The 110192-nt window shown below is 64.8% G+C and carries 120 protein-coding genes and 1 tRNA gene (2 of these 121 running past the window's edge); 79 read left to right on the top strand and 42 right to left on the bottom strand.

Annotation, left to right across the window (positions count from 1 at the left end; all coding sequences use genetic code 11):
* The 4 genes from EV667_RS10245 to EV667_RS10230 form a co-directional block, all read left to right on the top strand.
* Positions 1–545, top strand: the 3' portion of a protein-coding gene (locus EV667_RS10245) for a phage tail protein (protein WP_131835261.1). Its footprint begins 7 nt before the window's first position; only the last 545 of its 552 coding nucleotides appear in the window; its start codon lies off the left edge, out of view; the stop codon is at positions 543–545.
* A gap of 12 nt (positions 546–557) precedes the next feature.
* Complete coding sequence (locus EV667_RS10240) at positions 558–1106, top strand: phage tail protein (RefSeq protein ID WP_131835260.1); 549 nt, start codon at positions 558–560, stop codon at positions 1104–1106.
* A gap of 7 nt (positions 1107–1113) precedes the next feature.
* Positions 1114–1668, top strand: coding sequence for a GNAT family N-acetyltransferase (locus EV667_RS10235; RefSeq protein ID WP_245516095.1), 555 nt, complete (start codon positions 1114–1116; stop codon positions 1666–1668).
* A gap of 108 nt (positions 1669–1776) precedes the next feature.
* Positions 1777–2034, top strand: a complete 258-nt coding sequence (locus tag EV667_RS10230) for a hypothetical protein (protein WP_131836302.1) — start codon at positions 1777–1779, stop codon at positions 2032–2034.
* A gap of 63 nt (positions 2035–2097) precedes the next feature.
* On the opposite strand, the gene EV667_RS10225 is transcribed toward EV667_RS10230, so the two are convergent.
* From EV667_RS10225 to EV667_RS10205, 5 genes are all read right to left on the bottom strand, one after another.
* Entirely contained in the window at positions 2098–4716 is a 2619-nt protein-coding gene (locus EV667_RS10225) for a sugar porter family MFS transporter (RefSeq protein WP_131835258.1), read from the bottom strand.
* An 81-nt stretch (positions 4717–4797) separates the two neighbouring features.
* Positions 4798–6888 (bottom strand): HAD-IIB family hydrolase, encoded by a 2091-nt coding sequence (locus EV667_RS10220; RefSeq protein ID WP_131835257.1) that lies wholly within the window; start codon positions 6886–6888, stop codon positions 4798–4800.
* An 88-nt stretch (positions 6889–6976) separates the two neighbouring features.
* Positions 6977–8608 carry a GMC oxidoreductase gene (locus tag EV667_RS10215; RefSeq protein WP_131835256.1) on the bottom strand — a complete coding sequence of 544 codons (1632 nt, stop codon included), beginning with the start codon at positions 8606–8608 and terminating at the stop codon, positions 6977–6979.
* A complete protein-coding gene (locus EV667_RS10210; RefSeq protein WP_131835255.1) occupies positions 8601–8900 on the bottom strand; it encodes a hypothetical protein in 300 nt (99 codons plus the stop codon). The genes EV667_RS10215 and EV667_RS10210 overlap by 8 nt, the downstream gene beginning before the upstream one ends.
* Complete coding sequence (locus EV667_RS10205; RefSeq protein ID WP_131835254.1) at positions 8897–10204, bottom strand: DegT/DnrJ/EryC1/StrS family aminotransferase; 1308 nt, start codon at positions 10202–10204, stop codon at positions 8897–8899. Before EV667_RS10205 ends, EV667_RS10210 begins: the two co-directional genes overlap by 4 nt.
* Positions 10205–10517: 313 nt before the next feature.
* Between EV667_RS10205 and EV667_RS10200 the strand changes: the two genes are divergently transcribed.
* The gene (locus tag EV667_RS10200) at positions 10518–11522 is read left to right on the top strand and encodes an AraC family transcriptional regulator (protein WP_131835253.1); all 1005 of its coding nucleotides are present in this window, start codon (positions 10518–10520) and stop codon (positions 11520–11522) included.
* Positions 11523–11594: 72 nt separating this feature from the next.
* Here the strand turns inward: EV667_RS10200 and EV667_RS23165 are convergent, their stop codons facing one another.
* Entirely contained in the window at positions 11595–12896 is a 1302-nt protein-coding gene (locus EV667_RS23165) for a PAS domain S-box protein (protein WP_131835252.1), read from the bottom strand.
* A gap of 73 nt (positions 12897–12969) precedes the next feature.
* Between EV667_RS23165 and EV667_RS10190 the strand changes: the two genes are divergently transcribed.
* Complete coding sequence (locus EV667_RS10190; RefSeq protein WP_131835251.1) at positions 12970–13419, top strand: RrF2 family transcriptional regulator; 450 nt, start codon at positions 12970–12972, stop codon at positions 13417–13419.
* Between the two features lie 100 nt (positions 13420–13519).
* A complete protein-coding gene (locus EV667_RS10185; protein WP_131835250.1) occupies positions 13520–14566 on the top strand; it encodes an HPP family protein in 1047 nt (348 codons plus the stop codon).
* 31 nt (positions 14567–14597) lie between these two features.
* Here EV667_RS10185 and EV667_RS10180 read toward each other — a convergent pair whose 3' ends face one another.
* Genes EV667_RS10180 through EV667_RS10160 form a run of 5 tightly spaced genes read right to left on the bottom strand, consistent with a single transcriptional unit; the run spans position 14598 to position 19260 of the window.
* Positions 14598–15656, bottom strand: coding sequence for an Ldh family oxidoreductase (locus tag EV667_RS10180; RefSeq protein WP_131835249.1), 1059 nt, complete (start codon positions 15654–15656; stop codon positions 14598–14600).
* Between the two features lie 9 nt (positions 15657–15665).
* Entirely contained in the window at positions 15666–16529 is an 864-nt protein-coding gene (locus EV667_RS10175) for a fumarylacetoacetate hydrolase family protein (protein ID WP_131835248.1), read from the bottom strand.
* A 39-nt stretch (positions 16530–16568) separates the two neighbouring features.
* The gene (locus tag EV667_RS10170) at positions 16569–17441 is read right to left on the bottom strand and encodes an ABC transporter permease (protein ID WP_131835247.1); all 873 of its coding nucleotides are present in this window, start codon (positions 17439–17441) and stop codon (positions 16569–16571) included.
* Positions 17438–18244 carry an ABC transporter ATP-binding protein gene (locus EV667_RS10165; protein ID WP_131835246.1) on the bottom strand — a complete coding sequence of 269 codons (807 nt, stop codon included), beginning with the start codon at positions 18242–18244 and terminating at the stop codon, positions 17438–17440. Before EV667_RS10165 ends, EV667_RS10170 begins: the two co-directional genes overlap by 4 nt.
* Positions 18241–19260 (bottom strand): ABC transporter substrate-binding protein, encoded by a 1020-nt coding sequence (locus tag EV667_RS10160; protein ID WP_131835245.1) that lies wholly within the window; start codon positions 19258–19260, stop codon positions 18241–18243. The genes EV667_RS10165 and EV667_RS10160 overlap by 4 nt, the downstream gene beginning before the upstream one ends.
* A gap of 314 nt (positions 19261–19574) precedes the next feature.
* On the opposite strand from EV667_RS10160, the gene EV667_RS10155 reads away from it, so the two are divergent.
* Positions 19575–20204, top strand: a complete 630-nt coding sequence (locus EV667_RS10155; RefSeq protein ID WP_131835244.1) for a FadR/GntR family transcriptional regulator — start codon at positions 19575–19577, stop codon at positions 20202–20204.
* Positions 20205–20254: 50 nt separating this feature from the next.
* Here the strand turns inward: EV667_RS10155 and EV667_RS10150 are convergent, their stop codons facing one another.
* A complete protein-coding gene (locus tag EV667_RS10150; protein ID WP_131835243.1) occupies positions 20255–20710 on the bottom strand; it encodes an Lrp/AsnC family transcriptional regulator in 456 nt (151 codons plus the stop codon).
* 60 nt (positions 20711–20770) lie between these two features.
* On the opposite strand from EV667_RS10150, the gene ehuR reads away from it, so the two are divergent.
* The 11 genes from ehuR (at position 20771) to EV667_RS10095 (ending at position 32789) form a co-directional block, all read left to right on the top strand.
* Entirely contained in the window at positions 20771–22225 is a 1455-nt protein-coding gene (ehuR, locus tag EV667_RS10145) for a MocR-like ectoine utilization transcription factor EhuR (protein WP_245516094.1), read from the top strand.
* A 105-nt stretch (positions 22226–22330) separates the two neighbouring features.
* On the top strand, positions 22331–23347 hold the full coding sequence (gene eutB, locus EV667_RS10140; RefSeq protein WP_131835242.1) for a hydroxyectoine utilization dehydratase EutB: 1017 nt from the start codon (positions 22331–22333) through the stop codon (positions 23345–23347).
* On the top strand, positions 23344–24357 hold the full coding sequence (gene eutC / locus EV667_RS10135; protein WP_131835241.1) for an ectoine utilization protein EutC: 1014 nt from the start codon (positions 23344–23346) through the stop codon (positions 24355–24357). Before eutB ends, eutC begins: the two co-directional genes overlap by 4 nt.
* On the top strand, positions 24354–25532 hold the full coding sequence (gene doeA, locus EV667_RS10130) for an ectoine hydrolase DoeA (RefSeq protein WP_131835240.1): 1179 nt from the start codon (positions 24354–24356) through the stop codon (positions 25530–25532). The genes eutC and doeA overlap by 4 nt, the downstream gene beginning before the upstream one ends.
* Positions 25533–25537: 5 nt before the next feature.
* Positions 25538–26548: a N(2)-acetyl-L-2,4-diaminobutanoate deacetylase DoeB gene (doeB, locus tag EV667_RS10125; protein ID WP_131835239.1), complete on the top strand. Its 1011-nt coding sequence runs from the start codon at positions 25538–25540 to the stop codon at positions 26546–26548.
* Between the two features lie 98 nt (positions 26549–26646).
* Positions 26647–27498: an ectoine/hydroxyectoine ABC transporter substrate-binding protein EhuB gene (gene ehuB, locus EV667_RS10120; RefSeq protein ID WP_131835238.1), complete on the top strand. Its 852-nt coding sequence runs from the start codon at positions 26647–26649 to the stop codon at positions 27496–27498.
* Positions 27499–27588: 90 nt separating this feature from the next.
* On the top strand, positions 27589–28254 hold the full coding sequence (gene ehuC / locus EV667_RS10115; protein WP_131835237.1) for an ectoine/hydroxyectoine ABC transporter permease subunit EhuC: 666 nt from the start codon (positions 27589–27591) through the stop codon (positions 28252–28254).
* A 10-nt stretch (positions 28255–28264) separates the two neighbouring features.
* Positions 28265–28957 carry an ectoine/hydroxyectoine ABC transporter permease subunit EhuD gene (gene ehuD / locus EV667_RS10110; protein WP_131835236.1) on the top strand — a complete coding sequence of 231 codons (693 nt, stop codon included), beginning with the start codon at positions 28265–28267 and terminating at the stop codon, positions 28955–28957.
* Positions 28954–29733 (top strand): ectoine/hydroxyectoine ABC transporter ATP-binding protein EhuA, encoded by a 780-nt coding sequence (ehuA, locus tag EV667_RS10105; protein WP_131835235.1) that lies wholly within the window; start codon positions 28954–28956, stop codon positions 29731–29733. The genes ehuD and ehuA overlap by 4 nt, the downstream gene beginning before the upstream one ends.
* A 130-nt stretch (positions 29734–29863) precedes the next feature.
* Positions 29864–31372, top strand: coding sequence for an NAD-dependent succinate-semialdehyde dehydrogenase (locus tag EV667_RS10100; protein ID WP_131835234.1), 1509 nt, complete (start codon positions 29864–29866; stop codon positions 31370–31372).
* Between the two features lie 25 nt (positions 31373–31397).
* Positions 31398–32789: an aspartate aminotransferase family protein gene (locus tag EV667_RS10095; protein ID WP_131835233.1), complete on the top strand. Its 1392-nt coding sequence runs from the start codon at positions 31398–31400 to the stop codon at positions 32787–32789.
* Positions 32790–32840: 51 nt separating this feature from the next.
* On the opposite strand, the gene EV667_RS10090 is transcribed toward EV667_RS10095, so the two are convergent.
* Genes EV667_RS10090 through EV667_RS10075 form a run of 4 tightly spaced genes read right to left on the bottom strand, consistent with a single transcriptional unit; the run spans position 32841 to position 35941 of the window.
* A complete protein-coding gene (locus EV667_RS10090) occupies positions 32841–33590 on the bottom strand; it encodes an amino acid ABC transporter ATP-binding protein (RefSeq protein WP_131835232.1) in 750 nt (249 codons plus the stop codon).
* A 9-nt stretch (positions 33591–33599) separates the two neighbouring features.
* A complete protein-coding gene (locus EV667_RS10085; protein WP_131836300.1) occupies positions 33600–34247 on the bottom strand; it encodes an amino acid ABC transporter permease in 648 nt (215 codons plus the stop codon).
* Between the two features lie 35 nt (positions 34248–34282).
* Positions 34283–35041 (bottom strand): amino acid ABC transporter permease, encoded by a 759-nt coding sequence (locus EV667_RS10080; RefSeq protein ID WP_131835231.1) that lies wholly within the window; start codon positions 35039–35041, stop codon positions 34283–34285.
* A 60-nt stretch (positions 35042–35101) separates the two neighbouring features.
* Entirely contained in the window at positions 35102–35941 is an 840-nt protein-coding gene (locus EV667_RS10075) for a transporter substrate-binding domain-containing protein (protein WP_131835230.1), read from the bottom strand.
* A 191-nt stretch (positions 35942–36132) separates the two neighbouring features.
* On the opposite strand from EV667_RS10075, the gene EV667_RS10070 reads away from it, so the two are divergent.
* Together EV667_RS10070 and EV667_RS10065 are read left to right on the top strand one after the other, a co-directional pair.
* Positions 36133–37134 (top strand): LysR family transcriptional regulator, encoded by a 1002-nt coding sequence (locus EV667_RS10070; RefSeq protein WP_131835229.1) that lies wholly within the window; start codon positions 36133–36135, stop codon positions 37132–37134.
* Positions 37135–37295: 161 nt separating this feature from the next.
* On the top strand, positions 37296–38696 hold the full coding sequence (locus EV667_RS10065; protein WP_131835228.1) for an aspartate ammonia-lyase: 1401 nt from the start codon (positions 37296–37298) through the stop codon (positions 38694–38696).
* A 31-nt stretch (positions 38697–38727) separates the two neighbouring features.
* On the opposite strand, the gene EV667_RS10060 is transcribed toward EV667_RS10065, so the two are convergent.
* On the bottom strand, positions 38728–39396 hold the full coding sequence (locus EV667_RS10060) for a GntR family transcriptional regulator (protein WP_131835227.1): 669 nt from the start codon (positions 39394–39396) through the stop codon (positions 38728–38730).
* Between the two features lie 173 nt (positions 39397–39569).
* On the opposite strand from EV667_RS10060, the gene EV667_RS10055 reads away from it, so the two are divergent.
* The 8 genes from EV667_RS10055 (at position 39570) to EV667_RS10020 (ending at position 48941) form a co-directional block, all read left to right on the top strand.
* A complete protein-coding gene (locus tag EV667_RS10055; protein WP_131835226.1) occupies positions 39570–41159 on the top strand; it encodes an ABC transporter substrate-binding protein in 1590 nt (529 codons plus the stop codon).
* Between the two features lie 64 nt (positions 41160–41223).
* On the top strand, positions 41224–42774 hold the full coding sequence (locus tag EV667_RS10050) for an ABC transporter substrate-binding protein (RefSeq protein ID WP_165901590.1): 1551 nt from the start codon (positions 41224–41226) through the stop codon (positions 42772–42774).
* A 74-nt stretch (positions 42775–42848) separates the two neighbouring features.
* Complete coding sequence (locus tag EV667_RS10045; protein ID WP_131835224.1) at positions 42849–44021, top strand: mandelate racemase/muconate lactonizing enzyme family protein; 1173 nt, start codon at positions 42849–42851, stop codon at positions 44019–44021.
* Positions 44022–44029: 8 nt separating this feature from the next.
* On the top strand, positions 44030–45043 hold the full coding sequence (locus tag EV667_RS10040) for an ABC transporter ATP-binding protein (RefSeq protein WP_207907732.1): 1014 nt from the start codon (positions 44030–44032) through the stop codon (positions 45041–45043).
* The gene (locus tag EV667_RS10035) at positions 45040–46086 is read left to right on the top strand and encodes an ABC transporter ATP-binding protein (protein ID WP_131835223.1); all 1047 of its coding nucleotides are present in this window, start codon (positions 45040–45042) and stop codon (positions 46084–46086) included. Before EV667_RS10040 ends, EV667_RS10035 begins: the two co-directional genes overlap by 4 nt.
* Complete coding sequence (locus EV667_RS10030; RefSeq protein WP_131835222.1) at positions 46083–47039, top strand: ABC transporter permease; 957 nt, start codon at positions 46083–46085, stop codon at positions 47037–47039. The genes EV667_RS10035 and EV667_RS10030 overlap by 4 nt, the downstream gene beginning before the upstream one ends.
* On the top strand, positions 47036–47920 hold the full coding sequence (locus tag EV667_RS10025; RefSeq protein ID WP_131835221.1) for an ABC transporter permease: 885 nt from the start codon (positions 47036–47038) through the stop codon (positions 47918–47920). The genes EV667_RS10030 and EV667_RS10025 overlap by 4 nt, the downstream gene beginning before the upstream one ends.
* A 22-nt stretch (positions 47921–47942) precedes the next feature.
* On the top strand, positions 47943–48941 hold the full coding sequence (locus tag EV667_RS10020; RefSeq protein WP_131835220.1) for a hydroxyacid dehydrogenase: 999 nt from the start codon (positions 47943–47945) through the stop codon (positions 48939–48941).
* 15 nt (positions 48942–48956) lie between these two features.
* Here the strand turns inward: EV667_RS10020 and EV667_RS10015 are convergent, their stop codons facing one another.
* Positions 48957–49850 carry a LysR family transcriptional regulator gene (locus EV667_RS10015; RefSeq protein WP_131835219.1) on the bottom strand — a complete coding sequence of 298 codons (894 nt, stop codon included), beginning with the start codon at positions 49848–49850 and terminating at the stop codon, positions 48957–48959.
* 173 nt (positions 49851–50023) lie between these two features.
* Between EV667_RS10015 and EV667_RS10010 the strand changes: the two genes are divergently transcribed.
* The 8 genes from EV667_RS10010 (at position 50024) to argE (ending at position 57291) form a co-directional block, all read left to right on the top strand.
* On the top strand, positions 50024–50437 hold the full coding sequence (locus EV667_RS10010; protein WP_131835218.1) for a RidA family protein: 414 nt from the start codon (positions 50024–50026) through the stop codon (positions 50435–50437).
* A gap of 100 nt (positions 50438–50537) precedes the next feature.
* The gene (locus tag EV667_RS10005; protein ID WP_131835217.1) at positions 50538–51320 is read left to right on the top strand and encodes a transporter substrate-binding domain-containing protein; all 783 of its coding nucleotides are present in this window, start codon (positions 50538–50540) and stop codon (positions 51318–51320) included.
* Between the two features lie 39 nt (positions 51321–51359).
* Positions 51360–52763: an MmgE/PrpD family protein gene (locus tag EV667_RS10000; RefSeq protein ID WP_207907731.1), complete on the top strand. Its 1404-nt coding sequence runs from the start codon at positions 51360–51362 to the stop codon at positions 52761–52763.
* Positions 52760–53440, top strand: a complete 681-nt coding sequence (locus EV667_RS09995; protein ID WP_131835216.1) for an amino acid ABC transporter permease — start codon at positions 52760–52762, stop codon at positions 53438–53440. Before EV667_RS10000 ends, EV667_RS09995 begins: the two co-directional genes overlap by 4 nt.
* Positions 53437–54081 (top strand): amino acid ABC transporter permease, encoded by a 645-nt coding sequence (locus EV667_RS09990; protein ID WP_131835215.1) that lies wholly within the window; start codon positions 53437–53439, stop codon positions 54079–54081. The genes EV667_RS09995 and EV667_RS09990 overlap by 4 nt, the downstream gene beginning before the upstream one ends.
* A 68-nt stretch (positions 54082–54149) precedes the next feature.
* Entirely contained in the window at positions 54150–54944 is a 795-nt protein-coding gene (locus EV667_RS09985) for an amino acid ABC transporter ATP-binding protein (RefSeq protein WP_131835214.1), read from the top strand.
* Positions 54945–55023: 79 nt separating this feature from the next.
* The gene (locus tag EV667_RS09980; RefSeq protein ID WP_131835213.1) at positions 55024–55977 is read left to right on the top strand and encodes an agmatinase; all 954 of its coding nucleotides are present in this window, start codon (positions 55024–55026) and stop codon (positions 55975–55977) included.
* Between the two features lie 96 nt (positions 55978–56073).
* Positions 56074–57291, top strand: a complete 1218-nt coding sequence (gene argE / locus EV667_RS09975; protein WP_131835212.1) for an acetylornithine deacetylase — start codon at positions 56074–56076, stop codon at positions 57289–57291.
* On the opposite strand, the gene EV667_RS09970 is transcribed toward argE, so the two are convergent.
* The 3 genes from EV667_RS09970 to EV667_RS09960 form a co-directional block, all read right to left on the bottom strand.
* Positions 57288–57656, bottom strand: coding sequence for a response regulator transcription factor (locus EV667_RS09970; protein WP_131835211.1), 369 nt, complete (start codon positions 57654–57656; stop codon positions 57288–57290). The genes argE and EV667_RS09970 overlap by 4 nt on opposite strands.
* Positions 57657–57768: 112 nt before the next feature.
* Positions 57769–58428, bottom strand: a complete 660-nt coding sequence (locus tag EV667_RS09965; protein WP_131835210.1) for a response regulator transcription factor — start codon at positions 58426–58428, stop codon at positions 57769–57771.
* Positions 58425–59879 carry a two-component system sensor histidine kinase NtrB gene (locus tag EV667_RS09960; protein ID WP_131835209.1) on the bottom strand — a complete coding sequence of 485 codons (1455 nt, stop codon included), beginning with the start codon at positions 59877–59879 and terminating at the stop codon, positions 58425–58427. Before EV667_RS09960 ends, EV667_RS09965 begins: the two co-directional genes overlap by 4 nt.
* A 365-nt stretch (positions 59880–60244) precedes the next feature.
* On the opposite strand from EV667_RS09960, the gene EV667_RS09955 reads away from it, so the two are divergent.
* The 6 genes from EV667_RS09955 to EV667_RS09930 all read left to right on the top strand — a co-directional run bounded on the left by EV667_RS09955 (position 60245) and on the right by EV667_RS09930 (position 66611).
* The gene (locus EV667_RS09955; protein ID WP_342636721.1) at positions 60245–60817 is read left to right on the top strand and encodes a helix-turn-helix domain-containing protein; all 573 of its coding nucleotides are present in this window, start codon (positions 60245–60247) and stop codon (positions 60815–60817) included.
* 15 nt (positions 60818–60832) lie between these two features.
* Positions 60833–62893: an FUSC family protein gene (locus EV667_RS09950; RefSeq protein WP_131835208.1), complete on the top strand. Its 2061-nt coding sequence runs from the start codon at positions 60833–60835 to the stop codon at positions 62891–62893.
* Positions 62894–62907: 14 nt separating this feature from the next.
* Complete coding sequence (locus EV667_RS09945) at positions 62908–63114, top strand: DUF1656 domain-containing protein (RefSeq protein ID WP_131835207.1); 207 nt, start codon at positions 62908–62910, stop codon at positions 63112–63114.
* A complete protein-coding gene (locus EV667_RS09940; protein WP_131835206.1) occupies positions 63111–64052 on the top strand; it encodes an efflux RND transporter periplasmic adaptor subunit in 942 nt (313 codons plus the stop codon). The genes EV667_RS09945 and EV667_RS09940 overlap by 4 nt, the downstream gene beginning before the upstream one ends.
* Before the next feature lie 472 nt (positions 64053–64524).
* A complete protein-coding gene (locus EV667_RS09935) occupies positions 64525–65790 on the top strand; it encodes an AAA family ATPase (RefSeq protein ID WP_165901589.1) in 1266 nt (421 codons plus the stop codon).
* Positions 65787–66611, top strand: coding sequence for a DUF4435 domain-containing protein (locus EV667_RS09930; protein WP_165901588.1), 825 nt, complete (start codon positions 65787–65789; stop codon positions 66609–66611). Before EV667_RS09935 ends, EV667_RS09930 begins: the two co-directional genes overlap by 4 nt.
* 77 nt (positions 66612–66688) lie before the next feature.
* Here the strand turns inward: EV667_RS09930 and EV667_RS23225 are convergent, their stop codons facing one another.
* The 7 genes from EV667_RS23225 to EV667_RS09900 form a co-directional block, all read right to left on the bottom strand.
* Positions 66689–66880, bottom strand: a complete 192-nt coding sequence (locus EV667_RS23225) for a helix-turn-helix transcriptional regulator (protein WP_165901587.1) — start codon at positions 66878–66880, stop codon at positions 66689–66691.
* A complete protein-coding gene (locus EV667_RS09920) occupies positions 66870–67343 on the bottom strand; it encodes a hypothetical protein (protein ID WP_131835203.1) in 474 nt (157 codons plus the stop codon). Before EV667_RS09920 ends, EV667_RS23225 begins: the two co-directional genes overlap by 11 nt.
* Before the next feature lie 163 nt (positions 67344–67506).
* The gene (locus tag EV667_RS09915) at positions 67507–67719 is read right to left on the bottom strand and encodes a hypothetical protein (RefSeq protein ID WP_131835202.1); all 213 of its coding nucleotides are present in this window, start codon (positions 67717–67719) and stop codon (positions 67507–67509) included.
* The gene (locus tag EV667_RS09910) at positions 67712–68347 is read right to left on the bottom strand and encodes a J domain-containing protein (protein ID WP_165901586.1); all 636 of its coding nucleotides are present in this window, start codon (positions 68345–68347) and stop codon (positions 67712–67714) included. Before EV667_RS09910 ends, EV667_RS09915 begins: the two co-directional genes overlap by 8 nt.
* Positions 68347–68538 carry a hypothetical protein gene (locus EV667_RS22560; RefSeq protein WP_165901585.1) on the bottom strand — a complete coding sequence of 64 codons (192 nt, stop codon included), beginning with the start codon at positions 68536–68538 and terminating at the stop codon, positions 68347–68349. Before EV667_RS22560 ends, EV667_RS09910 begins: the two co-directional genes overlap by 1 nt.
* A complete protein-coding gene (locus EV667_RS09905; protein WP_131835201.1) occupies positions 68535–69107 on the bottom strand; it encodes a hypothetical protein in 573 nt (190 codons plus the stop codon). Before EV667_RS09905 ends, EV667_RS22560 begins: the two co-directional genes overlap by 4 nt.
* Complete coding sequence (locus EV667_RS09900; protein ID WP_131835200.1) at positions 69100–69297, bottom strand: hypothetical protein; 198 nt, start codon at positions 69295–69297, stop codon at positions 69100–69102. Before EV667_RS09900 ends, EV667_RS09905 begins: the two co-directional genes overlap by 8 nt.
* A gap of 442 nt (positions 69298–69739) precedes the next feature.
* Here EV667_RS09900 and EV667_RS09895 point away from each other — a divergent pair, with 442 nt between their 5' ends.
* The 3 genes from EV667_RS09895 to EV667_RS09885 all read left to right on the top strand — a co-directional run bounded on the left by EV667_RS09895 (position 69740) and on the right by EV667_RS09885 (position 71937).
* Complete coding sequence (locus EV667_RS09895; RefSeq protein ID WP_131835199.1) at positions 69740–70354, top strand: helix-turn-helix domain-containing protein; 615 nt, start codon at positions 69740–69742, stop codon at positions 70352–70354.
* Between the two features lie 378 nt (positions 70355–70732).
* Complete coding sequence (locus EV667_RS09890; protein WP_131835198.1) at positions 70733–71539, top strand: YqaJ viral recombinase family protein; 807 nt, start codon at positions 70733–70735, stop codon at positions 71537–71539.
* Entirely contained in the window at positions 71539–71937 is a 399-nt protein-coding gene (locus tag EV667_RS09885; protein WP_165901584.1) for a hypothetical protein, read from the top strand. The genes EV667_RS09890 and EV667_RS09885 overlap by 1 nt, the downstream gene beginning before the upstream one ends.
* 147 nt (positions 71938–72084) lie before the next feature.
* On the opposite strand, the gene EV667_RS09880 is transcribed toward EV667_RS09885, so the two are convergent.
* Both EV667_RS09880 and EV667_RS09875 read right to left on the bottom strand, forming a co-directional pair.
* Positions 72085–73452, bottom strand: coding sequence for a KAP family P-loop NTPase fold protein (locus EV667_RS09880; protein ID WP_131835196.1), 1368 nt, complete (start codon positions 73450–73452; stop codon positions 72085–72087).
* A gap of 573 nt (positions 73453–74025) precedes the next feature.
* Positions 74026–75264, bottom strand: coding sequence for a tyrosine-type recombinase/integrase (locus tag EV667_RS09875; RefSeq protein WP_245516093.1), 1239 nt, complete (start codon positions 75262–75264; stop codon positions 74026–74028).
* 315 nt (positions 75265–75579) lie between these two features.
* Here EV667_RS09875 and EV667_RS09870 point away from each other — a divergent pair, with 315 nt between their 5' ends.
* From EV667_RS09870 to EV667_RS09775, 20 genes are all read left to right on the top strand, one after another.
* A complete protein-coding gene (locus EV667_RS09870; RefSeq protein ID WP_131835195.1) occupies positions 75580–76749 on the top strand; it encodes a tyrosine-type recombinase/integrase in 1170 nt (389 codons plus the stop codon).
* Between the two features lie 125 nt (positions 76750–76874).
* Positions 76875–77111, top strand: coding sequence for a helix-turn-helix transcriptional regulator (locus EV667_RS09865; protein ID WP_131835194.1), 237 nt, complete (start codon positions 76875–76877; stop codon positions 77109–77111).
* Positions 77111–77347: a hypothetical protein gene (locus EV667_RS09860; RefSeq protein WP_131835193.1), complete on the top strand. Its 237-nt coding sequence runs from the start codon at positions 77111–77113 to the stop codon at positions 77345–77347. The genes EV667_RS09865 and EV667_RS09860 overlap by 1 nt, the downstream gene beginning before the upstream one ends.
* Positions 77348–77441: 94 nt before the next feature.
* Positions 77442–77711: a hypothetical protein gene (locus tag EV667_RS09855; protein ID WP_131835192.1), complete on the top strand. Its 270-nt coding sequence runs from the start codon at positions 77442–77444 to the stop codon at positions 77709–77711.
* Positions 77692–79308 (top strand): AAA family ATPase, encoded by a 1617-nt coding sequence (locus EV667_RS09850; RefSeq protein ID WP_165901583.1) that lies wholly within the window; start codon positions 77692–77694, stop codon positions 79306–79308. The genes EV667_RS09855 and EV667_RS09850 overlap by 20 nt, the downstream gene beginning before the upstream one ends.
* A 142-nt stretch (positions 79309–79450) precedes the next feature.
* On the top strand, positions 79451–79864 hold the full coding sequence (locus EV667_RS09845) for a hypothetical protein (RefSeq protein WP_131835190.1): 414 nt from the start codon (positions 79451–79453) through the stop codon (positions 79862–79864).
* Between the two features lie 335 nt (positions 79865–80199).
* Positions 80200–80643: a MerR family transcriptional regulator gene (locus EV667_RS09840; protein WP_131835189.1), complete on the top strand. Its 444-nt coding sequence runs from the start codon at positions 80200–80202 to the stop codon at positions 80641–80643.
* Positions 80630–81850: a phage portal protein gene (locus EV667_RS09835; protein ID WP_131835188.1), complete on the top strand. Its 1221-nt coding sequence runs from the start codon at positions 80630–80632 to the stop codon at positions 81848–81850. Before EV667_RS09840 ends, EV667_RS09835 begins: the two co-directional genes overlap by 14 nt.
* On the top strand, positions 81847–82371 hold the full coding sequence (locus tag EV667_RS09830; RefSeq protein WP_131835187.1) for an HK97 family phage prohead protease: 525 nt from the start codon (positions 81847–81849) through the stop codon (positions 82369–82371). Before EV667_RS09835 ends, EV667_RS09830 begins: the two co-directional genes overlap by 4 nt.
* 7 nt (positions 82372–82378) lie before the next feature.
* Positions 82379–83518, top strand: coding sequence for a phage major capsid protein (locus EV667_RS09825; RefSeq protein ID WP_131835186.1), 1140 nt, complete (start codon positions 82379–82381; stop codon positions 83516–83518).
* Between the two features lie 98 nt (positions 83519–83616).
* The gene (locus EV667_RS09820; RefSeq protein ID WP_131835185.1) at positions 83617–84048 is read left to right on the top strand and encodes a hypothetical protein; all 432 of its coding nucleotides are present in this window, start codon (positions 83617–83619) and stop codon (positions 84046–84048) included.
* A gap of 284 nt (positions 84049–84332) precedes the next feature.
* On the top strand, positions 84333–84659 hold the full coding sequence (locus EV667_RS09815; RefSeq protein ID WP_131835184.1) for an HNH endonuclease: 327 nt from the start codon (positions 84333–84335) through the stop codon (positions 84657–84659).
* A gap of 115 nt (positions 84660–84774) precedes the next feature.
* On the top strand, positions 84775–85065 hold the full coding sequence (locus EV667_RS09810) for a head-tail connector protein (RefSeq protein ID WP_131835183.1): 291 nt from the start codon (positions 84775–84777) through the stop codon (positions 85063–85065).
* Positions 85062–85487, top strand: a complete 426-nt coding sequence (locus EV667_RS09805) for a phage terminase small subunit P27 family (protein ID WP_131835182.1) — start codon at positions 85062–85064, stop codon at positions 85485–85487. Before EV667_RS09810 ends, EV667_RS09805 begins: the two co-directional genes overlap by 4 nt.
* The gene (locus tag EV667_RS09800; protein WP_131835181.1) at positions 85447–87099 is read left to right on the top strand and encodes a terminase large subunit; all 1653 of its coding nucleotides are present in this window, start codon (positions 85447–85449) and stop codon (positions 87097–87099) included. The genes EV667_RS09805 and EV667_RS09800 overlap by 41 nt, the downstream gene beginning before the upstream one ends.
* A complete protein-coding gene (locus EV667_RS09795) occupies positions 87096–87641 on the top strand; it encodes an HK97-gp10 family putative phage morphogenesis protein (protein ID WP_165901582.1) in 546 nt (181 codons plus the stop codon). The genes EV667_RS09800 and EV667_RS09795 overlap by 4 nt, the downstream gene beginning before the upstream one ends.
* Complete coding sequence (locus tag EV667_RS09790) at positions 87638–87988, top strand: hypothetical protein (protein ID WP_131835179.1); 351 nt, start codon at positions 87638–87640, stop codon at positions 87986–87988. Before EV667_RS09795 ends, EV667_RS09790 begins: the two co-directional genes overlap by 4 nt.
* Positions 87988–89574, top strand: coding sequence for a hypothetical protein (locus tag EV667_RS09785; protein WP_131835178.1), 1587 nt, complete (start codon positions 87988–87990; stop codon positions 89572–89574). The genes EV667_RS09790 and EV667_RS09785 overlap by 1 nt, the downstream gene beginning before the upstream one ends.
* Positions 89571–90254, top strand: coding sequence for a hypothetical protein (locus EV667_RS09780; protein ID WP_131835177.1), 684 nt, complete (start codon positions 89571–89573; stop codon positions 90252–90254). The genes EV667_RS09785 and EV667_RS09780 overlap by 4 nt, the downstream gene beginning before the upstream one ends.
* Positions 90251–90781: a hypothetical protein gene (locus EV667_RS09775; protein WP_131835176.1), complete on the top strand. Its 531-nt coding sequence runs from the start codon at positions 90251–90253 to the stop codon at positions 90779–90781. The genes EV667_RS09780 and EV667_RS09775 overlap by 4 nt, the downstream gene beginning before the upstream one ends.
* Before the next feature lie 184 nt (positions 90782–90965).
* Here the strand turns inward: EV667_RS09775 and EV667_RS09770 are convergent, their stop codons facing one another.
* A complete protein-coding gene (locus EV667_RS09770) occupies positions 90966–91292 on the bottom strand; it encodes a hypothetical protein (protein WP_131835175.1) in 327 nt (108 codons plus the stop codon).
* A gap of 445 nt (positions 91293–91737) precedes the next feature.
* Between EV667_RS09770 and EV667_RS22875 the strand changes: the two genes are divergently transcribed.
* Both EV667_RS22875 and EV667_RS09760 read left to right on the top strand, forming a co-directional pair.
* Positions 91738–92244, top strand: a complete 507-nt coding sequence (locus tag EV667_RS22875) for a hypothetical protein (protein WP_245516092.1) — start codon at positions 91738–91740, stop codon at positions 92242–92244.
* Positions 92241–92450 carry a hypothetical protein gene (locus EV667_RS09760; RefSeq protein ID WP_131835174.1) on the top strand — a complete coding sequence of 70 codons (210 nt, stop codon included), beginning with the start codon at positions 92241–92243 and terminating at the stop codon, positions 92448–92450. The genes EV667_RS22875 and EV667_RS09760 overlap by 4 nt, the downstream gene beginning before the upstream one ends.
* 147 nt (positions 92451–92597) lie before the next feature.
* Here the strand turns inward: EV667_RS09760 and EV667_RS09755 are convergent.
* A tRNA-Ser gene (locus EV667_RS09755) sits at positions 92598–92689 on the bottom strand.
* A gap of 111 nt (positions 92690–92800) precedes the next feature.
* Complete coding sequence (locus EV667_RS09750) at positions 92801–93514, bottom strand: glutathione S-transferase N-terminal domain-containing protein (protein ID WP_131835173.1); 714 nt, start codon at positions 93512–93514, stop codon at positions 92801–92803.
* Between the two features lie 181 nt (positions 93515–93695).
* Here EV667_RS09750 and EV667_RS09745 point away from each other — a divergent pair, with 181 nt between their 5' ends.
* Positions 93696–94355: a hypothetical protein gene (locus EV667_RS09745; RefSeq protein ID WP_131835172.1), complete on the top strand. Its 660-nt coding sequence runs from the start codon at positions 93696–93698 to the stop codon at positions 94353–94355.
* A 12-nt stretch (positions 94356–94367) separates the two neighbouring features.
* Here EV667_RS09745 and EV667_RS09740 read toward each other — a convergent pair whose 3' ends face one another.
* A complete protein-coding gene (locus EV667_RS09740; RefSeq protein ID WP_131835171.1) occupies positions 94368–94874 on the bottom strand; it encodes a GNAT family N-acetyltransferase in 507 nt (168 codons plus the stop codon).
* A 160-nt stretch (positions 94875–95034) separates the two neighbouring features.
* Positions 95035–96528: an Asp-tRNA(Asn)/Glu-tRNA(Gln) amidotransferase subunit GatB gene (gene gatB / locus EV667_RS09735; protein WP_131835170.1), complete on the bottom strand. Its 1494-nt coding sequence runs from the start codon at positions 96526–96528 to the stop codon at positions 95035–95037.
* 336 nt (positions 96529–96864) lie between these two features.
* Here gatB and EV667_RS09730 point away from each other — a divergent pair, with 336 nt between their 5' ends.
* Positions 96865–98559, top strand: coding sequence for an L-lactate permease (locus tag EV667_RS09730; RefSeq protein WP_131835169.1), 1695 nt, complete (start codon positions 96865–96867; stop codon positions 98557–98559).
* 117 nt (positions 98560–98676) lie between these two features.
* Positions 98677–98958, top strand: coding sequence for a DUF6455 family protein (locus EV667_RS09725; RefSeq protein ID WP_131835168.1), 282 nt, complete (start codon positions 98677–98679; stop codon positions 98956–98958).
* A 16-nt stretch (positions 98959–98974) separates the two neighbouring features.
* Here EV667_RS09725 and EV667_RS09720 read toward each other — a convergent pair whose 3' ends face one another.
* From EV667_RS09720 to EV667_RS09700, 5 genes are all read right to left on the bottom strand, one after another.
* Positions 98975–99268 (bottom strand): chorismate mutase, encoded by a 294-nt coding sequence (locus tag EV667_RS09720; protein WP_131835167.1) that lies wholly within the window; start codon positions 99266–99268, stop codon positions 98975–98977.
* A 3-nt stretch (positions 99269–99271) separates the two neighbouring features.
* Entirely contained in the window at positions 99272–100765 is a 1494-nt protein-coding gene (gene gatA / locus EV667_RS09715; RefSeq protein ID WP_131835166.1) for an Asp-tRNA(Asn)/Glu-tRNA(Gln) amidotransferase subunit GatA, read from the bottom strand.
* A gap of 5 nt (positions 100766–100770) precedes the next feature.
* Entirely contained in the window at positions 100771–101058 is a 288-nt protein-coding gene (gene gatC / locus EV667_RS09710; protein ID WP_131835165.1) for an Asp-tRNA(Asn)/Glu-tRNA(Gln) amidotransferase subunit GatC, read from the bottom strand.
* 231 nt (positions 101059–101289) lie between these two features.
* The gene (locus EV667_RS09705) at positions 101290–101592 is read right to left on the bottom strand and encodes a hypothetical protein (protein ID WP_131835164.1); all 303 of its coding nucleotides are present in this window, start codon (positions 101590–101592) and stop codon (positions 101290–101292) included.
* Between the two features lie 25 nt (positions 101593–101617).
* Positions 101618–101944: a hypothetical protein gene (locus tag EV667_RS09700; RefSeq protein ID WP_131835163.1), complete on the bottom strand. Its 327-nt coding sequence runs from the start codon at positions 101942–101944 to the stop codon at positions 101618–101620.
* A 113-nt stretch (positions 101945–102057) separates the two neighbouring features.
* Here EV667_RS09700 and EV667_RS09695 point away from each other — a divergent pair, with 113 nt between their 5' ends.
* Positions 102058–102972, top strand: a complete 915-nt coding sequence (locus EV667_RS09695) for a MarR family transcriptional regulator (RefSeq protein ID WP_131835162.1) — start codon at positions 102058–102060, stop codon at positions 102970–102972.
* Positions 102973–102979: 7 nt separating this feature from the next.
* On the opposite strand, the gene EV667_RS09690 is transcribed toward EV667_RS09695, so the two are convergent.
* Entirely contained in the window at positions 102980–103684 is a 705-nt protein-coding gene (locus EV667_RS09690; protein WP_131835161.1) for a metal-dependent hydrolase, read from the bottom strand.
* Between the two features lie 165 nt (positions 103685–103849).
* On the opposite strand from EV667_RS09690, the gene ruvX reads away from it, so the two are divergent.
* The 6 genes from ruvX to dprA all read left to right on the top strand — a co-directional run bounded on the left by ruvX (position 103850) and on the right by dprA (position 109400).
* Positions 103850–104332: a Holliday junction resolvase RuvX gene (gene ruvX, locus EV667_RS09685; protein WP_131835160.1), complete on the top strand. Its 483-nt coding sequence runs from the start codon at positions 103850–103852 to the stop codon at positions 104330–104332.
* 26 nt (positions 104333–104358) lie between these two features.
* Positions 104359–105291, top strand: a complete 933-nt coding sequence (locus tag EV667_RS09680; RefSeq protein WP_131835159.1) for an AEC family transporter — start codon at positions 104359–104361, stop codon at positions 105289–105291.
* Positions 105292–105361: 70 nt separating this feature from the next.
* Positions 105362–106327, top strand: a complete 966-nt coding sequence (locus tag EV667_RS09675; RefSeq protein ID WP_131835158.1) for an aspartate carbamoyltransferase catalytic subunit — start codon at positions 105362–105364, stop codon at positions 106325–106327.
* The gene (locus EV667_RS09670; RefSeq protein WP_131835157.1) at positions 106320–107615 is read left to right on the top strand and encodes a dihydroorotase; all 1296 of its coding nucleotides are present in this window, start codon (positions 106320–106322) and stop codon (positions 107613–107615) included. The genes EV667_RS09675 and EV667_RS09670 overlap by 8 nt, the downstream gene beginning before the upstream one ends.
* 63 nt (positions 107616–107678) lie before the next feature.
* Positions 107679–108284 (top strand): glycerol-3-phosphate 1-O-acyltransferase PlsY, encoded by a 606-nt coding sequence (plsY, locus tag EV667_RS09665; RefSeq protein WP_131835156.1) that lies wholly within the window; start codon positions 107679–107681, stop codon positions 108282–108284.
* Between the two features lie 3 nt (positions 108285–108287).
* A complete protein-coding gene (gene dprA / locus EV667_RS09660) occupies positions 108288–109400 on the top strand; it encodes a DNA-processing protein DprA (protein ID WP_131835155.1) in 1113 nt (370 codons plus the stop codon).
* Positions 109401–109467: 67 nt separating this feature from the next.
* Here dprA and EV667_RS09655 read toward each other — a convergent pair whose 3' ends face one another.
* Positions 109468–109656 carry a hypothetical protein gene (locus tag EV667_RS09655; RefSeq protein WP_131835154.1) on the bottom strand — a complete coding sequence of 63 codons (189 nt, stop codon included), beginning with the start codon at positions 109654–109656 and terminating at the stop codon, positions 109468–109470.
* 291 nt (positions 109657–109947) lie between these two features.
* On the opposite strand from EV667_RS09655, the gene topA reads away from it, so the two are divergent.
* Positions 109948–110192, top strand: the start of a protein-coding gene (topA, locus tag EV667_RS09650; RefSeq protein WP_131835153.1) for a type I DNA topoisomerase. Its footprint extends 2425 nt past the window's final position; only the first 245 of its 2670 coding nucleotides appear in the window; its start codon is at positions 109948–109950; the stop codon falls past the right edge of the window.

The raw sequence follows: 110192 nt of genomic DNA, 5'->3' as shown, positions 1-110192 counted from the left end.
ATTGTTATGTAGGCGAAATACGAAACTTCGCTGGACAGAGAATTCCCTCCGGCTGGGCGTTATGCGATGGGCGGCTGCTCAACATCAACGAATATCAAGCCCTGTATTCACTTCTGGAATTCACCTGGGGAGGAGATGGAAGGACGACATTTGGCATACCCGATCTTCGCGGCAAGCTCGCGGTGGGAAGCGGCCAGGGTCCCGGCCTCTCCCCACGCAGGACGGCTGACGCCAGCGGTTTCGACAAGGTCGAACTGACGAGCGAGCACCTACCGGCGCACAATCATCGGCTGATGGCCTCAAGCAGCGACGCCCAATCGAGTTCTCCCACCGACCGAATCTTATCTGCCGCGCATTCCGCTGCTTCCACAGACAAGCCCGCGCTATTTTATATCGTGAATACGGCCAACCTGAACAAACGCGATCTTCACCCCAAATCGATCGGTGAAAACAGTCTCGCACAAACGCCGCACTCCAACCTCATGCCGTCCCTCTCCATCAATTATATCATTGCTCTGACTGGCCTTTACCCTAGCGAAGCTTAAAGGAGAACGGCCATGGACGCCTTTATAGGTGAAATTCGAGCGTTTTGTTTCAATTACCCGCCAAACGGTTGGGCCTACTGCAATGGGGCGGAATTCCCTGTGCAGCAGCATCAGGTGCTCTGGGCGATCATCGGCTACAATTATGGTGGCCAGCATTTGGTGTTCAATCTGCCCAGACTTGCAGGTCGGGCAGTGATGGGCTGGAACGCATCAGGCGGGACACCATACGCGACTAGAATCGGCCAGGCCGACGGCGACGCTGCTACCCGCCTCTACGAGCAGCATGCGCCACCTCATACGCATGTACTTTCGACCTATGGCGGATCCATCCCCGACAGCCAGATGTCCCGTGGGCCTGTGGCAGACTCCTATATCGGCCGCTACGAGATTGAAAACAGCCCGGGATTCTCGGATTGCTACATCAAGGAAACGCCCGACACCGCGCTGTCACCGGCCAGCATCAGCGTCACCGGCAAAGGTACCCCGCACGAGAACATGCAGCCTTACCTCGCGCTCAATTACTGCATTTGCCTCGAAGGCGCGTATCCCAACTATGACTGACACGGGGATGGTTGCTGATTTCGTGAGCTCGCCGATAACCCTTCACGGCCTGTCGGTGAGCCTGCGCCCTGAAATCCGCGAGGACGCCCCGTTCCTCGCCGCGCTGTTTGCCAGCGTGCGCGGGCCCGAGTTCCAGGGCAATGGCTGGCCGGACGAGGTTCGGTCCGCATTTCTGGCCGACCAGTTCCGTTGTCAGGTTGCGCATTATGCCCGCTACTACGCGGATGCGCTGTTTCTCATCATCGAGCGCGACGGCGCCCCCATCGGCCGGTTCTATCTTCACCGAGGCCCGCGCGAGCATCGCATCGTCGATATCAGCCTGCTGCCGGAGGCCCGGAGCCGGGGCATTGGCGGCGCACTGCTCGATTTGGCCTGCGCCGGGGCCAGTCGCCACGGACGCATCGTTTCCATCCATGTCGAGAAGAACAATCCCGCCCAGCGACTCTATCAGCGCAAGGGGTTCACGCCGGCCGGAGAGAGCGACCCCTATTGGCTGATGATCCGCGCGCCGGAGACAGAAACCTCGACCGCGCCAGCGTCCCCCGTCGTCGCCGGCGGCTGACCCGCCGTTTCACGCCGGTTCTGGCCGGGTCCTAGAATGAATCCGCCGCCTCCTCTATAGGACGGGCATGTGCGCTTTCCCTACAGGCACCTCGCGCGGAACCTCTCGATGATCGACCTGTTCGCCCTGCTCTCCGGCTTCGCCATCCTGTGCGTGTCCGCCCTCATCGCCTTCACGGTGCGCCGGCTGGTACCGGCGGCGCTGGTGATCACCGCGCTCACCGTGCTGGCCGCCGTTGCGGCGGTCGATTTCGGCCTGTTCGCCTCGCTCACGCCGCTGCTCGTCATCTATGGCAATGGCGCGCTCATGGGCGGTGTCAGCGGGGCGCTTTACGCCCGAAAGCTCGCCGAGGAGCGGGAGGGTTAGAGCGGCGCGTTCGCCGGCCTGGCCTCAAACGCGGGCTGGTGGCCACGACGTCCGTTCGATCACTCACCGTTCGCGCCAGTAGCGGGCGATATCTTCCAGAGTCTTGTTCCGCGTTTCCGGCATGTAGCGGAACAGGTAGGCAGCCCCCAGAATGTTGATGATAGCATAGCTCAGGAACGTGAGGCCGAGGCCCGCCGTGTCGATCACGAAGGGAAAGGTCAGGGTGAATGCGAAGGCGAACAGGCTCCGCATGCCGTGAGACAGGCTGGTGCCGGGGCCCCGGATCGCTTGCGGAAAGATCTCCGCCACCACGATCTCGCCAACCTGTCCCAGTGTCAGGGCGAAGACGGCAACGAACACCGCGAGCACGGCGACCATGGCCCAGGCGGCAACCCCGCCCGGCTCGGCCGCGCTCCCGTGCAGAAGCGACAGCAGGGCGAGGCAGCCGGACATGAGGACAAGCCCGCTGACCACCAGTGGCTTGCGGCCCACCTGGTCGACAATGCCGAGCGATATGAGGGTGGCCACGAGAAACACCACGCTGAGGCCAAGAGTGGTGACGAAATTGACGGTGGTGTCCTCGAAGCCGATCTCGTCCAGCAGGGTTGGTGCGTAGAACAGCACCATGTCCCAGCCGCAGAACACGATAAGGAACATCAGCGTCACGCCCAGCACGACGATCGGCCGGTTGACGCGCGACGCCAGCTGCCGCCAGGAGCCCCCGCCCTCCTCCGGCTGCCCGGTTTCCATCTCGGCGAGGACGTGGTCGACGTCGCGTTCATCGAACTGGCGCAGCACGCGGCGCGCGGCGGCGTGGCGTCCCTGCATCGCCAGCCAGCGCGGCGATTCCGGTAGCGGCAGCAGGAGCAGGCCGTAGATCGTGCTCGGCACGGCGATGAAGGCGAACATGTAGCGCCAGCCCTCGGGTGTCGCCTCGAACCAGATGCCGACGCAATAGGCGAGGATCGCACCGGCTCCATAGGTGGCCGCCTCGAATGACAGCAGGCGTCCGCGAATGGCGCTGGGCGAGATTTCGGCGACATAGATGCCGGTCGTCGGCGACGCGATGCCGATCGCCAACCCCACCGCCGCCCGCGCCACCAGCAGCGCTATCAGCGAGGGTGCCAGTGCCGACAGGAACGCGCCGGCGACGAACAGCGCCGCCGTCGACATCAGGAGATAGCGCCGTCCGAACCTGTCGGCCAATCCGCCGGCGAGAAAGGAGCCCACCGCGAGGCCGAGGACCAGCGTGCTGACCACGGCGCCCTGCTCGAAAGAGCCCAGCCCCCAATCGCGCGCCAGCAGGACGATGGCCGCAGCGGTGATGGCGAAATTGAAGCCGTTGAGCAGACCTCCGGTGGTGACGAGCGCCGTGACCGCGTAGTGCACGAACAGGCTGCCCCTCGCGCGCATCGCGGCGGCCGCCGCCGCAGCCCGGGCGTCGATCGTGGCAAGAGCGAGCCCTTTGCATTCCGGAAAGGCGCGCCGGAACAGGAAGAAGCCTGTGACCGCGATGCCGGCATAGACGGCGAAGATGCCCGCCCGCGTGGGCTCGTCGGCGCCCACCAGGCTTATCGGCGACGCGATACCGTCGAACAGCCAATGGGAGGCAGCGACCAGGCCGATTGCCATGCCGCGTATCCGGATCGGGCATATCTCGACCGCCGTCACCCAAGGGATCGGCCCCAGGCCGATGGCGAAGGAGGCCACGAACAGAAACACGCCGGCGGCGGCCATGGCCTGGCCGGGACCCGGCTCCGAAACGCTGAAGGCCAGACCCGCGCCGGCAAGGGCAAGGCCCGCGGCCGATCCGATGAAACTGGCCAGCAGCAGCGGCCGGCGGCCGACCCGGTCGATCAGGCCTATGGCGCAGATCGTCGCCAGCACGTTGACGATTCCCAAGGGCAGCGCATCGCCCGCCAGCAACCCGCCACCCAGGCTGAAGTCGACGCCCTCCATGATCGAGGGGGCGAAATAGAGCAGGGTGTTGATGCCGACGAACTGCTGGAAGAAGAACAGGCCGACGCAGAGCAGCAGCGCCTGCCGGCCCTGAATCGAGAACGGGCTCGCCTCGCCCGTCCCCTCCCCGTGGGAGCCGGACCTCTCCTGCGCATCCTGAAGATCGAGCCACAGCGGCGATTCCCGCAGGAGCAGCGCCGCCCCGGCCAGCAGAAGCGCGGGAGCGGCGCCGAGACCCAGCATGGTGCGCCAGCCGCCCGGCACATCGTAGAAGAACTCGTCGGCGCCATAGGCCAGCAGCACGCCCAGCGTGATAGCCAGCTGGAAAGCCGTTACCAGCGCACCGCGCGACCGGGCCGGCGCGATTTCGGCAATGTAGGTCGGACCGACCGCCGACATGGCGCCCACGGCAACCCCGACGATGAGGCGGGCGACGAAGAGCACCTCGATCGACGGTGCCACCGCGCCCGAGAAGGCTCCGAGCGTGAAGAGCGCGGCCGTCGCCATGATGACGTCGCGCCGGCCGATGCGATCGGACAGCCAGCCGCTGACGAGCGCGCCGAAAAGGGCGCCGACCAGCGTGCCCGTGCTCACCAGCAGCAAGGCGAAGCGGTCGAGGCCCCATCCGCCGACGGCCTGCTGCAACGCCCCTGCGGCGACGCCCGTCTCGTAGCCGAACAACAGGCCGCCGAGCGAGGCGATGGCCACGGACAGATGCAGCATTGAGACCTCGTGCTGATGAAGCCTGCGCTTTGCGCCGATGGCGCGCGCGCTCGGCGGGCGTGATGACGGGGTGTGAGGCTGTCAGGCCACGGAGAGGGCTCGCTCGTTCTCCGTGCCCCGGAAATAGGCCACGCCATCGAGAATGCCGCGCGCATAGCGGCGCGGGGCGAAATGGCAATGATCGAGTTCCGGACGGCTTCGCAGATGGTCGCAGAAATTGCCGACCACGATGGCGTTCGGCAGCAGACGCAGCATCTCGACGTCGTTGCCGGAATCGCCCGCGACATAGACCTGCCGCGACGCTAGCCCGAGGCGCTTTCGGACAAACTCGACGGCCGTTCCCTTCGACGCACGGGGCGGAAGAATGTCGATGTACCGCGCATGGCTGCCCATGACCGTGCCCTCCAGTCCCGCCTTGAGCAGCCGCTCGGCAATCACGGCTGCCGCGTCCGGGTTTCCCGGGCTGAGATAGCTCAGCTTGAAGCGGCGCTGCTCGAGAGGGGATTGCGGGCGAATCCCCGGCAGGTCCTGCAAGGCGGCGAGAATGCCGGCGCGATCCCACCCCTGCGCGATCCACTCCGCCCATTCGGGGTCGGGGCGGTATTGCGGGCCGTTTTCCGCCCGATAATAGATCTCCGACCCGACGCTGGTGATCATGATGTCGGGCAGCGGCGCCTCTTCCTGCTCCAGCACCGACATGGCGCTGTGGAAGCTGCGGCCGCTGGCGATGGCGAACCCCATCTCGGGCTCCCCCGCCAGCCATTCGCTGAACTCGGACAGCGCGTCCCGCGATCCCAGCAGCGTGTTGTCGATGTCACTCACCAGCAGCTCGCGCGGCTGCGGGACCGCGATTCCCTCATTTCCGGTCACGGCCTCGGCAAGGCGCAAATAGCGCTTGGCGTGGGAGCGCCAGTCGAAACGCTTGACCGCGCGCGCACCGGCAGCAGCATAGGAATCCCACAAGGCGGGGTCGGCGAGAATGCGGATGGCGGCCTGCGCGATGTCGTCCGGGGAGCTCGGATCGACCAGCTCGCCGTTGCGGCAGATCTCGACGATATCGTTCGGCCCGCCGCTGTCCGTGGCGATGATGGGGATGCCGACGGCTGCCGCCTCCAGCAAGGTGAGCCCGAAAGGCTCGTTGAGCGCCGGATTGATGAAGATGCCCCGCCGGTACTGCGCATACGCATAGATCGCCGGCACGTCGGATGGCAGGTGCACCTTGGGATAGGCGATCTTGCCGTAGAGGTCGTAGAGGTCGATCAGCCGCAGGATCTCGTTCAGGCTGTTGGAAATCTCCGGTTCCAGATCGGAAATGTCGGACCTGTTTCCCGCTATCAGGATGAGGTTCGCCATCTCCTGCAACTGCGGGCTCTCGCCATAGGCCCTCACCAGCATGGCGAGGTTCTTCTTCGCCACGGGCCGCGCAATCGCGATCAGCGCCGGCTTCTCGGGATGGGTCAGGAAGCGGTTGATGAGCCGGTCCACGTTCAGGCGCGGCGGCGCGCCCCGGAAGGCGGCGAGTTCGGCGCCTGGGGGAACGATGCGTATGCGCCCGGGATCGTAGTTCTTATATTGGGAATATTGGAACTCGGCCTCGTCGCGTGAACTGGCGATGATGAGTGAGGCGTCGCGGATGGCCCGTTCCTCGATGTCGATACGGCGTTCCAGCGATTCAATGGAATCGGGGTTTTCCGACCCGGCATTGTCACGGAAGGCGTCCATTTTGACACGCCCGAGGGAGTGGCCGACGAAGGTATAGGGAATGCCGAGCCTCTCGCGAACGATGCCGGCCACCACACCCGCATCGGCGTAATGGGCGTGGATGATGTCAGGCGGGGCGGGCTGGGCGACAATCCAGTCGATGAGGGACTCGGCGTAAGCCGGCACTTCGCTCCAGAGCTCCTCCTTGGCCAGGTAGTCCGGATTCGGCGTCGCAAAGCGGACGATTTCCGTCTTGGACGACACACGCTCGCGCGGAGCGGCATATTCGGGGCCGTGCTTGCTGTCGAAGGCCCGGGTCGCGATGACGATGCGTTCGAGCTTCGCACTGCGCTCGGAGGCTTCCACCATGCCAAGCAGATAGCGGATGTGGCCGCCGGTGTCGGCGCTGATGCCGTACTGCACGTCGGAGCCGCGAAGGCATCCCTGCAAGGCGATATGCAAAGCGAACATGGAAATCTCCTCTCTCCGGCTCAGCCGGGCATCATTCGTTGCCGAACCAGCGTGACGGGACGCCCCGTTTCACGCTGCCTGTCGAGGTTCATGCGGCGGCGAGTTCCCCTGCTGCGGCGCGCGCAGCCAGGTGCCCGCCAAGACGGTGCGCGAGGGCCATGATCGTCAGAGTCAGGTGCTTCTCGGGCAGTTGGGGAATGACGCCGCCATCGCAGACGTACAGGTTGTCCATCCCGTGGCAGCGAAGGTCCACATCGACCACGCCGGCGCCCGGGTCCGCTGCCATGCCTGTCGTTCCGGCATAATGGATGCCCGTTCCGTTGTCGGAACTGCCGCCATGGATGATCGTGCCCGACGCTCGGCCAAGCACCCGCCGGCCCCACCGCTCCATGGCGTCCATTCTGGCCTGGGCGCGCGGCGAGGTGGTGTAGTCGACATCGACCTGCGGCACCCCGAAGGCGTCGGTCTCCCGGCTGGGCCGGAGGCGGTTGGCGGGATCGGGCTCGCCGCCGCAGAACATGCCGATCGTCAGGTAGCTGTGGAACATGAGCCGCGCCAGCCGCCGCTTGACGAACGGGGGAAACCGTTCGAGTCCGGCAAGATAGTGGGGAATATCCGGCACCGAGTGGCTGTTATGGCAAAGGAAGGGGAAGGTTTCGCCATCCGGCAAGCCGGCGCGCCCCACGATCAGGACCGGGTCTCCATAGCCGATGTCGTAGTCCCGCCGCCGGCCCCAGAGCTTCCATAGCGAAGTGGACAGAACGGTCTTGGGATTATCCTGCAACCGGCGTCCGACCTGTCCATGCCAGTTGGCCAGCCCCGCCGGCGCCGCCTCGGAGGCTGAATTAAACAGGATGCGCGGCGACTCCAGCGCTCCCGCCGCCAGCACCACGACGCCGGCCCGTAGCCGATGCCGCTCGCCGGTGGCCGTATCGAGAAACTCGACGCTCTCAACCCGCCCCCCGTCCGATGCGGCGATCAGGCGCGTCACCTTGGCATTGGGCCGCAGCGCATAATTGGTGCGGCCAGCGATGCGCGGCAGCAGCCGGGTGGAAAACTTGTAGACCGCATCCGTGGGGCAACCAAAGGCGCAGCCGCCCGTCGACTGGCACGAGGAGGGCGTGCCGGGCACTGTGTTGATCGCCTTGCGGTTGGCGGTGACGTGCGATGTCGGCTCGCCCAGGCTTGCCACCGCCTTCGCCAGCAGGTGGTCCACCGGCCGGAAGGGCTTGGGCGCGATGAACTCTCCGTCTGGCAGTTCGGGCAGGTTTGCCGCCGTGCCGCACACGGTCACCAGCCGCTCAACCGCCGCATAGTTCCGGGCGAGGTCGTCATAATGCAGCGGCCAGCCACGCACATCGTCAGCGGAAAAGCGAACGCTGACGCCATTCCAGAGATTCTGCAGGCCGCCGACGGCAAAGACCTGATAGGGCAGGAATCCGCCGGCGCGGCGTCGCGCCGATCCCTGTTCGGCCGAGGCGAACAGGGCGTTGCCGAAGAAGGCCTCGTGCGGATCCGCCGGCCAGCTCGTATGCGCGCGGATGCCGAAGTCCTTACGGCTGCCATAAGGGTCGGCGCTGCGGAAATAGTCGCCCGCCAGCCTCGGCCCCTGCTCAAGGGAGACGACCTTCAGGCCGACCATCGCTAGGCTGTGCGCCAGGATGCCGCCGGCGGCCCCTGTGCCCACTACGCACACATCGCAAGCGTCGATTTCAGCCATTGGCGCGCTCCAATGGCCATTCGCCAACGGAGGCGAGGAACCCCGGCGAGGCGAACGCGACATATTCGAGAAAGGAGAGCACCCGCTTTTCGTCCGGCCCGCGCCGGAAGGAGAAGCGCGACGCGCGCACGCCGGCAGCGCTGGCGGAAAGGAGGGCGGCACGGATCTGGTGGTTGAGAAAGGCGACCCGGACCACATCGTCCTCAATCGGGCGGAGATAATCGCGGTAGGGGCTCGACGCGATCATCGCCCGCAGGAGCGCGGCCGCCTCTTGCTCCGACGGGTCGCTCACGACAGCACCAGATGAGCAACCTTGCGCAAGGCGCGGATGATGTCGTCGACATCCTGCTCGGCGAGCGTTGATCCGATGGACAGGATGGCGCTGCGGGAATGCAGGTCGTCGCACGCGGGAAGCGCGCCGATGCGGTAGTCGTACCCGGCGGCGAAGGCGTTGGCGGGATGGCTCCAGGGGAAGCCGTCGCGGCTGTTCGAGGTGCGGCGAACGAGGCTTGGGATGTTGGAGTACCAGTGCAGCCCCCAGTCGCGCATCGACACGCAGAGCGACCGCCCCCCGGGGCCGGCAATGCCTTCGCAATGAACGGCGGCGGCGAAGCGGCGCGCCGTGTCCTCATCGGGCAGCACAGTGATCAGGAACGGCCCGGTGTCGCCGGCCGGGCAGGGAATGGTGCGCAGGCCAAGGCCCGGAATGTCGGACAGCGCCTCGCGGATGCGCCATTTGGCGGTACGCATCGCGGTGGTGATGCGGGGAAGCTTGCGCAACTGCGCCAGTGCGAGCGCCCCGGCCAGCTCGGACATGCGCACGCCGTAGCCCCAGAGCTGGCAGGTCTCGTCCGCCGTATCCAGCCTTCCGTTCGCGTCACGCGCGTAGCCCAGATCGTGAAGCGCGACGATCCGGCGGTAGAGAGCGGTGTCTTCGCAGACCACCATTCCCCCCTCCCCGGATGTCATGTTCTTGTTGAGCTGGAAGCTGAACACGCCAATGGCGCCGAACCGGCCGACGGCGCGTCCGCCCGAGGTGGCGCCCGCCGCCTGCGCGCAGTCCTCGATCAGCGCAAGGCCATGGCGCTCGCAGATGGCGGCAACCTCGGCGATGCGTCCCGGCGCCCCGTTCATGTGAACGGCCAGTACGGCGCGGCTGCGCGGCCCGATCTTTCGCTCGAGGTCGACGGGGTCGATGGTGAAGCTGTCGTCGATCTCGACAAGCCGGGGGATTGCGCCCGAGCGGACCACGGCGGCGACGCAGCTGACCCAGAGATAGCCGGGCAGCAGCACCTCGTCGCCGGGCCCTATCTCCAGTGCCGACATGGCGATGGACAGGCCGGACGTTGCCGACGCCACGGCAACCGCGTGCCCGTGACCGAACGCGGCGCACCATTCGCGCTCCAGCGTCTCGACCATGTGCTGGGAGTCTTCGCCGTAGAAGCGGAAAGGGCTGCGCGCGGTTACCACGCGCTCGACAAGCAGCCGCTCTTCTTCCCCGATCCAGTTCGCCCCGGGGAATTCGTACGGCAGCGGTAGCGTTCTGACGGGGAAACCTCCGTCGATGGCGAGCCCGTTTGAATGCTCTCGTTCCATGCCTGCGTCGTGACCTGCGAGAATCCCACGAGAGAGCAAACCCATGAGCGAGACGCCCGTGAGCCCGATGACGCCCGCCAGACTATCGACGCGGGTTGCACTGGCAATCGTTCGTGCGTTCCAAATCTCGGCGCAGCGTATCAGCCCCGCCCGGGGAATAAGCTTCATTCGCGCGCGGGGCGGCGACGCGAGGCCGACCCGGTACTTCGGTAGGGAGATCTCGCGCGGCCGCAGCGGTAGTGGACGCCGGCTGGGTTTGCAGCCATTCTGACGCCGTTGGCGAGGCTTTCGGCGTCGTTGGGAACCTTGTTTGATGAGCGACCGCAGGGGCAAGGCTTATCAGGTCGCAGGGCCGCATGCAGCCGATGCCGGCCTCTACCGCCTGAAGCGCCTGTCCACATCCGACTTCGATAGAAGCGAGCGTTTCGACGCCTGGCGCGAAGTGGCCTACAGCGTCGTCGAGCTCGAAGCGGATCAGGCAGGAGATACCGACCTGTTCGCCATCAAGCGCTCGGTGCGCGGCGAGATGGGGGTGTTTGCCAGCCAGGAAGGATCGGAGCACCGAACCGTGTTCTCGCGGGCGGCCAGCCTCAGCGGTGCCGGCGAGGCGGTGGTAATCTCGATGATGCCGGAGGGCGAACTCGGGCTGGAAAGCCCCGGCGGCACGCAGTGCATCACGCCGCATGGCCGGCTGGCCGCCTATGACGCGACCCGCCCCATGCGCTATCACCGGAGTCTCGGCAGGGAAATCTACCTTCTTCTGCCGCGCGCCAAGGCGCTGGAAGCGCTCGGTGGCGACATTCCCGGCCTTTTCCTGCTGCTGGACACCATCCCGCTCGGCGTCATGGTCCGCGAGCAAATGCTAGGGCTCGACCGTCACGCGGAACATCTTGAACCGAAGGAGATGGCAGCCGCGCTCGACGCCATCCACGCGCTGAGCCTCCTACTACTCCAGCACATCGGGCGCGAACTGAACGGCGGTGGCGAAGCCAACGCCAACGCGCTGTTCCTTGCCGCGAAGCGCTATATCCAGTCGAACTACACAATGATCGACCTGTCCCCGGACGCCGTCGCCCGGGCGCTCGGCTGCTCGCGCGCCGCCCTTTACCGTGCGTTCGTGCAGAACGACGCGACGATCATGGACACGGTCCGCGAGGTCAGGCTCGCAAAGTCGCGCAAGCTGATCGAGGCGGCTACCGGCCGGAGCATCTCGGTTATCGCCTATGATTGCGGTTTCAAGGACGCCTCCTCGTTCGGAAAGCTGTTCCGCAGCCGGTACGGCGTCTCGCCCAGCGAGTGGCGTGATCAGTTCCGGTGAGCGCGAATCAAGGCCCGCGCGTCGGCCCCCGCAAGACCGGCGGGACTTTGCCGGCAATTGCCATTCCTGCCATCAAGCGCCGGGCGAATTCTGGGTCGCGGCCATCTTCTTTTTCAGCGCCTTCATTTCCTCGAAACGGGGCGTGATGTCCCGCAGCACGGCGACCATGCCGCTCACCTTTCCGGCCTCGTCCCTGAGCAGCGCGATGGTGAACTCCAGCGAAATTCGCCGCCCGTCCTGGGTAAGGCCGGGGACGGAGAGCATGTCGCCGGCGCCGTAGCGGCTTTGGCCGGAGGCCACGGTCTCGCGGTATCCCTCCCAGTGGCGGGCGCGGAACGGTTCGGGGATGATGATGTCGAGTGAACTCCCGAGCGCCTCCTCCTCGGTGAAACCGAATATGCGCTCGGCGCCGGGGTTCCACAGCACGATGGCACCTTCGGCATCGCTGGCAACGACGGCATCGGCCGCGCTGTCGATCAGCGCGTCGCCGATCGCCTCGCGCGTGAAGCCCGCGCTGGCGCGCGAGCGGCGGTCCAATACTGTGGCCGACGGGGACGCCGCCGGGGGCGAGTCTGGGAGCGGATCGTCGAACAGGTCTTCCACAGCTCCGAAGAACTCGTAATGGAGCCGGTCGGCAGGAACGCCGGCCTTGGCGAGAGCGGGCACAAAGCTCCTGAGGAAGCCCGGCGGGCCACACAGAAAATACTCCGCCTCAGTAATCGGAGTATCGGCCGTGAGCCAGTCCGGCGTCAGGTGGCCGGCACTGTTGAAGTCGCGCCCGGCGACGTCATTGCCTCCCGCCCGCGAATAGAAAAAGGTCGTATCGGTACCGCTCGCGGCGGCGAGCGATCGCACATGCTCTCGAAAGGCATGGGTCGTGCTGTTCTGCGTGCAGTGAATGAACTGTATGGCGAGTTGGCGGTGCTCGGCGACAACCGCCTCAAGCATTGCCACCATCGGCGTCAGCCCGACCCCGGCGCTGAGCAGAACGAGCGGGCGATGGCCGCTCTCCGGCAGCACGAACGCGCCGGCCGGCGGAGCGATGTCCATGAGCGTGCCCTCGCGCGCGTCGTCATGCAGCCATTTCGACACCCTCCCCTCCGGCTCGCGCTTGACGGAGATGCGGTAGGTTTCGCCGTTCGGCGCGGCGGAGATGGTGTAGTTGCGCTTCTGCCGGCCTACGCCGTCGATATCGGCGAACAGCGTCAGATGCTGGCCTGCGACGTGCGGGGCGGGTGGCCGGCCGTCGCGCGGGCGCAGCACGAACGAGGTGATCACGTCGCTCTCGGCACGGCGGCTCTCGATCACAAAGGCTCGCACCGCCCCGCCTCGCTCTTGGTCCGTTCCGCCCGCCTGTGCGCCGCCTTCGGTCATGCCTTGCCTCCGCTAAAATCATGTATACGCTATACATGTATTAGCGGACTGGAAAGCCTCCAGACAGGTAGCCATGCAACTGACGCGCTATTCCGACTACGCCCTGCGCGTGGTGCTGTACCTCGCGGCGCGCGGCGATAGGCTCTGTGCGATTTCCGAGATTGCCGCCGCTTACTCCATTTCGCAGAACCATTTGATGAAGGTGCTGCACGACCTCGGAAAGGCTGGCTATGTCGCCAGCGTGCGCGGCCGCACCGGCGGCTACCGGCTGGCGCGGCCGGCCAGCGAGATCAGCGTCGGCGAGTTGCTACGCCACACGGAGGACGATTTCGATCTGGTCGACTGCGCCGGTTGTGCGCTGTCGAGCGGCTGCGGCGTCCCCCCCGTGCTCGACGAGGCAATGGCCGCGTTCTTCGCCGTGCTGGACAATTATACCATCGCCAGTCTGGTGGAGCGCAAGCAAGGTTTCCAGCACCTGATCTTCTCGCTCGGCGCCAGCGCTCCGAGGGGGAGAACGGTGTGATGGTGGAATTCAGCCCTCTGGGGTCCGGCCTGACGGCCGGTCTGCTTTAGACAGGTCCGGCCATGAACCCAGTCGTCTTACTCGCATTCTGGAGGTCATCATGTCTGCAAGCTCCCGCCTGAAGTTATTTCGACCCATACTGGCGGGGGCTAACTTGCGCGACCGAATGCTGGCCTGCACGGGGGCCTTGGTCGGCATCGGGCTGACCGGCCTCATCAGCGGGTTGGCCGCGACCGACGCGCAGCAGATGCTGTGGCTGGTACCTCCGATGGGGGCCTCGGCCGTGCTTCTGTTTGCCGTGCCGGCAAGTCCGATGGCGCAGCCGTGGCCGGCGATCGGTGGCAATGTCGTGTCGGCGCTCGTCGGCCTGTTGGTGGCTCACAATATGCCACTTTCGGCACTTTCCGCTGGGATCGCGGTGGGTGTTGCGATCGGTGTCATGTCGCTGCTGCGTTGCCTGCATCCGCCCGGAGGGGCGGCGGCACTCGTCGGCCTCTTCGCCGGGGCTTCCTCAAGCTACGCCTTCCCGCTTCTTCCGGTCGGCCTCAACGCCGTCGTCCTTGTCGCCACGGCCTGGGTCTATCATCGCTTTGCCGGGCACTCCTATCCCCATGTCGCGGCCCCGCCGCCTGCCAAGACGACGGAGAGCGAACTGCCGTGGACGTTCAGCAGGGCTGACCTGGACGCCGCCCTCGATCGGACGGGAGAGACCTTCGACATAGATGTGAACGACCTGGAGCGACTGCTGCGGGAGATCGAGCAGCGGGCGCTGGCGCGTTCCTATCGAGACCTCACCTGCGCGGACATCATGCATGGCGGCGTCGTCGCTGCCCGCCTCACAATGCCGGTGGATGAAGTGCGCGCGCTGCTCGTCCAGCACGATGTGCGCCGGCTGCCCATCCTCGACGACGAAGGCCGGATTGTCGGCGCGGTTGGGCTGCGGGAACTCTCGGCTTTCAGTGCCTCGCTGGGAGAGACGATGACAGCGGCCACGACCGCGGAGCCGGATATGCCCGCCATAGGTCTCCTTGACCGCTTCGCCGTCGACCGCGTCCACGCCGTCTTCATCGTGGATGCCGAACGTCGTCCCCTGGGGGTCGTGACCGAGGCGGATTGGCTCGCCGTACTGAGGCGCGGTCTGGCGTGAGGAATGCCGATCCGCGTGCTCTATCATAGAGTTAGAGTGGGCCAGGAATCGACAGCTCCCCGGCGATCGCCTGCAGTTCCTTGATCAGATTGGTGTGCAGCACCAGGCCCGACATGCGGCGCTGCTCGGCTGCGGCGTCGCGTCCTTCGCCCGGTATCCGTACGGGAGGATAACCCGGCAGCGGTTCGGAGCCGCGCATCTCGTCAAACACCGCGTCGACCGTCTCCGCGAACGTCTCGGGAGCCCCGAAAGCGGAGACAGATAGGGCGGCGACGAACTGGCCGGTGTTGGTGGTGGTGGTGGTGTCGGCGGTGAAGTCGACGACATTGCTACCGAAGGCAGCGCCGTTCAGCGCCCCGGCCAGCAGGCCGATCGCCATGGCGAGGCCATAGCCCTTCGGTCCGCCGATGGGCAGGAGGAAACCCTCGTCGCGCCTGTTGGGGTCGGTGAGCGGGCGCCCGTCGCGGCCGACCATCCAGCCCTCCGGCATCTGCTCGCCGCGCTGCGCCAGCGTCTTGATCTTGCCCATGGCGGCGGTGGTGGTCGCCATGTCGAGCAGGAAGGGCGGCTGGCGCCCCGCCGGCACCGCGATGGCCAGCGGATTGGTGCCCAGCAGCAGATCCGTTCCGCCGAAGGGCGCCACATGATTGGCGCTGCCGACCGCCGCGCACAGCCCGATCATGCCCTGGCGCGTCTGCGGGAGCACATAGAGCGCGGCAGGCCCGGCATGGTTGCTGTTGCGCACGCCGACCCAGCCGATGCCGGCCTGTGCGGCCTTCTCGATGGCGAGCTCGGTCGCCGCCTTCATGGCGAGATGGCCAAGCCCGTTGCCACCGTCGATGAGTGCGGTCGCGGCGGTTTCGCGGACCCGCTCGATGCGGGCGGCGGGATTGATGCCGCCCCCGCGCAGCCGGTTCACATATTGCCGGAGCCGGAACACGCCATGCGTGTCATAGCCGCGCAGATCCGCCTCGACCATGAGTGCGGCCGCCGCTTGCGCATCCTCACGCGGCATGTCGAAGGCAAGGAAGCTGCGGAACACAAAGTCCTGCAGGGCGGCGGCGGAGATGGTGGCGGGCGGTGCGCTCATCGGGCGGGCTTACGCGTCGACGACAGGATTGCGCAGGATGCCGATGCCGTCGATCTCGATCTCGACGACATCACCGTGCTTCATGAAGACCGGCGGCTTGCGGGCATAGCCGACGCCGGAGGGCGTGCCGGTGGCGATGACGTCGCCCGGGTTCAGGGTCATGATCTCCGACATGAGGGCGACGGTGCGCGCGGTCTTGAACACCATGTCGGAGGTGACGCTGTCCTGCATGACCTCGCCATTCAGGCGGGTGCGGATGCCGAGGCCATCGGCACCGGCCGGCAGCGAATCCGCCGTCGCGATGACCGGCCCGAGCGGGCCTGTGCCGTCGAAGTTCTTGCCCGCGGACCACTGGGTGGTCTTGCGTTGATAATCGCGCACCGAGACATCGTTCAGGATCGTGTAGCCATAGACATAGGACAGCGCCTCGGCTTCCGGAATGTCGTGGCCGCGCTTGCCGATGACGATCGTCAGCTCGCACTCATAATCCAGCTTGTCGGACACTTTCGGCCGCAGCACCGGGGCATTGGGGGCCACGAGCGAGGAGTTGGTCCGAATGAAGAAGGCGGGATAATCAGGTACCGCGTTGCCGCCCTCCTTGGCATGCAGCGCATAGTTGAGGCCGAGGCAGATGACCTTGCCGGGCTGCGGGATCGGGCACAGCAGCTCGGCCGTGGCCAACGGGGTGCGAGCGGAGGCGGAAGCGCCCTTGAGCGCGCCGGCAAGCTGTGCCAGCAGGGCGTCGCCCGCCTCGATCACGCTGATCATGTCGTCCGGCGCGCCGGGAACCAGATCGCGCACGGCAATCACGGAGTCCGCGTCGAGGACGCCCACCGATGAGCCGGCGGCCGTGCGATACGTCACGAGATGCATGTTTCTACCCTTTGAGAAGACGCAGAGGTTGGAGGGCCGCTAGTCCGACTGCGCGACCCTGGCCTTGTGCCAGAATACGAAATGGCGCTGCACCCAGTTGACGAAGGCAAACAGGGCAAGCCCGATGAGGCTGAGATAGAGGATCAGCGAGAACACGCGGGGCGTGTCGAGCATGCTGGCGGCGACCCGGATCAGTTCGCCGAAGCCTTTTCCGCCACCGAGGAACTCGCCGGTGATGGCGCCGGCCATGACGCCGACAGAGCCGATCTTCAGGCCGGTGAAGAAGTGCGGCAGGCCGGTGGGCAGCTTCAGTTTCACCAGCGTCTGCCAGCGCGAGGCCCCCATGGTCTTGAACAACATGCGGGCATTGGTGTCGGCGGCATGGAGGCCGGCGGCAGTGCCCACGATGATCGGGAAGGTCGCGATGAAGGCCGCCAGCGCCACCTTGGATGCGATGTCGAAGCCGAGCCAGGCGACGAAGAGAGGGGCGAACGCGATCTTCGGCATGGTGTCGATGGCGACGAGATAAGGCATCACCGCCCGCTCGCCGAAACTGGTTTCGCCGACCAGCACGCCCAGGCTGAATCCGACGGTGATGGCGATGGCGAAGCCGAAGAACACTTCCTTCGCGGTAATCCACATCGCGCCCAGCATGTAGTCGCCGGCGAGCAGGTTCAGGGCCACGGTGACGAGGTCGCGGCCGACCTCCGCCGGTGTCGGCATGATGATGGGGGAAATGATCCCCAGCATCGTCACGACCTGCCAGACCGCGAGGAAGGCGAGAAACAGCGCGAGCATCGACACGGCGCGCGGCACCCGGTCGAGCCAGGAGGTTTCCTCGGTCCAGACGGTGTCGACGATCGTCGACGCCGAGCCCTCGCCGAGGCCGTCGTTGAGATCGGTGGCGCTCATAGGGCCTCCTTGTCGAGACGGCTGCGGATGTGCTCGACCAGCGCGCCGAAGCGCGGCGTCGTGATCATGTCGAGGGTGCGCGGGCGCGGCAGGTCGATCGGGACTTCCTCGACCACGCGACCCGGCCGTGGCCGCATGACATAGACGGTGTCCGAGAGGATGACGGCTTCGGGAATGGAGTGGGTGACGAGGAAGGCGGTGGCCTCCCGCGCCATGCAGATGCGCTGCAGCTCCATGTTCATGAAGTCGCGCGACAGTTCGTCGAGCGCGCTGAACGGCTCGTCGAGCAGCAGCACCTCCGGCTCGGTGATCAGCATCCGGCAGATCGCGGCACGCTGCGCCATGCCGCCGGACAGCTCGTTCGGATAAACGTTCTCGAACCCCTTCAGGCCGACCAGTTCGAGAAGCCGGCGCGCGTCCTCATGCTTGGCGCGCGCCGCGTGCTTGCCGTCGCGAATCTCGATGGGCAGCACTATGTTTTCCAGCGTCGTGCGCCAGGGAAACAGCGTCGCGTGCTGGAACATCATGCCGATATCGCGGCGCGTGCCCATGACGGGAGTGCCGGCCAGGACAACGCTGCCGGACGAGGGCGACTGGAGCCCCGCCATGATCTTGAGCAGGGTGGACTTGCCGCAGCCGCTCGAACCGATGACCGAAGAAAAGCTTCCCCGTTCGAGCCTCAGATCCACCTTGTCGAGGGCCTGGATGCGGCGCAAGGCAAAGGTCTTGCTGACCGATCTCAGCTCATAGACGACATCCCGGTGGCTCGGCAGCTTAGTGAGAGCCGCTGCGGCGGTGTTCATTTGTTCCAGGTCTCCACGAAGGCGTTCGTGTAGGCCTTCGGCAGGTCCGGGATCGGCTGCTTCAGGCTGCCGGTCTCGACCAGGCTCTTGTGCCAGCGGTCCCAGTGCGCGGGGTCCTGATAGCCCCAGCCCTTGCTGGCATCGAGCGGAATGGTCTTGGCCAGCACCTGCTCGAACAGCGCGTTGGCGAAGTCGCGATCCTCGTTCTCCTGCGGCATGCCCGCCTTGAGGTCGGCCAGCACCCTGTCGCGGTTCTTCGGGTCGGCGGCGAATTCCTGCCCCCGCACCACCGCCCGGCCGAAGCTCTCCACCAGCTTGGGGTCCTTGTCGATGGTCGACTGCATGACCGCGAAGCCGTTGCCGAAATAGGTGAGGAACTCGACGGGCGTGATGTCGCGCAGCTTGAGCCCGCGATAGGTGAGGATCGCCGCATCCGCTGTTGAAGCGGCATAGGCGGAAATGTCGTCACGCGTGAAGGCGGCCGCCGCCATGCCGCCATCGCCAACCGTCAAAAAGGTGAAATCGCGGTTTTCCTGCATGCCGAGGCTGGAGAGGATGCCACGTGCGAAGGAGACCTCGGCGCCATCCGCCGTGCCGACCCCGATGACCTTCCCCTTCAGATCGGGCACCGATTTGAAGGAATCGCCGTCCTTCACCACGATGCCGAACGAGCTTTTGACCATCATGTTGTAGAGGAACACCACGTCCACGCCGCGCGCCCGGGCGTTGAGCACGGGGCCGGGACCGGGACGACCGAACTGGGCCTGACCGGAGGCCAGCGCCTGGATCACCGGGCCGGACCCGTTGACCGATTCCACCCGCACATTGAGGCCCTCTTCCTTGAAGAAGCCTTCGCTGATGGCGACGTAGATGGGGAAGGAATTGATCGAGGACGGGCTGGGCTGGACGAACGTGATGTCCTTCAGAGTCTGCGCCGACGAGGGGGACAGCGGTGCGGCAAGCAGCAGCGCGCCGGCTGCGGCAACAAGACAGAAGGATCTCTTGGAGATCGTCATTTGTTTCCTCCAGATATTTTTGTGTTTGATGCGAATGCGTGAAGGCGGTTGTTCTCTCTCCCTGAGCGGTTGATGCGGGGCGGGCGCGGGCGCTGTTGGCGCAGCAATCCGCGTCACCCCGCATAACCATTGCGGACTTTGGTCAGCGTACCCAAGCATCCGGTATCCCGGGGTTGGTGCCGGCAGCCTTCCCAAGCGGTGACTTTAACCGGGAGCTTGCGCGCTATTGGGGCGTCGTGGGAAGCTCCAATCTGAACCCAATTTGGTGATTGGTTAGAATGGCTGGGCGACGATCAAGTGCCGATGCTTTGCCGATGCTGCGGGATTTCGTCAGCGAGCAGACATTGCCACTGAACGGCCGGCTACCCTCCGAGCGCGCGCTGGCGGAACAGTTAAAGATCTCGCGCGGCGAGGTCCGCAAGGCGATGGCGGTGCTTGAAGCCGAGGGGCAGGTCTGGCGGCATATCGGGCGCGGGACCTTCATCGGCGCCCGGCCCGTCTTCAACCTGCACGACGTGGAGTATCTGGGAAGCATCACCAGCCCGGCGCAGATCATTGATGCGCGGCTGGCGATCGAGCCGCAGCTGGCGCGGCTGGCGGCACTGAACGGCGTGCAGGCGGATTTCGCCGAGATGACTGCGTGCAATCGGCGTGCGCGCGGCGCCAAGAGCTGGAGCGTCTACGAAGCGTGGGACAATCGCCTGCATCTCGCCATCGCACAGGCCAGCCGGAACAAGCTGCTCATCGTGCTGTTCGAGACGCTGAATGCCGTGCGCCGCTCGCCGGTGTGGGGCGATTTGCGGTTCAACCCGGTGCCGCCGGGCAATCATCTCAGCTTTTCCCAACACGAGACGGTGTGCGACGCCATCGCCCGGCGCGACCCGGACCAGGCCGAGATCGGCATGCGCGCGCATCTCCATTCGGTGCGCAACCGCATGCGGTGAGGCACGGTGGCTGCGTCCAGCGGGGCTGCTGGCGGCGCGTCAGCCCGGGGTCACTCGCCGCTTTTTCCCAGCGGCACGCTTTTCGTCACCACGTAGCTGAAATAGCGGCCGATCCCGAGCTGCTGTTCGAGCAATCGGTCGATGAGGCGCTGGTAGCTGTCGATATCCGGCACCGTCACCCGCAGGATATAGTCGATGCCGCCGCCGGTGGCGTCGCAGGCGACGATGGCGGGCTCGCGGGCCACGGCCTCCTCGAAGCGACGGAAATCCGCCTGCTGGTGGCTTTTGAGGCTAATCTCGACCATGACCGTCGTGCGCGGCTCGCCGGCCCCGAGGTCGATGATGGCCGTGTAGCCCTTGATGATGCCGGAGGTTTCCAGCCGACGCAGCCGCTCCCAGCAGGCCGCCGGGGAGAGATGCACCTTCTCCGCAAGCTTAAGCTTGGTAATGCGCCCCTCGCGGCGCAGCGCCGCGAGGATCCGGTGATCGGTGGCATCGAGCTTCATCTTTCGCGACCGGGCGTGCATAATGTCATGAATAGCTTCCCTTAAGAACGAGACAATTCGATGCTGCGTCAAGTCCACCCTCCGGTCGCCGCGCCTGCCAGCGCGGGATTGGGCAAGACCGTGGACTGGCAGCCCCGGCTCGCCAAGGCGAAAGGCCAGACCAAGCACGCGGCGCTGACGGAACGCATCATTGCCGACATCGATTCCGGCGTGCTCAAGCCAATGGACCGGATGCCGACGCATCGCGACCTCGCCCGCGACCTCGGTCTTTCCGTGCAGACGGTGAGCCTGAGCTACCGGGAGGCGGAGCGGCTGGGCTATCTCTCCGGCGAAATCGGTCGTGGCACCTTCGTCAAGACGCGTGTCACCGAGCGGGCGGGAAGGCTGATGCTGGACCGCACGCCCGACGAGGTGGTGGACCTTTCCATCGTCCGCGGTGTCTACACGCGGGCGCATGAGGAGGCGTCGCGGGCCGTTTTGGGCGCGTTGGCCAGTGCCGACAATGGCGCCTTCATGAGCGCCTGCCGACCGATCGCCGGCCTCGACCCGCACCGGGAGGCGGCGCGGGCCTGGCTGAAGCCATTGGGCGTGGATGCCGGCACCGAACGCATTTTGATCACCAATGGCGCCGCGCACGGCCTGTTCCTGGCGCTGAGCTGCATCGTGCGCGCCGGCGATGTGGTGCTGACCGAGAACCTGACCGACCATGGCGTGATCGGCCTCGCCAATGTGCTGGGTTTCAACCTCAGGGGGCTTCCCACCGACGAGGAAGGCGTGCTCCCCGAGGCGTTCGAGGCTGCGTGCCAGGCCGGCAGCCCCCGCGCGCTGGTTCTGATTCCCACGTTGAACAACCCGACCAGCCATGTCGCCGGGGCCGAGCGCCGGGAGGCCATCGCCGCCATCGCCCAGCGTCACGGCGTGTTCGTGATCGAGGACGAGGTCTACAAGCCGCTGATCGACACGCCCCTGCCCTCGATCAGTCAGATGGTGCCGGATCTCGGTTTCTTCGTCACCAGCTTCACCAAGACCGTGCTGACAGGCCTGCGGGTCGGTTATCTCGTGGTGCCGCCGCACTATTCGATCCGGGCCGCCTCGATCCTGCGCGTCACCAGCTGGAGCGGGGCCTATCTGCTGGCCGAAATCGCCTCCCGCTGGATCGAGGACGGCACCGCGCAGCGCCTGCTGACCGTGCAGCGGAACGAAGCGCGGGCGCGCCAGAGGGTCGTCGCGGCGACGCTCGGGCCCCACATCGCCTCAACCCATCCCCTGTCGCTCTGCGCCTGGCTCAAGGTACCGGCGCACTGGACGGAGGACGGGCTGGTGCGATCGCTCGCCGAGCGGCGCGTGGCGGTGACGCCGTCCGATCCGTTCATTGCCGGCAGCAATCACGGCGGGGGCATCCGCATCTGCCTCGGCGGGCACTTCTCACCCGCCGCGCTGACGCAGGCGCTGACCACGGTGCGGCAGACCTTCGAGCAGCTCCCGCCGGTTTTCGATATCGGTGCCATTGGCTGAACGCACCGCCGCGCGCAGATGCGCCGTCATTGGATCATTACAATATAATAATTGACATGATTTCTGATGCCTCACACCATCACAAGTCAGAGGGGACATCAGCTCATGCCGGATCTCGCCGACGCCGCTTCCATCCGTGCCGCCGTGGCTGATCTTCCGGTCGCGTTCGCAAGCGTCACGGCTGCGGCCGGTCGCATTGCCGGGCGGGTGGAGCGCGCGCCGCTGGTCGCCTCGCTTAACCTGACGGAACGCTGCGGCCACCCCGTGCATCTCAAGCTGGAAACCCGGCAGCCGGTCGGCGCCTTCAAGCTGCGTGGGGCGATGAACGCCGTGCTGGCGCTCGATGAGCCGGCGCGGCGGCGCGGCCTCGTCACCGCCTCCACCGGCAATCACGGCCGGGCGCTGGCCTATGCGGCCCGCGAGGCGGGCGTGCCGGCGGTCGTGTGCATGTCCGCCCTCGTGCCGCTCAACAAGGTCGAGGCGGTTCGCGCGCTCGGCGCCGAGGTGCGGATCGTCGGCCGCTCGCAGGACGACGCGCAGGCCGAGGTGGAGCGGCTCGTGGCCGGGCGCGGCCTCACCGCCATCCCGCCCTTCGACCATCCCGACGTGATCGCCGGCCAGGGCACGATCGGCCTTGAACTCATTGAGGACCTGCCCGCGCTCGCCCTCGTGCTGATCCCGCTGTCGGGCGGGGGGCTTGCCGGCGGCATTGCTCTCGCTGTGAAGACGTTGCGCCCCGATGTGCGCGTGATCGGCGTGTCGATGGAGCGCGGCGCCGCCATGGCGGCCTCGCTCAAAGCGGGCCGGCCCGTCGATGTGACGGAGGAGGAGACGCTGGCGGATTCGCTTGGCGGCGGCATCGGCCTGTCCAATCGCTACACCTTCCCGCTCTGCCGCGCGTTGCTCGATGAGGTCGTGCTGCTCACCGACGACGAAATCGCTGCCGGCATCCGCCACGCCGCGATGGAAGAGGGCGAGACGGTCGAGGGCGCCGGCGCGGTCGGCATCGCTGCGCTGCTCGCCGGCAAGGTACACGCCGACGGCCCGACCGCACTCATCGTCTCGGGCGGCAATATCGACCCGACCGTGCATCGGCGCATCGTCAAGGGAGACTTCGCATGAGCGAAATGCTTGTCCTCACCGAGGCCGATTTGCGCCCCGTCGTCCGGCTCGACGCCAGCGCTGTCGACTGCGTCGAGGCCGCCTTTGCCGCGCTCGCGACCAAGCCGGTCGCCATGCCGCCGATCCTGCGGCTCGACATCCCCGAGCATCGTGGCGAGGTCGATGTGAAGACCGCCTATGTCCCCGGGCTGGACGGCTTCGCGATCAAGGTTAGCCCCGGCTTCTTCGACAATCCGCTGCTCGGCCTGCCCAGCCTCAACGGGCTGATGATCCTGTTCAGCACGAAGACCGGCCTCGTCGAGGCGCTGCTCCTCGACAATGGCTACCTCACCGATGTGCGCACCGCCGCGGCCGGCGCCGTCGCCGCCCGGCACCTGTCCCGCCCCGACTCGGGTGTGGCGGCGATCCTCGGCGCCGGCATGCAGGCGCGGCTGCAGCTGGAAGCGCTCACCTTGGTGCGGCCGATCCGCGAGGCCCGGATCTGGGCCCGCGATGCCGCCAAGGCGGTTGCAACCGCCCGCGACCTCGCAACACGCCTCGGCCTTCCCGTCGTTGTCATCGCCGATCCCGAGCAGGCCGTGCGCGGTGCCGACATCGTTGTCACCACGACTCCCTCCGAGCGTCCCATCCTGAAGGCGGACTGGCTGGAGCCCGGCCAGCACGTCACCGCCATGGGCGCGGACAGCGAGCACAAGAACGAGATCGACCCGGAAGCGTTCGCCCGCGTCACCTACATCGCCGACCGGCTGAGCCAGACGCGCCGCCTCGGCGAACTGCACCACGCCATCCGCGCCGGCCTCGTCGCCGAAGACGCCACCTTCGCCGAGCTGGGCGAAGTCATCGCCGGCACCGCGCCGGGCCGGACCCGCGCCGACGCGATCACGCTGGCCGACCTCACCGGCACCGGCGTGCAGGACACCGCCATCGCCAATCTCGCTTTCGCCCGCGCCCGCAGCGCGAAGGCGGGGCGCCCCATCGACACCAAGGCCGCAGCCGGAGAAACCGCGTGACCGTTACCCTGAATTTCTCCCGCGAGGAATATGCCGAGCGCCTCGCCAAGACGCGGGCGGCGATGGAGACGGCCGGCATCGACCTGCTGGTCGTCACCGACCCCTCCAACATGCACTGGCTCACCGGCTATGATGGCTGGTCGTTCTATGTCCACCAGTGCGTGCTGGTGCCACCCACGGGCGAGCCAGTGTGGTACGGCCGCAAGCAGGACGCCAATGGCGCGCGGCGCACGGCCTATCTCGCCCACGACAACATCATCGGCTACCCCGACCACTATGTGCAGTCGGCGGAACGCCACCCGATGGACCTCCTGTCGCAGATCATCGCGGATCGGGGCTGGGACAAGGGCTCCATCGCGGTGGAGATGGACAATTACTACTTCACCGCCGCCGCCTTCGCCTCGCTGACGACCCACCTGCCGAACGCCCGCTTCAAGGATTCCGGCGGCTTGGTGAACTGGCAGCGCGCGGTCAAGAGCGCGACCGAGCTGGACTATATGCGCAAGGCCGGTCGCATCGTCGAATTGATGCACAAGCGCATCGTCGAAGTGATCGAGCCCGGCATGCGCAAATGCGACCTCGTGGCGGAGATCTACGATGCCGGCATTCGCGGCACCGCCGAATTCGGTGGCGACTATCCCGCCATCGTGCCGCTGCTGCCGTCGGGGGCCGACGCCTCCGCCCCGCATCTGACCTGGGACGACAAGCCCATGCGCGTCGGGGAAGGCACATTCTTCGAGATCGCCGGTGCCTACAGGCGCTATCACTGCCCGCTCTCGCGCACCGTCTTCCTCGGCACGCCGACACAGGCGTTCCTCGACGCCGAGAAGGCGACGCTTGAGGGCATGGAAGCCGGCCTTGCCGCCGCAAAGCCCGGCAACAGCTGCGAGGACATCGCCAACGCCTTCTTCGCGGTGCTGAAGAAGTACGGGATCATCAAGGACAACCGTACCGGCTATCCCATTGGGCTGAGCTATCCCCCGGACTGGGGCGAGCGCACCATGAGCCTGCGCCCCGGCGACCGCACCGAGCTGAAGCCCGGCATGACCTTCCACTTCATGACCGGCCTGTGGCTGGAAGACATGGGGCTGGAGATCACCGAGAGCATCGCGATCACCGGGACCGGCCATGAATGCCTGTCCAACGTGCCGCGCCAACTGTTCGTTAAGGGCTGACGGGAATGCTCACCGCCTCCCCCCGCCCCTCCCCGGTCACGCCCACGGTCGATTTCGCCGCAAAAGGGGCGCAGCACGGCCATTTGCGCCTGCCCTACAGCCGCGACGACAGCGCCTGGGGCTCGGTGATGATCCCGGTCTGCGTCATAGCCAATGGCGAAGGGCCGACCGCGCTGCTCACCGGCGCCAACCATGGCGACGAGTATGAGGGCCCGGCAGCGCTGTTCGAGCTGGCGCGCACGCTCAAGCCGGAGGATGTGAGCGGCCGCGTCATCATCGTGCCGGCACTGAACTATCCCGCCTTCCGGGCGGGCACCCGCACCTCGCCCATCGACCGGGGCAATCTCAACCGCAGCTTTCCCGGCCGTCCGGACGGCACGGTGACGGAGAAGATCGCCGATTTCGTCACCCGGCACCTCGTGCCACTGGCCGATATCGTGCTGGACTTCCATTCCGGCGGCAAGACGCTGGACTTCCTGCCCTACGCCGCTGCCCACGCCCTGCCGGACAAGGCGCAGGAAGAGGCCTGCTTCGCGGCGGTGGCCGCCTTCGCCGCCCCCTATTCCATGCGGATGCTTGAAATCGACGCCGTCGGCATGCTCGACACCACCGTCGAGGAGATGGGCAAAGTGTTCGTCACCACAGAACTCGGCGGCGGCGGCACGGCGAGCGCGACCAGCATCGGCATCGCCCGGCGCGGCACGACCAACCTGCTGCGGCATGCCGGCATCCTGAAGGGGGAACCAGAAGCCTCCCCCACACGCTGGCTCGACATGCCCTCCGCCGATTGCTTCGCCTTCGCCGGGGATGACGGGCTGATCGCCTTCGCGCTCGACCTCGGATCAACGGTGCGCGCCGGCGACATCATCGCCCGGGTCTACCCCATCGGGCGCACCGGTGAGGCACCGGCCGAATACCGCGCGGCGATGGACGGCGTTCTCGCCGCCCGCCATGTGCCCGGCCTGATCAAGGCCGGCGACTGCCTTTCCGTCCTCGCCGTGGTGACGGACGCCTAAACCATCCCGGCCGCATGCGCGGCCCAACACGGGCGCCGGAACACGGCGCCGACCTCCGAAACATCGGACCCCAGACAGATCGACCAGAGGAGATAGACATGTCGTTCATCAAGATTGCCGGGCTTTCAGCCCTCGCCCTCGCCGGTGCCGTTTCGGTCGCCGGCGCCACGACGCTTCAGGATGTGAAGGACCAGGGCTATATCCGCGCCGCCACCGCCAATGAGGTGCCCTATTCCTACATGAAGGACGACGGCACCTCGGCCGGCATCGGTCCGGACGTCGCCAATGCCGTGCTCAAGAAGATGGGCATCACCGACGTCACCTGGTCGGTGACGCCGTTCGGCACGCTCATCCCCGGCCTCAAGGCCAAGCGCTACGATTTCGTCGCCGCCGAGCAGAACATCTCGCCCGAGCGCTGCAAGCAGGTGGCCTTCACCGAGCCGAACTCCTCCTATGGCGAGGGTCTGCTGGTGAAGACGGGCAACCCCAAGAAGCTCACCACCTATGCCGACATCGCCAAGGATCCGTCACTGAAGGTGGCGGTGGTTTCCGGCGCCAATAATATCGACTTCCTGCGCGCGGTCGGCGTGAAGGACGACCAGGTGATCTTCATCACCGCCAATGCCGACGCGCTCGCCACCGTGCGGAACCGTGCCGACGCCTATGCCGCGACCGAGCTCACGGTGGCCTCGCTCGCCAAGGGGCAGGACGGCGTCGAGCAGGTTGCGCCCTTCACCGACCCGGTAGTGGACGGCAAGCCGGTGCGCAACTTTGGCGGCTTCGCCTTCCGCCCCGAAGACAAGGAACTCTATGGCGCGTTCAATGCCGCTCTGGTCGAGTTCCGCACCACCGACGAGTACAAGAAGATCCTCGCCACCTACGGCCTCTCCCCGGAGAGCATCAAGGCAGCGGCGGATCGTAAGGTAGCCGACCTCTGCGCCGGCAAGTAATGCCGCGTTGACCGGAACATATCCCTCCGTCGGCGGCAGCGCCCCGGCGGAGGGCTCGCCTTTTATCGGCGCTCACACCGGGAGCTGACGATGCAGTGGGTTTCCTATCTGCCCTCGCTGGCGCAGGGCGCGCTCGTCACCGCGTGGATCACGCTGGCGGCAATCGCGGTCGGGGCGGTTCTCGCCTTCGTGGCCGGCATCGCCCGGGTCGAGGGCGGGCGCGCCGTCTCCACGCTGGCGCTGTGCTACACGGAGCTGTTTCGAGGCACCTCGCTGCTGGTGCAGTTGTTCTGGTTCTATTACGCCCTGCCGCTCATCGGCATCAGCTTCGAGCCGGTGGCGACCGGCATTCTCGTGCTCGCCCTGCATGTGGGCGCCTATGGCTCGGAAATCGTGCGCGGCGCGCTCGCCTCGGTCTCGGTGCAGCAGTTTGAGGCGGCGCGGGCGCTGAATTTCGGGCGGATGCACACGCTCATCCACGTCACCCTGCCACAGGCGATCATCGAGATGCTGCCGGCCTTCGGCAATCTCGCCATTGAGACGCTGAAGCTGTCGTCGCTGGTCTCGCTGATCTCGATTGCCGACCTCACCTTCCGCGCCCAGTCGATCCGCAACCTCACCCTCGACAGCGCCGGTGTCTACAGCCTGACGCTGGTGGGCTATTTCGCCATGTCGCTGGTGCTGATGCTGGTGATGCGGCTGATCGAGCGCTGGGCGCGGCGCGGCGCGGCCTTCCCGCGCGCGGCGCATTCGTGAGGGCCCCGGCATGATGTACGGCTACACTTGGGACACCGCGACACCGCTCGCCTATGCGTGGTCGATCCTGCCCATCATCCTCATCGGCCTCACCGTGACGCTGAAGGCGGCAGCCGCCGGCTTTGCCATCGCGCTGGTGCTGGGCCTCGTCTTCGCCATGCTGCGCCGCAGCCGCTTCCGCAGCGTCTCCTGGACAACGGCATGCGTGGTCGAGTTCCTGCGCGACACGCCGTTGCTGGTGCAGCTGTTCTTTCTCTACTACGTGCTGCCCGAATACGGGCTCACCCTGCCCGCCTTCCTCACCGGGGCGCTGGCGCTGGGCCTGCAATATTCGGCCTACACCTCCGAAGTCTATCGCGGCGGCATCGAGGCGGTGCCGCGCGGCCAGTGGGAGGCGGCCACTGCGCTGAACCTCACGCGGATGCAGACCTATCGCGACATCGTGGTGCCGCAGATCGTGCCGCGCATCCTGCCGGCCATGGGCAATTACATGGTCGCCATGATCAAGGAGACGCCCGTGCTCTCCGTCATCACCGTGCTCGACATGATGGCGCTGGCCAACATGATCGGCGAGCGCACCTTCGAATATCTGGTTCCGCTGACCATGGTCGGCGTGATCTTCCTCATCCTGACGCTCGTCTGCTCCGCCGGCCTGCACCGGCTGCAGAAGGTGCTTCCCAAGGCAGGGATTCCGCTGCGATGACCGAGAACGCGACGCCGCCGCTGATCCAGTTCGCCGGCGTGACCAAGCGCTTCGGCGCGCTCACCGTGCTCGACGACTTCAATTTCGAGGTCGCGCCGGGCGAGAAGGTCACGCTCATCGGCCCGTCCGGCTCGGGAAAATCCACCGTGCTGCGCATCCTGATGACGCTGGAGCCCTTCCAGGAGGGAAGGCTGACCCTGGCCGGGATGGACTATCAGGAGCCGGCTGGCACCGGCCCGTTCAAGGCGTCGGAGCGGCATCTGCGCGACATTCGCAGCCATGTCGGCATGGTGTTTCAGAGCTTCAACCTGTTTCCGCATATGAGCGTGATGCGCAATGTGGCGGAGGCGCCGGTACGGGTGCTGGGCCTTTCGCGGGCTGAGGCCGAGGCGCGGGCGCTCGACCTGCTGGCGCTGGTGGGGCTGGTGGACAAGAAGGATCACTTCCCCTCCCAGCTCTCCGGCGGCCAGCAGCAGCGCGTTGCCATCGCCCGCGCGCTGGCCATGCGCCCGCGTGTGCTGCTGTTCGACGAGCCGACCTCGGCGCTCGACCCGCAACTGGTCGGCGAGGTGCTGGCGGTGATCCGCGATCTCGCCCATGAGCATGACCTGACCATGCTGCTGGTGACGCACGAGATGCGCTTTGCCCGCGAAGTCTCGGATCGCGTATGCTTCTTCGACAAGGGGCGCATCTGCGAGCAGGGCAGCCCGGAGGCGATCTTTACTGCCCCCAGCCATCCGCGCACCTGCGAGTTCCTCGCCTCCGTGCTGGGCTAGTGGATATGGCCGCCGAGATTTCTTCGGCGGAACGGCCAGGTTCCGGTGTCCTTTCGGTGAGCCTTCCTTTCTTCGGAAACCCTGTCGGCAGCCGCGCGCCTAGGCTTGTCGCGTTGACAGAGGAGCCGTCATGACCGCGCCTGCCCGCACCGAACGTCTGGCCGGCGATCCCGCCGGCCACCCCGGCTTGTCGCGCCTGTCCGATCCGCGGCTTCTGCGCACCCTGTCCTATGTCGACGGCAAATGGACGGGTGCCGCCGACGGGCGGACCTTCTCCGTCAATGACCCCGCAGACGGCACGCCGGTGGCGGAGGTTGCCGCCCTCGGCGCGGAAGCGGCGACGCGGGCGGTGGACGCCGCCCATCGCGCCTTTCCCTCGTGGAAATCGCGTCGTCCGCAGGAGCGCGCCGGCATCCTGCGCCGTTGGCACATGCTGATGCTGGAGGCCACTGAGGACCTCGCTTTGCTGATGACGATCGAGCAGGGCAAGCCGCTGGCAGAATCGCGCGGCGAGATCGCCTATGCCGCCTCCTTCATCGCCTATTACGCGGAGGAGGCGCTGCGGGTGAATGTGGAGGGCGTGACCAGCCACCTCCCCGGCGCGCAGATGTCGGTCAGCCGCGAGCCGGTTGGTGTCGCGGCCTTGCTGACGCCGTGGAACTTCCCTTCCGCCATGCTGACGCGCAAGGCGGCGGCGGCGCTGGCGGCCGGCTGCACCCTTGTCGCGCATCCCTCCTCCCACACGCCGCTCTCTGCGCTCGCGCTGGCGGAACTGGCGGAACGTGCCAGCTTTCCCGCCGGCGTGTTCAACGTCGTCACCGGCGAACCCGCGCCGATCGCCGAAACGTTCTGCGCCGATGTGCGGGTGCGCGCGGTGAGCTTCACCGGCTCCACCGAGGTCGGTCGCATGGTCGCCCGGAACGCGGCCACCAGCATGAAGCGCGTCGTCATGGAACTTGGCGGTCACGCGCCGCTGATCGTGTTCGACGATGCTGACCTCGACCGTGCGGTGGACATCGCCATCGACGCCAAGTTCGCCACGTCGGGACAAGACTGCCTCGCCGCTAACCGGATCTATGTCCAGCGCGCACTTTATCCCCGCTTCTGCGCCGCCTTCGCTGAGCGTGTCACGCGGCTGCGCGTCGGCCATGGGCTCGACGAGGGCACCGAGATCGGCCCGCTGATGCACGCGCAGGCCGTGGCCAAGGCGCAGGCGCAGATCGACGACGCGCTGGCGCACGGTGCCCGGCGCCTGACCCCGGAGCGCGCGATGCCCGGCCCGCTATTCCTTGCTCCCACCGTGCTCGCCGACGTGCCGGAAGAGGCGCTGATCATGCGCGAGGAGACCTTCGCCCCCGTCGCCGCCCTCGCCCCTTTCGACACGGAGCAGGAGGTGATCGCCCGCGCCAACGCCACCGAATATGGGCTCGTCGCCTATGTCGTCACCCGCGATGGCGCCCGCGCGGCGCGGATGGCGCAGGCGCTGGAGTACGGCATGGTGGCGATCAACCGCGTCAAGATCACCGGCGCGCCGATCCCCTTCGGCGGGATGAAGCAGTCCGGCCTCGGCCGCGAAGGCTCCCGCCACGGCCTCGAAGCCTTCACCGACCTGAAATATGTCTGCCTCGACCTCGGCTGAGGGCGGGAAAAACACGGAGATTCAGATGCTTGAAAACGGCACCCGCGGTAACGAGCTCGACAGCTGGGACCGCGACCATTTCTTCCACCCGTCCACCCACATGGCCCAGCATGCGCGGGGGGAGACGCCGAACCGCATCATCACCGGCGCGGAGGGCGTCTATATCGTCGACCGCGAGGGGCGCCGCAGCCTCGACGCCTTTGGCGGGCTGTACTGCGTGAATGTCGGCTATGGCCGAAAGAAGATCACCGACGCCATCGCCGAGCAGGCCTCGAAGCTCGCCTATTACCACGCCTATGCCAGCCACGGCTCGGAGCCCTCCATCCGCCTCGCCCGCATGGTGATCGAGCGCGCGCCGGCCGGCATGAGCCGGGTGTTCTTCGGCCTGTCGGGGTCGGATGCCAACGAGACCAACATCAAGCTGGTCTGGTACATTAACAACGTGCTCGGCCGACCGGAAAAGAAGAAGATCATCTCGCGCTGGCGCGGCTATCACGGCTCCGGCGTGATGACCGGAAGCCTCACCGGCCTCGCCGGCTTCCACAATATGTTCGACCTGCCGCGCGCGCCGATCCTGCACACCGAGGCGCCCTACTATTTCCGCCGCACGGATCGCTCGATGAGCGAGGAGGCGTTTTCCCAGCATTGCGCCGACAGGCTGGAAGAGATGATCCAGGCCGAGGGACCGGACACCATTGCTGCCTTCATCGGCGAGCCGGTGCTCGGCACCGGCGGCATCGTCCCTCCCCCCGCCGGCTACTGGCCGAAGATACAGGCGGTGCTGAAGAAGCACGACATATTGCTGATCGCCGACGAGGTGGTGACGGGGTTCGGGCGGCTGGGCAGCATGTTCGGCTCCGATCATTACGGCATCAAGCCGGACCTGATCACCATCGCCAAGGGCCTCACCTCCGCCTATGCGCCGCTGTCGGGCGTGATCGTTTCCGACAAGGTCTGGCGCATCCTGGAGCAGGGGTCGGACGAATACGGCCCGATCGGCCATGGCTGGACCTATTCCTCGCACCCGCTCTGCACGGCCGCCGGCGTCGCCAACCTCGAACTCGTGGACGAACTCGACCTCGTCACCAACGCCCGCGAGACCGGTGCCTATTTCAATGAGGCGCTGAAGGAGGCGCTGGGCGGCCATCGCTTCGTCGGCGAGGTGCGCGGCGAAGGCCTGCTGGCGGCGGTGGAACTGGTGCGCGACCGCGACGACCGCACCTTCTTCGAGACCACGGAGAAAGTCGGCCCGCGCGTCGCCGCCGCTTTGCTGGAGCGGGGCGTCATCGCCCGCGCCATGCCGCAGGGCGATATTCTGGGCTTCGCGCCGCCGCTATGCCTGACCCGGGAGGAAGCCGATATCGTGGTGGATGCCACGCGCGGCGCTGTCGAGGCGGTCTCGGCCGCCATCGGCTGAACGCTGGGGCGAGGCAGCCGCGCGACCTTCAGCGCGCGGCTGCCTTCGATTTCACAGAACTTTCGACAGAAACTCTTTGGTGCGCGGGTCGCTTGCCTCGGTGAAGAAGACCTGCGGCGCGGCGTGCTCGACGATGACGCCCCGATCAGTGAAGTAGATGTGGTCGGCGGCTTCGCGGGCGAAGCCCATCTCATGCGTGACGAGGATGCAGGTCACGCCGCCTTCGGCAACCTTGCGGACGGCCGCCAGCACCTCCTTGACCATTTCGGGATCGAGCGCCGCCGTCACTTCGTCGAACAGAATGACCTCCGGCTCCATGCAGAGCGCACGGGCGATAGCTACCCGTTGCTGTTGGCCGCCGGACAACTCGCCGGGATAGGCGTCGGCCTTGTCGGGAAGGCGCATTTCGGCCAGCAGGCGACGCGCGCGTTCCTCGACCTGCTCGCGGCGTTCCTTGAGCACCTGGATCGGCGCCATCGCGACATTCTGGAGCACGGTGCGATGCGGAAACAGATTATACTGCTGGAACACCATGCCGACGCGGTGGCGCAGCTTGACCTTGTCGAGCTTGGGGTCGCTGACCTCGATATCGCCGACCCGGATGCTGCCTTCGTTGATCGGCGTCAGCCCGTTAATGGTCCGGAGGATCGTCGACTTGCCCGATCCGGACGGACCGATGATTGCAACCACTTCGCCCTTGCGGATATCCATGTCGATACCGCGCAGGACTTCGAGGTGGCCAAACGACTTTCGCACGCCCCGCAGGGAGATGAGCGGCGCTGAGGTGGGGGAAAAAGACATGGCAGCACCTCATTTCGTGCCAAAGCGGCCTTCAAGCGTCCGCGAAAGGCGATTGATCGGCCATGTGTAGAAGAAGAACATGGCCAGCAGCGCGAGATACATCGGGATGAGCATCGCGGAATTCGCCTGAGCCTGCACGGCGGCTTGCGTGCGGCCCAGCGCCTCCTCGACCCCCACGATCATGGACAGCGGGGTCGCGGTGAGCAGCAGGGCGTACAGGTTCATCCAAGGCGGAATCATGCGGCTGATGCACTGCGGCAGCACGATGCGGAACAGCGTCGCCCGCCTGCTGTAGCCCAAAGCCTCGGCGGCTTCCCACTGGCCATGCGGCACAGAGTTGACGGCGCCGCGGACAATTTCCGAGAAATTGGCCGCCACGGGAAACGAAAAGCCGATGGTTGCGCGCAGCCAGCTCGGCAGAACGATGGACATGCCGCCGATGTTCACCTGATAGGGCATCAGGAAGATGCAGTAGAACAGAAGCACGAGCCATGGCGCATTGCGAAAGAGCTGCGTGGCCAGCCGGGACGGGGCGCCCACGAGCCGCAACCGAGAGAGCTGGCCAAGCCCGAGGAAGGTGCCCAGTGCGGTCCCGATGAGGATGGCGAGCACGCTCATGAGAATGTTGAGGCCGAAGCCCCGAAGAATGAAGGGCATCCATTCCACGACGTTCGCCAGTGCCTGCGATGCCGTCACGACGCGCCCCCCGCGCCGAACCCAGGTAGGCGCATGGCCGCCTCGACCCTGTTGATCAGAAACACGACCAGGCCGGTCAGCACGAGGTAGATCACCAAAATGACGTTCATCATCTCGATCGTGTTGAGCGAGTCCGACCAGATCTGGTTCGAGACGTAGAGAAGTTCGGTCACGCCAACCGCATAGGCCACCGTCGTCGCCTTGGTCAGGTCGACAAGGTTGTTGGCGAGCGAGGCGAACGAGAAGCGCAGAGCGAGCGGCGCCGTTACCGAGAAGAACGCCTGCCTCGGCGTGTAGCCGAGCGCGAGCGCGGCTTCCTCATAGGAGCGGTGCACCGCGCCGACGCCGGCCCGGAACGTCTCCACGTTGAACGCGCCGGAATACAGCGACAGCGAGATAACCGCCCAGGCGAGGCCGCCAATCAGCGGCTGGGCCAGCCCGATCTCATTGCGCATGACCGGCATGATGCTGCCGATAGCAAAGTAGAAAAAGTACATCTGCACGATGAGCGGCGTGTTGCGGAACAGCGCGACATAACCGCCAATGATCGCGGCGGCTGGCCCGCGCCCCAGCGACAGCACCGCCGCGCCGAAAGCGCCGATGAGGATGGAAAAGAAACCGCTCAGCGCGATGAGCAGAAGTGTATAGCCAAGGCCGGTGACGAAGCGCCCAAAGTCGAAAGCATCGTAGAAAATCGTCAGATTTATCCCCGACGTGGATAGATCCCGAAAAAACGCCTGTATATCCCCGATCATCCCCGGCCCTCTGCTTCATCCGGAGCGCCGAGGCGCTCCGGACATGCTGTTGGATATGGGTCAGTCAATGTGGTCCTTCAGGCTCTCGTGCATCCTGACGAGATAGGCCGATTTGGCGATGCCATTGTCGCCCTCAAGCTTCAGCAGCGTGCCGTCGCGGTGCATCTGCGCGATCGAGCCGGCGATGTAGATGCCGAACGGGGCGAGCTGGTCGCTCTGCCGCACCGCCATGCCCCAGGGCGTGTCGGCCTCGATGGGCAGAGGCATGTGGTAGTCGGCCCATTTCGGGTTGTTTAGCCGGACGTTGATCTGGTTGTCGTCCTCCAGCAGACCGATGCAGCGCCCCTGCGTCATCGCGGCCTCGGTTTCAGCCGTGCCGGCGAAGGCGAGAACCGTGACGCCGAATTTTTCCTGAGCCGGCTTATTATACCAGGCGCCTTGGACCGCGCACAGCGTCTGGCCGGAGATGTCCTTCCACTGGGTGGCCTTGACGGCCTTTGGCAGAAGCACGGTGTAGCCGGACGAATAGTAATTGGGGTGAACGAAGGCGACCACTTTGCGACGCTCCGCCGTATCGGACGCCGAGGCGATCATCAGGTCGATCTGCCCCTGCGCGAGAAACTCGAAGCGGTTGGCGGAGGTGACTTTCACGAACTCCGGCTTGACGCCGAGCGCCTCGGCGATCTTCGTGCCGATATCGACTTCCATGCCCTTGAAGCTGCCGTCGGAAGCCCGATACGACCACGGCACGTAATCGTCCTTGGTGCCGATCTTCAGGACGCCCGCCGCCTTGATCTTGCACAGCGTGTCGGTGCCGCAGTCGAGTGTCTGGGCGTTTGCGCCGGCCGCCGCCACCAGAGCCAGCCCGATACCTGCCATGAGAGACTTCAACGTGACCATGTGAATTACCTCTGGAGTTATTATTTGGTGTTTTCGCAAGGCTTCCGCTCGCCGTCATTCGAGAACGAAATGCATGTCGGTGGAGAGCGCTTCAGTGCAGCGCAACCTGTGGAATCGAAGAGCTTGCGGCAATTGCTAATGTGAAATATTAATGGGATTAATAAACATATTCATCTGAGTTAATTTACGCGATGCCGATCCCTGATCTCAAGGCCCTGGAGATCGCGACGACGGTGATCGAGGAAGGCAGCATGAGCCGGGCCGCCTCGGTGCTCGGCCTGACGCAATCTGCCGTTTCGCAGGCCGTGAAGCGTGCCGAGGCACAGCTGGACGTGACGCTCATTCACCGGGAGCGCCGTCCCCTCGTCGCCACCGAAGCCGGGCGGGTGCTGGTCGCGCATATACGGGAGATCACGCTCCGCATCGAACGGGTCATCGAGGAGGTGCGCGCCACCGCCCTGCGGCCGGAACGACAGGATCTGCGCCTCGGCATGGTGGACACTTTCGCGTCCTCCGTCGGACCGCTCCTGATCCGCGACCTCATGGAAGGAGCTGTGGCGCTTCGCGTGACCGCCTTCTCTGGCCTCGCCCACGCGCATACCGACGCGCTGATGCGCTACGAAATCGACGCCGCCATCACCTGCGACACGATGGACGAGCTGGACGAGCTCATGCGTTTCCCTCTCTTTCGAGAGCCATTTGTGCTGGTGGCCCCTGTGGGCTGGGGCGACGCGCTGCAGGGGCGCCCGTTGCGGGACATTCTGCTTGAGCACCGACTGATCCGCTACAGTGCCCGCTCGCACACGGGGAGTCAGGTCGAGCGGCATCTGCGCCGGCTGCGCATCGAGCACCCGCATGTGCTGTCTTTCGACACGTCCGACTCGCTGCTGGCCATGGTTGCCGGTGGCGTCGGCGTGACCATCACAACGCCGCTCTGCCTTCTGCAGGGAGCGCTGCACCTGCCCGCGCTGGCGATCATGCCGCTACCGAGCCCGGGCTTCTCGCGCGAACTGACGCTTGTGACCCGTCGCGACGAACTTGGGCCGCTGGCCCCGCGCTTGGCCGAGGCGGCACGGGGAATGCTGGAGCGGTATACGCTTCCGCAGTTGGTCGGGCAGGTTCCCTGGCTTGCGGCCATCGCCGGGGAGATGATCCTGAGTCCCCTGTCCGCCGAGGCCGACCAGACGGACTGACCTTGCGACGGCTGCCCGAAACCGCGTCCCCTACCTCGCAATGCGGTTACTATTAGCGCGATTAATGCTTCTCAGTGAATCGCCTTAAATTTCGCTTCTTTCATTTAAAAATGCAGGCCCGTTTGCCAAGTTGCCGCATCTCTCAAGGGACGCGCGGGCTCATGCCGAACACTCGAACCGACACTGACAGCCTGGGCTCCAGGCACTTGCCGCAGGAGGCGCTCTACGGGATATCGACGCTCCGGGGTGGAGAGAATTTCGACATCTCCTTCCACAAACTCGGCCACGAGCCGGCGCTGCTCCGGGCGCTCGCGCGCATCAAGCATGCGGCCGCCGCGGCGAACGCGGAAATCGGCGTGCTGCCGGTTGACCTAGCCGAGGTGATCATCGCGGCCGCCGTCGAGGTCGTGGAGGGACGGCACGGCGAGCAGTTCATTGTGGATCTGATGGAGGGCTCTGGCGGCACCTCGATCAACATGAACGTCAATGAGGTGCTGGCGAACCGGGCACTCCAGCTGCTTGGCGGTCAGCCCGGTGACTATGCCCGGCTCCATCCCAACGACCACGTCAATATGGGGCAGTCGACCAACGACGTGGTGCCCGCAGCTGTGAAGCTCGCTGTCTATGACACGTCGCAGGCGCTGGTTGCGGCGCTTGTCCATCTGGCCGAGGCCTTCGATCAGCGCGCAGTGGCCTTCGACGACGTGCTGCGGCTGGGCCGGACCTGCATGCAGGCGGGGCAGCCCATGCGGCTGGGGCAGGCTTTTCGCGGCTATGCATCCGCCATCCGCCGGATCGCCAGCAGCCTTGGCCGCGCGCGCGACGAGATGCTGGTGCTGCCCCTGGGAGGGACGGCGATCGGTACCGGCTTCGGCTCGGCGTCGGGCTATCGCGGCGCCGTGTACCGGCATCTGAGCCGGCTCGTCGGAGCACCTGTCCGGCAGAGCGACGACCTGTTCGACGCCATGCAGAACGCCGACGCTTTCGCGCGGGTTTCCTCGGAAATTCGCATCGGCGCGGAGGTCATCGGGAAGATCGCCTCGGATCTCGTGATCCTCTCGTCCGATGGTCAGGCCGGGCTTGGTGAACTTAAGCTGCCCTCGGTGCAGCCGGGTTCCTCGATCATGCCGGGTAAGGTCAACCCCGTGCTCCCGATGATGATGCAGCAGGTGGCCTTCGCGGTGGTCGGCAACGATGCGGCGATTTCGCTGGCCTGCCTGAACGGCCAGCTCGAAATAAACCATTTCGAGCCGGTCATCGCCTCGCGGCTGCTGGGCTCGATCGACCTGCTGGCCCGGTCGACACGTATCTTCGCCGACAGGTGCATTGCCGGCATAGAGGCCGACCGCGAGCGGTCACTGGGCAATCTGATGCGGTCGCCCGCGCTGGCCACGCTCTTCGTGCCCAGCCTTGGCTATACCGAAGTCTCGAAGCTTGTTCAGTTGGCCGCCACCGAGAATCGTTCGTTCATCGAACTCGTCATCGAGCGCGGGTTGCTGAGCCATGACGACGTGCTCCGCTCGCTTCGCGACAGCACGGAATATCGTGAAGAGGCTGTGTGAGTTGACGTAATTCTAGCGGGGCGCGGTGCACCTACGCCCCGATCACGGCCTCTTCCATCCGCGCCAGCAGATCGTCGCGGGCATCGAGGCAATGCTCCAGCGCAACGCCGGCGGCGGCAGTGGCATCGCCGGAACGGATCGCATCGACCAGCCGGCGGTGCTGCGCGATGATCGCGGCGATGCGTGACGGCCCGAAGCCGTAACGCTGCCGGATGCCGACGACGAGTTCCCAGCCCTGATCCATGATGTCGGCCGCCACCGGATTGTCGGCCAGTACGGCAATCCGGCGGTGCAACGTGAGATTGGCCTCGACCATCGCGGCCGCACGGCCGCTGCCGGCGGCGTGCTCATAGGCAGCCGCAAGGCTGTCGAGCCCGTCTGCGTCGGTCGGGGTGATCCGCCCGGCGGCATTGCGGACCAGCAACGTCTCAAGCGCGGCGCGCGTGTCATGCATGTCGCGCACGAATTTCGGCGTGACCTCTCGAAGAATCGCACCCTTGTGAGGGTCGATCACAACGAGGCGGTCGCCCTCAAGCTGGCGCAACGCCTCGCGCACCGGGATATGGCTGACGCCGTAACGCGTGCTCAGCTGGGCGACCCGCAGGCGTTCGCCCGGCACGATTATGCCGCTGACGATGTCGCGACGAATGGCGCGCTCCACCCGCGCGGACATCGTCACATGCTCCATCGACTCGCTCACGACCTCACCCCCACTTGCCAAGCCCACATGCCATACCACGGCTCCGGCCGTTTCGATATTATATACAATTGGGTTGCCGGATAGAATTATATATAATATCTAAGTCTAGTTCGGCCTCTCTGGCCGCCAAAACGCAGCGGGCGAAAAAGACCCGCGCTTTGGGAGAAACGCCAATGTCGACCTTCATCCTTCCGAATGCCCGGGATGCGGGCGGCCTGCTGCCGCTCAGCCGCCGCCGCCTTTTGCAGTCCGGAACCATGGCCGTTCTGGCCGGCGCCTTTTCAACGCCGCTGATGGCGCAGGAGGCCCCGAAGAAAGGCGGCGTGCTGCGCATTGCCGCGCCGTTCAACCCGTCGAGCCTCGATCCGCTGACCGGCGGCGCGGGTTCCGATCACATGCTGCTCTACCCGCTCTTCGACACCCTCGTCGATTTCGAGCCCGCGACGCTGGCGCCGCGTCCCGGCCTTGCCACCTCCTGGGAATTCACCGACCCCAAGACGCTGGTGCTCACCCTGCGCCAGGGTGTGCGCTTCCATGATGGGGAAGTCTTCGACGCTGCCGCCGTGAAGGCTCATCTCGATCGCGCGAGAAGCGATCCGCGTTCCTCGGTGAAGGGTGACATCGCCTCGCTGGAAAGCGTCGAGGTGCTGGCGCCCGACAGGGTGGCCCTCCACCTCAACCGCCCCGACACCGCCCTACCCCTGATCCTCGCCGACCGGGCCGGGATGGTGACGTCGCCGAAGGGCGTCGCCGAGAAGGGACAACGGCACGACCGCGAGCCGGTCGGTACCGGCCCGTTCAAGCTGCAGACCTGGAACGACAACGACGTGGTCGTGATGGTCCGCAACCCGGACTACTGGAACCCGCGGCTGCCGCACCTCGACGGGCTGACCTTCCGCATCATCACCGACCTGAACACCGGCCTGCGCTCGGTGATTGCCGGCGAGAACGACTTCGCCTATCGGCTGAACCCGCAGCAGAAATTCGTCGCCGACCGTACCGGCGCCGGCAAGATCGTGGTGGCATCCAACCCAACCATTGCCGACTATCATCTCGTCTTCAACTACAAGCGCGAGCCGCTGAACAATGTGAAGGTCCGGCAGGCGATCAACTACGCGATCGACCGCGACGCCTTCAACAAGGCAGCGCTGATGGGGCTGGGCGTGCCGGCGCAAACCATGCTGCCGCCGGGCTATTGGGCGCACGATTCCGCGCTCGACAATTACTACGCCCACGACCCCGAAAAGGCGCGGGCCCTGCTGAAGGAGGCCGGCTTCCCCAATGGGGTGGACATCTCCTTCTTCGGCAATTCCGACCAGGCGTCCCAGCAGCGCCATGAGATCATCATGGAGCAGCTGCGCCAGGTGGGCATCCGCACCACGCTGATTTCCGGGTCCAATGCCGACATGTATCAGCGCTTCATGATCCGTGGCGAAGGGGACATGATCATGACGCTGTGGACCGGGCGGCCGGACCCCAGCCTGCCCTTCCTGCTGGTCTATGGCGAGAACGGCTTCAACAATGCCGGCAAGGTTCCGCCGCCGCCCGAACTGGCGGCCGCGCAGATCGCGAGCCAGACCGAGGCCACCGAGGAAGGCCGCAAGCGCGCCTTTGCCCAGCTCGAAAAGGCGGCGCTGGACCATGCGCTGTCGGCCGAGATCGCCTTCGTGCCCGGCATCGAGGTCTATGCCACGCGGGTGAAGGGCTATGAGCCGAACCTGCTCGGCAAACCCAAGCTCAACGGCATCTACCTCGCCGACTGAACCGCGCGGTGCCGGGAGTCTTCGCTCCCCGGCCGCTCCTGCTCACCTTCACGAAGGATCCATCATGATCACTCGTCGCCACGCCCTTCTCGGGCTCGGCGCGCTGGCGGGCTCGCCGCTGGCGCATCCCCTCCTCGGTCAACCCGCTTTTGGCCAGACGGCGAAAAAGGGCGGGACGCTCAAGATCGCGGCGCCGTTCAACCCGTCGACGCTCGACCCGTTGACGGGCGGCACCGGCTCCGACCACATGCTGCTCTACCCGCTGTTCGACACGCTGGTGGATTTCGAGCCGGCGACGCTGGCCGCCCGTCCCGGCCTTGCCACCTCCTGGACCTTTCCCGACCCCAAGACGCTGGTCTTCACCCTGCGCGAGAATGTGCGCTTCCACGATGGCGAGCCGTTCGATGCCGCCGCGGTGAAAGCTCATCTGGAGCGCGCCAAGACCGATCCGCGCTCGGCGGTAAAGAGTGAACTCCAGTCGATCGAGACGATCGAGGTGCTGGCGCCGAACAAGGTCGCACTGCATTTGAGCCGACCGGACACGGCGCTGCCGCTGATCCTCGCCGACCGCGCCGGCATGATCGCCTCGCCGAAGGCGGTCGCCGAAAGGGGGCGACGCCACGACCGCGAGCCGGTGGGCACCGGCCCGTTCAAGCTGGAAAAGTGGAACGACAACGACGTCGTGACCATGGTCCGCAACCCGGACTATTGGGACAAGGACCTGCCCCATCTCGACGGGCTGACGTTCCGCATCATCACCGATCTCAACACGGCACTGCGTTCGGTGATCGCCGGCGAGAACCAGTTCACCTACCGCCTCAATCCGCAGCAGAAGGTGGTTGCCGACCGCATGGGGGCCGGAAAGGTGGTCGTCAGCTCGACCCCGACGATTGCCGACTACCATCTGCTGTTCAATTACGGAAAGGGCCCGCTGGACGATGTGCGAGTGCGGCAGGCCATCAATTTCGCGCTCGACCGCGACGGCTTCAACCGCGCCGCGCTGATGGGTCTGGGCGTACCGGCGCAGACGATGCTGCCCCCCGGCTACTGGGCGCACGACCCCGCGCTCGACAATTACTATACCCACGATCCCGACAAGGCGCGCGCCCTGCTGAAGGAGGCCGGGCACGCGGACGGAGTCGACATTCAGTTCTTCGGCTATTCCGACCAAGCCTCCCAGCAGCGCCACGAGATCATCATGGAGCAGTTGCGGCAGGCCGGAATCCGCGCGCAGATGACGGTTGGCTCCAGTGCCGACATGTATCAGCGCTTCATTGTGCGCGGCGAAGGCGACATGCTCCTCGCCCTGTGGACTGGTCGCCCGGACCCGAGCCAGGCCTTCGCCCTCGTCTATGGCGCGAACGGCTTCAACAATGCCGGCAAGGTGCCGCCCCCACCGGAAATGGCACAGGCCCAGATCGAGGCGCAGTCCGTCGAGGACCCCGCCCAGCGCAAGGTGGCTTTCGCCAAGCTGGAGAAGGCCGCGCTGGAATTTGCCCTGTCGGGCGAGCTGGCTTTCGTGCCCGCCATCGAAATCCACGCGCCCAATGTGCGGGGCTACGTCCCCAATCTTCTCGGCAAGCCGAAGTTCAACACGCTCTACCTCGCCGACTGACCACCTCGCGGGCAGACATCTCGCGGGCAGGACTCTCGCCGACGGCGGACCCTCCAGCGCTACCGGGCATGCACATGAAAATCGTCAAGATCGAAGACCTCCACGCCAATGCCGGCTGGCGCACGACCTCGTTCCTGAAGATCACCACCGATGAGGGTCTCGTCGGCTGGTCGGAATACAGCGAGGATGTCGGCACCAAGGGGCTGACGGCGACCATTCGGGCGCTTGGCGAGCGCATCATCGGCCTCGACCCCACCCGCGCCGAATGGGTGATGGCGGTGCTTTACACCCAGACGGTGCCGGCCTGGTCCGGCATCAACCAGCATGCCATGGCGGCGATCGGCAACGCGCTGCTCGACATTACCGGCAAGGCGCTCGGCGTTCCCGTGCACGCGCTTTTCGGCGGCGCGGTGCGCGACCGGCTGCCCGTCTACTGGTCGCATTTCGGCACCTATCGTGTCCGCTATGGCGGGCGCTTCGACCTGCCGGCGGTGCGCGACTATGATGATGTGATGAAGCTTGGCGAGGAGGCGCGCCGCCGGGGCTTCCGTGCCATGAAGACCAATGTCACCCTGATGGAGGATGGCGTCCTCTCCAACTTCCGACCGGGCTTCGGCACCATGCCCGGCTTCCCGGCCCTCAACCCGCGCCCCGAGGTGATGCGCGGCCTCGCGCGGCAGCTGGAGGCGCTGCGCGCCGGTGCGGGCGAGGATGCCGACATCATGCTCGACGCCAATTTCCATTTTCGCACCGAGGGTTATCTGGAACTCATCCGTACCGTGGAGCCCTTCCGGCTCGCCTGGCTGGAGCTCGACACCTATGATCCGCAGAGCCTCGCCTTGCTGCGGCGCGAGGCGGGTTTTCCTATCGCCAGCGGCGAGTCGCTCTACACGCGCCGCAGCTACCGCCCCTTCCTCGACGCCTATGCGATGGATGTCGCCATCGTCGACGTGCTGTGGAACGGCTTCCTGGAAGCGGTGAAGATCGCCTCGCTGGCTGACACCTATGAGGTGAACGTGGCACCGCATAATTTCTACGGGCACCTCGCCGATCACATCAGCGCGCATTTCGCCGCCCTGGTGCCCAATCTGCGGATCATGGAGATCGACATCGACGACGTGCCCTGGAAGGGCGAGTTCGTCACCCATCAGCCGGTGATCGAGAATGGCGAGATGATCGTTCCGAGCCGGCCGGGCTGGGGCACCGATGTCGACGAGGCGGCCGTGCGCCGCCGCCCGCCGAACTGAGGCCCGTCATGGCGGATATGACCTCCCCTGTTCCGAGCGCCCCGCTGCTCGACGTGCGCGACCTCGGCATCGCCTTCCGCAGTGGTGCGGGAATGGTTCAGGTGACGCGCGACGTTACCTTCGCCATCGCTCCCGGCGAGACCGTGGGCCTTGTCGGCGAAAGCGGCTGCGGCAAGACCGTTACCGGCCTCGCCCTCATGGGCCTGCTGCCGAGCGCCACCAGCCATATCACCGGCAGCGTGCAGTTGGAGGGCGAGAACCTCATCGGCATGCCGGCGCGCCAGCTCCAACGGCGGCGTGGCGCGAAGATCAGCATGATCTTCCAGGAGCCGATGAGCGCGCTCGATCCGGTATTCACCATCGGCCAGCAGATCAGCGAGACCCTGCGCGCCCATCGCAGCGTCTCGGCGAAGGAGGCCCGCGAGCGTGGCATCGAGGCGCTGGCACGGGTGGGCATTCCCGAGCCGGCTCTGCGCTTCGATGCCTATCCGCACCAATTGTCCGGCGGCATGCGCCAGCGCGCCATGATCGCCATCGCCATTGTGTGCGAGCCCCGGCTGCTGATCGCCGATGAGCCGACCACCGCGCTCGACGTCACCGTGCAGGCGCAGATCGTCGATGTGCTCGGCGATCTGTGCGCGCGTCTCGGCATGGCCATGCTGTTCATTACCCATGATCTCGGCCTCGTCGCCCAGACCTGCTCGCGGTTGGTGACGATGTACGCCGGCGAGGTGATCGAGCAAGGTCGCATCGACGATATGCTGGTGCGCCCGCGCCATCCCTACACCTCGGGCCTGCTGCGTTCGTTGCCGGCGCTGGCGGCGCGCAAGACGAAGCTGCCGGCCATTCCCGGTCGCGTGCCGATGCGCGGTGAAATGCCGGATGGCTGCCGCTTCCGCCCACGCTGCGACTTCGCGCTGCCGCCCTGCGAGGCACCCCAGCCGCTCGATCCGGTGCCGCCGGTCGGCCAGGTGCGCTGCTGCCGCAACGACGAGCTCGAACTCAAGGGAGTGTTGTCATGAACGCTCGTGCGACAACGCCAATCGTCTCCATCGACGATGTCGGGGTGCATTTTCCGGTCAGTCGTGGGCGCACGCTGAAGGCAGTGGACGGCGTCAGCCTCGACGTCATGCCGCGCGAGACCTTCGGCATCATCGGCGAGTCAGGCTCGGGCAAGACCACGCTCGGCCGGGCCGTCGTCTGCCTTGAAAAGCCCTCGGCCGGCCGCATCCTGCACGCCGGCATCGACCCGTACGGCCTGTCCTCGCGCGAGCTGCGTCGCCATCGCCGTGGATACCAGGTGATTTTCCAGGACCCCAACGCGGCGCTCGACCCGCGCATGACAATTCTCAAATCCATCCGCGAGCCGATGGACGTCGCCGGCGAACTCACCGTTCCGGAGCGGCACAACCGCGCCATCGAGATGATGGAACGGGTGGGGCTCAGCCCGGACTTCGCCTCGCGCTACCCGCACGAACTGTCCGGCGGCCAGAAGCAGCGCGTGTGCATCGCCCGCGTACTCACCCTGCGGCCCGAACTGATCGTATGCGACGAGGCCGTGTCGGCGCTCGATGTCTCGATCCAGGCGGACATTCTCAACCTATTCGCCGAACTCCAGGCCGAGTTCGGCCTGACCTATATCTTCATCACCCATAATCTCGGCGTGGTTGCCCATGTCAGCGACCGGATCGCGGTCATGTATCTCGGCCGCATCGTGGAGATCGGCCGCGCCGAGGACGTGGTGGGCACGCCCGGCCATCCTTATACCGAGGCGCTGCTCTCCGCCGAGCCGGTGGCGCTGCCCGCGCATCTGCGCGGCCAGAATCGGGTGATGCTTCAGGGCGAACTTCCCAGCCCGATCGCGCCGCCCTCCGGCTGCCGGTTCCGCACCCGCTGCCGCTTCGTGCAGCCCATCTGCGCGCAGACGGAGCCGCCGTGGCGCGAGACCACGCCGGGACACGCGAGCGCCTGCCATTTCGCCGGAGAACTGCCGATGATGTCGGGAGCGGAACTGCACCCGCTGAAAGCGGGTCAGCCCGGAAGAACCGTGGAGACGGGGCTATGAGCCGGCGCACGTTGAAGGTTGTCGGCTGGCGCCTGCTTCAGGTCGTGCCGGTGATCGTTCTCGCCACCTTCGCCGTTTTCGGACTGCTCCAACTGGTGCCGGGCGACCCCGCGGCCGTCATCGCGGGCGAAACGGCCACCGCCGAGCGCATCGCCCAGATCCGCGAGATGCTCGGGCTCGACCTGCCGCTCTGGCAGCAATATGCGCAATGGCTTGGCGGCGCGGTGCAGGGCGACCTTTCCACCTCGCTGATCACCGGCCTGCCGGTGCTCGACGAAGTGCTGCGGCGCCTTCCCAATACGCTGCTCATCGTCTTCTACGCATTGTTGCTGGCGGTCGGCATTTCGTTGCCGCTCGGCATCCTCGCAGCCACCCACGTGGATGGCCGCGTCGATCGCTTCGTCACCAGCATTGCCTCGCTCGGCATCACCGTGCCGAACTTCTGGGTGGGCATGATCCTGGTCGGCCTGTTCGCGCTGCAGTTCGGCTGGTTCCCCACCACCGGCGCCGTGTCGATCACCGAGGACCCAGGTCGGGCACTGTGGCACGCCACGCTGCCGGCCATCGCCCTCGCCTCCAGCGGCATCGCGGAAATAACCCGGCAATTGCGGAGCGCCCTGATCGAGGTCCTGTCCTCGCAATATGTGCGGACACTCCACGCCAAGGGCCTCTCGCAAAGCCTCATCCTGTGGAAGCACGGCCTCAAGAATGTCTCGCTGACCCTGCTGACAGTGATCGGCCTCGTGTTCAACCGCACGCTTGGCGCCACCGTCGCCATCGAGGCCGTGTTCGCTATTCCCGGAACCGGCTCCCTCGTCGTCGCCTCGGCCACCAACAAGGATTTTCCCGTGGTTCAGGGAGTGGTATTCATCCTCGTGATGATCGTCATTCTCTGCAACCTGTTGATCGACATCCTTTATTCCATCCTTGATCCGCGGATGAACAAGCAATGAGCGTTCTCAGCGAGGGCGCCGTGCGCCCGGTTCCCGCTCCCCGCCGGCGCAGCCGCTTCATGGCGTGGATGCGCGCCGACACGCGCGCCGCCGCCTCTCTGGTGTTCCTGATCCTGCTCGTCGGCGCCTCGCTGCTGGCCAATTGGGTAGCGCCCTATTCCCCGCTCGAGCAGAGCATGGACATTCTCGCCCCGCCGAGCGCCGCGCACCTGCTCGGCACAGACGATCTCGGCCGCGACGTGTTCAGCCGGCTGGTTCATGGCGCCCCCGCCTCGCTCTATGCCAGCGTCCTCGCGGTGCTGATCGGCACGTCGATCGGCCTGCCCTTCGGTGTGCTGGCCGGCTATCTCGGCGGCTGGGTCGACACGGCGGTCAGCCGCGTCATCGACACGATCCTGTCCTGCCCCAGCATCGTGCTCGCCATCGCGGTCACGGGGGCGCTCGGCATCGGCCTCACCAACAGCATGATCGCGGTCGGCATCGTGTTCTCGCCCGGCCTTGCGCGGCTCATCCGGGTGCAGACCATGATCGTCAAGGGCGAACTCTATGTCGACGCGGCCCGCACCTTCGGCATGTCGACGCCGCGGCTCGTGCTACGCCACATCCTGCCCAATGCCATCCAGCCGATCATCGTGCAGGTGACGCTGCTGCTGGCCACGGCACTTCTCGCCGAGGCGAGCCTCAGCTTTCTCGGCCTCGGGGTCCAGCCGCCGCATCCGAGCTGGGGGCAGATGCTCGCGCGGGCCTACGCCTATATGGAGATCGCCCCCGCGCAGATGTACGCGCCCGGCCTCGCGATCATGTTCACCGCCCTCGCCTTCAACGGGCTCGGCGAATCGCTGCGCTCGCAGCTCGACCCCACCCGCCGCCGCAGCGACTGAGCGCCCGGCAACGAGGCTTTTGATGACGACCTTCCGCGTACTCGCCACCTCCCCGCTCCATCCCGATGCCGAGGCGTTCCTGCGCGAGCGCTGCACCTATCTGGTCGCTCCCGACATCGAGCCGGACACGCTTCGGCGCGCGGTCGGCGATGTCGACGCACTCATTGTGCGGGTGAAGCTGCCCGACGATATCTTCGACCACGCGCCACGCCTGAAGGCCTGCATCCGCCATGGCGTTGGTCTCGACTTCGTCCCGGTCAAGGCGGCGACGCGTGCCGGTGTCATCGTGGGCAACCTGCCCGATGCCAACACCCAGGCCGTGGTCGAGCACGCGGTGGGTTGCGCGCTTCTGCTGGCCAAGGACTTCCATGCCCTTGCCCAGGAATTCCGCGCGCAGGGATGGACCGCCCGCGACCGGCACCCGAGCCTCGAGCTTGCCGGGCGCACGGTCGGCATCGTCGGCTGCGGCCGCATCGGCCGGGGGGTGGCCCGCGCCCTCAAGCAGGCCTTCGGCATGCGGGTTCTCGGCTATAACCGTTCCCCGGCGACTACAGGCGACGATATCGAGCCGGCGACGCTCGACCAGTTGCTCCGCGAGGCCGATATCGTGGTCCTGACCCTCGCCCTCGCCCCGGAAACGCGCAGCCTGATGAATGCGCAACGGCTCGCGGCGATGAAGCCGGGCGCCTTTCTAATCAATGTGGCGCGCGGTGAACTGATCGACGACGCGGCACTGGTGGCGGCGCTGGAGAGCGGGCATCTCGCAGGCGTGGCGCTCGACGTCTTCGATCGCGAGCCGCTACCCCCCGACCACCCGCTTCTGGCGGCGCCGCGTCTGTTTCTCACGCCCCACACTGCCGGAGGGACCCGCGAGAGCCTGCGCCGCATGAGCATGGAGGCGGCCCGAGACGCGATCGACGTGCTGCAGGGAAACCCGCCGAGCCACCTGATTAACGCGGAACTCTGGCCCGGCTACATCGAACGCATGCGCAGCGGCGGGACTAATAACGCGGCCGTGTGAGAGGCGAAAAGCGCGTCACCCCGATGAACGTTCGGACCGAAAGGAATGGACGCGCTTCAATATATTCAAGAATACCTTTATTCGCTGACTGATCGGGCGCGCGGTTGAAAAGATCGCGCATCCCTCATGCTGAAAGACAGGGCTGCTCTCTTCTATGGTGAGATTGAACCTTGTCTTTATCAGATCGCCGTAATGCGTGGGAAGCATGCCCTGGTAGAAGCCTGTGGCCACCATTGCGGCGACGGAATCGAGGCCTGCGGCATTCGGGCCACGGTGGTACCGTCCGGATCGGATGGCCTGCTCCACATAAGGGTGCTGGCGATAAACGAGAGGCAGGTTCGGTATTTTGGACTTCTCGACCATATCCGCCACGTAAACCCTGTGTATCTCGCGATAGATCGGGACATGGAAAAAATCGCGATCGTCCGTGTACTTACCGCGTATGACGAGGTCGACACGGCCTTCATTTAGCGACTGGGCCAGTTCGTTGAACGTCATCACCAGAATCTGCGGCTCCACTCCTGGAGCCAGGCGTCTCATCTCGGTGAGGGCTTCGGGCAGCTTGCAGTCGGGATGTGTCAGCGTGTGCTCGCCGATCCCGATCGCCAGCCTTCCCGACAAGATGCCGTGAACGGCGTCGATCTCGGGGCGGATGCGTCCGAGGGCCTGGAAGGCGGCCGAGGCCAGATCAAGCGCGACATCCCCTTCCGGCGTCAGACGAAAGCCGCTGCGCCCTCTCTCGCACAGCCGCACACCGAGGCGCGCTTCCACCTCGCGGACATGGCGACTGATCGAGGGCTTTGACATGGCAAGCTTTCTCTCGGCCGCCGCAAACCCGCCCGCCTCCGCAACCGCGCAAAAAACCCGCAGCGACCGAAGATCCCGCTCATCAAAATCAAGCTTCATCATGCGCGATACATATCAAAAAACAAAACATAGGTCGCAAAAAAATCGCTTTTCGTTACGTGACGACCTTCGTAAGGTCGCGGGGTTCACAAGAATACCCGCGCGGAGTTCCTTTGGATCTTCGGCTTACCGGCTGTTCATGAAGCTCGCGCACAAGCACAATCAGGAATGTGACGATGGCCCACACTCGAATCCGCAAGTTCAATACAAAAGTGACCTATCCTGAACAGAGCATCGACAACGACCTCTGCCAGGCTGTCATTGCTCGCGGAACGACCGTCTACCTGCGCGGCCAGATCGGGCAGGATCTCGATACATCCGAATGCGTCTGCATCGGCGACGTCACAGGCCAGACCGAGCAGGCGATGAAGAATATCGACATGCTGCTGAAGGAATGCGGCAGCCAGCTCGATCATATCTGCAAGCTGACGATCTACATCTCCGATCCCCGCTACCGTGAGGACGTGTATCGCGTGGTCGGCCGCTGGCTGAAGGGTGTGTTCCCGGTTTCGACCGGCATCGTCGTCACGGCCTTCGCCCGCACTGAATACCTGGTCGAAGTGGACGCAACGGCCGTTATTCCGGACTGAGAGCCCCACATGCTCTGATCCGGCCTGCCACGATGGTTCCGCGGACGCACCTGCGGAACCATCCGACAACATCAACCTTCCAGCAATAAGGGTGTAGGCAATGACCGCACGTATTCTGTTCGCAGCCGCCATTGGTCTCATGGCGACGCTTGGCACTGTTCCGGCCGTCGCTGATGCGCTGGACGACATCATCGCGCGCAAGACGCTCCGTGTCGCCGTCCCGACCGACTATCCCCCGTTCGGCTCGGTCGGCACCGACATGCAGCCGCGCGGCATGGACATCGACGTCGCCAACCTGATCGGCGAGAAGCTCGGCGTGAAGGTCGAGCTCGTGCCGGTGACGGCACCGAACCGCGTCGCCTATCTCCAGTCCGGCAAGACCGACCTCACCATCTCCTCGCTCGGGAAGACCGAAGAGCGGGCGAAGGTGATCGACTTCAGCATCGCCTACTCGCCGTTCTTCGACGCCGTCTTCGGCAAGAAGGAGCCGCCGGTCAAAGAATATGCCGACCTCTCCGGCAAGACCATTTCGGTGACGCGCGGTTCCATGCAGGACAAGGAACTCGAAGACCTCGCGCCGAAGGCGGAGGTCAAGCGCTTCGAGGACAACAACAGCACCATCGCGGCGTTCATGTCCGGCCAAGTGGAGATGTTCGCTTCGGGCACGCCCGTCGCCGCCGCCATCAAGCGTCGCAACCCCGATCTCGATCTGGAGCTGAAGATCGTGCTGGCGAATTCCCCCTGCTATGTCGGCGTCGTTAAGGGCGAGACGCGACTGCTGGACAAGGTCAACGAGATCATCCGCGAGGCCAAGGCCAATGGCGAGATCGACCGGCTGTCCGTGACGTGGCTCGGCGCCCCCGCCGGCGAGCTTCCCGAGTAACGAACCGTTACGAACGGCATAGGGTGCAGGCGGTTAGCGATGAGTCCCACTCCCCGGAATCCTTCTCTCCTTCTGGCGGAGTGGGCCTCGGCCGCGCGCGCAGCCGACATTCCCGATCGCATCCGCCAAATCGTGAAGGCGTGCGTGATCGATACTGTCGGCGTCGCCCTCGCCGGCACCCGCACGCCGGTGGCGGGCATCGCGCGCCAGTTCGCGGAGCGGAACGCCCCGGCGGGCCGGTCGGAAATCTGGGGAGCGGAATCCCACGTGTCGGCCGCCGGCGCCGCCTTCAGCAACGCGACCGCCGCCCATGCGCTCGATTTCGACGATAATTGCTATGCTGGCTTCGTCCATGGCTCGGCGGTCATCATCCCCGCTGCCTTCGCCATCGCGCAGGAGATCGGGGCGACAGGCGCCGAACTCATCACGGCGATCACCGTCGGCGCGGAGTGTGAATACGCGGTCGGCGCTGCGGCCGGCCAGGGCCTCTATGACAAGGGCTGGTGGACCACCGGGCTGCTCGGGCCGATCGGCGCGGGCGTCGCGGCCGGCCACCTCCTGCGGCTCGATGCGCGGCAGATGCGCGCCTGCATCGGGCTGGCGGTCGCGGGCGCGGGCGGCAGCAAAAGCTGCTTCGCCACCGACGCCAAGGCGCTTCTTGCGGGGCAGGCAAGCGAATTTGGCGTCAAATGCGCCTATCTGGCCGCCAGCGGCGCCAGCGGGCCGGACGAGCCCTTCACTCACCCCAACGGGTTCGCCGCGCTTCATACCGATGGCGCGTTCGATGGCGCAGCTTGCGCCGAACTCGGCCACTCATGGCGTCTGGAGACGCCGGGCATCGACATCAAGAAATTTCCGATTTGCCTGTCCTCGCACGCGGCCGTCGACGTGATGATCGACATCATGTCGCGCGAGGGCGTTTCGCCAGACGAGGTCGAGAGCGTCCTGTGCGATGTCCCGCCTGTCGTCGTGGCCAATCTGAAATATGCCGCGCCTGCCACCACACGCGAGGCGCAGTTCAGCATGGAGTTCGCGATCGCCGCGACCCTGTGCTTCGGAGCGCCCGGCCTGGAGCAGTTGAACGACGACGTGCTCACCAGTGCCGCCATGCGCGCCATGATGCCGCGTGTGCGCATGGTGAGCGGCCCGATGTGGGACGCGGAACGTCGCGCGGCGGCGCCGGAAGGAGCGTCCGTAGTAATCTCCCTGAGGGATGGGCGCACCTATTCCGGCTATCAGACCCACGCCCTCGGAACCGCGGTCAATCCCGTGCCTGCGGCGCATCTGCGCGCGAAATTCCTGCTCTGCGCGGAACCCGCGCTCGGAAGGCCGGCGGCGCAGCTTCTGCTGCAGGCCCTTGACGATCTGGATACCGAAGGCCCGGTCCATGATCTCCTGAATGCGGCCCTTACAGGCTCACTCACGCGGATGCCCTGCGAATGAACCTTTCATCGTTCATCGATGTCTTCCATGCTTGGCCGAGCCTGCTGAACGGTCTGGTCATGACCGTGATGCTCACGCTGGTCTCTTCGTTCCTGGGCGTCGTTCTCGGCACCTTGTGTGCGTGGGGGAGCCTGAAGGGACCGAAAGCGGTTCGCTGGTTCATTCGCGGCTATGTCGAGTTCTTCCGCAATACGCCGTTCCTCGGCCAGATCTTCTTCATCTTCTTCGGATTGCCAGCCCTCGGCCTGAGGCTGGACCCGGTCACCGCGGCGCTCGTCGCCCTGACGATCAACCTCACCGCCTATGCCTGCGAAATCATCCGCGCTGGCATCGAGGCGACGCCCGCAGGCCAGTTCGAGGCGGCCAGCAGCCTCGGGCTGAAGCCGGCCCAGGCGTTCTTCCTCGTCATCATTCCTCCGGCGTTCCAGCGCGTGTGGCCAGCCATGACGAGCCAGCTGGTGATCATCCTGCTGGCCTCGGCGCTGTGCAGCCAGATCTCGGTCGCCGAGCTTTCCTATGAAGCCAACATGATCGCGAGCCGGACGTTCAGGAATTTTGAGGCCTATATCGTCGTCACCCTCATTTATCTCGGCCTCGCCGTCCTGTTCCGGGAAATGCTGACCTGGGTCGGACGCCGCTTTGTCTACGGCGAATTTGCCACGGGGGCTCAGCGATGAACGACTTCACGACCTGGGACGTCTTTCGCAACCTGCTCGCCGCCGTGCCGTGGACGATCTATCTCTCGCTGATCGCGTTCGCCGGAGGCGCGGCCGTCAGCCTGATCCTGCTGAGCCTGCGGTTCGCCTTTCCGCGCGTCGCCGGCAGGCCGGTTCGTCTGTATGTGCAGGTGTTTCAGGGAACGCCGTTGCTCATGCAGCTCTTCCTTGTCTATTTCGGGCTGGCGCTGATGGGCGTGCAGACGACGCCTCTGTTCGCCGCCAGTCTCTGCCTCTCGGTCTATAGCAGCGCCTATCTCACGGAGACCTGGTACGGCTGCGTCCTGGCGGTGCCGAAGGGGCAGTGGGAAGCCTCCTCGAGCCTCGGCCTCAAGCACTGGCAGCAGATGCTTCTGATCGTCCTGCCGCAGGCCCTGCGCCTGTCGGTTCCGCCGACGGTCGGGCTGATGGTGCAGATCGTCAAGAACACCTCGCTCGCCTCCATCGTCGGCTTTGTCGAGTTGACCCGCGCGAGCCAGATCATCGCCAACGCAACCTTCGAGCCGTTCCTGGCCTATGGCGCCGTGGCGCTCATCTACTTCGTGATCTGCTTCTCGATCTCGCTGTGCGGCAGGCATCTGGAAAAACGGATCCGGATCTGACCGCGCGAGGCGCCACAGTGCGCCCGCCGATAGAAGCCCGATCGAACCGCAAAGGCTCACGCTTCCCCATGTCGAACCTCGCCTCGTCAGCCGCGCTTGCGCAGGCCTCTCCCTCGTCCGCGCCATCCGGCCATGCCATCGAACTCGTTGGCGTCAACAAGTGGTACGGAGAATTCCACGTTCTCAAGGACATCAATCTGAAGGTGCATCGCGGCGAGCGGATCGTGATTTGCGGGCCTTCGGGCTCGGGCAAGTCGACGATGATCCGCTGCATCAACCGGCTGGAGGAGCACCAGCAGGGCACGATCATCGTGGACGGGATTGAGTTGACCAACGACCTCAAGCGGATCGACGAGATCCGTCGCGAGGTCGGCATGTGCTTCCAGCACTTCAACCTGTTTCCCCACCTCACCATTCTGGAGAACCTCACGCTGGCGCCGATCTGGGTCCGCAAGATGCCCAAGAAGGAGGCGGACGAGCTGGCCATGCACTTCCTCACCAAGGTGAAGATCCCCGAACAGGCGCACAAATATCCCGGCCAGCTCTCCGGCGGCCAGCAGCAGCGCGTCGCCATCGCCCGCGCGCTGTGCATGAAGCCGAAAATCTTGCTGTTCGATGAGCCGACCTCGGCGCTCGACCCGGAAATGGTCAAGGAAGTGCTGGAGACGATGGTGAGCCTGGCGGAAGAGGGCATGACCATGCTGTGCGTGACGCACGAGATGGGCTTTGCCCGTCAGGTGGCCAACCGGGTGATCTTCATGGATGCCGGGCAGATCATCGAGATGAACGAGCCGGAACCGTTCTTCTCCAACCCGCAGCACGAGCGCACCCGCCTGTTCCTCAGCCAGATCCTCGGACACTGACGGCACCCGAACCGCCCTGCCCGCCCGAGCCCGACCGTCGCCTGTGGCCACATTGACGTCGATGACAAGGAAAACGTGCATGCCCCTTACCATCCCCGCCAAGGCCGAGCATCGGACCTTCCTTTACTCCGAGCCCTGCAACGATCTCGACGCACTGAACGCGGATATCGCCTATCTCGGCATCCCCTATGGCGATTCCTACACGTTCGGCGAGATTGCGAGCGACCAGAGCCGTGGCGCGCTGGCGATGCGCCGGGCGACGGGCCGGATTCTCCGTGCCATCGAGCGCTATGATTTCGACATTGGCGGCCCGCTCTACGACAACCGGCCGATCCGCGCCGTCGATTGCGGGGACGTGTATGCGGACCCGCGCGAGCTGAAGGACCATCTCAAGCGGGCCGAAGAGGCCGTGCGCAAGATCCTGGCTTCCGGTGCGATGCCGATCATTTTGGGCGGCGATCATTCGATCCCTATCCCGGTGCTCAGGGCTCTCGACGATCAGGGACCGATCACACTGATCCAGATCGACCAGCATCTCGACTGGCGCGAGGAAATTAACGGCGTCACGCAGGGGCTCTCCAGCCCGATCCGCCGTGCATCGGAAATGGATCATATCGGCGAGATATTTCAGATCGGCCTTCACGCGAGCGGCAGCGGCCGGCAGGAGGAGTTCGATGCCGCCAAGGCCTATGGCGCGCACCTCATCTCGTCCTACGAGCTCCACGAGCGCGGCATCCAGCGCGCGCTCGACATGATCCCTGCCGGGGGGCGCTATTACATCACGGTCGATCTCGACGCTTTCGAGCCGGGCATCGCGCCGGGGGTCGCCGCCCCCTGCGCGGGTGGCATGACCTTCATGCAGGCTAGAAGCCTCATCCACGGCCTCGTGAACAAGGGACGCGTGGTCGGCATGGACGTGGTGGAAATCACGCCCGCCACCGACGTCAACGACATCACCTGCATCACCGCCGGCCGCCTGATCGTGAACCTCGTCGGCGCCGCTGTCCGCGCCAATTATTTCGGCGCCAAATAGGCCGTGACAGGCAGGGACGGCAGCGGCCGGAATGCGTGCCGCAGCCTCGCGCCATGGCTGCCCGATGGGTCCTCGTCGCTTCCGGGATACCGCTCCATGAACGTCGTGCAGATACTCGAACGCCTGGTGAGCTTTCCCTCGGTCGTCGGCACACCGAACGGCGCCATCGTCGACTGGATCGCCGCCTATCTGGAGAGCCATTCGGTCAGGGTCCACGTCCTGCCCGGGCCGGAAGGGGACCGCGCCAATCTCTTCGCCACGCTGGGGCCGGAAGACCGGCCCGGCTATATCCTTTCGGGCCACATGGACGTCGTCCCCGCGCAGGAGGCGGAATGGCGCTCCGATCCCTTCACGCTGCGGGCGGAAGGCTATGCGCTGTACGGGCGTGGCACGAGCGACATGAAGGGTTTTCTCGCGGCCGTGCTCGCGAGTGTCCCGGCCCTCAAGGCCGGCCGGCTCGGTCGTCCCCTCCACATCGCGTTCTCCTACGACGAAGAGGCGGGGTGCCGCGGCGCACCTCACCTTATTTCGCGGTTGTCGGAGCTGTGTGCGCCACCGCTAGGCGCCATCATCGGCGAGCCCAGCGGCATGAGGGGCGTGCGCGCCCATAAGGGGAAGGCGGCGGCACGCATCCGCGTCGAGGGTCGTGCGGGTCATTCCTCGCGTCCCGACCAGGGGATCAACGCGATCCACCTCATGGCCGAGGTGCTGGCAAAGGCCGTGGACACGGCAAATGCGCTGGCCGAGGGGCCGCATGATCCAACCTTCGAGCCTCCCTACTCATCCATGCAGATCGGCACGATAGCCGGCGGGCAGGCACTCAACATCGTTCCCGACTTGTGCGTGGCCGATCTTGAGGCGCGCGCCATTCCGGGCATAGCGCCAAGCGCGCTCCTCGAACCCGTCTACGCTGTTGTCCGGTCGCTCGCCGCGCGTGGCGTCACTGCAACGTGGGAGAAGCTGAGCGATTATCCCGCGCTCTGCCTTCCCGTCGATGCGCCGCTCGCCAAGCTGGTGGAAAAGCTCACGGGAGAGCCGTCATTGGCAGCCGTCAGCTACGGGACGGAAGCCGGGCTCTACCAGAATGCGGGCATTCCCTCGATCATATGCGGCCCCGGCGACATCGCGCGTGCGCATAAGCCGAACGAGTTCATCCGCCTCGATGAACTGACATCATGCCAGACCTTCATCGAGGCGCTGGGGGCGGCCCTGTCGCACGATCGCGGCGATGACCATGAGAAGTGGAGCGGGCCGGCTGAAGAACGTGCGGGCACGGGGCGCGCAACGGATGGCGAGGCGCGCATAGGCGCCTAGCCCGGGAGAGGCCGGCCTTTCAGCGCCTGGAACACGAAGCTCATCATGGTGTCGGCGTCGAAAGGCTTGGAAAGGAAACCGAGGGCCCCCGCTGCCTGCGCGCGCCGCCGCACCCGCTCCTCGGGAAAGCTGGTGATGAAGATGACCGGCAACTCTGCGCCGCGCGAGCGCAGAACATCGAACAGCTCGAGGCCGCTCATGGTCGGCATCTGGACATCGCTGATCAGGCAATGGGTCTCTCGCATGGTCGACGAAGCGAGAAACGCTTCTGCCGAAGAGAACACGTTCGTCTTGAAGCCGAAAGACCGAATAAGGCTTTCGGTCGCGATACGGACCGACTCATCATCATCGACGATGGCGATCATCGGGACTTCGGACACGAGGTATTCCTTTCGCCGTCAAAGCGGCACGCCTTGGCGCGTCCCAACGAGAATGGGGCGAGAGGTCTGAGATTTAAATTATACTCAGGTTTGCAATCTACGCTTTTGGGATGCCAAGGCCGAGCGTTTCCGCCATGCGCACCAGATCCGCCAAGGATTTGGCGTTCATTTTACGCATCACATGGCCACGATGAATCTTCACGGTGATTTCGGAGAGGTTGATCTGTGCGGCAACCTGCTTGTTCATCAGCCCGGAGGTCACGAGCGACATGACTTCCTTCTCGCGAGCGGTCAACGACTGGTACAGCGCGCGGATCTCAGTCGAGGCTTTGTCCGCCTCGCTCTGCTTGCGGTCGTTCTCCAGCGCCGTCGCCACAGCGTCCAGCATGTCCTGATCGCGGAACGGTTTTGTAAGGAAGTCGACCGCGCCGGCCTTCATCGCCCGTACCGTCATCGGGATATCGCCATGGCCCGTCATGAAGATGATTGGCATGTTCATGGGCGATGTCGCGATTTGCGACTGGAAGTCGAGCCCGCTGACGCCCGGCAGGCGGATATCCAGCACCAGGCACCGCGGTGCGGCAGGGGGCTTAGCGGCCAGCAGTTCCGTCGCCGAGCCGTAGAGCTCGACGCGCAGCCCGACGGAGCGGAACAGGCTGCTGAGCGCTTCGCGCAGCGCCTCGTCATCATCGACCACGATCACCGTGGGCGAGGACGCCGCGACGGGCGTGCGACTGGACGAAGAAGTGGAGATCAAGGCACCGGATCCTTCAATGCGGGCAGTCCGACGGTGAAACTCACCCCATGATCGGCATTGGTCTCGAACGAAATGCGGCCGCCATGGGCTTCGATGATGGAACGGCAGATCGACAGTCCCATGCCGAGGCCCTCCTTCTTCGTACTGTAGAACGCCGTGAAGAGCTGGTTTGCACTCTGCTCGTCGATGCCAATGCCCGTGTCACGCACCTCGACCGTCACGATATCCGTGCCGCTGGGCTCGCGGGCCTCGCGCGTGGCAATCGAGAGTTCGCGGGCCCACCCGGAGACGCCCGCCATGGCCTGGATGGCGTTCATCAGCAGGTTGATGACGACCTGCTGTAACTGCACGCGATCGCCGGAAATATCGGGCAGCGAAGCTTTGAGGTCGAGCCCGACGCTGACGCTGTGGGAATCCGCCTCCCGCTGCACCAGCATCAGGGCGTCCTCGACGATTTCGTTGAGATTGACCGGCATGTGATCCGGGTCGTCACGGCGGGCCAACGCGCGCAGGCGGGCGATCACGTTGTTGGCGCGCTTGCCACTGCTGATCATGCGTTCCACCGAGGCGCGGGCTTCGCCAAGGTCCGGCACCTCGCGCCCGAGCCAGCGCAGGCCAGCCTCGCCATTGGTGATGACAGCCGCAAGCGGCTGGTTGACCTCATGGGCGATGGAGGCGGTGAGTTCGCCCATGGTCGCGACACGCATTGCGTGAGCGAGCTCGGCCTGGGCTTTCTGCAACATCGCCTCCGAGTGTTTGCGTTCGGTGATGTCGTTATTGGTCTCCATCACCGCGACGGGGCGGCCCGCCTTGTCCATTTGCACCGACCAGCGGCTGAGCGCGATGACCTGCGTGCCGTCGCGCTTGAAGTGTACGAGCTCGCCGGACCACTGGCGATCCGCCAGCAGGGCGGCCTGGATGCTGGCAGGCGTATCGGGAAATCTAGTGCGCAGCAGGCCGGCGGCCGTCTGGCCGACGGCTTCCGCCGGGCTCCAGCCATAGAGCTGTTCGGCACCCTGGTTCCAGTAGATGATGCGGTCGGCCATATCGCGCACGAAGATGGCGTCATGGGTGAGGTTCAGCAAATTGGCCTGATCACGCAGGGCTGACGTCACCTGCTGGTTTCGCAGGGTCAGGATGCTCGTGATCGAGATGGCGGAGAGGCTCACGCCCAATCTGACCAGTGCGGAGCTGTCCCAGTCATGCCGGTGCACGATCAGGAAGCTGATGGTGGTGAGGGCTATGCAGCCCCCGGAAACCGCCAGCACGCCACGTCGCCCGAGAAAGTGGGCGGATGGCATGATGACGGCGACGTAAAGGACAGCAATGGCCGTGTCGAGCGGCGTGAGCGTGTCGACGGCAAAGATCGGGGCGGCCATGATGAACGCGACGACCGGGAAAAAATACGGGGAACCTCCGCTACCCTCACCCCGCGCGCCCTTGATTTCCACGTGCCGACCCCTTGCTGCCGCCGTCTGTTCAGCTCGTCATGACGCATCGTCAGATCGCGCATGACGGTTCAACACGCCCAGTAAAGCTTTCTCGTTCGCACGGTCTAGAACAGAAGCGAGAAACGGAGCAACAGCCTGCTTTCCCGGCGGGCGAAAGCAGGCCGTTCCGCTCGCCACGCACAGGAGAGCCGGCGGGATGCTACCGAACCGCCGTCGAGATGAGTGGCAGGGGCATCTGAATATACCAAGGTATGAGGGCTGGTATCCAAGAGCATATCCGACGAAACGCACGTACAATATTGCGCTGTCGGAATACGCCTACTCTCAGGTCATCGCATTAGCTGATGATCTTGAGAGGATTTCAGATGCATTCCCCAGCAGCCACCACAACTGTAAACGGCGTGTATTTCGAGGCCACCGACCGTCTCCAGCAAGAAGACGGCCAGATCAGTGGCACAGGCCGCAACCCGCGGGTCAAGTCGGCGCTGCCGAAATGGCGCCTCAAGCGCGTCATCGAGTATGTGAACATGAATATCGCGGAGCGCGTCAGCCTCGCGGACATGGCTGGCGCGGCCGGTCTGAGCCGGATGCATTTCGCGGCGCAGTTCAGGATCGCCACCGGGCAGCGTCCGCACGATTTCCTCCTGCGCTGCCGCATCGAGATCGCGCAGGAACTGCTCGCCGGGACCAACCAGCGCATCATCGACATTGCCATGGCGGTCGGCTTCCAGACGCAGGCGCATTTCACCACCGTGTTCAAGCGCCTTGCCGGCGACACGCCGCGCCAGTGGCGTCTCAAGGGGACGCGCACGGCCACCGCCCTGACGTCGCGCCACCGCCCCCTCGCGGACCACGCGCCGCGCGCCAGCCTCGGGCTTGTTGCGCTCGGCTGGGAAGGTCGCGCCGCAGCCCAGCCGCGCCACGGCGTCACCAACTAGAGCCCGGCAAAAACGATGAGCGAACTACACGACTTGCCCAATCGACAGTCCGGTAGTCCGCTCGCCGTTTTCGAGGCGGCGCTGGCGCAGCTCCAGCTTCTACGGCCGCGAATTGTGTTCGGGCTACGCCTCGCAACGTCCGTCTGCCTCGCGCTTTACATCACCTATTATCTCGAACTGCAGAATTCATTCTGGGCGGCGACGACCGCCGCCATCGTCTGCCAGCCCAATCTCGGCGCCTCGCTGCAGAAGGGGCGCTACCGCGCGATCGGAACCGTCATTGGCGGGCTGGTGATGGTGGCTCTGCTCGCCATGTTCCCGCAGCACCGCAACTCGCTGCTTCTCTGCCTGGCGCTGTGGTGCGGCCTGTGCGGTTTCGCGGCCGTCTTGCTGCGCAACCTGGCGTCCTATGCTGCTGCCTTGTCCGGAATCACGGCCGTAATCATCTTCGCCGATACGTTGGCGGACCCGAGCGGGGCCTTTTTTCTCGCCGTCATTCGGGTGAGTGAGATCTGCATCGGCATCGCCTCGGCCGGCTTCGTGATGGTGCTCACTGATTTCGGCGCCGCGCGGCGGCAACTCGCCCACACGCTTCGGCAGACCGCCGAGCAGCTTGCGTCCGGGTTCGTCGCGACGCTGTCGCAAGGCGGCGACACGCCCGATCTGGTGTCCGCGCGACGCAGCGTGACCCGTGGCCTTGGCTCGCTGCATCTGCAGATTGATGCCGCCATCGGCGAATCCTCCTATCTGCGTTCCCGAACGGGTAATTTCCGGGTCATGATTGAGGCGCTGGTCGGCGCACTGGTCGGCTGGCGCAATGCCGGCACCCATCTCGCCCTCCATGGCGATGGCCGGCCCCTGATCCGCGAGCGGCTGGTTCCGCTTCTTGAAAGCATCGACCTTGCGCAGCTCAACCGTGCTCCCCGGCAGCTGGCGCATACCGCCGGAGAAGTCGCGGCCCAGCTGCGGGCACTCCCAGTCACCGATGATGGCAACCGCATCGCCATCGAAGCCGCGCGCGACGTCGTGGCAGGGTTGAGCGGCCTGATCGACGCCATCGTCCTGCTGTGCGAGCGAAACAGCCCGCGCGTCGCGGCGCCAACGCAGCCGCTCGTCACCGCCGATCTGCTGCCGGCGCTTCTGAACGGCGCCCGGGTTTTTGTGGCGGTGCTTGCGATGTCGGCGTTCTGGGTGGTCTCCGCCTGGCCGAATGGCGCCTTCGCCATCGTGTTCGCGGCCGCCGGCACGCTCATCTTCGGCTCCTTCGGCGATCAGGCGCGCGTTCTGGCGAAGGACTATGCGATTGGCGCGGCGTCGATGGTGGTGCTGGGCGCCGTGCTCTATTTCGGCGTCCTGCCCGCCCTTTCGACCTTTCCGGCGCTTGTCGCCGTGCTTGGCCTGCTCTTCATCACTCTCGGCATCCTGCAGGCCGGCACATGGCACAGTGTCACCTTCCTCGGCATGTCCGTCGCCTCTCTTCCCCTGCTGGGGGTGGGCAACCCGGCCAGCTATGACGCGGTCGCCTACTTCAACCTCGCCTTGTCGATCGTGACCGGAACGGTCGTCGGCATGCTCTTCTTCGTCGTCATGCCGACGATCCCACCGCAGCTGCGCGCCCGCCGCCTGCTGGCTCTGTCGCTTCGGGATTTCCGTCGGCTGGCACGCGGCGCCGGGCGAACGGACCACGCCCACTGGACCGCGCTGTTGACGCGGCGCGCCGAGGCCCTGCCGCCGCAAGCGACGCCCGAGGACGCCGGCAGCCTGATGGCGCTGCTCTCGCTGGGGCAGGCCGTCATTCATCTGAGAACGCTGATGTGCCGCGAACCCGTGGCCGGCGACCTGCAGCGCGCCTTGGACGCCCTCGCTGCGGGACAGCTCGCCATGGCCCGGGAGCTTCTGGAAAGCCTCAGCCACGGGGGCAGTCTCACAGCGGATACGATGGACGATGCATCCATGTCCCGGCCGGGGCAGGCACGTGCGGCGGCGGCGGTGATCCTCGACATCATCGACCTCCATGGCGAACTGCTCACCACGCCGCCCGACGCGCGCGCGCTCTTCCTGTCGGCGTTCGGCTGAAAAGGAGAAAAGACATGTATTCTGAAATCGACATTTTCGGGGTCTACGTCGCGCCTTTCGCCATGATGATGCTGGCGGCGTGGTTGGCGACCTTTCCCTTGAACCGGATTGCCAACCACTTCAGCCTGTCACGCAAAGTCTGGCACCCCGGCCTGTTTAGTCTCTGCATCTACATCATCATTCTTTCCCTGATCGTCCTTTACATGGGTCCACGGCAATGACCATCATCCATCCGGCCGACAAGACGCCCTCGACATTGCGTTCCTTGCTGCCTGTTGCGCTGACCCTGTGCGCCCTGGGGGCAGCCGGGATGCTCGGCTGGTGGACGTGGCAGACCTATATGCAGACCGCCTGGACGCGCGACGGCACGGTGCGCGCCTATGTGGTGACGGTGACGCCGCAGGTCTCGGGCCGCATCGTCGAACTCCCCGTCAAGGGCGATCAGTTCGTTCACAAGGGCGATCCGCTCATCGTCATCGAGCCGGACGACTACCAGATCGCGCTCGCCAGCGCAGAGGCCGCCGTGGCACGCGCCAAGGCCGATCTCGACAACAAGCAGGCGCAGGCGCAGCGGCGTGCCCAACTGGATTCGCTGGCAGTTTCCAAGGAAGAACAGGAGAGCTTCACAGCCGTGGCGAACATGGCAGAGGGCGCGTATCAGCAGGCGCTCGCCAATCGCGACCAGGCCAAGCTGAACCTTAGCCGCACACGGATCGTCTCGCCGGTGAATGGCTACGTCACCAATCTTCTCGCCCAGCCCGGAGACTTCGCCACCAGCGGCCAGCGTGTCCTGTCCGTGGTGGACAGCGACAGTTTCTGGGTCGACGCCTATTTCGAGGAATCGGTGCTCAACGGGATTCATCTCGGCGACACGGCGCGGGTCGCGCTCATGGCCTATCCCCAAGAGCTTACCGGCCGGGTCACGGGCATCGGGCGCGGCATAGCCGTTCCCAATGCGCAGCCCGACGGTTCGGGCCTTGCCACGGTCAACCCCGTCTTCACCTGGGTTCGGCTCGCCCAGCGCGTGCCCGTCCGCGTCGTTCTGGACCATGTCCCGCCCGACATCATCCTCGCGGCCGGCCTGACGGCGACCGTTTCCATCACAGGCCCTGCCGAAGCCACAGATTCCACGAGGCCGGGCGGGGAGAAGTCGCCCTGATCCGGCCTCGTCTGTGCGGCGTTCACAGTGACCGCCTGTAGATCGTCTTTGATTCTACGAGAACGAACTACCAGAAGACTGTGCCGCGTTACCGGAATCGCGTGGAAAACTCTCCCACAACTGCAGCCGAAACGACGTATGGGGGCCGCTAAGTCATTTATTTTAAAGGGACAAATAGGAATGGCGGAGACGGAGACATTCGAATAAACCCGCCAACTACTTTCTGCTGCAACGAAAACCACTTTTGGATCCTAGTACATCCCCCAACCCGTCCCCCGAATATTAATTTTCTGCAACTACGCCGATCCCCGTCAGGAGATGACGGAAGGGGTATTGGAATTTCCCGCAGCTCTCGGGATTGAGCTTCCTGGCCAGGCCATGGGGCGTTGTCACGTGGGATGATTTCATGCTGGTATTGGGGCCTTTCCGAGTCCGCTTAAAAGCGCCGTACGATAGGTCGAGAGAGCCAAAAATGGTCAACGTAATTGAGCGGGTCTCGATAAGTGGATTCTGGGGCGATAAAACCGTAAGCATGACATTCCGCAGTTCCCGGAATTTCATCATAGGTGTGAACGGCTCCGGAAAGACGACTTTTATTGACTTGCTTAGTGCAGCTTTACGTATGGATTTTGATACACTAGCAAAACTCGATTTCACCGAGATTAACATTGTTCTAAAGACGGTTGGTCAGAATAAAAAGCCATCTATAAGACTAATTAAAAGTTCATTGAACGAATATTTGACGCAGGTGACCTATCATCTCAAGGCTTCTGCGTCTGAAAAGCCTACGACATATGAGTTTGATGATTTCGCAGACATAAAAATGGCCCGTCGCCGCCGATGGCCACCACGAAATGATGCGCAACACGTCGGGTTGCAGCAACAGCTTGCTGAGCTTGTGAAGCTGTCATGGCTGCCAATTTGGCGAGCCCACTCAAGCGCTAATCGCGATCTCCCTGAAGAGCGTATTCAGCCGTCCATAGATGCAAAACTGGCGCAGGTTACTCGTGATTTTGCGACCTACTTTTCGTCACTACAGACGCAGGCGCAACGGGAAACCGATCTCTTTCAAGAAAAGATATTTCTTTCTCTAGTTAGTTCGATCGAGAGACGCCATGGCGTCGCAGGTATTACAGCCAACGCGCCAACGGCTCAGTCGGAGATTGAGGCCGTCTTCCATGAATTAAAAATGGATAGGACCAAGACCCGCCGGTACATATCCAATCATTTCGAGCGACTGAAAGCCGCAACAGAGAAAATAAGCTCTGGTTCAATTACGGCGGACGATCTTGTAGTCATGTATGACAATCAGCGGCTTGCGCGTATTATTTCTGATTGGAAGCGACTTCAGATATCAAAGAATCGAATATATGAACAAAGAAATGCATTTGTTGAAATTATCAACAGGCTATTCTCCCGTAAAACAGCTAGAATCACTGATCGAAATGAAATAGAGATTGTTACCCAGTCCGGGAAAATTTTTTCCACAAATATTCTTTCGTCTGGCGAAAAGCAGATGTTTATCATGCTTGGAGAGGTTCTCTTGTATGAAAAGAAACCTTTTGTTTTCATAGCTGACGAACCAGAGCTTTCGTTACATGTCGGATGGCAGTCCGAGCTCGTAAAAAGCATAGAACATCTCAATGGCAATGTTCAAATTATTTTTGCTACTCATTCACCCGATATAGTGGGGAGCAATCAAAAAGATATCATCAACATTGAGGAAAAATTTCAGTGAGCTTCAGACGTAGCGACGCTGGGATATCGAATTACAAGCATTTTCTTGGTGTAGACTACGTTGTCTACGTCGAAGGAAAATCAGATTTAACCTACTGGAAGGGCGCCTTTAGCAGATATAGGCCTGAGCTACGGCTGCGATACGAAAAAAAGGATGGCGTTGAGAACCTGCGAGAAATCGTCGAAGGCGTCATGGAGGGACGCGTATCGAACGTTTTGGTCTGCAGGGATTCTGATTACGTGCCGCTTACTGGCGGGTTTCCTTCGAATAAGCGCATACTTCGTACGCACGGCTACAGCTTTGAGAACGACTTTTTTACACCTGGCGCTGCGGCGGCGATAGCACTTTTAATCGCTCCTGAGCCAATTGATGAAAAGCTGGTCCAGCGAGCGTTCCGTCGGTATGTCAATAGACTGTCGAGCGTCGGTGAATGGTTGTTGCGCCTCGACGTTTGTTTTTCGGCCACTGGCCAAGGTTTAATACTGCGAACAAACCCACGAGATTTATTGATTGGCGATGATGTCCGCGGATATGAATTTTCTGAAGCACGGGCGCGCGCACGTGTTGATCAGATAAGCCAGAGAGGCAGGCCTGCGGAGATTGATTTTTCTCCGCACGGTAGCATTTACCCGCGATACTTTTGCGGACATTCCGTCTTGTTTGTCTTGTTGCATTGGTGTCGGGTGATTGTGCGGCGCCGAGCGGGACGCCCGTTGCCTGCAAGCAACAGCGTCATAAAGAATCATCTATTCAGTCATTATGAGCGCCTTGTGTATCGATCAACTCACGATTTTATGGCGACGCAATTGGCAGGGGTGTGACGCGTGTGGCTGCGCCCCTAGGCTTGCAATCACGTCAGAATTAGCTGGCCAAGAGCGTCGAGATATTAGCGTCGATGCTACCCGGAAGACCTCTTTTCTTCTGCCCATGCTTGGAACTCGGCACGTTTCCATCGGGTGGCTCGAGAACCGAAGCGATACGCCACCGGGAACCCTGGCTGCTTCGCCCACGCCCAGACCGTCGCGACATGCACCCCGGTGATCGTCGCGATGTCCTGGGCGGAGAGATACTCGGCGGCCTCAGGGATCAACGGTCTGGCCCTCCCCGCCCGTCGCCGGTGGTGAGTCGATAGAAGCCGCGTGCACCTCTCTCGCCATCCGGGTGACGAAGTCGTGGATGAACCCCGGATCGTGGCATAGGATCAGGCGGCGCTCGCCTGTCTTGCGATCCAGCAGTCGATAGCTCGAACCCGTGCCCTTTGTCTGAACCTCCCAGCCCCCCGGCAGCGGGATGTACTCCCGGCCAGGCATGTCGGGGTCCATTTCGATGGGAGGAAGTGCCGCTGGCGTGGCGATCATCGGGGCGGCACGCAGGGCCTCAGCCATCACGCTCGCCTCGTGAAGCTCGCATGCCTCTTCGAGGAACTGCGCCAGCGCCCGGCAATCCTCCACCGACATCGTCGATAGGTTCGCGACGGTGAACTTGTCCGCCTCGGCGCGATCGCCGTTGGCGCGCAGCCGGCGCGCGAATGTACGGGCGATGTCGGTGCTCATATCGGCCATCCCATGAAGCGCGCGAGCGCTAGGGACCCGAGGTAGCTCCCCAAGGACATGGGCGCGAACTTGAAGAGCAACCTGTACCCAAAGGCGCTAGGCGCCGAACAGGCCGCAACCAGGAAGAGGTTGGCCGAGGCAGCCGCCTCGATGATCATAATGGTCATGACGATGCCTCCGGTGCTTCGCAGATGATCCACGTCGTCGCCGTGACACGGACCTCGATGCCGTCGCGGGCGAAGCGGAATTCCGCCGGCAGACTGGCCTCGTCGACGCCTTCCAGCGCGGCGACCTGCCGGCGCAGCGCCGCGATGACGAACAAGGCCTGCGGCGTCACGGGCCGGACCTTGGAGATGTCGAGCGGGGTCTCAACCATTTTCGATCTCCTTCAGCGCCTCATCCCGGGCGCGGTTGAGCTCCGACATCGCGTCGTGCGAGCCGCCCGGCTTGTCGGGGTGACGGATTGAGGCGAGCCGGCGGTAGCGGGCTTCGAGGATGTCGCGCGTCACCCGCTCGCCGGCCGCGCACTCGATCACTTCACGCCAGGGGCGCTTGGCGCCGGGCGCCTGCAGCGCCGTGAAGCCGGCGAAGGCTTCGGCGATGGTCGCCACGCCGAGCCGCTCAATCCTCCGGGTCGCCTCGATGTGGGCGGCCAGCGCGGCGATGTTGTCGGCGGCGCGGTCATAGGTGTCACACGGGAGGCAGTGCGGCTTGTCGCTCAGCCGGAAATAGAGAGCTATCCCCGGATCGGAAGGCTCGCGCTGGCCGGAGCGCGGCAAGCCGTTGAGCCGCGGTTCGAGATCGCTCGACAGAACCACGTAGCGCGCATCGATCGCGTCGAGCTCACGCTGCAAGCGCTCCAATGCCTCCGCGATGGAAAGCTTGTGCTTGTCGGTATAGCCGCGCCCGTCCGACTTGCGCGTCCCGAACTGAGCAGCCTTGCGCGCATGCGCCGGCCTGCGTGGGCGGCCGGTGGGCCACGAGAGGGGATAGGCTTCAGCCATCAGAACCCCGCCATCCAGCGCGTCAGCGCGGCCATACCGAGAAGCACGAGGAGGAGGATCAACGAAGCGACAAGCTCGTCGCCATCGAACTTCCTCTCCCAGAGGCGCCGCACGACTCCGATCGCGAGCGCCACGCCAATAATCGACGTGAGGCCGTAGCCGATGGCGGCGATGACGATGCCCCCGGTCATGCGGCCGCTCCCGCTTCTGCGGACGGCGCCGGCTGCGGCAGGCTCTCGTGCTCGAGGTTCTCGATGGAGCACAAAAGCACCTCGTGCTCTCCGTCGAGCAAGAACGTCGCGCCGAAGTAGTCGCCGCTACGGAGCACGCCGACCCGACCTCGCAGCGCCGGGTCGCCATTGTGATAGCGGCCGGTGAACCTGACCCGATCGCCGGGCAGGTATTCGCCGTGCTTGAGGATGCGTTTGACGTCCTTGTCCTTGAGGACCCTGCCGCTTTCGGTCACGACGCGGTCGACGACCGCGGTGATCGCAGAATGACCGCGCACGATGCCCGGCCCGCGAGCGTCGTCAGGGACCACCAGCGTGGAGACGCCGGCCATCTGCGGCAGGACCTCTGCCATGTTGTTGATGTCGCCCTTGAGCTCGTCGATATGCATCGTCCGGCGCGCCTGCTGCACCGGCAGATAACCGCCGATCTGCGGCGTGTCGTTGGGAGCGACTTCCTGGAACGCCTGCGCGTCGTCGTCGACGAACGACATGAAACTTGCCGGCGGCGCGTCTGCGAGCGCTTCAAGCATGAACGCGAACGCCCCGATCCTTCGCCTCGACCAGCAACTCCTTCATCTCGCCACGGACCGACTTGCAGTCGGCCATGTAGGAGCCCTTCATGCTCGCCATCTCTTCCTCGAAGGACAGATAGCGCTTCTCGAATTCGGCAATAGTTTCCCGGTCGACCGAACCAGTGTTCGGTTTCGCTTTCTTCGCCATGATGATTTTCCTGGGGTGAGGAGAGCCGTCGCTTATGCGGCGGTGTCTTCGTCGCGCGGGTGGGAATGCCCTTCACAGCTCGGCTCCGGCCGAACCACACCCTCGGGCCAAGGGAGATATGTCGGCCATGCGTCCGAGAACGCCTGGACAACGCGGTCGTAGAAGTCGATCGAGAAACCCGAGCGTCGGGATATGAGCCGACCAACTTGGGTCGCATGGCTGCGGGAGAGTCCGATGGACAACATCGCCCGATTGAGACTGACCTTCACCGGCCCGCCGTACGCAGCCAGGAGCTTTTCGATATTCGAAATGAGGTTCTCTTTCGTGCTCATGAGTTGCAAAACAACACACACCACGTCGACTTGCAAGCCCCATCGCGCTTGAAAAAGGGACCAAAATACGAGACAAACCTCGTACTGGAGGTAATCAAATCGAGGGGAAAATGCTGAAATCGCGCGTGCAAGAACGACTTAACGCCCTGAACGTCTCACAGTGGGAGGCGGCTCAGAGGGCCGGGCTACACCGCAATTTCGTCTACGATCTCCTCGAAGGTCGGAAGCAGAAGCCGCAGCAGAAAACGCTGCAGGCCCTCGCCCGATCGCTCCAATGCTCCGTCGAGTATCTCACGGGCGCATCTGACGAAATCGGCTCGCCACCGGCCGCGAACAGCGCCGACGCTGATGCCGGTGTTCCGGTCGCTGGAGTGATCGAAGACGGCGCCTGGCGTCGCCCCTCCACGACGAGCAAAGGCCGCGTCCTCATACAGCCCGATGCCCGGTACCGCGGGCGCCAAGTCGCCTACGTCTACCGCGGCGAGCCGGCGGACGGATTGGAAGACGGCATGTTCGTCCTGGCCGTAGACATGCAGGACTACGAGCAGCAAGTCGGGACACCGCCGGTCAACAATCCGGTCGTGGTCGAGCTGCATCGCAAATCCCTGAACGAGGTCCAGACAGTGATTCGGCCATGGTCGCCCGGCCTTGAGGCCGCCCAGGGCAGTGCGGGCGTGCAAGCCCGGGTCGTTGGCGTGGTGGCGGCCACCTTCCGCCTGTACTGAGCCGAGCAAGCCTTTCCTGCGCGCGCACGCACACGAGCGCATTATGCGCGCGCCTTGAATTTATTAAATAATACAATCACCTAGTTTGTGTCAGGGGCGCTTCAAGGCGCCCCCTCACCCAAGGCTGCGTCCTGTTCCCATAGAGATGTCTACAAGTTCGTTCTTGCCCAAACTCGCTCGTGCGTAGCAGGACCTGTGCCAGTTCTACGTCCCGGCCTGCAAAAATATTTCAATAAAAAACACGCGCTTCGAGTTGCAAAACAACTCCACTTGCAACACACTCTGCAAATCGACGCGGGAATGGCTCGCGTCGCTCTCAGGCAGAGTATCACATGACCTCTTCTCGCAGGGCCGCTTTGGCGGCCTCTGGGGGCGCTCATGCTTATTGAGCGCATCCCCGCAGGTTCACGAGAGCAGTGGCTCGAACTCCGCAAGAACGACATCACGGCATCCGTCGTCGGCGCGCTCTTCGGCGTGCATGACTACCAGACACCGTATGGCGTCTTCGCCCTCAAGACCGGCCTGTCCCATGAGGACCCGGAAGAGAGCGACCCGATGAAGCGCGGCCGGCTCCTGGAGCCTGTTGCCGTGCAGCTTCTTCGGGAAGAGCGGCCGGAGTGGTCGATCACCCACAACACCGGACCGAATGCGGTCTACCTCCGCGACCCTTCGGTAAACCTCGGCGCTACCGTCGACGTGTTCGCCGACTGCCCGAGGCGGGGGCCCGGCGTCGTTCAGATCAAGTCGGTTCAGGCCGATCATTTCCGGCGGAAGTGGGTCGACGCCGAGACCCGTGAGGTGACGCCTCCGCTCTGGATCGTCCTGCAGACCCTGACAGAGGCACACCTGGCTGGCGCAGCGTGGGGCGCGGTTGCGCCGCTGGTCGTCGACCACGGCATCGAGCTGCCGGTGATCGAAATCCCGATCCATCAGGAGATGATCAAGAAGATCCGCAACCAGACGCGGAACTTCTGGACGATGATCGAGGAGGACCGGGAGCCCGACGTCGACTTCACGAAGGACGCCGCGCTGATCCATCGGCTCTATGCCCAGGACGATGGCTCCTCCATCGAGCTTATCGGCAGCCGGATCAAGCCGTGTTCGGCGAGAACCTGCTCACGTGGTCGATATCGCCGGTTTCGTCGCGCGCCAGGCACGGCAAGCGCCCCGGACGGGGAGCGGTGATGCCCGACACGGATCCGATGCTCCTCCGGATCATGGAGAGCCTCGGCGCCCTGCGCGCCGATGTGCAGAACATCAAGGACGACCAGTCGATCGAGCGTCAGACCGGCGCCGCCTTCCGACGCGAGGTGCGCGAGGAGATCGCGACGGTGAAGAGCGGGGTCTCCGACGTGAAGCACGCCATCCAGCCTGTTGCCGACGCCGTTGAGCAGCACAAGACGGTTCTGCGCGCGCACGCGAAGGAGATGGAGGCAAACAAGCTGTTCCGCGACCGCATCGGGGCCATCATTGCCGTCGGCGCGACCGGCGTTTCCACCGTCTTCGGCGGGGTTTCGTACCTTGTTTGGACCTATTGGGCCGAGCTGATCGCTGCCATCCGCGGGTTCTTCACCCGCCCCTGAGATCCGCCGATTGTATCCTTGGCGTTTCTCCACTTACCTTAACCCGCCCTCCTCCGGGCGGGCGAGCGGGTCTTTCGTCGTCTAATCTGGACGATTTGATCTCACGCCGAGAGAACGAGAAATAAAAAACAAAGAACACATCCAATACTATTCAGGGCTCACAACTTCGAATGTACTAAAGAAATCTCTCTTTATATTTTTAATAAAATTTCCAACTCGTCGACCTCCCCATCCATCAAACGACTTAGATATATGATTTTCACTTCCGTCCTCAACAATTCCTTTATTAATTACATATTTCCACATTTCATGTATCGTTTCTACATGATATTTGTTTGCATCAATGTCTTCAACCTCAGACGCAAATTCAGATCGACCATAGAATTCATCAATTTGACTAATTTCAATTCTGCCGGAGATAGCCATTCTAAACATATCCGGCCTGAGAACCTGCATCAGCACCAAAGACACAACGATTTCTTGCCAAGCTGGATAATACCTGCCAAGTTCCTTTCGTTTTGGCAGAAGTGCGAGGCGGGAGAGTATTTTTTCAACATCGCGCAGCGACATTCCGACCGCATCAGCCACTATCTCAATCTGTCTTTTGCAAACTATTGCAAGATTGTGCTCAATTCCCATGGAATCGGCCGAAATCTCAAAGTATTTTACTTGAGATTTTATATTTTGATGGCCAGGTATATCTTCAGGAAGATTCATAGATATCGAAATGAATCTATTTAAATATTCGATCGAATTTATCCCCGCGCCATAGCGAACTTGGACGATGTTTGCCAAAGCATTCAGGTTAACGCCAAGAACGAAATGCACCCTAGGTACAGAGAAAAAATGCTTGATAACTTCTAAAACGGACAGTGCGTAATCGGGTCTACAACGATCAAGCTCGTCTATGACAATAATAAGTGGCCTATCATAACTTTCATTACTTTCCGATGGCGCATGGGTTAGTTGAGACAAAATATCACGAAATTTTTTCATTGCAGCTTTTCTGCCGTCTTCTTGTCTCCAAAATGCGTCGGCAGCCTTGTCAATCTCTTGTCCACTGGTTGCTATAGCTTTCTCGAGAAGAGGGCCGGCGATCTCGCTAAGCCCTGAAGTGATCATGGCCGCACCAATACGGGCCGATGGGCGGGCAAATTTGAGAGCTACTCTTTTCGCAGAATCCCACTTACTTTTATCCGTTTCAGAAGGAAGTCGCTCACCAATAGTCGATGTCAGACCTATTAGGGGGTCGTCCAAGTAATCATTTGCAAAAGCGTCGAAATAAACAGTCGTTCCAACACCCTTATTCTCGGCGGTGTGTGCCCCCACCCACCGTTTTAGAAAGTAGGATTTTCCGCTCCCCCAAGGACCATCCAGCGCAATCACGACCGGATCTTCAATCCGTTCGAGTAGCTCCGACAGCCTCTCGCCAGACGCCCTGCGCCCCAATTGATCCGTATCGCCAAAGCCCTCTTCGTAGAGATTTGGTTCGATCTGTGGCGGATAAAGTCTCATCAAGCCCCCCTGCAAAGCTTTAGTCGTCCGATATCAGCGTGACTGCGACTTGTTCGCTTTCTATTAGGATCGCCTTGTCGGAACTGCGATCGTGTCAATATCGTGCATTGCACGTCACGAATAGACGTCGGACGTCCCATCAGCACCCCTTATCGACGTTAACCTCCGGTTGCGGCGCATCGTCGGAACGAGGCGCAGACACGTAGCGCCGCGCGAGTGTACCCTAGGGCATTGACTCACGGCAGCGGTGTTCCTCCTATGTTCGCATGGTCGAGCCGAGCCCCCTCGTCGGATTTCAGTGCAAATGCGGGCATCGCACGGTCTATGTGCGCGCCGCCGCGATGGAGCTTCTCGCTCGTCCCGGCGAGACAATTCACGACGTCCGGCTAAGGATGCGCTGCCGGACCTGCGGAGAGCGTGTGCCGGATGGCCCGTTTCCGTTCGCGTCCACGATGGAAAGCAATTTCTGGTGCGGGACCGATCACTCGGTCAGCCGGCAGTTCAGGCGTGAGGATCCATAGTAACGCTCCGCAAGGCCGTGCGCGCCTTCCATTGGCCTTTTGGGACTGGGAATCAGCGCCGCGGCATCTTCACGATATCGCCAAGCCTCGCCTGCCCTTCCAAGAGCATGTCAGCCCATTCCTGCAAAAGCTCCCGCCGGCGATCGAGATAGAGCGCGCGGTTGTAGGCGGCGGCGACCTTGTTCTCCGGCACATGGGCGAGGATCGCCTCGATGACGTGCCGATCGGCCGGGTTTCGCTCATTCATGATCGTCGAGAACGTGGCGCGCCAGCCGTGAGGCACATGGCGATGATGGAAGCCGGCCCGGTTCAGCAGATAGCCGATGGCGTTCTCCGACATAGCTCGCTGCGCGAACCGATGGTTGGGGAACGCGAACTCCGACCGCGCGGAGAACTTCCTCAGATGCGCAAGGATATCGAGCGCTTGCCTCGGAAGCGGCACCAGATGGTCCTTCCGCGGATCGTTCTTGTGCTCCAGGCGAAGCTTCATGCGGGCGGCCGGCACGCGCCACACCGGATCCCAAGCGTCGATCTGGTCGAGCTCTTCCCAAGGCGTGGTTATCACGACGCCCGGCCGGACGACGGTCAGGGCCAGGAAGCGGAGCGCCAGCTTCGTCACGGGATGCGCCGGCGTCGCCTCGGCGCGCTTCAGCACCTCCCTCGCCTCCTCAATCGTCTCGACGGCAGGCTGCCGGCCGCGCACGACAGGCGCCAACGCCTTCGCCACCACCGTGGCCGGGTTGTCGTCGGCGACGCCCATGCCCATTGCAAAGGCGAAGACATCCTCGATGCGCTGACGCAGCCGGTGCCCCGTTTCGATGGCGCCGCGCTGCTCGACGAGCCGCAACAGGTTCAAGATGTCGCGTGGCACGATGTCGGTGAGGTCGCGGGCTCCGATCTCTGGGAAGACGTCGCGCTCGAGGCTGGTGATGACGTCGTTGGCATGGACCGGGGTCCACCCGCGCCTCTTCACCTCGAACCATTCGCGGGCAATCTTCTCGAAGCCGCGATCGGCAGCGGCCTCCTTCCGACGTCGCTGGTCGATGACGGGATCCCGGCCGGCCTTGAGCGACGACTTCGCAAGGTCACGCTCGCGGCGAGCCTCGGCGAGGCCGACGGCCGGATAGGGGCCGATGGCGAGGGCCTTCTCTTTGCCCGCGTGCCGGTATTTGAGCCGCCACAACCGCGCCCCGCTGGGCGACACGAACATGTAGAGCCCGCCTGAGTCGGCGAGCTTGAAAGGCTTCTCCCTGGCTTGAACCTTGCGGACCTCGATATCGGTCAGCGCCATGCTTCGGACCCCCATTCGTGGTGGATGAGGGGCAACGTTGATCCCCCGGGGACCAAGATGCAAGGCGACGCAACACGACTACAACAGTGTTGTGTTGCAGAGTCGTTGTTTTTCGACGATTTTGGTAAATGCAGGCGTTGCAATGCAACAGAAAAGGATTGTTGGCGGAGACGGAGTCCTACCCTCCGCCGTTTTTACTGACATTTCGGCTCGTTAGTCGCTGAAAACGCTGAAAAAATCATTATCGTCAAAATCGTCGTTATGATAAGCGTCGAAGAAATTCGGTGTCCGCCAGTTCCTCGGGATTGTCATAACGTGCCACGTCACAAATTGACCGAAAGCGGGATTCGAACCCTCACAAAGCCCGGTATCTACGGGGATGGCGATGGCCTCTGGTTGCGGATCCAGAAAGGCGGAAGCCGGAACTGGATTTTCATCTGGCGCCGCGGGAGCGAGCGCCGCGAGATCGGCCTCGGCGGACATGGCGCAGGTACGGCGCCGGTGTCGCTGAAGCTGGCCCGCGAAAAAGCCGACGCCATCCGCGAAGCCTTGGCAAGGGGTGAAGACCCCCGCCCTCGCCAGCCGAAGAAGGAACTGACCTTCGCGGAGGCGATGGAGGCGGTGCTGGATCTGAAGGCACAGGAGTCGAAGAACGAGAAGCATCGTCAGCAATGGCAGATGACGCTCCGAGAATACGCGAAGCCGCTGCATAACCTTTCAGTCGCCAAGGTTTCGGTCGATGACGTGGTGGCCTGCCTCACGCCACACTGGACTGAGCGTCCCGAGACGGCCGACCGCCTGCGAAGCCGGATCGGCATCGTCTTGGACTACGCGAAGGCGCGTGGATTGCGCAGCGGCGACAATCCCGCGGCCTGGAAAGGCAATCTCGATAAACTGCTGCCGCGCCAAAAGAAGCTCTCCCGCGGGCACCACGCCGCCCTGGATTATCACGACGTGCCTGCCGTTCTGGCCGAGTTGCGCTCGAGCAAAAGCACCTCGGCACGGGCGATCGAGTTTATGGTCCTCACGGCCGGGCGCTCCGGTGAGGTCCGTAGCGCGGCGTGGGAAGAGATCGATCTAGACAAGGCGCTATGGACCATCCCCGCAACGAGGATGAAGGCCGGCGTCGAGCACCGTGTCCCCCTCCCCGCCCGCGCCGTCGACATTCTGAAAGAGCGGGCTGCCGTCCGATCCGGCGCCCTCGTGTTTGAAGGTGAGCGCGAGGGCCGGCCGATATCGGACACCGCCCTGGTAAAGTCGTTGGCGAAGGCGGCGCCCAACAAGGCGGTGACGCTACACGGCTTCCGATCGTCGTTCAGGGACTGGGCCGGCGACATGACCGCCTACCCTAGAGAGGTGTGCGAGGCGGCACTCGCGCATACGATTCAGGGCGTTGAAGCCGCCTATCGGCGGAAAGACGCGCTCGAGAAGCGCCGCGCCCTCATGGCGAACTGGTCCAGTTTTTGTGCCGGCAAGAAACTCTAGATCTATATGTTGACATTGCCGGCGAAAATGCCTATCTTTGGTGTAGGTTCGTTTGCATAACCTCGTTCGGCGGGCGACGTGAAGCCCGCAGGCTACAGCGCAACCCCTAGTGAAACGGGGTTCGAATGACGACCTGCACTGCTGCCGCTGTCGCGGCGAACGACAATCACCCGCCCATCATCAGCATAAAGACCGCCGCCGCCATGACGAGCCTTTCGAGGCCCGCCATCAACAGCCTGCGGGCTGCCGGACAGTTTCCAGCTTCGGTCCAACTTGGCGAGCGTCGCATTGGCTTCGTCCGCGCCGAGGTCATGGACTGGATCAACCAGCGCATCGCGGCTCGGAACGGGAGGGCCGCGTGATGTCGGACAAGCAAGCAGAAGCCCGCGCCATCATCGAAGACGCGCTGTCCCGTCTACGGGCCATGGGCATGACGCCAGATGGTGCGGCATCGCTACTGGTTATACAGGGCGCCATCCGAGTTGAATCGGCGGTCAAGCGTAAGGAAAACGCCAATTTCGTCGCCTCGTGCGTAGAGCGCGAGGATGAGAGAGAGTCGGTTTACCGAACTCGCGGGTTCCTCGACCTCGACGACTGATCTTAGTGGGTGGCGCCGAAATCGCCACCCATCCCCCATCACCCCCACCCACACCACCACCACCCGCCGGCATGCCGCGCGGGAAGGAGCACGCATGCGTATTCGAAACGTCCGGCGGCTGACCATGCCGCCGGGGCGGCGAGGATTCACGCCGCTATGTCGGTTCGATCTCGAGCCGATCGACGGCGTCGTCATCATGAACTGCAGTTTGGTTCGCGCGCCGGACGGGCGGATCTTCGTCTACGGGCCGGCCGGTAACGGCGGCACCACGACCGTCAACTTGGCGCCGGACGTGCGCCGCCATGTGATCGATGAGGCGCTCGACGCCATGGGGATGGATTCAGATGACCGTGCCGCAGCCTAGTTCCGACGTCCTGCACCTCCCCGCCCGCTCCGTTGTACTCGGGCGGGTCCGCCAAATGCGGCAGGCTCTCTACGGCGACACGGCCCTGTTCCCTGTCACTCCGTCTGGCGACCTCGATCACGAGCGCCTAGCCGTCGAGGGCCTTGATTTCTACACCGGAAATCTGGACACGCTCCCGGAGCACGATCTGCCACGGCTCGGCGTGCTGGTGGACACGTTCAAGCGATTCATCCCTGAAGCGCCGGCCGGTATCCGCATTGCGGTGCTCGATCGGGGTGGCGATCTCCAGGTGGAGCAGATCGACTGCCACGAACCGTATCCTGCAGCCACCGAGATGGTCCGCAACGCCATCCGCACGGGCACGCCATTGCGCGAGCGGACCATGCCGCGCCTGCGGCCGCTCGCCGAAGAGATGGCGGATCTGCGCCCGAATCTTTCAGAGAAGGTCATCGAGCGTATGGTCGAGCGCGAGGTGGCGGAGTCGGCCATCATGCCCGCCGCCCCTGCTGCGGGGACCGAAAGCTCATCGGATCTCCGATATGTTTGCCCGACCTCATGGCAGGGCCATCCTGTGCCGGAGCGCGCGTGGTGGTTGCCCGGCCTCATCCCTATGAGGCAGGTGACGATCATCAACGGCGACGGTGGCGTCGGGAAGTCGCTGCTTGCCCTGCAACTGGCTTGTGCCGGTGCGCTCGGCGTTGAGACGTTGGGCACCACTCCCCTCGCTGGCCGGGTAATGTATCTCGGCGCAGAGGATGAGGAGTCGGAATTTCATCGGCGGACGGCGGACATCGTGCGCGCACACGATCGGGTGCTCTCCGACCTCAACGACTTCATGCTGCTCCCGATGGCTGACATGGACGCGCTGCTGTCGACGCCTGACCGTAAGGGAGTGATGCAGCCCACGCCGCTCTGGAACAAACTCTGGGGTGACGTACTGGATTTCCAGCCGAAGCTGCTGGTGCTGGACACGGCTGCAGACCTGTTCGGCGGGGACGAGATAAAACGCAACCAGACCCGGCAATTTATCGGCATGCTGCGTAGGCTCGCGATCAAGGCCGATTGCGCCGCAGTGCTTCTTGCTCACCCGTCTGTCGAGGGAATGAAATCCGGCACGGGTTCAAGCGGCAGCACCGCGTGGAATAACTCCGTGCGGAGTCGACTCTACCTGACGGATGCGGAGAAGAACGAAGATCCCGACGTCCGCACCCTGACCACGATGAAGGCGAACTACGGAAAGAAGGGCAGCCAGTTGCGCATTCGCTATAGCGACGGCGCGTTCACGCTCGATGACGGCACTGCCGTTCCGGCCATGATGGGTATGGTGCACAGGAAGCATGACGAGAAATTCGTCGAATTGCTTTCCAAGATGAACCGCCTAGGTCAGACCGTCAGCCCGAATCCCAGCCAGTCCTATGCGCCGAGGGTCTTCTCTCAGCACCCGGACGGCAAGGGCATAACCAAGGCCCATTACCAGGAGGCAATGCACCGCCTGCTCGACGCCTGCACCATCAAGATCGTTGAGGAAGGACCAAACTCCCGCCGCTACAAGAGGCTCTATGTTACCGCTGATATGTTCGGAGGCGAGGCCGAATGACGACCTTCGAACTCACCTTCGAACTGCTTCGAACCCCTTCGAACTACTGCTTCGCACACACCCCCCATACCCCCCTTAGTGTGCGAAGTGCGCACACGGGGTTCGAACCCCGTGCGAACTTCGGCACTCTTGGAGTCGAAAGATGACCGCCCGCGTCGATCCAGTCGGCAAGATCCTCCGCGCCGTCTTTCCCCGAGGCGAGCGCGACGCCGCGCTGGCGTGTCAAGCGTACTCCAGCGATCCCGCGTTCCGGCCCGCTGTCGATGAAGTCCTGCGGCATGCTGCGCTGGTCGACATCGTCCATGCCGTACTGGTGGACCGCAAGAGCTTGGAAGAAGCCGGGCGGGATGCATCTGGTTATTCGAGCCGCGTACAGGCTGTCGCCTATGCCTGTGCGCAGCTTCATGCGGCAGGCCGTCTGATGGTCTGGGCATCTGGCCAGCGCGCGCTGGAACGCTCCGCTATGGCGCATGCCACCCGCCGGATAGCGCGCCTGGAACGGGACCTTGCTTTGCGGGACGCCGCCTTGAAGGCGCGCATCGCAATCCCTGCATAAATTCCGGTTGCGTATACTGGATCGGGCGCCTGTCGAAGAAAAAGGGCTAAAAAAGCGGGTATATATGAGAGGGCACGCATTCCCGATGGCCCCATCCTTGCGTGCGGCTCGTCTGGTTTAAACTAAAGTGCCGTCCCCGCGCACGTAGTAATGAGAAGATACTCTCGCTGCCCGGTGAGACTGACGGGGAATGGGTATACCCAATCCCGGCCCAGTGCACCTAGTTGTGAGAAGACATTCTTTCTCTCTCCGCGCCTCAGAAGACCAGCAGCCGCCTCCGGGCGGCTTTTTATTTACCCCATCAACATTGCTGCTCATGAAGCAGGAGGCCAGCCATGCCATTCGACTGGCGGCTTGACCGCGCCTTCGCGCAAGCCGAGGCGGCGGATCTGGCCGGAATTCACCTAAGCACTTTGCGGGTCTGGATGTGCGAAGGCGCCGCCGACCTGGCGTCGGAACGCAAACGCGGCCGCCGTTGGTTCAGCGCGCACGACATCCTGATCCTCCGCCTTGCGCATGAACTGGTTCGAGGCGGCTACGTCATCTTGACCGCGCTCGCCGCGGCCTTCGAGCTCGTCGATCAGATCCAGGCCAGCGATGTGATCATCGCCCGCAACGGCGGCATCGCCACCTCGCAGGTGCGGCTGGTCAAGGGCGCCAGCCTCGCCGACCTCGGCGGGTCGAGTTTCATCTTCATTCCGGCCAGCACCATAGCGGACGCGACATACGCGGCTTGCCGGCGCGCCTACTTCCCAGAGGAATCACATGTGGCCCTTTAACCGCCCGGCGCCCGTCGAGACGAAATCGGACCTGACAGACCCGACTTCGGATTCTTGGGAGGCCCTCACCGCGGCGCTCGCATCCAGCACCACCGGCGTGACGGTGTCGGCGGAGAGCGCCATGCGTTGCGCCCCTGTCAACGCCGCCGTTACGCTGATCTGCCAGTCGATCGGAACGTTGCCTTGCAAAGTCTATCGCAAGGATGGCGACGGCAAGGACGTGGACGACACCCATCCGGCTTATGCGCTGATCCACGACGAGGCGAACGAATGGCAGTCCGCCGGCAAGGTGCGAGAGCTCGTCACGGCTGACGCGCTCCTGCATGGCGATGGATATGCCTTTGTAAGCCGTGGCGGCAATCGCCCCTTTGCCATCATCTATCTGCCGAGGGACAAGGTCGGGCTGAACCATCTCGACACCGGGGAGCCGCGCTACACCATCGGCGGGCGGGTCTACACGCCAGCCGATGTTATCCACGTGCAGGCGCCATCGCTCGGCGGAAAGACGGGTCTCGGCCTGTTGCGTGCGGGTGTCGACGCCATCGGCCTCGCGATCCTTCTGGAGCGCACCAGCGCCTCTTTGTTCAAGAACAACTCGCGGCCCGGCGGCGTACTTTCGTTCAAGTCTCAGCTGCGAAAAGAGACGGTCGAGCGCGTTGGTGCAGCCTGGCGCGCGGCACATGGTGGGGGCAAGTCCGGGGGCATTGCCGTCGTGGATGGCGGCGGCGAGTACACCCCGATCGCGTTCACGTCGGTTGAGGCCCAGCACATCGAGCAACGGAACTTCGCCATAGCCGAGATTGCACGGCTCACGCGCGTGCCCGTGACGATGTTGCAGGAGCTTTCCAAGGGCACGTTCGCGAATACAGAGCAGCAGGCGTTGCAGTTCCTGCAGCTATGTCTTCTGCCGTGGCTCAAGGCGTGGACGGATGCTTACCGGCGCACGCTGCTGACTGTCGAGGAGCGCGCGACACACTCGCTGGAGTTCATCGTGGACGACCTTCTACGCGCCGACACCGCGACGCGCGCCGAGGCCTACGCGAAGTTTCGGGCAATGGGCGCCATGACCAGCAATGACGTGAGGCGCCGCGAAAACCTGCCCGCATTGCCGGACGGCGACACGCTGGGCAGCCCCTACACCACGCCCGGCGCTCCCGCCCCGGCCAACGACAACCCCGAACCAAAACCGAAGGAGGCCGCGGCGTGAGCCTGGCAACCGAATCCGGGCTCATCTTCGAGTTCGACACCAAGGCCATCAGCGATGACGGCACCTTCGCCGGCTACGCCTCCCGCTTCGGCGAAGTAGACCTGGGACGCGACGTCGTTCAATCGGGAGCGTTCACCAAGTCCCTAACGGCCCGCCCCGCCCCTCGCGTCAAGATGCTGCGTGAGCACGATCAACGCGAGCCGATCGGCGTGTGGACTGAGCTAGCGGAAGACGGAAACGGGCTCCGCGTCGCCGGCCGGCTGGTGCTGGACACGGTCAAGGGCCGCGAGACACACGCCCTTATGAAAGCAGGCGCGCTAGACGGTCTCAGTATCGGCTACCGCACCAAAGCATCCCGGCTCGACAAAGCCAAGGGTGTTCGGCTGCTCGATGAAGTCGACCTGCATGAGATCAGTATCGTGACGTTCGGCATGCTGCCGAGTGCCACCATCACCAGCGTCAAATCATCTTCCTTCTCCCAGCTCGTGGCCGCGATCAACGCCGCCCGCGCTAATCTGTGAGCCAATAATGACCATCCATAACTTCCCCGCCGCGCTCGAAACCAAGTCCGCTGGCGAGAACGACGACGCCTCGCTAGCCGAAGTGAAGACCGCCCTCGCGGGTCTCACCGACGATATCGCCGCAAAGCTCAAGCCCGTCGCCGACATCGAGAAACGCATCGGCGCTCTCGAGGCCAAGGCGGCCCTGCCCTCGCTCGGTGGCAAAAAGGACGAAGAGCCGTCCGTCGAGAAGAAGGCCTTCGGCACCTATCTGCGCCTCGGCAATCAGGCCCCCGCCGACGAGATCAAGGTGCTGACCGTCTCCTCGGATCCGCAGGGCGGCTATCTCGCGCCGACCGAAATGTCGACCGAGTTTATCCGAGAGCTAGTGGAGTTCTCGCCGATCCGCACCCTCGCCACCGTGCGGACCACGGTCGCCCCGGCCGTGAGCTACCCCAAGCGCACGGGCATCACGAATGCCAAGTGGAAGGGCGAGACGCAGGCGCAGGAGGGTAGCGAGCCCGCCTTCGGTCAGGTTGAGATCCCGATCCGCGAGGTGAACACCTATGTCGACGTGTCCAACCAGTTGCTTGCCGACAGCGGCGGCACGGCAGAGGCGGAAGTGCGGCTCGCCCTCGCCGAGGACTTCGGCCAGAAGGAAGGCTTGGCTTTCGTCTCCGGCAACGGCGTCCTGGAGCCGGAAGGCCTCATGACCGCCGGCGGTGTCGGCGAGACGCTCAACGGCCACGCGACGAACCTCTCCGCCGACCAGTTGATCGCGCTCATGTATGCCATGCCGGCGGCCTACCGCTCGCGCGGCTCCTGGCTGATGAATGGCGGAACGCTCGCCACGCTGCGGACCATGAAGGACGGTCAGGGCAATTATCTCTGGCAGCCGAGCTATCAGGCCGGCCAACCCGAAATGATCCTCGGCCGCCCGGTGGTCGAAGCTGTCGATATGCCGGACGTCGCGTCTGGCACCTTCCCGGTGCTCTTCGGCGACTTCGCCACGGCGTATCGCATCGTCGATCGCCTGGCGCTGTCCATCCTCGTCAACCCGTATATCCGCGCCACCGAGGGCATCACCCGCATTCATGCCACGCGCCGCACGGGCGCTGCTGTGGTGCAGGCGGCTGCGCTCCGCAAGCTGAAGATGTCCGTTAGCTGACGCCTGCTTAGCGCCATTTTGGCGGCAAGCATCTGCATCCCCATTCCCCTGCGAACGGCCGTCCTTCGGGGCGGCCTTCGCGTTTCTAGGAGCGCAACATGCGCGACATCGTCCATAACATTGCCGTCGTCGAAGCCATCCCGCCGGCTGCCTACACCGCGGACAACACCCCGGCGGCCGTCGACATCAAGGGCTTTGATTCCGCGATGCTGGCGATCCACGTCGGCATCGGCGGCATCACCTTCAGCGGCACGAACAAGATCGAGTTCAAGCTGACGCACAGCGACGACGACTCGACCTATTCGGCCGTCACCATCGACGAAGTGCAGGGCATCGCCAGCGTCGGCGCTGGCGGCATCGTCTCCTCGCTGATCGCCGCCCACGCAGCGCCGACGATGACCCGCGTCGGCTATGTCGGCAACAAGCGGTTCCTGAAGCTGCTAGCCGACTTCTCCGGCACCCACGGCACCGCGACGCCGCTCTCCGCCACCGTCATCAAGGGCAACCCGGCCTCCCGGCCCGTCGCCTGATCAGCTTAGGGCGGCATCTCCCAGAGGGCTCCGCGGCCAGTCCGATAACGCATCGCAGGTCCTCCCTGCCGCCCGCCCGCGAAGGTCATAGGGGGCGCAAGGACCGCAAGGCCGTACCTATTCAAGGCGACGACTACATCGCCAAGCCATTGGGGGCAGTGGAACGGGCCAGCCGGGTCCGCAAGTCGGGAGGCGCCGCCCCCTCGAGTTCTGAGGCGCACCCAACGTCGGCAGGAGGCCGTGCATGCGCGACGCTGCACGGCCTCACTCATCCAGGACATTACATGCCATCAGCAGCACCGCGCTTCTGTGAGTGCGGACGATACACCGTGCCCGCGGGTCAGCAGTGCCCCTGCGCAAAGCGCCGCAAGGCCGCAAGGGGTAGCGCCTGGGCACGTGGCTATGACTCCGACTGGCAGGCCGCCCGCGCCGCACACCTCGCCACGCACCCAGCCTGCGTTGACTGCGGCGAGCCCGCCACGCTGGTCGACCACATCGTCAGCATCCGCAAGGCGCCTCACCTCCGGCTAGACCCGACCAACTTCGCCTCGATGTGCGCGTCCTGTCACGGGCGGAAAACCACACGGGTTGACGGTGGTTTCGGACGGTGACGGGGGGGTGAGTCGAAACTTCGGCCCCCTCGGCTGGAGACCATTGGCTCCCTTCGCTCACGATTCCGCCGAATTGGAGCAATCAGAAAATCTGATTGATCTGGAGATTGCATAAATGGAAGTGATTACACTGGCGATGTTCAAGGAACACGCCCGCATCGACTTCGACGACGACGACCTTATCGCCGGCCAAGTGGTCGCCGCAGCGAACGACTACGTGTCAGGGCTGCTATGCGCCGACGTCGAGGAGCCGCCTGCGCCTGCCGGCGATGTCGTCCAAGCCGCCCTTCTCATTGCTGGCCACTGGTACGCGAACAGAGAAAACGCCAGCGACGGCGCGCTGGTGGACATACCGTTGAATGCTGCCGAGATCCTGGCGAACCACCGCGCATGGTCGTTCGGATGAGCCATCACACCCGCGGCCGGAAGGCCGAACCCGTGCCCGTCGCCGAGCCAGTCCGCGCTGTGCCGCAGCCCCCTAAGGCCATGGGCGCTGAAGCCCGCAAGGAGTGGCGCCGCGTGATGCCTGTACTGGTGGAGCGGCGGGTGCTTTCCGAGGCCGACATCCACGCCGTCGAGCGCTTCTGCGAGGCGTCCGGCGACATCGTCATCGCGCGCACCGCCATCGCCGCGGACGGTGCCTATACCCCAAACCGCTTCGGCGAACTGAAGCGCCACCCCGCCTTCGCGACCTTGCGGGAGGCGACCGCTGAGGCGCGCCGCTGGGCTGCTGAGTTGGGCCTGTCGCCGGCAAGCCGCAGCCGTGTTGAGATCGGAGAAGACGATAGTGCTGACTCCCTCATGGATTACGAGTCAGGAGCCGATTGACGACCCGTTCGGAAACGGCGAGCGAGCCGTCCAGTGGCTGCGCCGACTGAAGCACCCGAAGAATCCGGCGCGCGGGAATCCCTTCCAGTTAGACCCGTGGCAGGAACGGATTATCCGGCGCATGTACGGGCCTCGCCACATCGAGGATATCCACAACGCGGATGGCGTGCTCATCGCACGCAAGGGCGCTCGAATTGTCCGGCGCGTATGCCTTCTTTTGCCTCGGGGCGCGCGGAAAACGAGCCTGTGTGCAGCGATCACGCTACTCCACCTGATTGGACCGGAGAGCACGGCAGGCGACCTTATCCTATCGGCCGCAGCCGCGCATGAGCAGGCGCTTGAGCTCTTCAACGAGGCCGAGTTGATCATCAATCATGATCCCCGGCTGCGCGGCAACATGGACGTGCTGACATCCAAGAGCCGCATCCGCTGCGTCCCTCGCAAGACCACCTACAAGGCGCTGGCCGCGGACGGTCGTGTGCAGCACGGCAAGACGCCGCGCGTCGTGATCGCCGACGAGCTCCACGTTTGGAAAGGCAAGGCGGGCGAGGATCTGTGGGGTGCGCTGGATTCGGCGCTGGTGAAGACCCCTGACACCCTGATGATTGTCGCGACGACGGCCGGCCGCGGCGAAGACAATATCGCCTGGCAGTTCGTCAGCCATGCGCTGAAGGTGCAGAAGGGCGAGATCGAAGACCCGGCTACATTGCCTGTCATCTTCATGGCGGAAGCCACCGACGCATGGGACGACCCGGCAGTTTGGAACGCCGTCAACCCCGGCATGCGGCACGGCTACCCCGATCTGCCCAGCTTCATGGACAAGGTCAACAAGGCGAAACATTCGCCAGCCGATCTTGAAAATCTGAAGCAGTTCAACCTGAACATGTGGAGCGACAAGGCAACGGCGCCCTTCGTCGACATGGCCATCTACGACGCCACCGGCGCACCGATCAACATGACTGCACTCGCCGGCAAGGAATGCTGGTTAGCCGCTGACCTGTCGTCCAACGGCGACCTGACCGTCGTGGTGGCGGCATTTCGCGACGGTGATGACACGACCGTCGTGCCCTTCTTCTTCTGCCCGTCCGCGAACCTGCGGCAGCGACAGGAGGCATCCGGCGCGCCCTACGTGCGTTGGGCCGCCGACGGGCTGATCACCGCCACGCCTGGCAACGTTGTCGACTTCCGCGCCGTCGAGGATCGCATCCGCGAGCTTTGCGAGACCTATGACGTCCGCGAGATCGCATTCGACCCGGCCATGGCTCGTAACGTCCTGAACAACCTCACCGACGATGGCTTCCCCGCGATCGAGTTCCGCCAGGGCACGCTCAGCATGATGCCGGCCATCGCCGAGCTCGAGCGCTCGGTCATCGCCGGCCGGCTCCACCACGGCGGCCATCCGGTACTGCGCTTCTGTTTCGCGAACTGCGAGGTGGAGACCAACTCCCACGGCCATAAAACCCGCCTCCACAAGAGCAAGCGTTGGCTCTCGATTGACGGCGCTGTGGCGGCGGCTATGGCCGTGTGTCGGGCGAGCCTGGGCCAGAGCGCGGAGGGCGGCTCGATCTATGACGACGACGACTGGGAGAGCGTTCTGGAGGCATTCGGGTGAAGTCCACCGTGAAGATCAGCGGGTTGCGCGAGACACTTAAGGGGCTCGAAGATTTAAAGAAATCAACGCAGGTCGGTGTCCTTAACCGGGTGCTGAAGAAGGCCGCCAAGCCTGTCGAAGCTGCGGCCAAGCGTAATGCCCCGGTGGATGATGGCGAGCTGAAGGGCAGCATCGGCACCGTCGTGATCCGTCGCAACGCCGGGAAGTCGGCATTCGCAGCGGCGATGCGTGGCGGCGAGTCCCGGCAGGACGCGGCGGCAGCCGCCCGTGAGGCCAATGCCGCCGCTGCGGGCCGCGGTGCCTCGGCGACCGTCCGTGTCCGCGCCACGGCTCCTCACGCACATCTCGTTGAGTGGGGAACCGCCCCACACAAGATCGGCGACGGCCAGCACCCTGGCGCCAAGGCGCAGCCGTTCATGGGGCCGGCGCTCCGCGCTGAGCAGAACGATATCACCCGCACCATAGCGGCCGACATCGAGGCGGAAATCGCCAAGACGGCCAAACGTTCCGCGGCCCGCGCCGCGAAGAAGGGAACAAAATGAGCCTTATCAACCTCGTGCCGAAAGAGCTTCGGCTGAAATTCAGCGTGGCCTCAATCGTGTGGGCGGAGAAGGCCCTGGAGACCAAGCTGGCGAGCATCGTTGACGAACTCCAGTCCGAGTCCGGCCCGAGCCTTCGCACAATGCGCGCCTTGCTCACGGCGGGCTCGCCTTCCGATATGGAGCGAAAGATGCTCGACATGTCCAGCGCCCTGTCCAGCATCGGGGTGTATCTGGATCAGCGCAACGGTTCCCGCCTGATTACCGAGTACGGCATCGCCGCGTGCTCCGCCGCTGTCGGCAACGCCCTTGGCGTGTTCCTGGCAAGCATCACGAAGGACGTCGCGTAATGGCCGTCAACGCGGGCGGCGTTTATGTCGACCTGGGCTTGAACTCCGCCCGATTCCAAGAGGGTCTCAAAGGCGCTGGCAAGCAACTCGACAAGTTTGGCAAGGAGTCGGGCAAGGTCGGAGGCGTTGTCCGCGGCGCATTCGCCGGCATCGGTGACGGGCTGAAGCTCGGGCTTGCCGGGCTCGGCGTCGGCGGACTGTTTGCAGGCGCCAAGGCTGCCGCTTCAGACCTGGCACAATTGAACGCCGAAGCGCAGAAGGCCGGCGTCCAAGTCGAGAAATTCCAAGAGTTGGGCTACGCAGCGCAAGGTGCGCTGGTCGGCCTCGACGCCATGGCCGACGGCCTGAAGGAGCTACAGCTTCGGGCGGATGAGTTCGTTGTCAGCGGGGCCGGAAGTGCTGCGGAAGCGTTCCAGCGTCTTGGCTACAATGCCGCTGATCTCAAGGAAAAGCTCGCCGATCCGTCGGCCCTGTTCGAAGAGATCATCGAGAAGCTCGGTCGCCTCGACAAGGCCAGCCAGATTCGTGTCAGCGATGAGTTGTTCGGCGGATCCGGTGGTGAGCAGTTCTTGCGGCTGATCGACCAAGGCGCCGGATACATCGCTCGGATGCGGCAAGAAGCTCGCGACACTGGCAACGTTATTGATACCGAACTGATTCAACGTGCCGTCGAGATCGATCGCGCCTTCGCGAAGCTTTCCACCACGATCGGTACCAATCTCAAAGGCGCCCTGGTGTCCGTGGTCGCCTTGATGCGCGACTTCTCCGACATGCTCAACGCCACCGAGGCGCAGTCGAACAGCACGCTCCAGCGTCGTATCGACCTTCTGACCGCTGCCGCTGACAACATGCGGAAGTCGTCTTCGGCCTTCGTCTTCGGCGGTGGGCAGGAGGGTATCGACCGGCGACTGGCCGAAGCCGCTGGCTTGCAGTCGCAACTCGATGCCCGGCCGCAGCGCGTAACGATCAATCCGACCGGCGGAATGGGCGACCTGTCCAAGGTCAAGACGCCCGCCACCGAGGCGGCGGACCAGTTGGCCAAGGCGTACGACCAGATCGTGCTGGCCGCCGAACAGCGCATTACGCAGATGGGCGTCGAGCAGCAAGCGCTTGGCCTGACGACCGGCGCGGCTGAGTCCCTTCGCGTCAAACAGGAACTCATAAACGAGCTCACCCGCGCCGGCATCAAGCTGACACCGGAGTACACGGCTCAGATCGACGATCTCGCCGCACGCTCCGGCCAGGCTGCCGCTGCGCTAGAGGCGCAGGCTGCGTCGCAGGCGGCGCTGGTCGACTCGATGGATGAAATCCGAGGCACGGCCTACGACGCCCTTGGTGGGTTCATCTCCGACATCCGCAACGGCGTGAGCGCAGCTGACGCGCTCTCGAATGCCCTGAATAGCGTCCTCGACAAGATCATCGAGATCAGTCTGCAGAACGTCCTCACGGGCCTACTCGGCGCGCCGGGGACGGCGGGCGGCGGGTTCTTGTCGTCGCTGTTCGGCGGCGGCGCCAAGCTCCCCGGCCTCGCGGACGGCGGCTGCACAGGGCCGGCAGGCTTCTCCATCGAAGGGAAATTGCAATGAGCGCGATGCTGGCTGTCGTGCAGAGCGACCGTGTGCATGTCATGGCGGACGCTGCGACCTATGATCCGGCTGACGGTGTCGTCACGGCGTTTCGGCACAAGATCGTCCCGCTCCCCATGGCGAATGCCGTGTTCTCGCTCCGCGGCATCACCGGCTGCTTCCGAGAATTCTATAAGGCGTGCCTCCTCGCCGACATCGAGGGTTTCGATGGCTTCCGGCGCGCCGCTGACGATGTGTGGGAGACCTTCGAAGCCGGGCTACCGGAGGGCATGGACTGCGAGATCATAGTCGCCGGCTGGTCCGACCAACATGCTCGCGGCGAGGTGTTCTACCGCTGCACCGACACTGTGCATGACAACCTGCCGGCCGGTTGCTGGTTCGTCCTCGGCAATCGCTGCGCCTTCGGCGTCGATCTCGATGACATCCCGGAGGATTCAGTGTTCGACCCTGTCGAGCATGGCGTGCCGGCTTTCGAACGGGCACGTGCCCATATCGACGATCTGTCCTGCGGTCGAGGCGAGCCAGTTATGGGCCACGGCGTCGGTGGCTGGGTGTCGCATGTCGAGATCGTGCCGGGCCTGATGCCGGATGGCGACGTCCTGCACGTGTGGCCGGACGTGGTAGGCGAGAAGATTGCGCCGGAGGGTGTTATTGTCGGGGACATCGGAGTTGCAGCATGAAGATAGAACTGACGCCTGAAGAAGAAAAGCTCGATAGGGAAATCGAGTACGAGGCCCTTAATCTCAGGGACCATATTCAGGCCAACGCCAATGCTGATCGTGTCGTTGCACTGCTTCGTTCACTAAGAGCCCGCAATGCTGTGCCATCTCACCGCATGCGCTATTTCACCGACGCCGACTACAACGTTGGCGGTCGAGGCTCGTCAAGGAAAGAGCAGTTCGAACGCAATGGCAACAGGGGCGAGGACATAGTCCGGAACGGCCACTTTCTCGAAGTCATGCGCTACTTCGTTTATGGCCCGGACTTGCCCGCCGTCACAATCTCCGCGTTCGCGGCAAAGGTTAGCGAATGTGGGATGGTGACATCGAGTGATATCTCAGGACTTTCTGCAGAGGCGCGGCGTTTGGCTCGGCAAACGGGTCTTCCAAAACGGAAAGCCGCCGACGAGTTTTACAAGCTTGCACTCGAAACGATGGGGCACGGCTATGCTTCTTCCATCCGCGATGGGGTCATGCAAATGCGGTAGGCCACCGAGCTCACCTTGACTTTGCCGGCGTGTCACGGCCGCGACCTGTTCGGGCGGCCTGGTCTTCGGCGTAGGAGCTCGCAACTTGCGAACTCCTAGTGTCCTGCGTGAACGTTGGCGTCAAATTGTCGTCAACGTTATTCCCCATGGCGGCATATGCCTCGCATGCGGCTGCAACAGGACGTCACGCTGGCTCTGGATCGGTGGGCTTTCGCGGCTCCCTGCCCTCCAGCACCGCTTTGGCGCGAGCCATAGCCGACGACTTGGATTCGGCTTCTGCGATCTCGCGCTCGCATCTCTCGAACAGCGGCAGAGCGGACTCGCCGAACTCGTCGACGAGCCTGGCGCAGATTACCAGCATGCGCCGCCATTCCTCGATGGTTACGGGTCCAGACGGCTCGCGAGGTCCGATCTGGACGCCGCCGAACTTGGTCGCGCGGATAGTGGGAACACCGCCTGACGAGCGCCGGCCAGAGCCCTTGCCGGACGGTGGTTCTTTCTTGCTTGCCATTGGACACACCCAATCTGCTCACGCCAATTGGCGCGAGGGGATACCCTCCAGCACGCATCAGCCTCTTCGTCAGATGTGGAGAAGTTAGGGCTGACCGCTCTTCGCAGCGCACAACGCAAAACCGCCGCCCGACGTAGGGCAGCGCTTGCGCAATCAGAGAATCAGGGGCACCGTGTCCGCGGGCTTGATAACCCGGACGAAAGCTACAGACCGCATTCCCTGGCAGGAATTGCCCTGACGCCTGGCAGCGTTGGGCGGCGGTCGAATGACGGCAGCGCATTGGCGTGCGCTCCAACCTGGCCATTATGGCCGGGAGGGCCGCGCCATGTCCAGAGGGTTCCGGCCCTTAAAAGCGCGGTCGCCTGTCGCTTTCGCAGGTTATCAACTCCCGGCTGCCGGTCTGCCACCGGCACGGCCTTGATAAGCCGCGAAGTGAGCAACCCCCATGAACCTCCACACCCCGATCAACGACAACGCCATCCCGGCGCAGAGACAGCCTTCTGTCGCCCCTCGCTCCATCCTCGAGCTTGAAGCAGATTACTGGTGCGCGCGGGCCGAATGGCTGCCCCTTAACGCCCACTGGAAACCGCTGCACGACGTTGCCATGAAAGCTGCCGAGGCGGCCATCAAGGCGCTGGGCGGCACCAGCAGGGTCCAGACCGGCGACCAGCAATGGGCAATCGCTAGCGCCATCTACGACGCCAACGGCGCGACGGCTGCCGGACGGGCAGAAAGTCAGGTGGAAGTGCGCATGGACAACGCGCTCGGTCAGCTCGTCGACACGCCGGCGTGCTCGCTTCTGGAGCTTGCCGCGAAAGCCCGCCTTGCGTTGCTTGACCTGCACGGCATCGAGGATGCTGGCGCCGTCGATTGCGAAGAGGCGGATTGGCCGGAGCACGTGATGACGAAGCTCGTGCTGGACATCGAGCGCCTCGCTGGGAGGCAGGCATGAACGTCCATAGCCCCGTGATGCCTGCGTCCATCTCCGACACCATCGACCGCCTCGACGAACTCAGCGCCCTTCTGGAAGCCATCCACATGATGGCAGCCGACCTGGAAGCGCGCCAAGCGAACGCCCTGCAGCGCGTTGTCGTCCTTGGCCAAGGGATGGTCGACAACGTCAAGGAAGGCCTGCGCCCCGGCAGTTCGGCCAGCTGAGACTGCCGACGCAAAATGCGCGGGCTGCCTCCCCGTCGCCTCACAAGGGCGGCGGGGTTCTGATTCTAGGGGGGGCTAGTTTCGGGTTATGATAACGGTTCGGCTTTAGCCGAAAAAACCAAAAAAGATCAATGAAATCAAGGATAATGGCGGAGACGGAGGGATTCGAACCCTCGAGGCCCTTTTGGGGGCCTGCTCATTTAGCAAACGAGTGCCTTCAGCCTCTCGGCCACGTCTCCAGCCGGCCTCGCGTTCGCCTTGCGGCGGCGCGGTTCGAGCCGGCGACCTGTCTAGGTTTCCGCCGCCCCCCGGTCAAGGCCGAATACGCAGTTGGTCCACTGTCGCGCCGATCAGGAGCCCGGACGCTGCCCGAACAGCACGCTTTGCGCCTGGGTGTCGGTGGCGAAGTCGATCTTGGCGCGATCCTCTGCGTTGAGCGCGAGGCCGCGCTTCACCGCCGGCCGCGCCAGCATCCGCTCCAGCCAGGCGGCAAGATGCGGGAATTCCTTGATGTCCTGGCCCTGCCGCTCCCACAGCTTGGCCCAGCCGATGCAGGCAATGTCGGCGATGGAATAGTCCCCGGCGAGGAAGGGCCGGTCGGCGAGGCGCGTGTTCATCACGCCGTAGAGCCGGTGCACCTCGTTGGTATAGCGCTCGATGGCGTAGGGCAGTTTTTCCGACGCATAGATGCGGAAATGGTGCGCCTGCCCGGCCATCGGGCCGAGCCCGGACATCTGCCAGAACAGCCACTGGTCCACCTCCACCCGCCCGCGCTCGTCGCCGGGGTAGAACAGGCCGGTCTTGCGGCCAAGATATTGCAGGATCGCCCCTGATTCGAACACCGAGAGCGGCGCCCCGTCCGGGCCCTCGGGGTCGAGGATGGCCGGCATCTTGTTGTTGGGCGACAGCGCCAGAAATTCCGGCTTGAACTGGTCGCCCCTGCCGATATTGACCGGGATCACCTCATAGGGAAGCCCGCACTCCTCCAGCATGATGGCGATCTTCCAGCCATTTGGCGTCGGCCAGTAATAGAGCTGGATCGGACGGGACTGAAGCTGGGCCATGACGCAAGCGCTCCCCTTCGCCCTCCATGGGGCGCGTGCATCAGAACTAGAGCCGCCCCACGAGGCTGGCAAGCGGGGCAGGCTCGGCAGGCACAGGTGCATTGCGGCGCTCGCCTCACCGGGGCGAACGGGGTAGATTTCCCGCGCCCGGCGCCCCGCGCCCCTATCAAGTGAGGCCCGCGTGAAACCTGCCGCCCTTTTCTTCCTGCTCGGCGCGCTCATCGGGGCCGGCACCCTTCCCGGCGCGGCGAGCGCCCAGTCGCCGGCGGCGCCCTCCCCGGCCAAGATCTGCGCCGACCGCTGGAGCGAGATGAAAGCGAACAACCAGACTGGCGAGCAGAGTTTTCGCGATTTTTCCGTGCAATGCCTCAAGGAGCCCGGCGTGGCGGAGGTCAAGCCGGCGGCGGGCGGCGAGCCGGCGCCCGCGCCCCGGCGCAACACCACCCCGACCGGCGCCTCGGCGGCCGCGGCGCAGCCTTCCATCAAGCAATGCGCCGATCTGTGGAACGAGATGAAGGCGAAGAACCAGACCGGCACCCGCACCTATCGCGACTTCGCCCAGGAATGCCTTGCCGGTACCGGGGTGCTGGACGACAAGCCCGCGACGAAGCCGGCGGAAGCACCGGTCGAGCCCAAGGAGGCGCCGCAGAAGCCGAAGACCTCGGTTCCCTCCGTGCCCCGCCCGGCGGCGGCTCCCGCCCCTGCGCTGTCGCGCACCCCTGATGCCAGCGACCGCGAGGCGCTCAACCGCTGCAATGGCGAATGGCAGGCCTACAAGACCCGGCACAACCTCACCGGTGCCAAGGCGTGGCACGTCTTCATGGCGCGCTGCCTGCCGTGAGACACGGCGGCCTCAGTGGCCGGAAAGGTCGATCTTGAAGCCGTCGAGACGCTTCTCGAAGCCAGCGCGCTCATAGAAGCGGTGCGCGTCGAGCCGTTGCTTGTTGGAGGCGAGTTGCAGCGAGCCGGCGCCCCGGCGCCGCGCTTCGGCGATGGCGAAGTCCATCATCGCCCGGCCGACACCGTGGCCGCGCACCTCCGGGTCCACCTGCACCGCCTCGGCATGGGCTAGCAGCGCGCCGTGGCGCAGAAGGGCGCGGAAGAAGATCAACTGGAACGTGCCGACCACCTGCCCCTCCAGCCGCGCCACGTAGAGCGTCGTGCGCGGATCGGCAACGATCTCCTCGAAGGCGCGCTCATAATCGGGAAACGCGCCTGGATCGGCGCTGTCGCGCACGCCCAGCAGGGTCTCGCGGGCGAGGATGGAGACGATGGCCGGCAGGTCGGCGCGGTTGGCAGGCTCGATGAGGACAATGCTGGAGACCGGGCGATCTGCCTCATCCGCTTCGACGACACCCATCCGCTTGCCCCCTTCTGCTCGTCACCCCGTCATGCCCGGGCGTGTCCCGGACATCCACGTCTTGCTGCCCGCGCCCGCCCCTATGACGTCAGGCGGCTCGGGCGCCCAAGCCCACCGCGCGGGCGTTATTAGGCTCCGGCCGTGCTGACGAGCCAGCGGCTCAAATGCCCAGCTTGGCCTTGAGCAGGTCGTTCACCACCTGCGGCGCGGCCTTGCCGCCGGTCTGCTTCATCACCTGGCCGACAAACCAGCCGAGCATGGTCGGCTTGGCCATCACCTGCGCCACCTTGTCGGGATTGGCGGCGATGATGGCGTCCACTGCCGCCTCAATGGCGCCGGTATCCGTCACCTGCTTCATGCCGCGCGCCTCTACAAGAGCGCGGGGGTCGCCGTCCTTGTCCTCGGCGATGATGATTGCCAGCACATCCTTGGCGATCTTGCCGGAGATGGTGCCGTCAGCGATGAGATCGACCAGGCCGGCGATCTGCGCCGGGGTGATGTGGGTCTCGTAGACGGACAGGCCGGAGGCATTGGCGAAGGCGGAAACGTCGCCCATGATCCAGTTGGCCACCGCTTTGGCGTCGCGCGTACCGCCGCCATGGGCCACTGCGGACTCGTAATAGGCAGCGGTCTCCTTCTCCGCCACCAGCACGTCGGCGTCATAGGCGGAAAGGCCGTAGGCGGCGACAAAGCGGGCCTTCTTCTCGTCAGGCAGTTCCGGCAGATGCGCGGCGAGCTCGCTCACGAAGGCGTCGTCGAACTCCAGCGGCAGCAGGTCCGGATCGGGGAAGTAGCGGTAGTCATGCGCTTCTTCCTTCGAGCGCATAGAGCGCGTCTCGCCCTTGCCGGGGTCGAACAGGCGGGTTTCCTGGTCGATCGTGCCGCCATCCTCGATGATGCCGATCTGCCGGCGGGCCTCGGTCTCGATGGCCTGGCCGATGAAGCGGATGGAGTTGACGTTCTTGATCTCGCAGCGCGTACCGAAATCGTCGCCCGGCTTGCGCACCGAGACGTTGACGTCGGCGCGCAGCGAGCCCTTTTCCATGTCGCCGTCGCAGGTGCCGAGATAGCGCAGGATGGTGCGCAGCTTGGTCACATAGGCCTTGGCCTCCTCCGAGGAGCGCAGGTCCGGCTTGGAGACGATCTCCATCAGCGCCACGCCGGAGCGGTTGAGATCGACCAGCGAGAGCGTCGGGTGCTGGTCGTGGATCGACTTGCCAGCGTCCTGCTCCAGATGCAGGCGCTCGATACCCACCTCGATCTGCCCGTCGGCGGTGTCGACCAGCACGATGCCCTCGCCGACAATCGGGTCCTTGAACTGGCTGATCTGGTAGCCCTGCGGCAGGTCCGGGTAGAAATAGTTCTTGCGGTCGAACACCGAGCGCTTGTTGATCTGCGCCTTCAGCCCGAGGCCGGTGCGCACCGCCTGCTTCACGCATTCGGCGTTGATCACCGGCAGCATGCCCGGCATCGCCGCGTCGACCAGCGAGACATGGGCGTTCGGCTCGGCGCCGAATTCGGTCGACGCGCCGGAGAACAGCTTGGAGTTCGACGTGACCTGGGCATGGATCTCCATGCCGATCACGATTTCCCAGTCGCCGGTGGCCCCCTTGATCAGCTTCTTCGGGTCGGCGGGGCGGGAATGCATGTTCATCGGACGGACCTGTTCTGGCGTGCGGTTGCACGAAAGCGCGGGAGTGGCAGTTCCCTACCCCGCCCCCGCCGGTCCTGACAACCGTTTCGCGCGGCGCAGCATGGCCCGGCCCGCGCCGCGCGCTGGCGTCGAAGACGGCGGATTTCCGCTTTCATAGACCATTGGACAAGGGGACACGCCATTTTGTCTCGCGTATTCATGGGCCCGATGCGAAGCTGGTTAGAATATATTACCAGTGCGCAGGCTCTCGGGAGGAGCGTCCACACCAATCAACGTTGCCGCTCCGTCGTTGCTCCTGGCGGAAGAATGGCGGCGACAAGAGGAGGAAACATCGGGATGTCGACAGGTCTGCTCGCCTTCCTTGCCTTTTTGCCGATCATTTCGGCAGGCGTCTTGCTCATCGGTTTTCGCATCGCCGCCCGCATCGTCATGCCCATCACTTATGTGATGGCGGTGGTCATCGCCCTGCTGTTCTGGGGCGTCAGCGCCAACCGGATTGCCGCGTCAACGCTGCAGGGACTGCTGCAGACCGCCGGCCTGTTGTGGATCATCTTCGGTGCCATCCTGCTGCTCAACACGCTGAAGCACTCGGGCGCCATTTCCACCATCCGCGCCGGCTTCACCTCGATCAGCTCTGATCGCCGCGTCCAGGTCATCCTCATCGCGTGGCTGTTCGGCTCCTTCATCGAGGGCGCCTCGGGCTTCGGCACGCCTGCCGCCGTCGCCGCCCCGCTGATGGTGGCGGTGGGCTTCCCGGCCATGGCTGCCGTCGTCTTCGGCATGATGATCCAGTCGACGCCGGTGTCCTTCGGCGCCGTCGGTACCCCGCTCATCGTCGGCGTGCAGACCGGGCTCGACCAGGCAGCCATCACCACCCAGCTCACCGATGTGGGCTCCAGCTGGGCGACCTTCTTCCACCTCATCACGACGGAAGTGGCGGTCATCCACGCCATCTGCGGCACGCTGATGCCGCTGTTCCTCATCATGGTGATGACCCGCTTCTTCGGCCGCAACAAATCCTGGACCGAAGGCCTGTCGGCAGCGCCGTTCGCCATCCTCGCCGCCTTCGCCATGACGGTGCCCTATGTGCTGGCGGCGACGTTCCTCGGGGCGGAATTCCCCTCGCTGCTCGGCGGTCTCATCGGGCTCGCCATCATGACGCTGGCGGCGCGCGCCGGCTTCCTGGTGCCGAAAAAGTCCTGGGACTTCGCACCGCCTTCCGAATGGCCCAAGGAGTGGTTCGGCCAGCTCGACATCACCCTCGACAGCCTCGCCAAGCGCACCATCCCTCTTGCCCTCGCCTGGGCGCCCTATGTGCTGCTGGCGGTGGTGCTTGTGGTCAGCCGCATGGTGCCCGGCGTCGGCAATGCGCTGAAATCGGCGACGGTGGCCTTCTCCGGCATTCTCGGCGAGCAGGGCATCAACGGCGATTTCCCGCTGCTGTTCTCGCCCGGCGGACTGCTGGTGATGATCTGCATGATTACCGTCCTGCTGCACCGCATGCCGCTGTCGGGCTTCGGCGCCGCCGTGCGAGAGAGCAGCGGCACGCTGATCGGCGCCGGCTTCGTGCTGATCTTCACCGTGCCGATGGTGCGGGTGATGATCAATTCGGGCGTCAACGCCAATGGGCTGGACAGCATGCCGGTGCTGGTCGCCGAATGGGTGTCGGAGCAGGTCGGCGCGGTCTACCCGGTCTTCGCCCCGACCATCGGCGCGCTCGGCGCGTTCCTTGCCGGCTCGAACACGGTCAGCAACCTCATGCTGAGCCAGTTCCAGTTCTCGGTAGCGCAGGGCCTGGGCATCTCCTCGGCGCTGATGGTGGCGGGCCAGTCGGTCGGCGCCGCTGCCGGCAACATGATCGCTATCCACAACGTCGTCGCCGCCTCCGCCACGGTCGGCCTACTCGGCCGCGAGGGCGCAACGCTGCGCATCACCATCCTGCCGACGATCTATTATCTCATCGTCGCCGGAACGCTGCTGCTGCTGGGCTTCTACGTCGTCGGTCTCGGCGACCCGCTCATGGTCCGGTAACACGGCACGGCCGGGGCCGCCTCTGCGGCTCCGGCGTCCTGTTGCTGGCTCTTTGCGCCAGATCAACGCCGGTGCGTGCGCGCGCCGGCACTCTCCCTGCAGACGGGGAGAATGGCCATGGATGTCGATACGATAGACGAGCGCCTCGCGCTCTTCCTCGCCATGGCTGCCCATGCCGGCGTGGACCTCCCGGCGCAAATTGCCGACGCCCCCCAGGAGGTGCTGGCCGGCGCGCAGCGCTGCCTCGGCTGCCGCAATGCTCCCGACTGCCACCGCTGGTTCGGCGCACCGGCAACAGACGCAGGTGCCGGCGACGCTCCGGTGCCCGGCTTCTGCCGCAACGCCGCGCTGTTCGAGGCCTGGAAGGGCGACGACGCGCCGTCACCGGCCGCCGGATAGACCGGAACGGCTGAGGTCAGCCCAGCCGCTCGTTCTCATAGGCGATCACCCACTCGATGAGCTGTCGCCAGAGCTTTTCCACCAGTTCGGGCGGCACGCCCTGTGTCTCGGCATGGGCGCTGACCTTTGCGATCACGTCCTCGACACGCTCGGGCAGGAAGGCGGCGAGGCCCTCCACCTTCTTCACCGCGATGACATGCTTGACCACCTCGAAGCGCCGGGCCAGCAGTTCAACGATCGCGGCGTCGATAGCATCGATCTCCGCCCGAAAGGGCGCGAGGGAGCGCTCATTGGCGGGCAGGCGCGGCATGCCTCACTCCCACCAGCGCTCGGTGATCTCAAAGCGGCCGGCGGCCTCCTCGATCACTTGGCCGAGTGCGAAAAGCCCCTCCTCGCCGAAGGGGCGGCCGATCAGTTGCAGGCCGAGCGGCAGCCCGTCGGAGGAGAGCCCCGCCGGCACCGCGATGCCCGGCAGGCCGGCCATGTTCAGCGTCACCGTGAACACGTCCTGCAGATACATCTCCACGGGATCGGCGCCCGACTTCTCGCCGATGCCAAAGGCGGGCGAGGGCGTGGCCGGCGCGAGCACGGCGTCGATGCCCTCGGCAAAGACGGTCTCGAAGTCGCGCTTGATCAGCGTGCGGACCTTCTGGGCTTTCAGGTAATAGGCATCGTAGTAACCGGCCGAGAGCACATAGGTGCCGACCATGATGCGCCGGCGCACCTCGTCGCCAAAGCCGGCGGCGCGGGTCTTCTCATACATGTCGACGATGTCGCGACCGGCCACCCGCTCGCCATAGCGCACGCCGTCATAGCGGGCGAGGTTGGAAGAGGCTTCCGCCAGCGCGACGATGTAATAGGCCGGCAGCGCGTATTTGGTGTGCGGCAGGCTGATGTCGACGACCTCCGCGCCGGCATCGCGCAGCATGTCGGCACCCCTGTCCCACAGCGCGGCGATCTCCGGCGACATGCCCTCGACCCGGTATTCGCGGGGAATGCCGATCCGCTTACCCTTCACCGAGGCGCCAACCGCGGCTTCGTAATCGGGCACGGCCAGGTCCACGCTGGTGGAATCCTTGGGGTCGTGGCCGGCCATGGAGCGCAGCAGCAGAGCGGCATCGTTCACCGAGCGGGCGATCGGCCCGGCCTGGTCGAGCGAGGAGGCATAGGCGACGACGCCCCAGCGCGAGCAGCGGCCATAAGTCGGCTTGATGCCGACCGTGCCGGTGAAGGCCGCCGGCTGCCGGATCGAGCCGCCGGTGTCGGTGCCGGCCGCCCCGGCGCAGATATGCGCCGCCACTGCCGCCGCCGAGCCGCCGGAAGAACCGCCGGGCACCAGCTTCTGCGACGAGCCCCTCCGCCGCCACGGGTTCACCGCCGCGCCGAAGGCGCTCGATTCGGTAGACGAGCCCATGGCGAACTCGTCCTGGTTCAGCTTGCCCAGCAGCACCGCGCCATCCTTCCACAGCCGGGAAGTGACGGTCGATTCATAGGGGGGCACGAAGTTCTTGAGGATGTTCGAGCAGGCCGTGGTCCGCACGCCCTCGGTGGCGAACATGTCCTTGATCCCGAGCGGAATGCCTTCCAGCGGGCCGGCCTCGCCGGCGGTGTAGCGCGCATCGCTGGCCTTGGCCATCTCCAGCGCCTTATCCGGCGTGGTCAGCACATAGGCGTTGAGGTCGCCGGCCGCCTCGATGGCACTGAGATAGGCCTGCGTCAGCTCGGTGGCGGTGAAATGGCCCTCGCTCAGCCCTTCATGGGCGGCGGTGAGGGTCAGGCGGGTGAGTTCGTGGCGTGCGTGGCTCATCTCGCTCACTCCACCACTTTCGGGACGGCGAAGAAGCCGTCGTCGGCCGCCGGGGCGTTGGCGAGCACACGCTCGGCATAGCCACCGTCGCTCACCACATCCGCGCGCAGTGGCAGGGTCATCGGGATGACGCTGGTCATGGGCTCGACGCCTGAGGTGTCGACCTCGCCGAGTTGCTCCACGAAGGCGAGGATGGCGTTGAGCTCGCCCTGGAGATGGGCCACCTCGTCCTCTGTCACGGCGATGCGCGCCAGATGCGCCACCCGCCGGACCGTCGCCTGATCGACCGACATCCGAAATCCCAATCCACTGAAACCGATGCGCGCCCTATAGCAGGCACGCACCGCGCCCCGCAACGCGCGGCGCTACGCTCGCCACATCAATGGCGGGGACTGGATGCCGGTCGGCGCGCCAGTGGCGCCCCTTTCTCAGGCGGAGACCGGCCGTCTAGCGGCCGGCCGGCGCGCCGGGAGCGCGCCTTCTTCAGGCAAGAACCGGCCGTCTAACGGCCGGGTTAGATCGTGTCAGGAGCGCGCCTGCTCCAGGCACTGGCCGGCGGCCTCGGCGTTGGAGCGGGCACTGCCGCGGTCGATCTGGCCGGACATGGCGAGCGACTTGGTGGTATCGGTGACGATAGTGCGCAGGTCGCCGCTATCGCCCGCCGCCATCACCGCCGCGTAGATCGCCTTGCCGTCCGCCGTCAGCGAGGCGGCGCAGGCATTTCCCGCCGCCTGGTCGGCACGGGCCCCGCCGCTGGCCATCAGCACGAGCGCGGCACATGCCGCCGTGGACAGCCCGGCTGCGCGGGCAAAGGAGCGAAGCATCATGATAATCTCCATGGTAGTAGTACCTTCAGCGCACGCCTGCCCGGTTCACGCCGCCATTCACGTTGACGCCCGGACCGGGCCGGGCGACGGCGCGTGCATTGACATTGGCGCCGGCGGTGCAGCCGGCGGGGAAGCCGGGGCGCGTGCAATAAACGGCCGCCCGTGCGGCGGGCGCGGCATAGGGAGTCGCGCGAACCACGCATCCCACCGGAAAGCCCGGCGAGGTGCAGTAAATCACGGCTGCATCGGCGGGGGCGGAGCCGCCCACGGCGAGAGCGACCAGCAGCCCGCCGCAGAAGGCGGCCGGCACGAGGCGGCGCGCAAGCGGGAAGACGCGAGATTGGTGGCTCATTTTGATCATGTCCTGTTCTGGATCCCGCCAGGAGACCCCGACGCTACATTGAGCGATTTGTGGCGCCCGGCAATGTCGATTATTGGTCGCAACGGAAGGTTACGAGGAGAAGAATGGTTGCGCGTGATTCAGCCACGGTCCGGACCGGCGATTCCACTCTTCGCCGATTCGACGGCCTGATGCCGGGCGAACCGCAGGAACGCGCCCGGCTTCGGGCCCGGCCGGATTTCCCCTGGATTGCGCGGCAGGCGGCAATCAACATCAGCGACTCCTACCGTGGCAATCTGCTGCTCACCCGCCTGCTCAACGACCGCGGCCGGTTCGTGCTCTCGCTGCTGATTCTGGACATGCATTTCGAGAAACCCGGCTCCCCCGGCCTGACCACGGGTCGGCTGAAGGCGGAGGCGATCTCGCTCGATGTGTGCAGCCCAGGCCGCGTCGGCGCCATACTCGCGGCTTTCCGGGTGTTCGGCATGATCGCGCCAGCGCCGGACAGCGACGGGCGCCGCCGGCGCCTTGTCGTCACCGAGAAGCTGATGTCGATCCACCGCGAGCGCTGGCGCACCATGCTCAACACCCTCGCCCTCGTCGTGCCCGAGGAAGGCGAGCGGGGTTTGCGCCATCTGGACGACCCGGTCTTCCTTGCAGCCTTCGTCCGCGCCTTGCTTGAGCCGCTGCGGGTCGGGTGGCGTCCCGCCTTCGACATTCCGGCCATCGGACAATTCGCCGAGCGGGACGGTGGGCTGCTAATCGCCCTCGCGCTGTTCGGCATCGGGCTGACCGGCCAGCCGATGTCGATTTCGCAGCTGGCGCGCTCGTTCCGCATCTCCCGCTCGCATGTCGTCGGCATCGTTCAGGATGCCGCCGCCGCAGGGTTGGTCCGGCGGGTGGAGGAACAGGGTAGTCGCGGGCCGGGCGTACTGCCGCAGCCGGCCCTCATCGACGCGCTGGAACAGTTCGTCGCCATGGCGCTGGTGCGCCAGATGGTGGCGGTGCGCGCCGGCCTCGCCGCCATCGACGCCCCCTGAGCCGGGCTCAGCCCCGTGAGAACGCGACCGGCACGCCCTTTTCCGGCACCACCACTGTCGCTTCCTCGCCTACCAGGGCGACGAATCGCTCGGCACCGGGCTCCAGCAGGCCGAACGAGGCGTAGTGCGCCGGGATGATGGAGAGGCCGCCGAGATAGCGCGACACCGCCACCGACGCCAGTTCCGGCCCCATGGTGAAGCGGTCGCCGATCGGCACGATCACCACGTCCGGCCTGTGCAGTTCGGCGATGAGGCCCATGTCGGAAAAAATGTCGGTATCGCCCATGTGCCAGACAGTGGGCTCGCCGGGCGCCTTGACGATGATGCCGTTGGCATTGCCGAGATAAACGGTGCGCCCGTCCTCCATCATGCCGGAGGAGTGGTCGGCTCGCACCATGCTCACGGTGAATCCGTCGAAATGCACCGTCCCGCCGGTGTTCATCGGCTCCAGCCGGGCAACGCCCTGCTGGCCAAGCCAGCCGGCGAGATCGGCATTGGCCACGACCGTCGCCTCGTTGGCCCGCGCGATGGCCACGCTGTCGCCGACATGGTCGCCATGTCCATGTGTCAGCAGCACATGCGAGACATCCGCCGTTGCCTCGCCGAAATCGCCGCTAAAGGCCGGATTGCCCGTCAGAAACGGGTCGATCAGCACCGCCGTGTCCGCGAAATCGAGCCGAAACGCCGCGTGGCCGAACCAGGTGATCTTCATCGCCGAGCCTCATTCATTGCAGGTGGAGCGCGGGGGAACATAGGGCACGTGCGCCGCCGCACAAGCACCGCGCCGGCTTTTGGGCGCGGTGACGTCTCGCCCCCGCCTGCCTGGGCCGGCCCGGCGATGGCGCCGCGCCGCTCGCCATGCTAGGCGAGCGCCATCATGGTCGCTGCAATTCTCACCGTCACCGACGCCGCGCCACTCCTGCCCCTTCGTGGCGGGCTGATCGGGCTCGATCTCGGCACCAAGACCATCGGCGTCGCCAGTTCCGATCCCGACCGGCGGCTCGCCGCCCCGGTGGAGACCATTGCCCGCAAGCAGTTCACCCCCGATGCCGCGCGCCTGCTGGCGCTGGGCGCGGCACGCGGGGCAATCGGCATCGTCATCGGCCTGCCGGTCAACATGGATGGCAGCGAGGGCCCGCGCGCACAGTCCTCGCGCGCCTTCGCTCGCAACCTCGCCCGGCTGACCGAGTTGCCGATCATCCTGTGGGACGAGCGCCTGTCCACCGCCGCCGTCGAGCGCGACATGATCGCCATGGACATGAGCCGGGCGCGGCGGGCCGAGGTGGTGGACCAGCAGGCCGCCGTCTTCATCCTGCAGGGCGCGCTGGACCGGCTGCGCTTCATCGCCGGCAATGGCTGATCCTTATTCCATGGAGCCGGGCTGACATGTCCGCTGTGCTCGGCGCGCTGGTGCCGGTCTTCCTCGTCATCGCTCTGGGTGCTGCGCTCAAGCGCGGGCTGCTCCCCGAGGCCTCGCACTGGATCGCGCTGGAGCGGCTGACCTATTTCGTCCTGTTTCCCGCCCTGCTCGTCGTCAGCATTGCGACGGCGGATCTGGGCGAGGTGGCGGTGATGGAAGTGTCGACCGCGCTGCTAGGCGCCATCGGCCTGACGGGGCTGCTCATCACCCTGGCCCGCCACCCGATCTGCCGCGCTTTTCACCTGCCTGGGCCGAGCTACACCTCGGTCTTCCAGGGCGCCCTACGCTGGAACACCTATATCGCCCTCGCCGTCTCGGGCTCGCTCGCCGGCCCCAAGGGGCTGGCGGTCGCCGCCGTCGGGCTGGCGGTGATGATTCCCGTGCTCAACACGCTCAGCGTCATCGTGCTGGCCCGCCATGGCGAGAATGGCGGCACAAGTAACCGCCTGCTGCTGCTGCAGATTGTACGGAACCCGTTCATCTGGTCCTGCGCCGCCGGCGCGCTCATCAATGCGCTGAACCTGCCGATCCCGCCGGTGCTCATGACCTTTGGCGACATTCTGGGGCGCTCCTCGCTGGCGCTGGGCCTGCTGGTGGTGGGGGCCGGCCTGCGCCTGGGAGACCTGCGACGCCCGCGGGCCGCGACCTGGTTCACCTGCGTGATCAAGCTGGCCCTGCTGCCGGCGATCGCCGTGACAATCGGGTTCGTCCTCGGCCTGCGCGAGGTGGATCTGCTTATCGTCGCCGTCGGCGCCTCCGTGCCCTCCGCCCCGAACGGCTATGTGCTGGCGCGGCAAATGGGCGGCGACGCGCCGCTGCTGGCGGAAATCCTCACCGTGCAGACACTTCTCGCTGCCGTTACCATGCCGCTGGTGATCGCGACCGTGGCGCTGCTGTAAGCGAAAAGCGGGACAGAGCGCTAATATGCTTGCGGAGGGCCTCCGCTGCCTCTAACCAGCCGACTTCGATATGACATCGAACCCGAACGCCAGCTTCACCCTCCAGCGCCGCCACCTGCTCGGCATCGAGGGCCTGTCTCCGCAGGAGATCGTCGGCCTGCTCGACCTCGCCGAGGAGTTCGTGCTTCTCAACCGCCAGGTGGAGAAGAAACGGGCGACGCTGCGCGGGCGCACCCAGATCAACCTGTTCTTCGAGGCCTCCACCCGCACCCAGGCCTCGTTCGAGATCGCCGGCAAGCGCCTCGGCGCCGACGTGATGAACATGTCGGTCAGCACCTCTTCGTTGAAGAAGGGCGAGACGCTCATCGATACCGCCGCGACGCTCAACGCCATGCACCCGGACGTGCTGATCGTGCGCCACAGCGCCTCCGGGGCGGTGGAACTGCTCGCCCGCAAGGTCGACTGCGCGGTGGTCAATGCCGGCGACGGCGCGCATGAGCACCCGACGCAGGCGCTGCTCGACGCGCTGACCATCCGCCGAAACAAAGGCCGAATCCAGGGCCTGACGGTGGCGATCTGCGGCGACATCACCCACTCGCGCGTCGCCCGCTCGAACATCCTTCTGCTTCAAGCGCTTGGCGCGCAGGTGCGGGTCGTCGCCCCGCCCACGCTGTTGCCGAAGGACATCGAGCGCTTCGGCGTCGCGGTCCATGGCGACATGCGGACCGGGCTTGCCGATGTCGACATCGTCATGATGCTGCGGCTCCAGCGCGAGCGCATGAACGGCTCCTATGTCCCTTCGGTAAAAGAGTATTTCCATTTCTGGGGGCTGGACGAGGCCAAGTTGCGCTTCGCCAAACCGGACGCACTTGTGATGCATCCCGGCCCGATGAATCGCGGCGTCGAGATCGATTCGGCGGTGGCCGATGGCGCCCAGTCGCTCATCCGCGAACAGGTCGAGATGGGCGTCGCCGTCCGCATGGCGGTGTTGGACGCGCTCTCGCGCACCCTGCCGGGGAACCTGCCCAATGCATGAGCCCCGCCCCATCCTGCTGTCCAAGGCGCGCCTTATCGACCCCTCGCGCGACCTCGACACCCGTGGCGACATCCTGATCGCCGATGGCGTGATCAAGGACATCGCGCCAAACCTCGGAGCCGGCCTTCCGCCCGATACCGAGATCATCGACTGCCGCCAACTCGTTGCGATTCCCGGCCTTGTCGACATGCGCGCCTTCATCGGCGAGCCCGGGGCCGAGCACCGCGAGACGCTCGCTTCCGCCAGCCAGGCGGCAGCGGCGGGCGGCGTCACCACCATCATCTGCCAGCCCGACACCGACCCCGTCATCGACGATCCCGCCATCGTCGACTTTATCCTGCGGCGGGCGCGCGACACCGCGATCGTCAATGTCCATCCCATGGCGGCCCTTACCAAGGGCCTCGAAGGCCGCGAGATGACCGAGATCGGCCTGCTCGGCGAGGCCGGCGCGGTGGCGTTTACCGACGGCACGCGCTCCATCGGTTCGGCGCAGGTGCTGCGCCGCGCGCTGACCTATGGCCGCGACTTCGGCGCCCTCATCGTTCACCACACGCAGGATGCCAGCCTCGCCGGCGAAGGCGTCATGAACGAGGGCGAACTGGCTTCACGCCTCGGCCTCGCCGGCCTGTCCAAGGCGGCGGAAACCATCATCTTCGAGCGTGACGTGCGCCTCGCCGCCATCACCGGCGGACGCTACCACGCGGCCTCGCTCACCTGCGCCGATTCGCTGGAAGTGCTGCGCCGCGCCAAGGACGCCGGCGTCGACGTCACCGCCTCCGCCTCGATCAACCATCTCACGCTCAACGAGCGCGACGTGGTCGGCTACCGCACCTTCTTCAAGCTGACTCCGCCGCTACGCGCCGAGGACGACCGCGTCGCGCTGGTGCAGGCCGTCGCCGAAGGGCTGATCGACATCATCGTCTCCGACCACAACCCGCAGGATGTGGAAGTGAAGCGCCTGCCCTTCTCCGAGGCGGCGTTCGGCGCGGTGGGACTGGAGACGATGCTCGCCGCCGGCCTTCGCCTCGTCACCTCGGGCATGCTCGACCTGATGACGCTGGTCCGCGCCATGTCCACCCGCCCGGCAGAACGGCTTGGCCTGCCCGGCGGCACGCTGAGGCCCGGGGCGCGGGCCGATATCGCCCTTCTCGCGCTGGACGAGGCGTGGATCCTCGATCCGCTGACGCTGAAGTCGCGGTGCCGCAACACGCCCTTCGACGAGGCGCGCTTCGAGGGCCGCGTGGTGCGGACGCTGGTCGCCGGCCGCACGGTATATGAATACGTGTGACGAACGCCGCCGACCGCGAGCGCCCATCTGTGCATTCCCTTGGAAGTCTGTAAGGTCGCAGGCATGAACTGGTCCCTGCCCCCGCTGTCGAGCCTCGCCGCGCTGCTTATCGGCTATGCGCTCGGATCGATCCCCTTCGGCCTCATCCTGACCCGGCTCGCCGGCACACAGGACATTCGCAGCATCGGCTCCGGCAATATCGGCGCCACCAACGTGCTGCGCACCGGCCGCAAGGGCCTCGCCGCCGCCACGCTGCTGGGCGATGCGCTGAAGGGCACGGTTGCCGTGCTGCTCGCCAACTGGCTGCTCGGCCCTGAAGCGGCGCTGCTGGCGGCCTTGGGCGCTTTTTTCGGCCATCTCTTCCCGGTCTGGCTCGGTTTCAAGGGCGGCAAGGGTGTCGCGACCTTTCTCGGCGTGACGCTGGCGCTGGCCTGGCCTGCCGCATTGGCGTTTGTCGCCGCCTGGCTCGCCGTGGCCTTCGTCACCCGCTTCTCTTCCCTGGCCGCGCTGGTGGCGAGCGTGCTCACCGTGCTTGTCGCGTTCCTCATCGGCTCGCCGCAAACCGGCCTGCTGCTGGCGATTCTGGCTGCCCTGCTGTGGTTCATGCACCGCGCCAATATCCGTCGCTTGCTGGAGGGCACGGAAGGCCGCATCGGCAAGAAAGGATAGCGCTTGGGCGGGCGCGGCGTTCATCTCGATCCGGAACAGCGCCGCGACTGGCTCCGCCTGATCCGTGCCGAGAATGTCGGCCCGCGTGCCTTTCGCAGTTTGATCAACCGATTCGGCGGCGCCGCAGCCGCGCTCGACGCGCTTCCCGCGCTCGCCCGGCGGGGCGGCGGCCTGCTCGCCCCGCGCGTGCCCAGCATCGCGCAGGCCGAGGCCGAGATCGAGGCGCTCGCGCGCCTTGGGGGACGCTTCATTGCGTTGGGCGAGAGCGACTATCCCGAGCTTCTGCGCCAGATCGACGACGCCCCGCCCCTTCTCGCAGTGCGCGGGAATAGCGAGCTTCACGCCCGCCCGACCGTCGCCATCGTTGGCGCACGCAATGCCTCCGGCGCGGGGCGCACCATCACACTGCGGATGGCGCGCGGCCTGGGTGCGGCCGGGTGGGTCATCGCCTCGGGACTGGCGCGCGGCATCGACGCCGCCGCCCATGAGGCGAGCCTCGGCACCGGCACCATTGCCGTGATCGCCGGTGGCCATGACCGGCCCTATCCGCGCGAGAACGAGGCGCTTATGGAGCGTATCGCGCAGGAGGGCGTCATCCTCTCGGAAATGCCGATGGGGTGGGAGCCCCGCGCCCGCGATTTCCCCCGGCGCAACCGGCTGGTCTCCGGCCTGTCGCTTGGGGTCGTAGTGGTGGAGGCGGCCGAGCGTTCCGGCTCCTTGATCACCGCCCGCCTCGCCGGCGAGCAGGGGCGCGAGGTGCTCGCAGTTCCCGGCTCCCCGCTCGATCCACGAGCAGGCGGCACCAATGCGCTCATCAAGCAGGGCGCCGCTCTGGTGACAGGCGCCGAAGACGTGCTGGAAGCGCTCGCCATGCTGCGCAACCGGCCGCCGCCTCTGAGTGTCGAAGAGGATACGCTGGCGATGGACACCGGCGAGCCGAGCGATGATATGCGGACGCAGATGCTGACGCTTCTGGGCCCGTCACCGTTGCAGGTCGACGAACTCGTCGTCTTGTCGGGCGCCAGGGTCAGCGAGGTGCAGATCCTGCTGCTCGAACTCGAACTGGCCGGCCGGCTGGAGCGCCACAGAGACGGCAGCGTTTCGCTTCTGGTCTAGTTTGCGCGCAGGCTTTTTGCGCGAGGTTTCGCCCGCTCAGGTTGTGGCGGGAGGATAAGGGACGGCTCTACCCCTCCTCGCGCGGTTCCAGTTCGGCTCCTACCACCGACCGAGCCTCGTCGCGGGCCATTTCCAGCAGATAGCGCAACACATCCAGCCGGTTCTGGGCTGCCATGGCGGCCAACTCATGGGCGAGTGTGGCGATATAATCGGCCGCGTCTTTTGCAGGTGCGCGCGCCCAGTCATTGTCAGTCACGTCAGGGCGTCCGTTGCTGAATGGCCGGGATTGGAAACGTAGCACAGGCACCGCGACTGTCACGCTCAATGCGTGCATAATAAAACATCATACTACTATAAGATGCATGCGGTTGCGGCATAGGCACGCCGACCTCATCTCTTCGACCGAAATCCGTCCCGCTTCGTCAGTGTGGGGCCGCATCGGCGCGACGATCTGCGGCATGGGTCCTGCTTGGCATTTGACACACCGGGGCCACTACCCCATTTTCCCGCCTCTTCGGGCTGGACCCTCAACGGACGTGGCGCGCACATGCAGGTCGTCATCGTCGAATCGCCTGCAAAGGCGAAGACGATCAATAAATATCTCGGATCGGGCTACGAGGTTTACGCCTCGTATGGGCACGTACGCGACCTTCCGGCCAAGGACGGCTCCGTCGACCCCGAAGATGATTTCCGCATGCTCTGGGATGTCGATCCCAAGGCCCAGAAGCGGCTGTCGGATATCGCCAAGGCGGTGAAGGGGGCGGATGGACTTATCCTCGCCACCGATCCGGA

Origin of the sequence: Ancylobacter aquaticus (assembly GCF_004339465.1) — a bacterium.
Classification (GTDB): Bacteria; Pseudomonadota; Alphaproteobacteria; order Rhizobiales; family Xanthobacteraceae; genus Ancylobacter; species Ancylobacter aquaticus.
This window is presented reverse-complemented; position numbering and strand designations above follow the sequence as displayed.

Coding starts and splice junctions, on each gene's coding strand:
- EV667_RS22560 (WP_165901585.1), bottom strand. CDS start 68,538: ATGACCGGGGGCATCGTCATCGCCGCCATCGGCTACGGCCTCACGTCG.
- EV667_RS10220 (WP_131835257.1), bottom strand. CDS start 6,888: ATGTTCGCTTTGCATATCGCCTTGCAGGGATGCCTTCGCGGCTCCGAC.
- EV667_RS10075 (WP_131835230.1), bottom strand. CDS start 35,941: ATGGTCACGTTGAAGTCTCTCATGGCAGGTATCGGGCTGGCTCTGGTG.
- EV667_RS09990 (WP_131835215.1), top strand. CDS start 53,437: ATGAACGACTTCACGACCTGGGACGTCTTTCGCAACCTGCTCGCCGCC.
- EV667_RS10020 (WP_131835220.1), top strand. CDS start 47,943: ATGACGACCTTCCGCGTACTCGCCACCTCCCCGCTCCATCCCGATGCC.
- gatA (WP_131835166.1), bottom strand. CDS start 100,765: ATGAGCCACGCACGCCACGAACTCACCCGCCTGACCCTCACCGCCGCC.
- EV667_RS09940 (WP_131835206.1), top strand. CDS start 63,111: ATGACCATCATCCATCCGGCCGACAAGACGCCCTCGACATTGCGTTCC.
- EV667_RS09980 (WP_131835213.1), top strand. CDS start 55,024: ATGCCCCTTACCATCCCCGCCAAGGCCGAGCATCGGACCTTCCTTTAC.
- EV667_RS09875 (WP_245516093.1), bottom strand. CDS start 75,264: ATGGCGCTGACCGATATCGAGGTCCGCAAGGTTCAAGCCAGGGAGAAG.
- EV667_RS10180 (WP_131835249.1), bottom strand. CDS start 15,656: ATGAGCGCACCGCCCGCCACCATCTCCGCCGCCGCCCTGCAGGACTTT.
- EV667_RS10240 (WP_131835260.1), top strand. CDS start 558: ATGGACGCCTTTATAGGTGAAATTCGAGCGTTTTGTTTCAATTACCCG.
- EV667_RS09850 (WP_165901583.1), top strand. CDS start 77,692: ATGACCGTGCCGCAGCCTAGTTCCGACGTCCTGCACCTCCCCGCCCGC.
- gatC (WP_131835165.1), bottom strand. CDS start 101,058: ATGTCGGTCGATCAGGCGACGGTCCGGCGGGTGGCGCATCTGGCGCGC.
- EV667_RS10225 (WP_131835258.1), bottom strand. CDS start 4,716: ATGCTGCATCTGTCCGTGGCCATCGCCTCGCTCGGCGGCCTGTTGTTC.
- EV667_RS09915 (WP_131835202.1), bottom strand. CDS start 67,719: ATGGTTGAGACCCCGCTCGACATCTCCAAGGTCCGGCCCGTGACGCCG.
- EV667_RS09835 (WP_131835188.1), top strand. CDS start 80,630: ATGTGGCCCTTTAACCGCCCGGCGCCCGTCGAGACGAAATCGGACCTG.
- EV667_RS10200 (WP_131835253.1), top strand. CDS start 10,518: ATGAGCGACCGCAGGGGCAAGGCTTATCAGGTCGCAGGGCCGCATGCA.
- EV667_RS09995 (WP_131835216.1), top strand. CDS start 52,760: ATGAACCTTTCATCGTTCATCGATGTCTTCCATGCTTGGCCGAGCCTG.
- argE (WP_131835212.1), top strand. CDS start 56,074: ATGAACGTCGTGCAGATACTCGAACGCCTGGTGAGCTTTCCCTCGGTC.
- EV667_RS09900 (WP_131835200.1), bottom strand. CDS start 69,297: ATGGCGAAGAAAGCGAAACCGAACACTGGTTCGGTCGACCGGGAAACT.
- EV667_RS09855 (WP_131835192.1), top strand. CDS start 77,442: ATGCGTATTCGAAACGTCCGGCGGCTGACCATGCCGCCGGGGCGGCGA.
- EV667_RS09860 (WP_131835193.1), top strand. CDS start 77,111: ATGTCGGACAAGCAAGCAGAAGCCCGCGCCATCATCGAAGACGCGCTG.
- EV667_RS09805 (WP_131835182.1), top strand. CDS start 85,062: ATGAGCCATCACACCCGCGGCCGGAAGGCCGAACCCGTGCCCGTCGCC.
- ehuD (WP_131835236.1), top strand. CDS start 28,265: ATGATGTACGGCTACACTTGGGACACCGCGACACCGCTCGCCTATGCG.
- EV667_RS09670 (WP_131835157.1), top strand. CDS start 106,320: ATGCATGAGCCCCGCCCCATCCTGCTGTCCAAGGCGCGCCTTATCGAC.
- gatB (WP_131835170.1), bottom strand. CDS start 96,528: ATGAACATGCATTCCCGCCCCGCCGACCCGAAGAAGCTGATCAAGGGG.
- EV667_RS09705 (WP_131835164.1), bottom strand. CDS start 101,592: ATGATGCTTCGCTCCTTTGCCCGCGCAGCCGGGCTGTCCACGGCGGCA.
- EV667_RS10205 (WP_131835254.1), bottom strand. CDS start 10,204: ATGGAACGAGAGCATTCAAACGGGCTCGCCATCGACGGAGGTTTCCCC.
- EV667_RS09935 (WP_165901589.1), top strand. CDS start 64,525: ATGGTCAACGTAATTGAGCGGGTCTCGATAAGTGGATTCTGGGGCGAT.
- ehuB (WP_131835238.1), top strand. CDS start 26,647: ATGTCGTTCATCAAGATTGCCGGGCTTTCAGCCCTCGCCCTCGCCGGT.
- EV667_RS10175 (WP_131835248.1), bottom strand. CDS start 16,529: ATGCATCTCGTGACGTATCGCACGGCCGCCGGCTCATCGGTGGGCGTC.
- EV667_RS09785 (WP_131835178.1), top strand. CDS start 87,988: ATGGCCGTCAACGCGGGCGGCGTTTATGTCGACCTGGGCTTGAACTCC.
- EV667_RS09955 (WP_342636721.1), top strand. CDS start 60,245: ATGCATTCCCCAGCAGCCACCACAACTGTAAACGGCGTGTATTTCGAG.
- EV667_RS09680 (WP_131835159.1), top strand. CDS start 104,359: ATGTCCGCTGTGCTCGGCGCGCTGGTGCCGGTCTTCCTCGTCATCGCT.
- EV667_RS10185 (WP_131835250.1), top strand. CDS start 13,520: ATGTCTGCAAGCTCCCGCCTGAAGTTATTTCGACCCATACTGGCGGGG.
- EV667_RS09700 (WP_131835163.1), bottom strand. CDS start 101,944: ATGAGCCACCAATCTCGCGTCTTCCCGCTTGCGCGCCGCCTCGTGCCG.
- EV667_RS09775 (WP_131835176.1), top strand. CDS start 90,251: ATGAAGATAGAACTGACGCCTGAAGAAGAAAAGCTCGATAGGGAAATC.
- EV667_RS10010 (WP_131835218.1), top strand. CDS start 50,024: ATGGCCCACACTCGAATCCGCAAGTTCAATACAAAAGTGACCTATCCT.
- EV667_RS09675 (WP_131835158.1), top strand. CDS start 105,362: ATGACATCGAACCCGAACGCCAGCTTCACCCTCCAGCGCCGCCACCTG.
- EV667_RS09920 (WP_131835203.1), bottom strand. CDS start 67,343: ATGAGCACCGACATCGCCCGTACATTCGCGCGCCGGCTGCGCGCCAAC.
- EV667_RS09910 (WP_165901586.1), bottom strand. CDS start 68,347: ATGGCTGAAGCCTATCCCCTCTCGTGGCCCACCGGCCGCCCACGCAGG.
- EV667_RS09770 (WP_131835175.1), bottom strand. CDS start 91,292: ATGGCAAGCAAGAAAGAACCACCGTCCGGCAAGGGCTCTGGCCGGCGC.
- EV667_RS10090 (WP_131835232.1), bottom strand. CDS start 33,590: ATGTCTTTTTCCCCCACCTCAGCGCCGCTCATCTCCCTGCGGGGCGTG.
- EV667_RS09740 (WP_131835171.1), bottom strand. CDS start 94,874: ATGGGTGTCGTCGAAGCGGATGAGGCAGATCGCCCGGTCTCCAGCATT.
- EV667_RS10015 (WP_131835219.1), bottom strand. CDS start 49,850: ATGATGAAGCTTGATTTTGATGAGCGGGATCTTCGGTCGCTGCGGGTT.
- EV667_RS09780 (WP_131835177.1), top strand. CDS start 89,571: ATGAGCGCGATGCTGGCTGTCGTGCAGAGCGACCGTGTGCATGTCATG.
- EV667_RS10215 (WP_131835256.1), bottom strand. CDS start 8,608: ATGGCTGAAATCGACGCTTGCGATGTGTGCGTAGTGGGCACAGGGGCC.
- EV667_RS10030 (WP_131835222.1), top strand. CDS start 46,083: ATGAGCCGGCGCACGTTGAAGGTTGTCGGCTGGCGCCTGCTTCAGGTC.
- EV667_RS09820 (WP_131835185.1), top strand. CDS start 83,617: ATGCGCGACATCGTCCATAACATTGCCGTCGTCGAAGCCATCCCGCCG.
- EV667_RS10080 (WP_131835231.1), bottom strand. CDS start 35,041: ATGATCGGGGATATACAGGCGTTTTTTCGGGATCTATCCACGTCGGGG.
- EV667_RS09865 (WP_131835194.1), top strand. CDS start 76,875: ATGACGACCTGCACTGCTGCCGCTGTCGCGGCGAACGACAATCACCCG.
- EV667_RS09695 (WP_131835162.1), top strand. CDS start 102,058: ATGGTTGCGCGTGATTCAGCCACGGTCCGGACCGGCGATTCCACTCTT.
- EV667_RS09895 (WP_131835199.1), top strand. CDS start 69,740: ATGCTGAAATCGCGCGTGCAAGAACGACTTAACGCCCTGAACGTCTCA.
- EV667_RS10000 (WP_207907731.1), top strand. CDS start 51,360: ATGAGTCCCACTCCCCGGAATCCTTCTCTCCTTCTGGCGGAGTGGGCC.
- EV667_RS09810 (WP_131835183.1), top strand. CDS start 84,775: ATGGAAGTGATTACACTGGCGATGTTCAAGGAACACGCCCGCATCGAC.
- EV667_RS09840 (WP_131835189.1), top strand. CDS start 80,200: ATGCCATTCGACTGGCGGCTTGACCGCGCCTTCGCGCAAGCCGAGGCG.
- eutB (WP_131835242.1), top strand. CDS start 22,331: ATGCCGGATCTCGCCGACGCCGCTTCCATCCGTGCCGCCGTGGCTGAT.
- EV667_RS09985 (WP_131835214.1), top strand. CDS start 54,150: ATGTCGAACCTCGCCTCGTCAGCCGCGCTTGCGCAGGCCTCTCCCTCG.
- ehuC (WP_131835237.1), top strand. CDS start 27,589: ATGCAGTGGGTTTCCTATCTGCCCTCGCTGGCGCAGGGCGCGCTCGTC.
- EV667_RS10100 (WP_131835234.1), top strand. CDS start 29,864: ATGACCGCGCCTGCCCGCACCGAACGTCTGGCCGGCGATCCCGCCGGC.
- EV667_RS09845 (WP_131835190.1), top strand. CDS start 79,451: ATGACCGCCCGCGTCGATCCAGTCGGCAAGATCCTCCGCGCCGTCTTT.
- eutC (WP_131835241.1), top strand. CDS start 23,344: ATGAGCGAAATGCTTGTCCTCACCGAGGCCGATTTGCGCCCCGTCGTC.
- EV667_RS10055 (WP_131835226.1), top strand. CDS start 39,570: ATGTCGACCTTCATCCTTCCGAATGCCCGGGATGCGGGCGGCCTGCTG.
- EV667_RS10230 (WP_131836302.1), top strand. CDS start 1,777: ATGATCGACCTGTTCGCCCTGCTCTCCGGCTTCGCCATCCTGTGCGTG.
- EV667_RS10025 (WP_131835221.1), top strand. CDS start 47,036: ATGAGCGTTCTCAGCGAGGGCGCCGTGCGCCCGGTTCCCGCTCCCCGC.
- ehuR (WP_245516094.1), top strand. CDS start 20,771: ATGCTGCGTCAAGTCCACCCTCCGGTCGCCGCGCCTGCCAGCGCGGGA.
- EV667_RS09885 (WP_165901584.1), top strand. CDS start 71,539: ATGCCCGACACGGATCCGATGCTCCTCCGGATCATGGAGAGCCTCGGC.
- EV667_RS23165 (WP_131835252.1), bottom strand. CDS start 12,896: ATGACCGAAGGCGGCGCACAGGCGGGCGGAACGGACCAAGAGCGAGGC.
- EV667_RS10170 (WP_131835247.1), bottom strand. CDS start 17,441: ATGAGCGCCACCGATCTCAACGACGGCCTCGGCGAGGGCTCGGCGTCG.
- EV667_RS10065 (WP_131835228.1), top strand. CDS start 37,296: ATGCCGAACACTCGAACCGACACTGACAGCCTGGGCTCCAGGCACTTG.
- EV667_RS22875 (WP_245516092.1), top strand. CDS start 91,738: ATGAACCTCCACACCCCGATCAACGACAACGCCATCCCGGCGCAGAGA.
- ehuA (WP_131835235.1), top strand. CDS start 28,954: ATGACCGAGAACGCGACGCCGCCGCTGATCCAGTTCGCCGGCGTGACC.
- EV667_RS10085 (WP_131836300.1), bottom strand. CDS start 34,247: ATGCCCTTCATTCTTCGGGGCTTCGGCCTCAACATTCTCATGAGCGTG.
- EV667_RS10235 (WP_245516095.1), top strand. CDS start 1,114: ATGGTTGCTGATTTCGTGAGCTCGCCGATAACCCTTCACGGCCTGTCG.
- EV667_RS10035 (WP_131835223.1), top strand. CDS start 45,040: ATGAACGCTCGTGCGACAACGCCAATCGTCTCCATCGACGATGTCGGG.
- EV667_RS10045 (WP_131835224.1), top strand. CDS start 42,849: ATGAAAATCGTCAAGATCGAAGACCTCCACGCCAATGCCGGCTGGCGC.
- EV667_RS10160 (WP_131835245.1), bottom strand. CDS start 19,260: ATGACGATCTCCAAGAGATCCTTCTGTCTTGTTGCCGCAGCCGGCGCG.
- plsY (WP_131835156.1), top strand. CDS start 107,679: ATGAACTGGTCCCTGCCCCCGCTGTCGAGCCTCGCCGCGCTGCTTATC.
- EV667_RS09880 (WP_131835196.1), bottom strand. CDS start 73,452: ATGAGACTTTATCCGCCACAGATCGAACCAAATCTCTACGAAGAGGGC.
- EV667_RS09730 (WP_131835169.1), top strand. CDS start 96,865: ATGTCGACAGGTCTGCTCGCCTTCCTTGCCTTTTTGCCGATCATTTCG.
- EV667_RS10155 (WP_131835244.1), top strand. CDS start 19,575: ATGCTGCGGGATTTCGTCAGCGAGCAGACATTGCCACTGAACGGCCGG.
- EV667_RS10165 (WP_131835246.1), bottom strand. CDS start 18,244: ATGAACACCGCCGCAGCGGCTCTCACTAAGCTGCCGAGCCACCGGGAT.
- EV667_RS10150 (WP_131835243.1), bottom strand. CDS start 20,710: ATGAAGCTCGATGCCACCGATCACCGGATCCTCGCGGCGCTGCGCCGC.
- EV667_RS09760 (WP_131835174.1), top strand. CDS start 92,241: ATGAACGTCCATAGCCCCGTGATGCCTGCGTCCATCTCCGACACCATC.
- EV667_RS09750 (WP_131835173.1), bottom strand. CDS start 93,514: ATGGCCCAGCTTCAGTCCCGTCCGATCCAGCTCTATTACTGGCCGACG.
- EV667_RS09790 (WP_131835179.1), top strand. CDS start 87,638: ATGAGCCTTATCAACCTCGTGCCGAAAGAGCTTCGGCTGAAATTCAGC.
- EV667_RS09970 (WP_131835211.1), bottom strand. CDS start 57,656: ATGATCGCCATCGTCGATGATGATGAGTCGGTCCGTATCGCGACCGAA.
- EV667_RS09815 (WP_131835184.1), top strand. CDS start 84,333: ATGCCATCAGCAGCACCGCGCTTCTGTGAGTGCGGACGATACACCGTG.
- EV667_RS09690 (WP_131835161.1), bottom strand. CDS start 103,684: ATGAAGATCACCTGGTTCGGCCACGCGGCGTTTCGGCTCGATTTCGCG.
- EV667_RS09945 (WP_131835207.1), top strand. CDS start 62,908: ATGTATTCTGAAATCGACATTTTCGGGGTCTACGTCGCGCCTTTCGCC.
- EV667_RS09825 (WP_131835186.1), top strand. CDS start 82,379: ATGACCATCCATAACTTCCCCGCCGCGCTCGAAACCAAGTCCGCTGGC.
- EV667_RS09720 (WP_131835167.1), bottom strand. CDS start 99,268: ATGCCGCGCCTGCCCGCCAATGAGCGCTCCCTCGCGCCCTTTCGGGCG.
- ruvX (WP_131835160.1), top strand. CDS start 103,850: ATGGTCGCTGCAATTCTCACCGTCACCGACGCCGCGCCACTCCTGCCC.
- EV667_RS10070 (WP_131835229.1), top strand. CDS start 36,133: ATGCCGATCCCTGATCTCAAGGCCCTGGAGATCGCGACGACGGTGATC.
- EV667_RS09890 (WP_131835198.1), top strand. CDS start 70,733: ATGCTTATTGAGCGCATCCCCGCAGGTTCACGAGAGCAGTGGCTCGAA.
- EV667_RS09905 (WP_131835201.1), bottom strand. CDS start 69,107: ATGCTTGAAGCGCTCGCAGACGCGCCGCCGGCAAGTTTCATGTCGTTC.
- EV667_RS10095 (WP_131835233.1), top strand. CDS start 31,398: ATGCTTGAAAACGGCACCCGCGGTAACGAGCTCGACAGCTGGGACCGC.
- EV667_RS10005 (WP_131835217.1), top strand. CDS start 50,538: ATGACCGCACGTATTCTGTTCGCAGCCGCCATTGGTCTCATGGCGACG.
- doeB (WP_131835239.1), top strand. CDS start 25,538: ATGCTCACCGCCTCCCCCCGCCCCTCCCCGGTCACGCCCACGGTCGAT.
- EV667_RS10040 (WP_207907732.1), top strand. CDS start 44,030: ATGGCGGATATGACCTCCCCTGTTCCGAGCGCCCCGCTGCTCGACGTG.
- EV667_RS09725 (WP_131835168.1), top strand. CDS start 98,677: ATGGATGTCGATACGATAGACGAGCGCCTCGCGCTCTTCCTCGCCATG.
- EV667_RS10050 (WP_165901590.1), top strand. CDS start 41,224: ATGATCACTCGTCGCCACGCCCTTCTCGGGCTCGGCGCGCTGGCGGGC.
- EV667_RS09950 (WP_131835208.1), top strand. CDS start 60,833: ATGAGCGAACTACACGACTTGCCCAATCGACAGTCCGGTAGTCCGCTC.
- EV667_RS10190 (WP_131835251.1), top strand. CDS start 12,970: ATGCAACTGACGCGCTATTCCGACTACGCCCTGCGCGTGGTGCTGTAC.